This window comes from Delftia sp. WSY_10 (assembly GCF_043104705.1).
Classification (GTDB): domain Bacteria; phylum Pseudomonadota; class Gammaproteobacteria; order Burkholderiales; family Burkholderiaceae_C; genus Comamonas; species Comamonas tsuruhatensis.
Genome location: NZ_JBICKY010000057.1, coordinates 1 through 110,373, shown reverse-complemented (window position 1 = coordinate 110,373; position 110,373 = coordinate 1). Strand labels below are relative to the sequence as shown.

Below are 110,373 nucleotides of genomic sequence, written 5' to 3'. Positions count from 1 at the left end.
GCATGAAGGTGCGGCCCTTCGTGGCCAATGACTACAACGGCGTGATCGAGGCGCTGCGCTCCAACAAGATCGACATCGCCTTCCTCGGCCCGTTCTCGTACGTGCTGGCCAGCCAGGTGGCAGGCGCCGAGGCCTTTGCCGTGGCCGTGACCAAGAAGACGGGCAAGAGCGCGTACCACAGCATGGTGATCTCCCGCAAGGACAAGGGCCCGGCCAGCGTGGCCGATCTCAAGGGCCGCAGCTTTGCCTTTGTGGACCCGACCTCGGCGTCGGGCCACCTATTTCCCAAGGCGGGGTTGATGGCCGAGGGCTTCGATGCGGACAAGGGCTTTTCGCGCGTGATCTTCTCGGGCTCGCACGACGCCAGCATCATGGCCGTGGCCAACGGCAAGGTGGATGCGGCGGCCGTGGCCGACCGCATCTTCGACTCCGCCGTGAACAAGGGCCTGGTCAAGCGCGAGGACTTCCAGATCGTCTGGCGCTCCCAGCCCATCCCCGAGTCGCCCATGACCTGGCGCAAGAACCTGGACGCAGGCACCAAGCAGAAGGTGGCTGCGGCCCTGGCCGAGGTCAAGGACCTGCCCTGGGGCGACCAGGGCGTGCTCGACGGCTTCGCGGCCACGGATGACAAGGCCTACGACGTGGTGCGCCAGACGGCCAAGGCCCTGAAGCTGGACCTCGGGAGCATGAAATGATCCGCATCCGCCAATTGCGCAAGAGCTATGGCAGCAACCATGTGCTGCATGGCATCGACCTGGATGTGCAGCCCGGCGAGTTCGTCGTCATGCTGGGCCTGTCGGGGGCCGGCAAGTCCACGCTGCTGCGCTGCATGAACGGCCTGGCCCGCGCCGACAGCGGCACGCTGGAGGTGGGCGGCATGGACCTGATGCTGGGCGGCGGCAGGCACAGCCGGCGCGAGCTGGCTCGCCACGTGGCCATGGTCTTCCAGCACCACAACCTGGTGCCGCGCCTGTCGGTGCGCAAGAACGTGCTGACCGGGCGCCTGGGCCAGACCGGCACCCTGGCCTCGGTGCTGCAGCTGTTCCGCGAAAGCGATATCCGCCTGGCCGACCAGTGCCTGGAGCGCGTGGGCCTGGCCCACAAGGCGCTGGAGCGCACCGAGGCGCTGTCGGGCGGGCAGATGCAGCGCGTGGGCATTGCCCGCGCGCTGGCCCAGCAGCCCCAGGTCATCCTGGCCGACGAGCCCGTGGCCAGCCTGGACCCCAAGACCGCGCGCAGCGTGCTGCAGTACCTGCGCGATGCCACGCGCGAACTGGGCATTGCCGTGGTCTGCAACCTGCACCAGGTGGACTACGCGCGGGAGTTCGGCGACCGTGTGCTGGGCCTGGCCCAGGGCCGCATGGTCTTTGACGGATCGCCGCAGGCGCTGGACGAGGCCGCGCTGCAGGCCATCTACCATGCGCAGCCCACTGCAGGGCAGGGCGCAGAGCCGGACACACCTCCGGGCACGGCGGCCATAGGGCCTGCCGGCCTGCATGCGCAGGCGCCGGTGCCTGCCTCGTGGATGCGGGCCGGCGCGCCCGCAGGAGGACTGTGATGACCAGCGCCAGTTCCTGGAGCCCCGAGCCGCGCGACCGCTGGCAATGGACCGCGCCGCGCCCCCATGGCGCCCTGGGCTGGACCGGCTATGCGGCTGCGGCCCTGGCCATCGCCTGGGTGCTGCACTGGAGCGCGGGCGGCGCGCAGATGAGCTGGGGCGAACTGGCGGCAGGCATGCCCCAGATCGCGGATTTCGTGGCGCGCTCCGTGCCGCCGGACTGGAGCATGCTGCCGCGCCTGATGGCGCCCGCGCTGGAGACGGTGCAGATCGCCATCTGGGGCACGATGCTGTCCGTGGTGCTGGCGCTGCCGCTGTCCTTCATCGCCGCCAGCAACCTGCATGGCTGGCACTGGCTGCGGCGCATCACGCGGCAGTTCCTGAACGTGGTGCGCAGCATCAACGAGCTGATCCTGGCGCTGGTCTTTGTCTCGGCCGTGGGCCTGGGGCCGTTTCCCGGCGTGCTGGCCCTGGCGCTGCATGGCATGGGCATGCTGGGCAAGTTCTTCGCCGAGAGCATCGAAGAGATCGACGACGGCCCGCTGCAGGCCCTGCGCAGCGCAGGCGCCACGCAATTGCAGCTCATCGTCTTCGGCGTGATACCGCAGGCCATCACGGCCTGGATCGCGGTCGTGCTCTACCGCTTCGAGGTCAATCTGCGCTCGGCCACGGTGCTGGGCATGGTGGGCGCGGGCGGGCTGGGGTTCGAGCTGGTCGGCAGCCTCAAGCTGTTCCGCTACCAGGAGACGGCCACCTGCATCGTGGTCATCACCGTGATGGTGATCGCGGCCGATCTCGTCTCCCACTGGCTGCGCCGCCGCATCCAGCAGGGCACCCGCCATTGAGGGCTGCGCTTTTCCCGGCGCCCCCGTTTCATTCAAAGGACCGATTTGTGTGGACCTATCACAACCCCGTTGCCATCCATGCCGGCCCCGGCCGCCTGGACCGCCTGCCCGAGCTGCTGGCCGGGCGCGACTGCCTGCTGGTGACGTTTCCCGAGGCCGAATCCCTGGGCCTGGTGCAGCAGCTGCGCCAACGGCTGGGCAGCCAGCTGCGCGGCGTGGTGGACGGCATTGCGCCCAATCCCGATGTGCAGTGGCTGGCCCCGCTGTATGACCGCGTGCACCGCGAATACGCCGAGGTCCCGTGCATCGTGGCCCTGGGCGGCGGCAGCGCCATCGACTCGGCCAAGGCGCTGATGTGCGCCACGCCCACGCGGCGTTTCGGCGAACTGCTGCAGGCCCTGGAGCAGGGGCTGGCCCTGCCGGCCGCAGGCCACAAGGCGCTGATCGCCATTCCCACCACGGCCGGCACGGGCAGCGAGGTCACGCCCTGGGCCACGATCTGGGACCAGGCCGCTGGCCGCAAGCACTCGCTGCACCAGCACTGGACCTGGCCCGAGGCCGCCATCATCGACGCGCAGCTCATGCAAAGCCTGCCGGCCGGAGCCACGCTGGCCTCGGGGCTGGATGCGCTGTCGCATGCGCTGGAGTCCATCTGGAACCGGCACCGCAATCCCGTCTCCACCACCTTGGCCGTGGGCGCCGCGCGCCGCACCCTGGCCACGCTGCCCGCGCTGATGCAGGACCTGGGCAGCCTGCCGCTGCGAAGCCGCATGGCCGAGGCCGCCCTGATGGCCGGCCTGGCCTTCTCCAACACCCGCACGGCGCTGGCGCATTCGCTGTCCTACGACATCACGCTGCGCCATGGCGTGGCCCACGGCATTGCCTGCTCGTTCAGCCTGCCGCTGGTGCTGGAGATGGCCCTGGGCGCTGACGACGAGGCCGATGCGGCCCTGCTGTCCATCTTCGATGCCGCCACGGGCGAGCTGGCCGTGCAGCGCCTGCGCAACTTCCTCGAAGGCCTGGGCGTGGCCACCGATCCCGCCCACTACGGCGTGCCTGGGGATGAGTGGCAGCAGCTGCTGCAGTCGGCCGCATCCGGCCCGCGCGGGCGCAATTTCATCCGCACGCTGGAATGAACAGGCGCGCGCGGCCCCCTTCTGTTTGAACCTCTTTCCTTGTCAAAAAGCACCATGAACCACACCACCGTCTCCACCGCCGCCGCCGATCTGTCGCCGCTGCAGGCCGTCATCTTCGACTGGGCCGGCACCCTGGTCGATTTCGGCTCGCTGGCACCCACGCAGATCTTTGTCGAGGCTTTTGCCAGCTTCGGCATCACCATCACCCTGGCCCAGGCGCGCGGCCCCATGGGCCTGTCCAAGTGGCAGCACATCCACGAGTTGCTGCAGGACGAAGGCATCCGCGCGCAATGGCACAAGGCCTTCGGCCAGCAGCCTGGCGACGCCGACGTGGACGCCATCTACGCCCGCTTCATGCCCATGCAGATCGCCAAGGTCGGCGAGTTCTCGGCACCCATCGAAGGCGCGCCTGAATTGCTGGGCTGGCTGCGCGCGCAGGGCCTGAAGGTGGGCTCGTGCTCGGGCTATCCGCGTGAAGTCCTGAACCAGCTGCTGCCCCAGGCAGCGGCCAACGGCCTGGCTCCCGACCATGTGGTGGCCGGCGATGAAATGGCCGCAGGCGGCCGCCCCGGCCCCTTCATGGCGCTGGCCAATGTGCTGGCGCTGGGCATCGGCGACGTGCGTGCCTGCGTGAAGGTGGACGACACCGTGCCCGGCATCGAGGAAGGCCGCAACGCCGGCATGTGGACCGTGGGCCTGACCCTGTCCGGCAACGAAGTCGGCTACTCCCCCGCCGAACTGGCCGCCGCCCCCGCCGAAGAAGTGCGCGAGCGCGTGGCCCGCGCCGAAGCCAAGCTGCGCGCAGCCGGCGCCCACCACGTGATCGCCAGCGTCAAGGACCTGCCGCAGGTACTGGAGCGGATTGCGCAGGACATGCGCGCGGGGCGCATGCCTGGGTGAGACGCGCCCGTTCTATGGTCTTGTGCCCAATCTTGGAAACTGGCGCGACCAAAAAAACAGGGACGCCGAGCAAGAGCCGCCTCGCGGCGATGGCGTCGTCCCCCTCCCTTGCGAAGCAAGTAGAGAGGGGGAAGGCGCGAAGCGCCTCAGGGGGTACTCAACTGCTTTGCATGATGACGCAGATGGTCATCAATGAAGCTCTGGATGAAGTAGTAGCCGTGGTCGTAGCCGCCTTGGCGGCGCAGCGTCAGCGGCTGGCCGGCCTGGGCGCAGGCGGCCTCGAAGGCTTCGGGCAGCAGCTGCTTTTCGATCAGGAACTTGTCGGCCAGGCCCTGGTCCACGAGGATGCCGGCCGGGTAGGGCGCCTGGGTCTGGGCGGCCATCAGGCAGCTGGCGTCATGCGCTTCCCAGGCCTTGCGGTCATCGCCCAGATAACCTGAGAAGGCCTTCTGGCCCCAGGGGCAGTTGACGGGGTTGGCGATGGGCGCGAAGGCCGACAGGCTCTTGAAGCGGCCCGGATGGCGCAGCGCCAGCGTGAGCGCGCCGTGGCCACCCATGGAGTGGCCGAAGATGCCCAGCCGCTGCGCGTCGATGGGCAGGCGTGCGGCGATCAGCGGCAGCAGCTCGCCCAGCAGATAGCTTTCCATGCGCCAGTGCAGCGCCCAGGGCTTGGTGGTGGCGTCCAGGTAGAAGCCCGCGCCCACGCCGAAGTCCCAGGCATCGGCCTCGCCGGGCAGGCCTGCGCCGCGCGGGCTGGTGTCGGGCGCGATCAGGGCGATGCCCAGCTCGGCGGCCAGGCGCTGGGCGCCGGCCTTGGTCATGAAGGTCTCTTCGGTGCAGGTCAGCCCGGCCAGGTAGAGCACGGCAGGCACCTTCTCGCCGGCCACGGCCTTGGGCGGCAGGAAGACCGAGAACTTCATGTTCAGGCCGATCTCGGCGGAGAAATGCTCGTAGAAACGCTGTGCGCCGCCGAAGCAGGCATGGGCGTTCTTGAGTTCCAGGGGCGGCAGTGCGGACATGGTGTTCCTCAAAAAAGAAAAATGCTACGAGCACCTTGGCAAGCGGTGCGTGCAGCATTCAAAGATGGGAGTTGATACGCTATACACGGTCAACGGCCCATGAAACTGGCGCTGCCCAGGCGAGGGCGTCGTCCCCCTCCCTCGCGTAGCGAGTAGAGAGGCGCCGTGCAACGGGGGAGGGCGCGCAGCGCCTCAGGGGGAGCTTCAGTACACGACGACGGAGCGGATGGACTTGCCTTCGTGCATCAGGTCAAAAGCCTCGTTGATCTCCGGCAGGCCCATGGTGTGCGTGACGAAGGGGGCCAGCTGGATCTCGCCGCTCATGGCCTGCTCGACCATGCCGGGCAGCTCGCTGCGGCCCTTGACGCCGCCGAAGGCCGTGCCCAGCCACTTGCGGCCCGTCACCAGCTGGAAGGGGCGTGTGGAGATTTCCTGGCCCGCGCCGGCCACGCCGATGATGACCGACTGGCCCCAGCCGCGGTGCGCGCATTCCAGGGCGGCACGCATCACGTTGACGTTGCCGATGCATTCGAAGCTGTGGTCCACGCCCCAGCCCGTCATCTCGACGATGACCTGCTGGATGGGCTTGTCGAAATCCTTGGGATTCACGCAGTCGGTGGCGCCGAAGGTGCGGGCCAGGTCGAACTTGGAGGGGTTGGTGTCCACGGCGATGATGCGGCCAGCCTTGGCCAGCTTGGCGCCCTGGATCACGGCCAGGCCGATGCCGCCCAGGCCGAACACGGCCACGGTGTCGCCTTCCTGGACCTTGGCGGTGTTCTTGACGGCTCCCAGGCCCGTGGTCACGCCGCAGCCCAGCAGGCAGACCTGCTCGGGGTTGGCATCGGGGTGGATCTTGGCCAGCGAGACTTCGGCGACTACGGTGTATTCGCTGAAGGTGGAGCAGCCCATGTAGTGGTAGATGGGCTCGCCGTTGTACGAAAAGCGCGTGGTGCCGTCGGGCATCACGCCCTTGCCCTGGGTGGCGCGCACGGAAACGCACAGGTTGGTCTTGCCGCTCTTGCAGAACAGGCATTCGCCGCATTCGGCGGTGTACAGCGGGATCACGTGGTCGCCGGGCTTGACGCTGGTCACGCCTTCGCCGACCTCGACGACGATGCCCGCGCCTTCATGGCCGAGCACGGCGGGGAAGATGCCTTCCGGGTCGTCGCCCGACAGCGTGAACGCGTCGGTGTGGCAGACGCCGGTGTGGGTGATCTTGATCAGGACCTCGCCCTTCTTCGGGGGGGCCACGTCGATCTCGACGATCTGCAGGGGTTCTCCAGCCTTGAAGGCGACGGCGGCTTTGGATTTCATGGGCGTGTCTTTCTGTCGGGGTGGCTCAGGAGCGGCAGTGCGCGCGCTCCGCGAAGCCTTGAATGTAGGCCATGGCCGGGCGGCCCGGCCGCATCATGGCCGCAGCCCCAGGTGATATGTCCGAATCTGAGGGGTGTGGCCGGCGTCGGCCGGGCCTGCAGGCCGTGGGTGCTTGCGTCTTTTCGTATAGTCCGCCCCATTCTTTCCACCCTGACCGCCTCCGAGCCCGCCGTTTCCCATGGACCACCGCCACGCCAGCGCCCACCGCATCGATCTTGTCGTCTACCCCGGCTTCAAGGCGCTGGAGGCCATAGGACCCATGTCGGTGTTCGACTATGCCAACGTGCACCTGCGCGCGCGCGGCCAGAGCGACGGCTACGAGGTGCGCGTGGTCTCGCAGCGGCAAGGGCCCGTGCGCTCGGACACGCTGATGTCGCTGGAGGCCACCCACACGCTGGCCGGGCTGGAGGCTGCAGGCATGGGCTGCACCGTGGTCGTCGTGGGCTCGCGCCATATCGAGCAGGTGCTGGGCGGCTCGGCCGAGCTGGTCGCCTGGCTGGGCCGCGTGGCGCCGCGTGTGCAGCGGCTGATCGCGCTGTGCTCGGGCAGCTTCTTCCTGGCCGAGGCGGGCTTGCTGGACGGCCGGCGCGCGGCCACGCACTGGAGCGTGACGGCGCAACTGGCCCAGCGCCATCCGCGCGTGCAGGTCGATGCCGATGCCATCTACCTGCGCGAGGAGATCCGCGATGGCGAAGGCAGCCGCCAGCTGTGGACCTCGGCCGGAGTGACGGCCGGCATCGACCTGGCCCTGGCCGTGGTGGAAGAGGATTTCGGCCACGCGCTGGCGCTGGAGGTGGCGCGTGACCTGGTCATGTACCTCAAGCGTCCCGGTGGCCAGTCGCAGTTCAGCGTGCCGCTGGCGGCCCAGGCCGCGCAGCACGGCGGCGTGCAGGCCGTGCAGCAGTGGGTGATGGCCCATCTGGCCGAGCCCCTGACCCTTGCGCAGATGGCCGAGCAGGCCCATATGAGCGAGCGCCACCTGCGCCGCGTGTTCCAGCAGGAAACCGGGCAAAGCCCCACGGCCTTTGTGGAGAGCGCGCGGCTGGAGGCGGCCAAGCAACTGCTGGAAAGCCAGGCCCATCTGCCGCTCAAGACCGTGGCCGCGCGCGTGGGCCTGGGCTCGGAGCAGGCGCTGCGCCACCTGTTCGTGCGCCACCTGGGCATTACCCCGGTGGCGTACCGGGATCGCTTTGGCGGGCGAGGCGGCGCGGGCTGAACCGGAAACGCTCAGTTCTTTTTTGCGGTCTCGGCTGCTTCGGCGGCCGCGGCGCGCAGCTTGTCCTTCTTGCTGGGGCGGCGGCCCTTGATGCCGCCGTTGCCGTCCTGCGCCACCGGAGGCGGCGGCGCGGGCTCGGTGGGCTCGAAGCCCGGCAACTGCTCCAGTTCAAGGTCCAGCTGGTTGCGCTTGCAGATCAGCGTCCAGTGCGCCTGGTCGGCCGGCGTGACAAAGCTGATGGCCGTGCCATCCTCGCCCGCCCGGCCCGTGCGGCCGATGCGGTGCACATAGTCGGTGGCCGAGCGCGGCAGGTCGTAGTTGACGACCAGGGGCAGCTGGGTGATATCGATGCCGCGCGCCGCCAGGTCGGTGGTGATCATCACCTGCCAGCGCCTGGCCTTGAAGTCGGCCAGCGCTTCCTTGCGTGCGCCCTGGCTCAGGTCGCCATGGAAGGCCGTGGCGAAGATGCCGGCCTTGTAGAGCTTTTCCGCCACCAGTTCGGCCGTGTGCCGCGTGGCCACGAAGACCAGGGCGCGCTCCAGCGTGGCGGGGTCGGTGCCGGGCGCCGTCTCCCCCTGTACCAGTGTGCGCAGCAGCTGGGTGCGGCGCGCACGGTCCACGGCAATGGCGCGCTGGGCAATGCTCTGGGGGCTGGCGGCATCCTGGCCTTCGGCGGCATCGACGCGGGCCTGAACGGGATCGTGCAGCAGGCCTGTGGCCAGCGATTGCACGGCATCGGGATAGGTGGCCGAGAACAGCAGGGTCTGGCGCTGCTTCGGCAGCAGGGCCAGCACGCGCTGCAGCTCTTCCTGGAAGCCCAGGTCCAGCAGGCGGTCGGCCTCGTCCAGCACCAGATGGCGCACGGCGGACAGGCGCACGGCGTTGTGCTCCACCAGGTCCAGCAGGCGGCCGGGCGTGGCCACCAGGAAGTCGGCACTGCCGCGCAGCATCATCATCTGCGGGTTGATGGACACGCCGCCATAGACCACGCCGATGCGCGGTGGCTGCTTGAGCGCGCGGCCCAGGTCGGACAGCGTCTCACCGACCTGCTGGGCCAGCTCGCGCGTGGGCACCACGATCAGCGTGGTCAGGGTTCGCACAAAGCCGCCCTGGGCACCCTGGGCCTTGCCGCCATCCATCCAGCGCTGCAGCAGAGGCAGCAGGTAGGCGGCCGTCTTGCCCGAGCCCGTGGGCGCGCAGGCCCAGAGGTCGCGGCCCGCAAGCACGTGGGCGATGGACTGGGTCTGTATGGGCGTGGGATCGACCAGGCCCAGGTCTTGGAGGCTGGAGACCAGCGCCGGGCTCAGGCCGAGGGAGGCAAAGTTCATGGTGTGCAGGAGTGGCTGGGGCCGGAACCCCGGCGCAAGAAAGGCCCGGCCACGAGGGCCGGGGGGGCATTGTCGGCGAAACCGCGCCGCTGCGTGAAGCAGGGGGCTTGGCCCGGGCGCTCAGGCCAGGCGGCGCGGCCGACCAGCAGGCTGTTCACCAAGCCGCCAGCCGTTGCAGCCGGGCCGGTGGCACGTGCCTGAGCGGCTATCTGGCTTCGGCCGCATGAAGCGTTGAGTAAAGCGTCAGAGCCATTGCCAAAACCGGCGCGCAAGAGAAGACCAGACCGTGACTCAAGGCGGGAGCCGGCCCTGCCTCTTCAGCTCCTTGAGCCGCCTTTCCGTGGCGCGGTCCAAGGCGTCTTGCAGCAGGTTCATCTTGCGTTTGTTGCAAGGAGCGCAGTCGTAGTAGCGTGAGGGTACTCCAAGGGGTTCACGCTTCCTGTTCGCCTCGAAGATTCTGATTCGCCCTGTTGGCTCGATATCCATGACGATGATCTTTCCGCTCTTGAACGTGACGGACGCACCTCCGGAGCATCCGGATCTATCCATGTTTTGTTCGCTGAAATAGGCTTTTTCCGAAATTCGGCGTATATGCTGCAATGCATATCGCACATCCTCCTCGGTCAGGATCACATCGTCGCAATCGAGCCATTTTTTATCCTCCCAAGCGGGGTTGCTTGATGAGGGGACGAAGATATTGATTTTCTGGATGTTCTTTGCAGAATACCGGGCGTCAGCAGCATGAATCGTTGAGGCCATGACCATCGCTGAAGTTATTGCCCAAAAAAATTGGTGGTACTTCATGGTGTGTTCGTAGGAAGGTTCCAGTTTGCACCTTCTGCTTCGGTCAGATTTTTCCAACTTACCTCGGGATGTTTGAAGACTTCACCGGGCGACAGTTGCATGGAGTCCTGCAGTGCTTCAACAAGCCATGTCAGTGACCGGTTCTGAGCTTGGGTCGGGGCGGGATAGAGGCCGCGCTCTCCTCGCAATCTCTCGGGGGGCAAATCCGCTTCGTTGGAGGAAGGTTTGAACCCCTTCGGCAACACCGCTCGGCCGACCATCTCGATACCTATGGCCTCCATATTGCTCGGATAGCGTTCACCAGGAGCCTTCATCATCTCGATGCGGTGTACCCCTTTTGCCTTCAGTCCTTCATAGTCCCTGGCCTTGCATTTCCCCACAAGCAGGCATCTTGCCTTCAGCGGCCCCACATGGTTGGTGCGCTGGTAGATGGCCGCAGTCTGGTAGATGGTTCCGTCCTTGTCGATGAGAAAGTGTGCCGCATTGGCCTTCGGGTTTTTGTAGCTGTTCAGCGAAGACTGGGCCGTGTTGGCATCGGTCTGGTGCACGACGATGCCGGTGATGGCGGCGGTCCGCTTTCCTCTCTCGATGGCGGGGCTGCGCGCATTCTTGACGCGCGCATGGATGAGCATTCCGTCATTGTTGATTTCGACAAGCATGTGAGTCCCGGGGTTGCGTTGAATGGCAGCGGGCATTGCGCTGCGGCTCCATCCCGTTTGAGGGAGGGTCAACGGCCACCTTAAGGTGGATAGACTCAATCAATGGGCATGCCACGATAGGGAAAATGGTGTTCCTAGGACTGGTGCGGCCTTGTGGAGCGGTGGGCTCGCAAATGAAAAAAGCCCCATGCAAAGGCATGGGGCTTTTGGGTGCCGGGCCGCTGAGGCCCGGACCTGCGATCAGCGCTGGCCGATCGGCTTGACGTCGCGGGACACGGAGCCCGTGAACAGCTGGCGGGGACGGCCGATCTTGTACTCGGGGTCGGCCATCTGCTCGTTGAGCTGGGCGATCCAGCCCACGGTGCGGGCCAGGGCGAAGATGCCGGTGAACAGGTTCACGGGCACGCCGATGGCGCGCTGCACGATGCCGGAGTAGAAGTCCACGTTCGGGTAGAGCTTGCGCTGCACGAAGTAGTCGTCTTCCAGGGCGATCTTCTCGACTTCCTTGGCCAGGGCGAACAGGGGGTCCTTTTCCAGGCCCAGTTCGGCCAGCACTTCATTGCAGGTTTCCTGCATGAGCTTGGCGCGGGGGTCGTAGTTCTTGTAGACGCGGTGGCCGAAGCCCATCAGCTTGACGCCGCTGTTCTTGTCCTTGACCTGTTCCATGAACTCGCCGACCTTGGCAACACCGCCGTTGGCCTGCAGGTATTCCAGCATGTTCAGGCAGGCTTCGTTGGCGCCGCCGTGGGCAGGGCCCCACAGGCAGGCCACGCCGGCCGAGATGGCGGCGAAGGGGTTGGTGCCCGACGAGCCGCACAGACGCACGGTGGAGGTGGAGGCGTTTTGCTCGTGGTCTGCGTGCAGGATGAAGATGCGGTCCAGCGCGCGCTCGACCACGGGGTTCACCTTGAACTCCTCGCAGGGGTTGCCGAACATCATGCGCATGAAGTTGCCGGCGTAGCTCAGGTCGTTCTTGGGGTACATGTACGGCGCACCGATGCCGTACTTGTAGGCCATGGAGACCAGCGTGGGCATCTTGGCGATCAGGCGGATCGCGGCGATGTCGCGGTGCTCTGCGTTGTTGATGTCCATGTTGTCGTGGTAGAAGGCCGACATGCCGCCGACCAGACCCGTCAGGACGGCCATGGGGTGGGCGTCACGGCGGAAACCACGCAGGAAGAACTGCATCTGCTCGTTGACCATGGTGTGCTTGGTCACGCGCTCGACGAAGTCGGCCTTCTGCGACTCGTTGGGCAGCTCGCCGTACAGCAGCAGGTAGCAGGTCTCGAGGTAGTCGCAGTTCTTGGCCAGCTGCTCGATGGGGTAGCCGCGGTACAGCAGCTCGCCCTTGTCGCCATCGATGTAGGTGATGGCGGACTGGCACGAGGCGGTAGAGAGGAAGCCCGGGTCATAGGTGAACATGCCGGTCTGCGCGTACAGCTTGCGGATGTCCACCACGTCGGGACCGACGTTGCCCTGGTAGACGGGCAGCTCGACGCTGGGGGCGCCGTTGCTGAAAGACAGCGTTGCTTTGTTGTCTGCGAGTTTCATTTCCAAACTTCCTTCTCTAGATTGCCTAGCCTACTAGCGGGAGAGAACCGGGCTTGCGCTTGCGCACCAGTTCCAGAACTTCCCTGATTTCTTGGGTATCGAGTTCACCTTCAGGCTCCTTGCGGCGCAAGAAGAGGTCCATCAGGTCGTTGTCTGCCAGGTCCATCAAGGCAGACAGACCGCTCGCGTGTCTCCGCGTGAGCTGGTCTCCGTAGGTGGCGAAGAACTGCGCGATGAACAGGTCGTTCTCGACCAGGCCGCGCCGGCAGCGCCAGCGCAGCAGGTCTCGCTCGCGTTCGTCGAGCAGAGTATTCGTCATGGTCATCAGATGGCCCGGCGGACCATCAGTTCCTTGATCTTGCCAATGGCCTGCGTGGGGTTCAGGTGCTTGGGGCACACGTCCACGCAGTTCATGATGGTGTGGCAACGGAAGAGGCGGTACGGATCTTCCAGGTTGTCAAGGCGGTCACCCGTGGCCTCGTCGCGGCTGTCCGCGATGAAGCGGTAGGCCTGCAGCAGGCCGGCCGGGCCCACGAACTTGTCGGGGTTCCACCAGAAGCTGGGGCAGCTGGTGGAGCAGCTGGCGCACAGAATGCACTCGTACAGGCCGTTGAGCTCTTCGCGCTCTTCAGGCGACTGCAGGCGTTCCTTGGTGGGAGACGCGAAGCTGTCGTTCTGCAGGTACGGCTTGATCGAGTGGTACTGCTTGAAGAACTGCGTCATGTCCACGATCAGGTCGCGGATCACGGGCAGGCCGGGCAGGGGCTTGAGAACGATGTCGCCCTGCAGGGTCTTCATGTTCGTCAGGCAGGCCAGGCCGTTCTTGCCATTGATGTTCATCGCGTCCGAGCCGCACACGCCTTCGCGGCAGGAGCGGCGGAACGAGATGGAGGGGTCCATCTCCTTGAGCTTGACCAGGGCGTCCAGCAGCATGCGCTCGTGGCCGTCCAGCTCGACCTCGACGGTCTGCATGTAGGGCTTGGCATCCTTGTCCGGGTCGTAGCGGTAGATCTTGAAAGTGCGCTTCATTTGTCTGTTCTCTCGTGGGCTGCTGGATTAGAACGTGCGGACCTTGGGCGGCACGCTGTCCACCGTGAGGGGCTTCAGGTTCACGGGCTTGTAGTCCAGGCTGTTGGTGGCGCTGTACCACAGGGTGTGCTTGAGCCATTCCTTGTCATTGCGGCCCAGCGGGAACTCGGCGTGGTCGGCAGGATGCTCGTAGTCGTACACGGTGTGGGCGCCGCGGCATTCGTGGCGGGCAGCGGCCGAGATCATGGTGGCCTGGGCCACTTCGATCAGGTTGTCCACTTCCAGCGCTTCCATGCGGGCGGTGTTCCAGACCTTGGACTTGTCCTTGAGGGTCACGGAGCCCACGCGTTCGCGGATGGCGTTGATCTTGACTTCGCCTTCGTCCATGCTCTTTTGCGTGCGGAACACGCCGGCATGCTGCTGCATGGTGGCGCGGATGTCGCCAGCCAGGTCCTGGGCGTAGGTGCCTTCCTTGGAGTCGTCGAGCTGGTTCAGGCGCGTGAGCGTGCGCTCCGAGCCATCGGCCGGCACGGGCTTGTGGTCGCCGAAGCCGTTGACGAACTGCACGATGTGCTTGCCGGCCGACTTGCCGAAGACCAGCAGGTCCAGCAGCGAGTTCGTGCCCAGGCGGTTGGCGCCGTGCACCGACACGCACGAGCATTCGCCCACGGCATACAGGCCATTGACCACGTTGTTCTGCTGGCCGTCCCACACCACGACCTGGCCGTTGATGTTGGTGGGAATGCCGCCCATCTGGTAGTGGATGGTGGGCACCACGGGAATCGGTTCCTTGGTGATGTCCACGTTGGCGAAGTTGTGGCCGATCTCTTCCACCGAAGGCAGGCGCTTGCGGATGGTGTCGGCGCCCAGGTGGTCCAGCTTCATCAGGATGTAGTCCTTGTTGGGACCACAGCCACGGCCTTCCTTGATTTCCTGGTCCATGGAGCGGGACACGAAGTCACGCGGTGCCAGATCCTTCAGCGTGGGAGCGTAGCGCTCCATGAAGCGTTCGCCTTCGCTGTTGAGCAGGATGGCGCCTTCGCCACGGCAGCCTTCGGTCAGCAGCACGCCCGCGCCGGCCACGCCGGTGGGGTGGAACTGCCAGAACTCCATGTCCTGCAGCGGGATGCCTGCGCGTGCAGCCATGCCCAGGCCGTCGCCGGTGTTGATGAAGGCATTGGTCGATGCCTGGAAGATGCGGCCAGCGCCACCCGTGGCCAGCAGCACGGCCTTGGCGTGCAGCTCGTACAGGTCGCCGGTTTCCAGTTCGATGGCGGTCACGCCGACCACGTCGCCCTGGGTGTTGCGGATCAGGTCCAGCGCCATCCACTCCACGAAGAAGTTGGTCTTGGACTTGACGTTCTGCTGGTACAGCGTGTGCAGCATGGCGTGGCCAGTACGGTCGGCCGCGGCGCAGGCGCGCTGCACGGGCTTTTCACCGTAGTTGGCCGTGTGGCCGCCGAAGGGGCGCTGGTAGATGGTGCCGTCGGGGTTGCGGTCGAACGGCATGCCGAAGTGTTCCAGCTCGATCACGACGTTGGGCGCTTCGCGGCACATGAACTCGATCGCATCCTGGTCGCCGAGCCAGTCGGAGCCCTTGATGGTGTCGTAGAAGTGGTAGTGCCAGTTGTCCTCGCTCATGTTGCCCAGCGAAGCGGACACGCCGCCTTGCGCGGCCACGGTGTGCGAGCGCGTGGGGAAGACCTTGGACAGCGAGGCCACGGACAGGCCGGCGCGCGACAGTTCCAGCGCGGCACGCAGGCCGGAGCCGCCAGCGCCGACGATGACGACGTCAAACTTGCGCTTGGTGATGTTTGCTTTGGAGTAGCTCATTCTTAACCTTCAATCGTGGAGACCGAGTCTCTATCAGATACGCCACAGGATCTGGATGCCCCAGCCGGCGCAGCCGACCAGCCAGACCAGGGTGAAAACGTTCAGCACCAGGCGCAGGCCCACGGGCTTGACGTAGTCCATCCAGATGTCGCGCACGCCGACCCAGACGTGCCAGGCCAGCGAGACGATCACGGCGAAGGTCAGGAACTTCATCCACTGCGGGGCAAAGATGCCGGCCCACAGGTCATAGCCGACGGAGCCGGTGCTGAAGATCAGCTTGGCCAGCAGCACGATGGTGAACAGTGCCATCAGCACGCCGGTGACGCGCTGCACCATCCAGTCGCGGATGCCGTAGTGCGCACCGACCACGGTGCGCTTGGAGCCGTAATTCACGGACATGGTTCTTTTTCCTTATCGTGAGGGGAGATCGTCTATCAGTACAGGCCGAACAGCTTGGCGCCCAGGATCAGGGTCAGGCCCACGCTCAGCACCAGCACCACCAGGGCGGAGGTCTTGCCGAACTGCTTGTTGACCGCATGGTGGTTCACGTCCATGAACAGGTGGCGCAGGCCGGCGCAGAAGTGGTGCAGGTAGGCCCAGATCAATGCCAGGCACACGAGCTTGAGGAACCATCCGAAGGGACCCGCGAAAACCGAGGTGAAGCCGTCGAAGGAGATCTCCGAGGTCAGCGACATGTCCATCATCCACAGGATGAAAGGCAGCAAGATGAACATCAGCAGGCCGCTGATGCGGTGCAGGATGGACACGATGCCGGCCGGCGGCAACCGGTAGGTGGGGAGGTCCTTGAAGAAGTTGATGTTGCGGAACTCTGGCCGCTTTTTGGCTTGCTCAGTCATGGCAGGGTACTTTCGTGGATGTAACTGCTTCGTAATCGCTCAGGGGCGGCGATGCAAAATTCTATTGCAATGCAATAAAAACAGCTTTGCTGGGAATTGCGTATTTTCGCCCGCTTCTCTGGGGAACGGATCGTTCAGCTCAACGCGTTGCGGTAGTGATGGGTGTCGGTGCGGTACAGGCCACGGCGTAACTCCATGGGAACATCGTTGTATGTGTAAGCGGTGCGCTCCACGCTCAGCAGGGGCGTGGTGCTGGGCACGTCCAGCAGCAGGGCCTGTTCGGCCTCGGGCAGGACGGCGCGGATCTTTTCGTCGGCGCGCACCATGCGCACGCCGTAGTCCAGCTCGAACATGGCGTAGGTGGGGCCCTGGTAGGCGGTCATCTGCTCGGCGGTCAGGCCCTTGAAGGCGTGGCCCGGCAGCCAGATGTCTTCCAAAATGGTCGGGATTGCGGAGAACGACAGCACGCGGCGCACGTGCATCACGGCATCGCCGCTGCGCAGCGCCAGGCCGCGCGCCACGTCGGCCGATGCGCGCAGGCGCCGGCAGTCGATGATGCGGCGCTCGGCACGGCCCTCGCCCTGCTGGTCGCCGGCGTCGGGCTGCAGCTTGAGGAAGCGGTACTGCACATGCTGGGCCGCGTGGGTGGCCACGAAGGTGCCCTTGCCCTGGCGGCGCATCACCAGGTTTTCCGCGGCCAGCTCGTCGATGGCCTTGCGCACCGTGCCCTGGCTCACGCGAAAGCGCGCCGCCAGCTCCATCTCGCTGGGGATCAGCTCGCCGGGCCGCCATTCGCCTGCTTCAAGGCTTTGCAGTATCAGTCCCTTGATCTGCTGGTACAGCGGGCTGAAGGCCGGGGTCGATGCGCCCGCGCCGATGGTGGCAGCGGCGGTTTCAGAGGCGAGGGGAGGCAGGGCTGGCATGGGAAAGTTCGGGGTGGGGAGGCTCCCGGCGACGCAGATGAAAGACTTGGAAACAGACGTCGATCATATCTTATATAAGACATAAGACAAATTGACCGGGCTCCGAAATCGGGAGTACACTTTCGCGTTGTTTGCGGAGCACGGGCTGCTGGTTTCTGACGCTGGTGCGACCTGGCGCCGATAACACCTGATTTTTTCCCCATCCCTGGAGTTTCATCATGAGCAAGAAGCCCGTTCGTGTCGCCGTCACCGGTGCCGCCGGTCAAATTGGTTACGCCCTGCTGTTTCGCATCGCCTCCGGCGAAATGCTGGGTAAGGACCAGCCCGTCATTCTGCAACTGCTGGAGATTCCCGACGAGAAGGCCCAGAACGCGCTCAAGGGCGTGATCATGGAACTCGAAGACTGCGCCTTCCCCCTGCTGGCCGGCATCGAAGCCCACTCCGACCCCCTGCAAGCCTTCAAGGACACCGACTACGCCCTGCTGGTCGGCGCGCGTCCCCGCGGCCCCGGCATGGAACGTGCCGACCTGCTGGCTGCTAACGCACAGATCTTCACGGCCCAGGGCAAGGCGCTGAACGCCGTGGCCTCGCGCAACGTGAAGGTGCTGGTCGTCGGCAACCCCGCCAACACCAACGCCTACATCGCCATGAAGTCGGCTCCGGACCTGCCGGCCAAGAACTTCACCGCCATGCTGCGCCTGGACCACAACCGCGCTGCATCGCAGCTGGCTGCCAAGGCCGGTTTCAAGGTCGGCGACATCCGCAAGCTGACCGTCTGGGGCAACCACTCGCCCACGATGTACGCCGACTACCGCTTCGCCACCGTCAACGGTGAAAGCGTCAAGGCCAAGATCAACGACCAGGCCTGGAACAAGGACGTGTTCCTGCCCACCGTCGGCAAGCGTGGCGCCGCCATCATTGCAGCGCGCGGCCTGTCCTCGGCTGCCTCGGCTGCCAACGCTGCCATCGACCACATGCGCGACTGGGCCCTGGGCTCGGGTGGCGAATGGGTCACCATGGGCGTGCCCTCCAACGGCGAATACGGCATCCCCGCCGGCATCGTCTTCGGCTTCCCGGTCACCACCGAGAACGGCGAGTACAAGATCGTCGAAGGCCTGGAAATCGACGCCTTCTCGCAAGAGTGCATCGACAAGACCCTGGCCGAGCTGCAAGGCGAACAGGACGGCGTCAAGCACCTGCTGTAAGCCGCCGGCAAGCCATGCTCGACTGGAATCCCGCGCTTTACCTGCGTTTCGCCAATGAGCGTACGCGCCCCGCAGCCGAGCTGCTGGCGCGTGTGCCCTTGGCCCAGGCCCGCCATGTGGTGGACCTGGGATGCGGGCCGGGCAATTCCACCGAGCTGCTTGCACAGCGCTATGCCGGTGCCACGATCACCGGCATAGACAACTCCCAGGCGATGCTGGCCACCGCGCGCCAGCATCTGCCTGAGGCCCGCTTCGCGCTGGCCGACATTGCTTCCTGGACGCCCGCCCCCGGCGAGAGCGCTCCCGACCTGATTTATGCCAATGCCTCCCTCCAGTGGGTGGGGGAGCATGAAACGCTGATACCCCGCCTGTTCGCCCAACTGGCGCCAGGGGGCGTGCTGGCGATACAGATGCCCGACAACCGGCAGGAAGCCACGCACCGCGTGATGCGCGAGATTGCCAGCCTGCCCAAGTTTGCCGCCTACATCGGCGATGCCGCCAAGGTGCGGGCCGACATCCTGCCCATCCGCAGCTACTACGACCTGCTGGCCGGACCGCAGGAGCAGGCCGGCGTCGAGGCCGGCGCCGTCGATGTCTGGCACACCGTCTACCAGCATCCCATGGACTCGGCCGGCGCCATCGTCCAGTGGCTGCGCGGCACCGGCCTCAAGCCCTTCGTCGAAGGCCTGCCCGAAGCCCTGCAGGCCGACTTCCTCACCGAATACGAAAACCGCGTGGACGCCGCCTACGGCGTGCGCGCCGACGGCCGGCGCCTGCTGGCCTTCCCCCGCCTGTTCATCGTCGCCCAGCGCAAGCCATGACCGCCGCCACGTCCACACCCTCTCGCGCACACCCGGCCCAGGTGCTGCTCGATGCGCAGGGCGGTGCCCTGCACCTGCCCGTCTGCGACCACTACAGCGGCGTGGAAGTGCGCATGCGCAAGAGCCTGCAGCTGCAGGCCGAGATGATGGCCGAGTTCGGCACCTGCGTGTTCGACGTCACGCTGGACTGCGAGGACGGCGCCCCCGTGGGCCAGGAGGCCGCCCATGCGCGCCTGGTGGCCTCGCTGGCGCGTGATGCCGCGCCCGGCGCCCGCGTGGCTGCGCGCGTGCATGCCGTGGACCACGCCAGCTTCGCGCAGGACCTGGACATCATCGTCGGCGAGGCCGGCGACCGCCTGTGCCACCTCATGCTGCCCAAGGTGGAAAGCGTGGACGACGTGCTGCTGGCCGAGCGGCATCTGGGCCGACTGGGCTGCCGCGAACTGCCGCTGCATGTGCTCATCGAGTCGCCCGCCGCCGTGCACCGCGCCTTCGACATCGCGGCACACCCGCGCGTGCAGAGCATTTCCTTCGGCCTGATGGACTTCGTCTCGGCCCATGGCGGCGCGATTCCCGCCTCGGCCATGGGCTCGGCCGGCCAGTTCGACCATCCGCTGGTCGTGCGTGCCAAGCTGGAGATCGCAGCTGCCTGCCATGCGCACGGCAAGGTGCCTTCGCACTGCGTGGTCACCGAATTCAGGAATCCACAGGCGCTGCAGGCCGCTGCCACACAGGCGTCACGGCGGCTCGGCTATACCCGCATGTGGAGCATCCACCCGGACCAGATCCGCCCCATCCTGGCCGCCTTCGCGCCCCAGGCCGACGAAGTGGCGCAGGCCGCACAAATACTTACCGCCGCCGAGGCCGCCGATTGGGCGCCCGTCAGCGTGGATGGTGTATTACATGACCGGGCGAGCTACCGCTATTTCTGGCAGTTGCTCACACGTGCCCACCAGACCGGCCAGGCGCTGCCCCCGCAGGTGCAGCCCTGGTTTGCATCAGAATCACTTGCTTAGCCCACACCGGGAATTTGCAGGAGCCCAACGTATGAAGACAGCTATCGCCTCCATCCTGATCGCAGCCCCCTTGCTGGCCATGGGCCTGGGCGCCAGCGCCGCCGAACCTGCCAAGAAGGCTCCGGCCAAGGCCGCCGCCAAGCCTGCGGTCAAGAAGGCTCCCGCCAAGAAGGCCACTGCGGCCAAGGCCGCTGCCGGCGCTGCCGCAGTCGGCGGTGCGGCGGCCGTGGCAGCTGCTGCCCAGCAGCCGCTGTCCGCCGAAGACCTGGCCATCTCGGAGCGCGTGCACACCGGCCGCATTCCCTGCGAGCTGGGCGCCTTCGTCAATGTGACGGCCGACCAGTCCAACCCCGGCTACTTCAACATCGACGGCAAGGGCTTCAAGTACCACATGGCGCCCGTCAAGACCTCGACCGGCACCGTGCGCCTGGAAGACAAGCATGCCGGCGCCGTCTGGCTGCAGATCGCCAACAAGTCCATGCTCATGAACCAGAAGGTCGGCCAGCGCCTGGCCGACGAATGCATGAGCCCTGACCAGCTTCAGGTGGCCGAGGCCATCAAGAAGAACCCGCCTCCCAGCCTGCTGGAAGCACCCAAGCCCGCCGGCCAGTAATCCAGGCCCGGACCTGAGCGTCCCGCAAGCAGCCCCACTTTAGAAAACCATGGAGAGAGAATCATGTTGAAAGCCTACCGTGACCACGTGGCCGAACGCGCCGCGCTCGGTATCCCCCCGCTGCCGCTGGATGCCAAGCAGGTTGCCGAACTGATCGAGCTGATCAAGAACCCGCCCGCTGGCGAGGACGCCTTCCTGCTCGACCTGCTCACGCACCGCGTTCCTCCGGGCGTGGACGATGCCGCCAAGGTCAAGGCCAGCTTCCTGGCGGCCGTGGCCCACGGTGACATCCAGGTGGCTCTCATCTCCAAGGCCAAGGCCACCGAGCTGCTGGGCACCATGGTGGGCGGCTACAACGTGCACCCCCTGATCGAGCTGCTGGACGATGCCGAAGTCGCCGGCGTCGCTGCCGACGCGCTGAAGAAGACGCTGCTGATGTTCGACTTCTTCAACGACGTGGCCACCAAGGCCAAGGCCGGCAACGCCAAGGCCCAGGAAGTCATGCAGAGCTGGGCCGACGCCGAGTGGTTCACCTCGCGCCCCGAAGTGGACAAGAAGATCACCGTCACCGTCTTCAAGGTGCCCGGCGAGACCAACACCGACGACCTGTCGCCCGCACCCGATGCCTGGAGCCGTCCGGACATCCCGCTGCACTACCTGGCCATGCTCAAGAACACCCGTCCCGACGCGGCCTTCAAGCCCGAGGAAGACGGCAAGCGCGGCCCGATGCAGTTCATCGACGACCTCAAGAAGAAGGGCCACCTGGTCGCCTACGTGGGCGACGTGGTCGGCACCGGCTCCTCGCGCAAGTCGGCCACCAACTCCATCGTCTGGGCCACGGGCCAGGACATCCCCTTCGTGCCCAACAAGCGCTTCGGCGGCGTGACCCTGGGCGGCAAGATCGCCCCCATCTTCTTCAACACGCAGGAAGACTCCGGCTCGCTGCCCATCGAAGTGGACGTCTCCAAGCTGGAGATGGGCGACGTCATCGACGTGCTGCCCTATGACGGCAAGCTGGTCAAGAACGGCGAGACCGTCGCCGAGTTCCAGCTCAAGAGCGACGTGCTGTTCGACGAAGTGCGCGCCGGCGGCCGCATCAACCTGATCATCGGCCGTTCGCTGACCGCCAAGGCCCGCGAATTCCTGGGCCTGTCTGCCTCCACCGTGTTCCGCCTGCCCCAGGCGCCCGCTGCTTCGAACGCCGGCTTCACGCTGGCCCAGAAGATGGTCGGCCGCGCCGTCGGCCTGCCGGAAGGCCAGGGCGTGCGCCCCGGTACCTACTGCGAGCCGCGCATGACCACCGTGGGTTCGCAGGACACCACCGGCCCCATGACCCGCGACGAGCTCAAGGACCTGGCCTGCCTGGGCTTCTCGGCCGACATGGTCATGCAGTCCTTCTGCCACACGGCCGCCTACCCCAAGCCCGTGGACGTCAAGACCCACCGCGAGCTGCCCGCCTTCATCAGCAACCGCGGCGGCGTGGCCCTGCGTCCCGGTGACGGCGTGATCCACTCCTGGCTCAACCGCCTGCTGCTGCCCGACACCGTGGGCACGGGCGGCGACTCGCACACGCGCTTCCCCATCGGCATCTCCTTCCCCGCAGGTTCCGGCCTGGTGGCCTTCGGCGCCGCCACGGGCGTGATGCCCCTGGACATGCCCGAGTCCGTGCTCGTGCGCTTCAAGGGCGAAATGCAGCCCGGCGTCACCCTGCGTGACCTGGTGCATGCCATTCCCCTGTACGCCATCAAGGCAGGCGCGCTGACCGTGGCCAAGGCCGGCAAGAAGAACATCTTCTCGGGCCGCATCCTGGAAATCGAAGGCCTGCCCGACCTGAAGGTGGAACAGGCCTTCGAGCTGTCCGACGCCTCGGCCGAGCGCTCGGCTGCCGGCTGCACGATCAAGCTCAACCCTGAGCCGATCAAGGAGTACCTGACCTCGAACATCGTTCTGATGAAGAACATGATCGCCGACGGCTACGCCGACGCCAAGACGCTGCAGCGCCGCATCGAGAAGGTCGAAGCCTGGCTGGCCAAGCCCGACCTGCTCGAAGCCGACAAGGACGCCGAATACGCTGCCGTGTTCGAGATCGACCTGGCCGACATCAAGGAACCCATCGTCTGCTGCCCCAACGATCCCGATGACGCCAAGTTCCTGTCCGAAGTGGCCGGCACCAAGATCGATGAAGCCTTCATCGGTTCGTGCATGACCAACATCGGCCACTTCCGCGCAGCAGCCAAGCTGCTGGGCGGCCAGCGCGACATCCCCGTCAAGCTGTGGGTGGCTCCGCCCACCAAGATGGACCAGAACGAGCTGATCAAGGAAGGCCACTACGCTGCCTTCGGCACGGCCGGTGCCCGCACCGAAATGCCGGGCTGCTCGCTGTGCATGGGCAACCAGGCCCAGGTCCGCGAAGGCGCGACGGTGATCTCCACCTCGACCCGCAACTTCCCCAACCGCCTGGGCAAGAACACCAACGTGTTCCTGGGCTCGGCCGAGCTGGCCGCCATCGCATCGCGCCTGGGCAAGCTGCCCACCAAGGAGGAATACCTCAAGGAAATGGGCGTGATCGATGCCGACAAGTCCAGCGTCTACCGCTACATGAACTTCGACCAGATCGAAGAGTACGCGGACGTGGCCAAGGGCGTGAGCGCCTGAGTCCGGCCTGATCCGGCTCCATGAGCAAAGCCCGCTTCGGCGGGCTTTGCTGCTTTCTGGCTCTGTACTTTCCGGTTTACGCAGTCTGCTTCAACCGTCCCAGTACCTCCTGCGTCTGCGCATCCGCCGGAAAGAACGACTCCACGGCCAGCTCCTGCAGTGTCACATCCACCGGCGTGCCGAAGATGGTGATGGTGCTGATGAAGTTCAGCCGGCCATGGTCGGTGTCCAGCGCGAAGGGCACGGCAATGTGGCTGGCAGGTGCTGCGCCATGTGAGTCCGCTTCATTTTCCTTGAACGGGTAGGCGGCAATCTCGTCGTGCAGCGCCTGCAGCTGCGCATCCGACGTGGCGGCAATCTGCTGCTGCAGGCGGTGCAGCAGATGCGCGCGCCAATGGGCTGCATTGGCCAGGCGCGGGCCCAGGCCTTCGGGGTGCAGGCTCAGGCGCAGCACATTGACGGGCGGCTCCAGCAGCCAGGGCGCCACGCCGGCCAGCAGCAGCGGCACGATGGCGTTGGCGGCCACCAGGTTCCAGTGACGGTCCACGGCCAGGGCCGGATTGGGTTCGTGGCCCTTGAGCACCAGGTCCACGGCCTGGCGCGCGGCGGCCAGGTCCGGGTGGTCCAGCGGCCGGGCCTGGTACATGGGCGCGTAGCCTGCGGCCACCAGCAGGGCATTGCGCTCGCGCAGCGGCACGCCCAGGCGCTCCACCAGGCGCAGCACCATCTCGCGGCTGGGCTGGGCGCGGCCGGTTTCCACATAGCTCAGGTGGCGCGTGGAGATCTCGGCCTCCAGTGCCAGGCCCTGCTGGCTCAGGCGGCGGTGCTGGCGCCAGTGGCGCAGATGGTCGCCGAAGGGCGAGCGCGCGGACGGTGGATGGGCGGTGGAGGTCATGGTCCGCATCGTAGCGGCGGGGCCGGCGTGGCGGCCATGACCTGCGAGGTTATCGACCCTGTGCAGCCTGCGGCGGACCATGCAGTCCATGGCATGCACGGTGTGTGCCTGTTGCTCTCAAGGAGTTCGCCATGTCGATGTTCGCTTCCCCCCGTTTCCTGCCCCGCGTGATGTGGGCCGATGCTGCTTCCTGCGCCGCCTCGGGCGCCTTGCAACTGGTGGCGGGGCAGCCGCTGTCGGATGTGACGGGGTTGCCTCTGGCGCTGCTGCAGTCCACAGGCTGGTTTTTGCTGGGCTATGCGCTGCTGGCTGCGTGGATGGCGGCGCGCTCGCCTGTGCCGCGGCGGTTGATCGGGCTGGTGGTTGTGGGGAATTTCGGGTGGGCTGTGGGCTGTGTTGCGCTGTTGGCGTTTGGTGGGTTGGGGTTGTCTGCCTGGGGGGTGGCGTGGGTGTTGGCTCAGGCGGTGGTGGTTGTGGTGTTGGCTGAGTTGCAGTGGACTGGGTTGCGGCGCACGCGGGATGTTGTCGGCGGTGCGCGGTCCGTGGTTGTCGGGTGATGGGACTGTTTCTGCCCCTGCCGGGGGGGTGTTTTTTCGAGGCCGGGTCTCGGCCCGGCAGCCGACCTACCTTTCTTTGATTCGTCACCGGTACGCCGGCCGAAGAAAGGTAGGCCAAAGAAAGACGACCCGAATGCCCGCGACCCCTTCGCTGCGCTGCGGGGCAACCTGCGTCGGGCCGCCTGCGGGGTTCGCCGCAGAACTCACTGCGCGCTGCGCGCTCCGTTCAGACAACTGCGGCGAGTCAGTTGACGAAGCAGTCCTGTCCTGCGGCAGGACTGCAACCCCGCAGGCGGCCCGACGCAGGCGCTGGCATACGGGGGGCTGGTGCGGGCCTTTGCTGCGCTCGGCCGGGTTCAGGGGACTGCGCTGCTTTTGACGTGGTGGGAGCAGCCCACGGCGACGACTTCGCCGCTGGTTTCGCTGGCCAGCATGTCGGCGCTGTTGCGGATGGTGCGCAGGGCGCTGGCGAGCACCTCCAGGCGGTTGCTGGTCTCGGGCGTTTCCAGCCACAGCAGGGCCATGCGGGAGAGTGCCGAGATCTCGGCACAGCCTTGCTGCACCAGGCGGTCCACCTCGGTCACGACCTGGGTGAAATGCTCGGCGCTTGGTGGGGGTCTGGGGGTCATGGCTCGGCTCTCCGTGCAAGGTTGAGAGAGGCCGTGGAAAGGCAAACGTTGCGCATGCTTCCGTGCTCCTAGTCGAGGCTTGAGACCACCGTGTTGCGTTTTCAAGCGCAGGCAGGTGGGCGGGATGTTGAAAACACGAGACTAGTCGTGCGGGCAGCCTTGCGGTGAGCCCCATCCCGCCCGAAATCGCACAGACGTGGGCAAGCGCCCACGAATACAGGATTCAGACGTGACAAAGCCTCGCTGACGGGGAGGCTGCACCGCTAGTCTTGGAAAAGGTGTTTTCAAGCACCGGCCCCGTGACAGGGGGCTGGTGCGGATTGTGGCATAGCGACTGGAGTTGCTCCAGCGGGGCTGGCATGACCTGGCAGGTCATGGACTCGGGGGGCGGTGGCGGCGGAGCATCGGCGGGGCCGGCTTGCGAGGTGCATGCCCGGCGATCCACAAGGAGTGCTGATGCCGATGTTTTCCCATGCCCGTTTCCTGCCCCGCACCCTGTGGGCCGACGCCATCTGCTGCGCCGCCGCGGGTGCGGTGCAACTGGCCTTTGCGCAGCCGCTGGCCGTTGTCACGGGGTTGCCGCAGGCGCTGCTGCTGGGCACGGGGTGCTTCTTGCTGGCCTGGGCCTGCGTGGCTGGCTGGGGCGCGTGCCGCATGCCGCGCAGCCGGGGGCTGGTGGCCATTGCCGTGTTCGGCAACTTCGGCTGGGCCCTGGCCTGCGGGGTTGTGCTGTACAGCGGCGTGCTGGAGCCTGCGCCCGCAGGCTGGGCATGGGTGCTGGGCCAGGCGGCCATCGGCGTGGCGCTGGGCGATCTGCAGTGCGCGGGGTTGTGGCGCAGCAGGGCTTCGCTGGCCGGTTCGATGACAGCCCCGTGAAAGCCTGCCGCTTTTTCCGCGCGGACAGCGTTGTCCGCGTGTGACTATCGCCAATGGACCACAGCATCCGCGGGCACTTCTGGGCACAATGGAAATCAGAGTCTTGGTACATGCCCAGCAGCCCGGAAAAAGGCGGCGCGCATGTGCCTTCCCAGAGTTTCATCCAGGAGTCTCACGATGCGCCACGAATATGAAAACACCCTCAAGACCTTTGCTGCGGCGGGGGGCAAGAAGGGCAAGTTCTTCTCCCTGCCTGAGCTGGCAAGGCAATATCCACAGGTCCGGCGATTGCCCGTGTCGCTGCGCATCGTGCTGGAGTCCGTGCTGCGCAACTGCGATGGCAACAAGGTGACGCGCGAGCATGTGGAGCAGCTGGCGAACTGGAAGCCCCAGGCCGAGCGCGTGGACGAGATCCCCTTCGTGGTATCGCGCGTGGTGCTGCAGGACTTCACGGGCGTGCCGCTGCTGGCCGACCTGGCCGCCATGCGCAGCACTGCCGCCAGGCTGGGCAAGAAGCCCAAGTCCATCGAGCCGCTGGTGCCCGTGGACCTGGTGGTGGACCACTCCATCATGGTGGACTACTTCGGCACCAAGAAGGCGCTGGACCTGAACATGAAGCTGGAGTTCCAGCGCAACAAGGAGCGCTACCAGTTCATGAAGTGGGGCATGCAGGCCTTCGACACCTTCGGCGTGGTGCCGCCGGGCTTCGGCATCGTCCACCAGGTGAATCTGGAGTACCTGGCGCGCGGCGTGCACAAGACCAAGGACGGCGTGCACTACCCCGACACCCTGGTGGGCACGGACAGCCACACGACCATGATCAACGGCATCGGCGTGGTGGGCTGGGGCGTGGGCGGCATCGAGGCCGAGGCCGCCATGCTGGGCCAGCCCGTGTACTTCCTCACGCCCGATGTGGTGGGCTTCGAGCTGTCGGGCCAGCTGCGCGAGGGCGTGACGGCCACCGACCTGGTGCTGTCGGTGACCGAGATCCTGCGCCGCGAGAAGGTGGTGGGCAAGTTCGTGGAGTTCTTCGGCGAAGGCACGCGCACCCTGGCGCTGCCCGACCGCGCCACCATCGGCAACATGGCGCCCGAGTACGGCGCCACCATGGGCTTTTTCCCCGTCGATGAAAAGACCATCGACTACTTCAGGGGCACGGGCCGCAGCAAGGCCGAGATCGAGGCCTTCGAGGGCTATTTCCGCGCGCAGGAACTGTTCGGCGTGCCGGCCGCCGGCGAGATCGACTACTCGCATGTGGTGCGCCTGGACCTGGGCACGGTGGCGCCCAGCCTGGCCGGACCCAAGCGCCCGCAGGACCGCATCGAGCTGGGCAATGTGTCGTCCAAGTTCGATGAGCTGTTCAGTGCCCCTGCGGCGCACAACGGGTTCAACCAGCCGATCGAACGGCTGGGCCGGAGCTTTCCCGTAGGCGGTGGCGGCGAGGGCGAGGTGGCGCCCGAGACGCCGGCCCATCCGCCCGGCGCGCAGCGCTCGCTGGCCGAGATGGAGGCCAACAAGCCCAAGCTGGAGGCCGCCCACAGCGAGGCGCCGGTCGATGCCCCCACGCCGCCCAAGCGCCTGAGCATCGCCAACGGCGACGTGCTGATTGCCGCCATCACCAGCTGCACCAACACCTCCAACCCCAGCGTGATGCTGGCCGCCGGCCTGCTGGCCAAGAAGGCGGTGAAGGCCGGGCTCACGGTGCAGCCGCACATCAAGACCTCTCTGGCGCCGGGCTCGCGCGTGGTGACCGAGTATTTGACCGAAGCCGGCCTGTTGCCCTACCTGGAAAAGCTGGGCTTTGCGCTGGCCGGCTACGGCTGCACCACCTGCATCGGCAACGCGGGCGACCTCACGCCGGAGCTCAACGAGGCCATCACCAGCAACGACCTGGTCTGCGCGGCCGTGCTGTCGGGCAACCGCAACTTCGAGGCGCGCATCCACCCCAACATCAAGGCCAACTTCCTGGCCAGCCCGCCCCTTGTCGTGGCCTATGCCATTGCCGGCACGGTGCGCCGCGACCTGATGACCGAGCCCGTGGGCCAGGGCAAGAACGGCCGTGACATCTACCTGGGCGACATCTGGCCGACCAGCGAAGAGATCCACGCGCTGATGAAGTACGCCATGAACGGCAAGGCCTTCCGCGAGAACTACGAGAAGGTGCGCTCCGAGCCCGGCAAGCTCTGGGAAAAGATCCACGGCGTGACGGGCGCCACCTATACCTGGCCCGAGAGCACCTACATTGCCGAGCCGCCGTTCTTCGATGATTTCCGGCTCCAGCTGGACGCGCCTGCTGCCGGTGCCGCCGGTGCTGCCGGCGCCGAAGGCTCCAACCCCTACGTGGTGCACGGCGCGCGCGTGATGGCGCTGTTCGGCGACTCCATCACCACCGACCACATCTCGCCGGCCGGCTCCATCAAGGAAAGCTCGCCCGCAGGCCAGTGGCTGCTGGCCCACGGCGTGCAAAAGGCCGACTTCAACAGCTACGGCTCGCGGCGCGGCAACCATGAGGTGATGATGCGCGGCACCTTTGCCAACGTGCGCATCAAGAACCTGATGATTCCCGCGCAGCCCGATGGCTCGCGCGAGGAGGGCGGCCTGACGCTGTACCGCGACGGCACGGGCCAGGTCACCAAGATGCCCATCTACGACGCGGCCATGAAGTACCAGGCCGAAGGCCGTGCCACCGTGATCTTCGCGGGCGAGGAATACGGCACGGGATCGAGCCGCGACTGGGCCGCCAAGGGCACGCAGCTGCTGGGCATCAAGGCCGTGGTGGCGCGCAGCTTCGAGCGCATCCACCGCTCCAACCTGGTGGGCATGGGCGTGCTGCCGCTGCAGTTCCTGGGCACGGACAGCTGGCAGACCCTGGGCCTGACGGGCGAGGAGTTCGTGGAAGTGATTCCCGCCGCCGACCTGGCACCGCAAAGCGAGGCCCAGCTGGTGATCACGCGTGCCGACGGCAGCAAGCAGACCGTGGTGGTCAAGCTGCGCATCGACACGCCCATCGAGGTGGACTATTACAAGCACGGCGGCATCCTGCCGTACGTTCTCAGGCAGCTCCTGGAATGAAGTTGGAAACCCCCTGAGCCGCTATGCGGCTTCCCCCTGCAAGGGGGACGACATCCTGGCAGCGGGGCGGCCCTTGCTCGGTGTCCCTCGCTTCTGGGTCACGCCAGTTTTGGACAGAGTGAACTGAGCAAGGGTGTGGCGTTTATGGCTGCTGCCCCAGCCTGCCCACGCTGTCGCGCAGATGGGCCAGCAGCGATTCGACCAGGGGCTGCACATGGCCCGGGTGCCACATGGCCTGCATCTGCGACTGCGGGTGCCGGCCCTGGATGGGCACGAAGGCCAGCCCCGGAAAGCCCACGCGCTGCAGGCAGGCCGGCACCAGGGACACGCCCTGACGCAACGAAACCATGGACAGCACGGACAGCCAGTGCCTTACCTCATGGTGCAGGTCGGGCGTGAAGCCTTCGCTCTGGCAGATCTGCCATATCTGCTGGTGGTAGTCGGGCGAGACTTGGCGAGAGAACAGCACCATGCGCTCGCCCGCCAGCTGGCGCACCTGCAGCTTGCGCAGTCCGGCCAGCGCGTGGCTGTCCGGCAGGCAGGCCATGAACGGCTCGCTCACCAGGGTGTGTGATTGCAGGCCTGGTGCGGGGCGCGTGGCGTGCAGCAGGCCCAGGTCCAGGCGTTCCTGCTGCAGGCCGGCGATCTGCTCTGCGCTGTTGAGCTCCAGCATGTCGATGCGCACCAGCGGGTGCCGGGCGCGAAAGCTCTCCAGCGCCTCGGGCAGCCCGCGGTAGATGGCCGAACCCACAAAGCCCAGCCGGATGCGGCCCTGCACGCCGTCGGCGATGGCGCGCATGTCCTGGCGCACGCGCTGGGCCTGTTCCATGATGTCCTGGGCCTGCACGCGCAGGTGCTTGCCGGCGGCCGTGAGCCGCACCTCCTTGCTGGTGCGCTCGAACAGCTGGGCGCCCAACTCCTCCTCCAGCTGGCGGATGGCCACGCTCAGCGGCGGCTGGGAGATGGACAGGCGCTGGGCTGCACGGCTGAAGTGCAGCTCCTCGGCCAGCACCAGAAAGTACCTCAGTTGTCTCAGCTCCATGGCGTTCTATCCGGTTTGGCTATTGATCAATACGTTATCGATATTTGACTCGAATAGGACTGTTTCCAAGAATGGGGGCATCCCCAAGACCCGGAGCCCATGCTCCCGGGCCCGGTTCCCGCACAGGAGACAGACCATGAACCCCGAACCGCAGGCGCTGGCCGCCATGCAGTCTTCCCCCGCCCAGGCTTTCCAGGCCGTGCCCGACCGCCACGGCAGCAACCTGTACACCACCGATTCGCAGTTGCAGCCCCTGCTGGCGCTGTACCTGCCGCCCGAGGTGAACGCGCATCTGCAGCCCTATCTGGAGCGCATGGGCGCGCTGGCCGGCCGCGAGATCGATGAATGGGCGCTGACCGCCGACCGCAACCCGCCCGAGCTGGAGCACCGCGATCGCACGGGGCGCGATGCGCAGCGCATCGTCAAGCACCCGGCCTATGTGGAGATGGAGCGCATTGCCTATGGCGAGTTCGGCCTGGCCGTCATGTCGCACCGCACGGGCGTGCTGGGCTGGGATGGCAAGCTGCCGCCGCTGGCCAAGTACGCGCTGACCTATCTGTTCGTACAGGCCGAGTTCGGCCTGTGCTGCCCGCTGTCCATGACGGACTCGCTGGCGCGCACGCTGCGCAAGTACGGCGAGCCGGCCCTGGTCGAGAAGTACTGGCCGCGCATGACGCAGTTGCGCTTCGAGGACCAGGCCCAGGGCGCCATGTTCATGACCGAGCAGGCGGCCGGCTCGGACATCTCCAACACCCAGACGCTGGCCCGCCCGGCCGCCGACGGCAGCTGGCGCCTGTCGGGCGACAAGTGGTTCTGCTCCAACCCCGATGCCGACTTCGCCATGGTGCTGGCGCGCGTGGAAGGCGCGCCGGCGGGCATGAAGGGCATCTCGCTGTTCCTGCTGCCGCGCCGGCTGGACGATGGCTCGGCCAACCACTACCGCATCGTGCGCCTCAAGCACAAGCTGGGCACGCGCTCCATGGCCAGCGGCGAGATCGTGCTCGACGGCGCCGTCGCCTACCTGGTGGGCGAGCAGGGCCGGGGCTTCGTGCAGATGGCCGACATGGTCAACAACTCGCGCCTGTCCAACGGCGTGCGCTCGGCCGGGCTGATGCGCCGTGCCGTGGCCGAGGCCGAGTACGTGGCGCGCGAGCGCCGCGCCTTCGGCAAGGCCCTGCAGGACATGCCGCTGATGCAGCGCCAGCTCGACAAGCTGCGCATCTACTCCGAGCAGGCCCGCACCATGGTGCTGCAGACGGCCCAGGCGCTGCAGCGTTCGGACGCAGGCGAAGACGGCGCCTACGCGCTGCTGCGCATCCTCACGCCCATGATCAAGTTCCGCGCCTGCCGCGACGCGCGCAAGGTCACGGGCGACGCCATGGAAGTGCGCGGCGGATGCGGCTACATCGAGGAGTGGAGCGATCCGCGCCTGGTGCGCGACTCCCACCTCGGATCGATCTGGGAAGGCACCAGCAACATCGTGGCGCTGGACGTGATCCGCGCCATCAAGCGCGAAGGCTCGCTGCCCGTGCTGCGCGACCACGCGGCCCAGCTGCTGGCCCAGACCGAGGCGGCCACGGAATTCAAGGCCGCGCTGTCGGCCAGCATGGACAAGGCTGCGGCCCTGGCCCTGCGCGCGGCCGAGGAGGGCGGTGACCGCCTGGCGCGCGCCGCCGCCTCGGGCCTGTACCACTGCTTCACGGCCACGGCCATGGCCTGGGAGGCCTCGTGCACCGGCAGCGCCGAGCGCATGCGCTGGGCCCAGCTGGTGCTGCTGCACCGCGTGCTGCCGCGCGACCCGCTGGCGGCAGGCGACCTGCCCGAAGGCTGGACACGCTGAGCCCATCGACCGCACCGACCCAGAACACACATCCCGTCCACAGGGATGACCACACAAGTACCGGAGACAAACACCATGCCTTGCACTGACCCGAAGCCGTCCTTCCAGAAACGCCGATTCCTGTGCGCCTGTGCGCTCGCCGCCACCGCCGCGCTGCCGGCCGCCGCACTGGCCGAGCGCTTTCCCGAGCGGCCCATCAGCTTCGTCGTTCCCTTCCCGCCCGGCGGGCCCACGGACGCCATGGCACGCGTGCTGGCCACGGCGCTGACCGAGACGCTGGGCCAGAGCGTGATCGTGGAGAACAAGGCCGGTGCGGGCGGCAACATCGGCGCCGACTTCGTGGCCCGCGCCAGGCCGGACGGCTACACCATCATGTTCGGCACCTCGGGGCCGCTGGCCATCAACAAGCACCTGTACCGCAAGATCAACTACGACCCGCAGACCAGCTTCGCGCCCATCATCCGCGTGGGCCACCTGCCCAATGTGCTGGTGGTCAACCCGGCGACCAAGGCCACCACCGTGCAGGAGCTGATTGCCCAGGACAAGGCCAAGCCGGGCAGCCTGGACTATGCGTCCTCGGGCAACGGCGCCTCCTCGCACCTGGCGGGCGTGCTGTTCAACAAGATGGCCGGCACCTCGCTGCAGCACATCCCGTACAAGGGCACGGGCCCGGCGCTCAACGACCTGCTGGCGGGGCAGGTGAACATGACCTTCACCGACATCCTCACCGCCATGCCCTACATCAAGGCCGGCAAGTTCAAGGCCATTGGCGTGGCCACGGAAAAGCGCTCCCAGGCCATGCCCGACATCCCCACCATCGCCGAGCAGGGCCTGCCCGGCTACGACGTGAGCGTGTTCTTCGGCGTGGTGGCACCGGCCGGCACGCCGGCCGACCGCATCGAGACGCTGAACGCGGCCTTCCGCAAGGCCCTGGGCAGCGAGCGCATCCGCAAGACCTTTGCCGACCAGGGGCTGGAGCCGGCATCGGATCTGTCGCCAGCGGGGCTGTCGACCTTCATCGCGCAGGAGGTGACCAAGTGGAAGGCCGTGGTCGATGCCTCCGGCGCGAAGCTCGACTGACGAGAGTATCCCCATGAACACAAATCAACGGGCGGGAGCGCTCCAGGGCATCCGTGTCCTCGACCTCTCCCGCATTCTTGGTGGCCCGCTGTGCGGCCAGATCCTGGGCGACCACGGCGCCGACGTGCTCAAGGTGGAGCCGCCGCAGGGCGACGATACGCGCGCCTGGGGGCCGCCGTTCCAGGACGGTGTGTCCTCCTACTACCGGGGCCTGAACCGCAACAAGCGGCTGCAGTTCCTGGACCTGTCCCTGCCCGAAGGCCAGCAGGCCGTGGTGGCGCTGATGGAGCAGGCCGACGTGGTGGTGGAGAACTTCAAGATCGGCACCATGGAGAAATGGGGCATTGGCTGGGAGCAGCTGCGCGAGCGCTTTCCGCGCCTCATCTGGTGCCGCGTCAGCGGCTTCGGCGCCGATGGCCCGCTGGGTGCCTGGCCCGGCTATGACGCGGCCATCCAGGCCATGACGGGGCTGATGAGCGTCAACGGCGAGGCCGGCGGCGATCCGCTGCGCGTGGGCCTGCCGGTGGTGGACATGGTCACGGGCATGAACGGCGTCATCGGCGTGCTGCTGGCGCTGCAGGAGCGCCAGCGCAGCGGCCTGGGCCAGCTGGTCGATGTCTCGCTGTACGACAGCGGCATCTCGCTGCTGCACCCGCATGCGGGCAACTGGTTCATGAGCGGCAGGACGCCAGGGCGCTCGGGCAACGCCCATCCCAACATCTATCCCTACGACAGCTTTGCCACGCGCACCACGCCGGTCTTCCTGGCCGTGGGCAACGACCGCCAGTTCCGCCTGCTGTGCGAGCACCTGGGATGCCCGCAACTGGTGGCCGACGAGCGCTTTGCCACGGCCGGCCAGCGCTCGCACCACCGCGATGCGCTCAAGCCGCTGCTGGAGCAGGCCCTGCAGTCCTGCGACGGCCCCGCCCTGGCCGATGCGCTGATGGCCATCGGCGTGCCCGCCGCACCCGTACTGGGCGTGGACGCGGCGCTCAACCACCCGCATACCCTGCACCGCGAGATGGTGGTGGAGATGGAGGGCGGCTACCGGGGCCTGGGCGCGCCCGTCAAGCTCAGCCGCACGCCGGCCAGCTACCGGCATGCGCCGCTGGCCGAGGGCGACCGCTTCGAGTGAGTTGCCTGGTGCGCTCAGGGCACGATGGGGCGCAGTTGTGCATCGGCCATGCCCACCAGCAGCGCACGCCCGTCGGGCTCCACGCGGAACTCGCCGTAGCGGGCCTGCTCCCAGCGCTGGCCATCGCCTTCGCGGAAGTACCAGGCATCGGTCACCAGCGTCCACCGGCCGCCGCGCGGGGTGAGTTCAAAGCGCTGCTCGCCGGGCGCCAGCGGCTCGCTGGCCGTGCCGGTGCGCAGCCACTGCACCACGCCCTGCTCATCGAGCTTGCCGATGGCGTAGAGGCGTCCGCTGCGCAGGTTCTCTTTCTCCACGTCCCTGTCCTCGGAAGGCAGGCGGAAGTTCAGGCGCATGTAGTCGCCCTGCATCAGGGAGCGCGGGTCCACCGGCGCCAATTCCACGAACACCTTGCGGCCCTGGGCGATGGTGCGCTCCTTCTGCGCAATGCCGATATTGGCCACCGCCAGCGTGCAGGCCGCCGTCAGCACCACCAGCCACGGCGCCCAGCGCTGCAGGGGCGCGGCGCCCGATGCGGCGGCGGTCTCCGCGCTGCCTGGCAGGGATGCGGCGCGCGGCCCTGCCCAGGCCAGCAGGCCCAGCAAGGCGCCGCAGCCGGCCAGCACCATGGCCTTCGTCGCCAATGGCCAGGCCAACTGGTAGTAGAAGCTGCCCACGATCCAGGCCGCAGCCAGGGCGGCCGCTGCGGCCTGCCGCCAGCGGCCGCTGGTGCCGGTCACCGCCAGCGCCAGCAGGCAGGCGCCCAGCCAGGGCAGGAAGGCACTCAGCACGGCCAGCACCACGGCAGCCACGGCGGCGCGCGGCTGCCGCAGCGTGGGCCATGCGCGCTGGGCGAACCAGGCGGCTGCCAGGGCCAGCACGGCCGAGCCGGCCTGCGTCAGAACGCCCATGGAGATGTTCGGGGCGGCTTCCTGCGCCAGCTCGCCCGCCAGGCCGCCGCCCAGCACGCCGGCCACCATGAAGCTCCTGCCGGACAGAAAGGCCAGGCCAGCCAGCACCGCCAGCAGCCAGCCCGTGGCAAAGGGCTCCAGCGCCGCCGCCATGCGGGTCTGTGCCGCAGACTGCCCCAGCGCGCGCCACTGGGCTGCCAGCAGCAGCATCCAGAGCAGCAGTGCCGCATGCACGATGACCCAGGTCGGCAGGCCTGCGTACAGGGTGGATGGATCGTTGTCCGGCCAGAGCATGGTGCAAAACAGCAGCGCGCAGGCGGCGCCCAGCAGCACGCGCAGCCAGGGCCTTGCAATGGCGGCCGTGCAGGCCAGCGCAATGGCCAGGCCTATCGCGGCCGCAGCCTGCCCCGACAGGTCGCGCGCCAGGCCAAAGCCCAGCAGGCCGGCGCCGGTCAGCATGGCAGGCAGGGCCAGCTGCTCCAGGAAGACGGGCAGCTCCTCGGCGCGCAGCACGGCCACGGCTGCGGCCAGCATCATGGCGCCGATCACATAGGTGCCGGCGCCGCGCTCTATCCAGTCGGACAGGGCAAACGCAAACAGAATCAGCAAGGGCAGAAGGGCCAGCCAGGCGCCCAGCGCCGTGAGCAGCACCACCGCCCAATGGCGGTCGTTGGCGGCAGGGCGGCGGTCCTGCAAGGCGGCAGGCGGCAGGATGCCCTGGTCCACGGCCTGGCGCAGCAGGGTGTCGTGCTCGTGGCTCATTGAAGGCCTCCTTCCGCGTTGCGGGACATTCGAAGCACCAGGCTGACCGTGGCCGCCAGCAGGCACGCTGCGCCCAGGCCGACGAGCAGCAGCATGCCCGTGAAGTCCGCCCCCAGTTTCTCCAGCAGCAGGTAGACCAGGCCGCACACCAGCAGCACGTTCAGGCCCAGCGCCGCACCACTGAGCAAAAAGATATCGAAATGCCTGCGCAGGCCCGCCAGCGCCGCCGCGCCTGCCAGCAGCACCAGCCCCAGCGGGTACTGCGGCGCCACCGTGCTGTGGAACAGCCCGCTGATGGCGGTGGAGGTGATCATCGCCAGCGCCAGCGCGCCCGCACCGCGCAAGGCCCACAGCCCCGCGCCCGTGAAGCGCCGCAGGGCCGGTGCCATGACCGCGGTGACGGCAAGGGCGGCGCCCAGGGCCACGGCATGCACGCCCAGGTCGCGCGACTCCACCTCCCAGAACTGCGGCGTATGGGCCTGCGCCCATAGCGCAATGCCCGTCATGGCAACCACCACCCAGGGCACCCAGACGCCATCGCTGCGCGCCGCCAGGGCCAGCGGCAGGGTCAGCGCTGCCCACAGCGCAAACAGCTGCCAGGGGTCCGCTCCCGTCTGGTAGGTCTGCCCGAAAAAGGCGAACAGCGCACCCGTGCCCAGCAGCGCCAGCACGGACAGCGGCACGCGCGCCGCCGCGCGCCATGCCGCGCCAAGACACATCACGAGCACGAAGCCCTGCAGCAGGGCAAAGCGCTGCATGCGGCCCATGCTCTCCCAATTGGCGGCAATCCACAGCACGATGCCCAGCCCGCCCAGCGCCGCGCCCAGCAAGGCCACCACGGGCCACAGGCGGGTTCTGAGGGCGGCCGGCTCCTGCTCGAATCCCGCCAGTGCAAACAGCTGCACGGCGGCCTTGCGGTCCAGGCCATGCTGGCGGACAAGGTCATGCAATAGGGGGCGCAGGTTCATGGTGTGGATGTTCCTTGGCTTGAAGATGCGGATGCCCGACTTTGCCAGAACCTGTCCGGGATGGATTGCAACGCGGCAGCCCGGTGCCGGTGCAACCTGCTATCTTCCTCCCACTCTCCGGAACACTGCCGCCATGCATCCTGCGCTTGCCCCTTTTTGCCGACCTCGCATGTACCCCGCCAAGCCGCTGGCATGCCCTCTGAACGCAACGGCGTTGCTGGCGCCATGAAGCGCGGCGCCGACCTCGACGATTTCGACGACCCGGTTGAATGGACGCCGGTCACACGCCCTGCCGCCATCGCGCTGACGGCTTTCGGCGCCTGGATCATCTGGGGCCACTTCTTCAGCGAGGACCGCTGGCTGATGCTGCTGGACAACGCCAACCTCGCGCTGCACGAGGCCGGGCACCCGCTGGTGGCCCTGTTCTCGCAGCATCTCTCGGTCTACGGCGGCACGCTGTTCCAGTTGCTGTTCCCCGTCCTGTTCATGCGCCATTTCCGCAGGCAGGGCCAGCGCACGGGCTGGATCGCCTCGCTGATGTGGCTGGGCGAGAACCTGATGAACGTGGCCCGCTACATGAAGGACGCGCGCGCCCAGGTCCTGCCGCTGGTGGGCGGCGGCGACCATGACTGGACGGAGATCTTCAGCCGCTGGGGCGTGCTACAGGCCGATGTGCGCATCGGCACGCTGACATCGCTGCTGGGGCTGTGCCTGGTGGCGTGGGGGTTGCGGCTGGCGGTGCCGCGTCTTCGTGCTCCCCAGGCCTGAAGCTCCATCTGATACGGTCGAATTCACCGCATCTGCTGCTACCCGCGGAGCAGGGCGCTGGGCATAGTCCAGGCAGTCCCCGGCAATTCATGACAAGCCCGCATCACGGGCGCACCGGCCGGGGCGAAGGCCCCGCATGTCAGAACGACCGAAACCGCTTCCCGATGAAACCGCCGCAGCCCCCCGGCCGCGGCCCGCGCAGCGCAAGGTGATTCCCATCGCCGACGCCAGCGCGGATTCCCCGCTGTTCGAGTCACGCCGCAAGATCCAGCCGCGCTCCATCTCGGGGCGCTTCGCCAACTGGCGCTGGGCCATGGTCTGGCTCACGCAGCTGTTCTTCTACGGCATACCCTGGCTGCAGATCCACGGCCGGCAGGCCCTGCTGTTCGACCTGGAGCAGCGGCGCTTCTACATCTTCGGCTGGCTGCTGTATCCGCAGGATTTCATCTACCTGGCCGTGCTGCTCATCGTCTCGGCACTGGCGCTGTTCCTGTTCACCACGGTGGCGGGGAGGCTGTGGTGCGGATTTTCCTGCCCGCAGACGGTCTACACCGAGCTGTTCATGTGGGTGGAGCGCCGGCTGGAGGGCGACCGCAGCGCACGCCTGCGCCTGGATGCCAGCGGCTGGGGTCCGGAGAAGATCGCGCGGCGTGGCGGCAAGCATGCGCTGTGGCTGCTGATTGCGCTGTGGACGGGGCTGACCTTCGTGGGCTACTTCGTGCCCATCCGCAGCCTGCTGCCCGAGGTGCTGGCGCTGACCGGCGCGTGGCAGATCTTCTGGGTGCTGTTCTATGCGCTGGCCACCTACGGCAACGCGGGCTTCCTGCGCGAGCAGGTCTGCAAGCACATGTGCCCCTATGCGCGCTTCCAGAGCGCCATGTTCGACAAGGACACCCTGGTCGTCACCTACGACACCGCACGCGGCGAATCGCGCGGCCCGCGCCACAAGGGCGTGGACTACCGGGCCCAGGGCCTGGGCGACTGCATCGACTGCACGCTGTGCGTGCAGGTCTGCCCGGTGGGCATCGACATACGCGACGGCCTGCAGTACGAGTGCATCGGCTGCGGCCTGTGCATCGACGCCTGCAACAGCGTCATGGACCGCATGCACTACCCGCGCGGGCTGATCCGCCTGTCCACGCAGAACGGCGTGGCCCGGGGCTGGCGCCAGAGCGAGCTGGTGCGCCGCATCTTCCGCCCGCGCGTGCTCATCTACGGCACGGCGCTGGTGGCCATCTCCACGGCCATGGTGGCCAGCCTGGCGCTGCGCACGCCGCTGAAGGTGGACGTGGTGCGCGACCGGGGCACGCTGTCGCGCATCGTGGCCGGCGGCCAGATCGAGAACATCTACCGCGTGCAGATCGGCAATGCCACGGAGCAGGACCAGCGCTATGTGCTGTCGGCCTCGGGCATCGAAGGCCTGCGCGTGGCTTCGGAGACCGAAGTGGACGTGGGCGCGGCCCAGGACCGTTGGGTCGTGGTGCGGCTGCAGGCGCCCTATGGCGCGGCCGGCCCTGGCTCGCACGGCGTGGAGATCACGGCCACGGCGGTAGGGGACCCGGCGCTTTCCAAGCAGGCGCACAGCACGTTCCTGGTGCCGCGCTGAAGGGCCAGTTGGATGGATTGATTCACGAGTACAGCGCAGTTGTTGTGCACGATGCCTGGTCCGCTGCAGCGCGGGCTGGCATCGGTTTTGAGGCCCCGGAAGTTTGTTCCGGGGCCTTTTTTTATCGTGTCTTCCCGACAAGGCGGACAAGCGGGCTGGCAGTCAGGCCAAGGAGAAACGACAGGGGCTTGAATGAGGCAGGCACGAGGCAGCACTTCAAATTCGCAGGCTCTACCCTGTGGTGATATGTATGAAGGTGAAATACATACCCGTAACGGGTATAGTTAGGAGGCTGGCATGGCGCGCGTTCTCAAACGCAAGGACTTTTCCCGATGGCAGGCGAGCGAGAAACTGCCCGATACCGCGCTGTGCAAGGCGGTCAGGGAGATGGAAAGAGGGCTGATCGACGCGGACCTGGGGGGCTTTCTCTACAAGAAGCGGGTGGCGCGTCCAGGCGCGGGCAAGAGTGGGGGTTATCGAACGCTGTTGTCGGCACGAATCGGCAACCGATACATCTTCCTGCATGGTTTCACCAAGAACGACAAGGCGAACATCACACAGGAAGAACAGAGGGCTTTGAGGTTTGCAGGCAAGCTGTTTCTGGACCTGTCCACCCAGGCCTTGTCGGCGGCCTTGCAGTCAGGCGTTTTGTTGGAGGTGCATTGTGAGCAAGATCATTGAATCCCTGCGCGGCGATCTGGCTGCGCTGTACGAGGCGGGCGCCATCGACAAGGTGACGATGCGCGAGTTCGACGCGATCTGTCCTCCCCCGGTGCGGGAGTTCGAGGCGGCCGACATCAAACAGCTGCGCGAGACTTTGAAGTTCAGCCAACCGGTGTTCGCGCTGCATTTGCACACCACGGCTTCCACGGTGCGCAAATGGGAGCAGGGCGAAACCCGTCCCGCCGGACCGGCGCTCAAGCTGCTCAACGTCATCGCCGACAAAGGCCTTCAGGCCATCCTCTAAGCCGGGGCGACACAAGGGTGGTATGCGGGCGACTCCCGGGCGACACGATCTGGTGTAAATGCTCATAGGGAAATCCGCAGACCCCGCTATGGTGGGCGGCTGTTTTCCGGCCCGCGTATGAACAAGAAACCTGCCTCCCCCGACAACGTCTTTTCCGAGTCCAGCGCCTCCGCATCGCTGGCCGCCTCCACCACCACAACCAGCACCACCGGCAGCAGCCCGGCAGCGGCCACGCCCACGCCCACGTCCTTTCGCTCCGCCCTGATCCGCTCCGGCACCATCCGTGCCACCACGCGCAGCTTCCTGCATGCCCTGGGCCAGGACGACGAAGACATGGAGCGCCCGCACATCGGCGTGTTCCACACGGGCGGGGAGATGAGCCCCTGCAACCTCAACCTGCGCGACCAGGCCCAGCATGCCAAGACCGGCATCTATGCCGGGGGCGGTACGCCGCATGAATGCCCGGTGGTGTCGGTCAGCGACGGGCTGACCATGGCGCATTCAGGCATGCGGTTTTCGCTGGTCTCGCGCGAGTTGATCGCCGACAGCGTGGAGGCCTCGGTGCGCGGCCACCAGTGGGATGGCATCTTCGCCATCGGCGCCTGCGACAAGAACCTGCCGGGGCTGATGATGGGCATGGTGCGCTGCAATGTGCCCAGCGTCTTCGTGCATGGCGGCTCGGCCCTGCCGGGGCAGGCGCCCGGCGTGCACGGGCGCGACCTGAATGTGGTCGATACCTACGAGACCATCGGCCAGGTGCTGGCCGGCACCGCCACGGCGCAGGACCTGGAGGCCATGAGCCGCGCCTGCCTGCCCACGGCCGGCGCCTGCGCAGGCCAGTTCACGGCCAACACCATGGGCATGGTGAGCGAGGCGCTGGGCCTGGCGCCCATCGGCTCCAGCATGGTGCCCGCCGTGTTCAGCGAGCGCGCACCGCTGATGCGCCGCGCCGCGCGCCAGCTCATGCAGGCCGTGTGGGCCAGCGCCGAAGGCGGCGGCCCGCTGCCGCGCGACATCATCACGCGCCGGGCGCTGGAGAATGCCTGCGCCGTGGTCAGCGCCACGGGCGGATCGACCAATGCCGCCCTGCACCTGCCGGCCATCGCGCACGAGGCCGGCATCCGCTTCCACCTGGACGACGTGGCCGAGATCTTCGCGCGCACGCCGCTGATCGCCGACCTGCGTCCCGGCGGGCGCTTCCTGGCGCGCGACGTGTACTACATCGGCGGCGCCGGCGTGATCCTGCGCACGCTGATGGAGCAGGGCTTTGTCCACGGCGATGCGCTCACCTTCACGGGCCGCACCCTGGCCGAAGAACTGGCCGATGCCGCGCCGCCCGATGGCGAGGTGGTGCGCACGCCCGGCAACCCCATCACGCGCGACGGTGGCCTGACCGTGCTCAAGGGCAACCTCTGCCCCGATGGCGCGTTGCTGAAGACGGCCGGCCTCAAGACCCTGGTGCACCGGGGCCCCGCGCGCGTCTTCGAGTCCGAGGAACAGGCCCAGGCCGCCGTGCAGGCCATGCAGTACGCGGCCGGCGATGTCATCGTCATCCGCAACGAAGGCCCGCGCGGCAGCCCCGGCATGCGCGAGATGCTGGGCATCACGGCGCTGCTGTATGGCCAGGGCATGGGCGACAAGGTGGCCCTGCTGACCGATGGGCGCTTCTCTGGTGCCACGCGCGGCCTGTGCATCGGCTACGCAGGCCCCGAGGCCGCCGACAACGGCCCCATTGCCGCGCTGCGCGACGGCGACCTCATCGCCATCGACGCCCGCGCCGATGCGCGCAGCATCACGGTGGAAATCGGCGAGGCCGAACTGGCCGCACGCCTGGAACAATCGGCCGCCGCGCGCCGCCAGGCCCCGCCGCTGGGCGGCGTGCTGGAAAAATACGCGCTCACCGTGCGCCCGGCCCACCAGGGCGCGGTCACGCATTCGGGCCAGGTGGTCTGGCTGCGCGACGACAGTTGAAGCCGCCGGGCTGGCACGCATTTCCCCCCGCTGTTCCCCCACTGTTTTTTTTAGAGTTTCAATTTCAACCGGAGACATACGCATGAACATCGACCGCCGCCAATGGCTGGGCACCGCTGGAGCGGGTGCGCTGCTGGCCAGCCTGGGCCAGCAGGCCTGGGCGCAGGCCCAGGGCCCCATCGAGACCCTGAACATCATCACCGGCTTCGCGGCCGGAGGCACCTCGGACGCCATCTGCCGCCGCGTGGGCACCAAGCTGTCGGGCTATGCCAAGACCGCCGTGGTGGAAAACCGCACCGGCGCGGGCGGGCAGATCGCCATCAGCTACGTCAAGGGCCGGCCCGCAGACGGTGCCACCTTGCTGCAGACGCCCACGTCCATGCTGTCCATCTACCCGCACATCTACAAGAAGCTGCCCTATGACCCGGTGGCCGACCTGGCGCCAGTCACCGTGGGCTGCATCTTCGACTTCGGCTTTGCCGTCGGCCCCGCCGTGCCCGCCAGCGTGACCACCGTGCCCGAATTCTTCGCCTGGGCCAAGGCCAACCCCGCAGGCGCCAACTTCGGCTCGCCTGCGCCCGGCTCCACGCCGCACTTCATCGGCGCCCTGCTGGGCCAGCATGCCGGTGTGGACTTCAAGCACGCCGGCTACCGCGGCACCCAGCCGGCGCTGCTGGACATGCTGGGCGGCAACGTCTCCGCCGTCTGCGGCCCCGTGGGCGACATGCTGCAGCACCTGGCCGGCGGCAAGATGCGCATCCTGGGCGTCAGCGGCGCCAAGCGCAGCCGCTTCGCCCCCCAGGTGCCCACGCTGGTGGAGCAGGGCTACAAGGACATGGCGCACAGCGAATGGTTCGCCTTCTTCGTGCCCGCCAAGACCCCCGCCGAGACCGTGCAGCGCCTGAACGGCCACATGCGCAAGGCCCTGGCCACGCCCGACGTGGTGGACAGTCTGGCCACCTTCGGCCTGGACGCCCAATCCTCCACCCCCGCCGAACTGGCCGCGCTGCTGCAGTCCGAACTCGCCAAATGGGGCCCCATCGTCAAGCGCGTGGGATTCACAGCAGAGGGCTAAAAAGAACAAAACGGGCCGAGCGAAGCGAAGGCCCGCCCCATGCCCACTCCCCACTCCCCGTATGTCAGCGCAGGTTGCCCGCAGCAAAGCGGAGGGTCGCGGACATTCGGGTCGCCTGCTTTGATCTGACCTTTCTTGGCGAATCAAGAAAGGGCAGTCGGCCGCCGGGCCGAGACCCGGCCTCAGAAAAATACCACCCGGCAGGGTCAAAAACAGACCCACGTAAACCAAAGCCTCAGAACGGCAACGTCCCCTGCACATACAACGTCCGAGGCATCCCCACATACTTGCCCCCGTTGTTGTCCGTAGACCGCGTGTAGTACCTGCGATCAAACAGATTCTTGACCCCCACGGCCACCCGCAGATTGCTCAGCGACTTGCCAAAGTCATAGCCCGCACGCAGGCCCACGGTCGCAAACCCGGGAATATCGCCCAGCCGCCCCGCAGCATCTTCCTGCGTCACATACTGCGTGCCCGACCCCGGAGAGCGCTGCTTCGATTGCGCGGCCAGGTCCGCATTCAGCGTCCACTGCCCCAGCGCATAGCGCGCCCACAACTGGCCCGTGTGGCGCGAGTACAGCGGCAGGTCGCGCCCCGCGAAATCGCCGGCGCGCGAGACGGCCTCGGTATAGGTATAGGACACACCCGCCGTCAGCCCCTTGAGCGCGGCATTCCACTGGCCCAGGTCGTAGCGCAGCGAGGACTCGATGCCGCGGTGGCGCGTGGCGCCCAGGTCGGTCCAGATGCCGTCCACGCCCACGCGGGTCAGCAGCAGTTCCTTGTCGAAGTCGATGTTGAACAGCGTCAGCTCGGCGTTCAGCGCCGGGCTGTTGTAGTGCGTGCCCACCTCATAGGTCTTGGCCGATTCGGGATGCAGGCCGCGCTCGGTCTGGGCCAGCTGCGCATACTGCTGCGGTCCGAAGGACTTGCCCGCGTTGGCGAACAGCGACCACTGCGCATTCATGCGGTAGAGCACGGACAGCGTGGGCAGGAGCTCGCGTGCCTCGGCCTTGGGGAACAGCTGGCTGGTGACGGTGCTGCCGTCGGCGCCCAGGTTGCTGACGTTGTTGAAGGAGTTGATGCGTTCGTAGCGCACGCCGGGGGTGATGGTCCAGTTGCCGATGTCGATGCGGTCATCGATGTAGAAGGCATGGGCCGTGGTGCCGCCCTGGCTGGTCTGGTAGGGCGTGATCGGCAGGGCCATGGCGTTGGCCATGGTGGCGGGGTTGTAGTAGGCGGTGCGCAGCGCGACCTCGGAACTGCTTTCCTTGAGGTAGCGGTAGCCCACGCTGACTTCCTGCACCACGGAGCCGGTCTCGAACAGGCGCGAGTAGCGCGGCTCGATGCCGAAGTAGTGGTAGCTGCGCGGCGCGGCGGTCAGGCGGCGCTGGTTGGCGTTGTCCTGCTCGATGTAGCTGCCGCGGAACGAGTCCACGTAGTAGCCCAGCACCTCGAAGTTGTTGCGCCCGTCCTTGTGGTTGTACTTGAACGAGGCATCGGTGCGGCGGCCGTCGAAGCTGTCGTAGGAGCGCGTGGACTGGAACGGGTCGGCCGCGTACTGCGCCGTGGTCAGGCCGCCGGGCATGCGGCCCGAGCCCTCGAAGTGGTGCAGCGACACGGCGATGTCGTCCTGGGCCGAGATGCGGTAGGCGCCCTTGAGCAGGATGTCGTCGATATCGGTCTTGTCATTGCCTGCGCGCCAGCCGTCGCCATGCGTGCCCGAGTACAGCAGGGCCAGGCCCAGGCCGGATTCGCTGGTGCCGCCCACGAACAGGCTGGGCGTGGTCTTGGCATTGCCGCCGTGGCTGTAGAACTCGGTGCCCACCGAGGCCTCGGCCGCGAAGGTCTTGGGAATGGCGCGCGTGACGAAGTTGATGATGCCGCCCACGTTCTGGGGGCCGTAGCGCACCGAGCCCGCGCCGCGGATCACGTCCACCGACTCCAGGTTGCCCAGCGAGACGGGCGCCAGCGACAGCTGGGGCTGGCCGTAGGGCGCGTAGGAGACGGGCACGCCGTCCATCAGCACATACGAGCGCGGCGACAGGCGTGCCGTCAGGCCGCGCACGCCGATGTTCAGCGACACATCGCTGCCGCCCGTGCCGTTGCTGTCCTGCACCTGCACGCCGGGCACCAGGCGCAGCACGTCGCGCAGGCTGGAGGCGCCGGTTTCCTCGATGCGCGCCCGCTCGACGATGGTGCGCGCGCCGGCATGGTCCAGCACTTTTTCCTCGCTGGGGTTGTCCAGCCAGTTGCCCGTGACGGTGATGGTGGACAGGCCGGCCTCGGGTGCGGTGGTGGTGGATGGTGCCTGTGCCGACGCCTGCAGCGACAGCAGGGCGGCGGCGACAGCGGCCGCGCAGCGTGTGAGCGTGGCGCAGTGATTGCTGGAAACCATGGAAAACTTCCTTTGTGCCTCTGGGAATGGTGCAGCGCTGAAGGGTCGGCTGGCAGGCTGCAGGACGCGTGGCGGCGGGCGAGGCGGAAGCAGGAGACAAGGACCGGTCAGCATGCATGGCGGCAATGCCGGTTCGGTGCGCGAGTCTAAATGAGAATCATCCAGCCGGCACCAGGCTGGCAGCAGCTGCGCGGGGTCGCGTTGCCCGGGCGCTACAGCGCAGCAGGTGCCGCCAGCGCAGCGGGCGCTTACCCTGCTGCTTTTGCTGCGGGAAGGGACTGCATTGCGCGAGCCAGCTCGCCCAGCGTGGCCAGGGCCTGCCCGGTCTCGTCGCTCCAGTCATGGCCGTAGTTCAGCCGCAGGCAGTGGCCGAAGGCCTGCGAGGCCGAGAAGATCGGCCCCGGCGCCACGCTGATGCCGCGCGCCAGCGCTGCGCGGTGCAGGGCCAGCGCATCGCAGTACGGCGGCAGCTCTATCCACATGAAGTAGCCGCCCTCGGGCCGCGTGGCCCGCGTGCCTTGCGGAAAGTGGCGGGCAATGGCCGATGCCATGTGGTCCCGCTGCAGGGCCAGGCTCTGGCGCAGGCGGCGCAGGTGGCGGTCCACGCCACCGCTTTCCAGGTAGTCGGCCAGCGCCTGCTGGCTGGGGGCATTGGTGGCCAGCGTGGTGGTGAGCTTTTGCCGCGCCACGGCGCGCGTGAAGCGGCCCGGAGCGGTCCAGCCCACGCGCCAGCCGGGCGCCAGGCACTTGGAGAACGAGGCGCAGTGCAGCACCCAGCCCTCGGTGTCGAAGGCCTTGGCCGGTGGCGGGCGGTGTTCGCCAAAGTACAGCTCGCCGTAGACATCGTCCTCGATCAGCGGCAGCTGGTGGCGCGTGGCCAGTTCCACCAGGGCCTTCTTGCGCGCCTCGGGCATCAGGCTGCCCAGCGGATTCTGGAAGCTGGTCATCAACCAGATGGCCTGGGGCCGGTGACGCTGCACGGCGGTCTCCAGCGCGGCCAGGTCCATGCCTTCGCCGGGATGCGTGGGCACCTCGATGGCGGACAGCCCCATGCGCTCCAGAGCCTGCAGCGCGCCATAGAAGCAGGGCGATTCGATGACCACGGCGCCACCGGGCCGCGTGACGGCGGCCAGACACAGGTTCAGTGCCTCCAGCGCGCCATTGGTGATGACCAGGTCGGACGGTGACAGTGCCAGACCGTCGGCCAGGTAGCGCCGCGCGATCTGGCGTCGCAATGCCATGCTGCCGGGCGTGAGGTCGTCGAGGGCGCTGCGCGGATCGGCCTGGCGCGCGGCGCGGGCCAGGGCCTGGCCCAGGCGCTGCAGCGGGAACAGGCGTGGCGAGGGAAAGGCCGAGCCCAGCGGCACGACATCGCGGTCCATGGACGATTCCAGAACCTCGAACACCCGCTCGCTCACATCGACCACGGCAAAGCGCTCGCCCGGGGGGGCCGACAGCTGCGTGGGCTCGGGCGGGGCGCTGTGCGGCCGCGCCGCGACGAAGTAGCCCGAGCGCTCGCGCGCGCGCACCAGGCCGCGTGCCTCCAGCAGATAGTAGGCCTGGAACACCGTGGAGGCGCTGACGCCGCGCCGCTCGCTGGTGTGACGCACGGAGGGCAGCTTGTCGCCCGCGCGCAGCACGCCTGCGGCGATGGAGGCCTCGATATCGTCGGCCAGTTCCTGGTAGCGCGTCATGCCTGGGGAGGTCGCGGCCCGGGGATCAGCCCTGTTCGGCCAGCAGTTCCTGCAAGGCCTTGATCTGCTGGCGCAGGCGCTCGTTCTCGGCTTCAAGTTCGTTCACGCGCTGCTGCAGTTCCTCGGGCGAGGCGGTCACGGCCGCACCTTCGCCGTCGGCAGCGTCGGCTCCGGGCTTGGCGGCCTTGGGCTTTTTCTTGGCATCGCGCACGCGCTTGGCGGCCTGCTTGAGTTCGTCGGCGCCGGCGGCGGCCACGGCCTGCTGCTCATCCACGGGCAGGCTGGCGACCACGGCGGCGGTGCTCAGCGAGATGTCGCCCGAGCGCACGGCGGCCACCACTTCGGGCGCGGCCTTTTGCTGGATGGTCTCGATCAGCTTGACCTGGCTGCTGGACAGGCGGGCCACGCGGGCCAGGGCCTCGCGCGTGTCCAGGGCCTCATCGGGCACCTTGGCCACGCTGGCCAGGGCGGCGGCGACCACGGGGTCGGTCTCGCCTTCCCAGGGCGCTTCGCCTTCGGGCTGGGCCGGCGCCTCGGCCTTGGCCGCCATCACGGCGGCGGCAGCGGCCGAGCGGCGGGCCGCAATGATCTCGCGCTTGCGCAGCGCCAGCACGCCGCGCTGGAAGTCGGACACGCTGCGGCGGCCCAGGTGCTGGTCGATCATCCACAGGTGCACGTCGTCCATGTTCTTGAACTGCGTGGCCTGGATGGTGTTGAAGGGCAGGCCGTGCTTTTGGCAGATGGCGTAGCGGTTGTGGCCGTCGATGAGCAGGTCGTTCCAGAGCACGAGCGCATCGCGGCAGCCCTCGGCCAGGATGCTGCGCTCCAGCGCGTCGAGTTCATCGGGGGTCAGCGGGTCGATGTAGGCCTTGAGTTCTTCGTTGACGACGATGTCCATGGCAGTGCAGAAATGAGGAATGAAAGAAAAAGGCGCCCGCTCCAGGCCATTGCGGCAATGGACCTGGACGGCCGCCAAGAAGAAAAACTGGAAGCAGGGGCGAAGCCCGCCCTCAGAGCAGGCGCGAGATCAGCGCGCCTTCAGCCGGGCCTTCCAGGGGGATGCGCACGCGCACCGGGTTGCCCTGGGCCACCTGCACGGGCTCGCCGTCGAGGTTGAACATCTTCTCCAGCAGCACCTGGCGGTTGCCCTGGGGGTGGATGATCTCCAGCGTGTCGCCCACCGAGAAGCGGTTCTTGGTCTCCACCTCGGCCATGCCGTCGGCATAGCTGCGCACTTCGCCCACGAAGTGGCTGCGCTGCAGCACCGAGTGGCCGGTCTCGTAGTTCTGGTAGTCCTGCGAGGGACGGCGCTCCAGCAGGCCGCCCGTGTAGCCACGGTTGGCCAGGCCTTCGAGCTCGGTGATCAGGTGGGGGTTGAAGGGGCGGCCGGCCACGGCATCGTCGATGGCGCGGCGGTAGACCTGGGCCGTGCGGGCCACGTAGTACAGGCTCTTGGTGCGGCCCTCGATCTTGAGCGAGTCCACGCCGATCTTCACCAGGCGCTCCACATGCTCCACGGCGCGCAGGTCCTTGGAGTTCATGATGTAGGTGCCGTGCTCGTCTTCCATGATGGGCATCAGCTCGCCGGGGCGGCCCTTTTCCTCCAGCAGGTAGACCTGCTCGGCCTTGGGGTGGCGCGCGCCGTCGCCGCAGGTGCTGGTGAACTGGCTGTCGGCCTCCTCGCGGGCCTTCTCGAAGCTGAAGTCCTGCTCCATGGTCTGGGCCAGGGCCTCGCCGGTATTGGGGTCCACCGCCGCGTCATGCGTCTTGTAGTCCCAGCGGCAGGCATTGGTGCAGGTGCCCTGGTTGGGATCGCGCCGGTTGAAGTAGCCCGACAGCAGGCAGCGGCCCGAGTAGGCGATGCACAGGGCGCCGTGCACGAAGACCTCGATCTCCATGTCCGGGCATTCCTGGCGGATCTTCTCGATCTCGTCCAGCGACAGCTCGCGCGACAGGATGATGCGCGAGACGCCGGCCTTCTGCCAGAACTTCACCGTGGCCCAGTTGGTGGTGTTGGCCTGCACCGAGAGATGGACCTCGGTCTCGGGCCACTTTTCCTTGACCATCATGATCAGGCCGGGGTCGGCCATGATCAGCGCGTCGGGCTTGCACTCGATCACGGGCTCGATGTCGCGGATATAGGTGCGCACCTTGTCGTTGTGGGCGATCAGGTTGCTGGTGACGAAGAATTTCTTGCCCCGCGCATGCGCCTCGGAGATGCCCTGGGCGATCTGTTCGAGGCGGAATTCGTTGTTGCGTGCGCGCAGGCTGTAGCGGGGTTGCCCGGCGTAGATGGCGTCGGCGCCAAAGTCGTAGGCCGCGCGCATCTTGTCGAGCGAGCCGGCCGGCAGCAGCAGTTCGGGGGCTTTGAGGGTCATGATCCCCGTATTGTCCTGCATAGCGCTTTCCAACATGGTTCGCTAAGGCTCAGGCGAGCCAAGCCCTTGCAGATGCTCCAGCAACTGCCTGGCATGGGCGGGCAACTGGTCTTCCCGGACGGTGCACAGCAGCAGCTGGCGCCGGGCCCAGGCATCGCTCAAGGGCACGGCGCGGGCGCCGCTGGCCGGGGCCAGGCGCTGCGCGGCTGCCGCCGGCATGACGGCCACGCCCACGCCCTGGCCCACCAGCTGGCAGATGCTGTCCAGGTGCTGCAGCTGGGCGCGCCAGCGCAACTGCCCTTCCGACGGCCCCCCCAGCAAGGCGGCCTGCTGGCGCACCAGCATCTGCAGGGCGGCATCGTGCGGCAGGCCCACCCAGTCTTCGGCCAGCAGCTCCTGCAAGGCCAGGCGCGTGCGCCGGGCCAGGCGGTGGCCGCGCGGCAGCACGGCCACCAGCGGGTCGGGGCGCCAGGGCGTGGCCTGCAGGCCGGTGGTGTCCTGCGCATCGCTGGCCACGCCGATGTCGCACAGGCCCTGGCGCAGCCGGTCCAGCACTTCGGCGCTGCCGCATTCCTGCAGCTCCAGCGCCACGCGCGGGTGGCTGCGCAGAAAGCCCGCCACGGCCAGGGGCAGGTGCTCGCCCACGGCCGAGGTGTTGCCGCAGACGCGCACATGGCCGGCCAGCCCCGCGCCGTATTCGGCCATGTCGCCGCGCAGGCGCTGCATCTGTGCCAGCACGCTGCGCGCATGCTGGCCCAGCGTGTGGCCGGCCGCCGTGGGCCGCACGCCGCGCGCCTGGCGCGCGAGCAGGGCGCAGCCCAGTTGCGCCTCCATGCCGCGCACGCGCTCGCTGGCCGAGGCCAGCGTCATGTGCGCGCGCCCGGCCGCCGCGGTGAGCGTGCCGCAGTCGAGGATATGGACGAACAGCTGCAGGTCGGTGAGGTCGAATCGCATGGCCTGTGGTGCTGAAGGATCAGGCCATGCCTGAGCCTTGGTTTGAAGATTCCCGATTGTGATCCCTTTGTTGGTACACGAGCATGGCGCCATGAGGTTCAGGAAGGGCCTGAGCCAGGTCAGTGAAAGTGCAGGGTGGCCGTGATGTGGGATGCGTGGTGGGTGCTGGCGGCAGCGGTGGCCGTGTTCGGGCTGGCCGGTGTCGTCAAGGGGGTGGTGGGCCTGGGGCTGCCCACGGTGTCCATGGCGCTGCTGGCGCTGTTCATGCCGGCCGGGCAGGCAGCGGCCTGGCTGCTGCTGCCGTCCCTGGTGACCAATGTGGTGCAGATGCGGCCCCTGCCATCGCTGCGGCCGCTGCTGCGGCGCCTGGGCTGGATGCAGCTGGGCATTGTCGCGGGCACGGTGGGCGGCATGCTGTGGTGGGGCCCGGTGGGCGAGGCCGCCGTGGCGCGCACGGCGCTGGGCGTGGCCCTGGTTGTGTATGCCCTGTGGGGCCTGTGGGGGCCGGGCCTGCAGTTGCCGCAGAGGCATCAGGCCTGGCTGGGCCTGTTGTGTGGTCTGCTGACGGGCGGGATCACGGCGCTGACCGGCGTGTTCGTGGTGCCGGCCGTGGCCTTTTTGCAATCGCTGGCGCTGGGCCGGCAGGCGCTGATGCAGGCCATGGGCCTGTGCTTCACGGTGTCCACGCTGGCGCTGGGCGCGGGCATGGTGCTGGCGCAGGGGCCGGGCCATGCCGCTTCGTCCTGGACGGGGTGGGGTGCCACAGCCCTGGTTTCCGCGCTGATGCTGCTGCCCGCCCTGGCCGGCATGGCCTGGGGCGAGCGGCTGCGCCAGTCGCTGTCGCCCCAGGTCTTCAAGCGCGTGCTGATGCTGGGCCTGCTGGCCCTGGGCATCTACATGTGCGCCCGGGGCTAGCACCGGGGCGTTCAGGCGCGGAACACCTTCACGGGGCTGCCGCGCTCCACCTCCCAGTGCAGCTGGCTGCGCGTGCGCCGGGCCTGGCCCTCGCCCTGCGCGTTGAGGCGCGCCAGCTTCAGGGCCAGCAGCTCGCGCGCCAGCCGCTTGTTGGCGTGCTGGCTGCGCTCGCTCATGACCTTCACCGAGATCCCGCTGGGCACATGCAGGGCATGGACGGCGGAGTCCGTGGTGTTGACATGCTGGCCACCCTTGCCCGAGGCCTTGCAGGCCTGGAAGACGATTTCGCCATCTGCCGGCAATTGCCGGGGCGGCTCGCACTGTTGCACGGCAACAAACCAGTTCCTGCGCGGGTGGTGGGGCCGCAGGGGACTGTCGAAGACCCACTGGATGGTGCCCAGCCAGGCGCCCAGCGTGCCGTGGAGCAGGCCGGTGTCGCCCTCGCAGCGCAGCAGCACGGACCTGTAGCCGGCCGGCGTGGGCGTTTCTTCCAGCACGTCCACGGTGATGCCGTTGGCGGCGCAGTCGCGCAGCAGCTCGCGCAGGGTCAGGCGCACGGCATGCTCGCACTCGGCGGGGCCGTGGGATGCGGTCAGCTGGATCAGCAGCATTGCATGGCTCCCTTCTTGTAGGTCAGCAGGGGGCGCAGCCGCGCCACCAACTGCACCAGGCCGGCTTCCTGCAGGCTGGCGACGACGGAGTCCACGTCCTTGTAGGCCTGGGGGGCCTCCTCGTAGACCAGTTCGCGGTCGGCGCAGACCACGGCGCTGCCGAATTTTGTGCGCAGCAGTTCGTCCAGCGTGAAGCGCGGGCGCAGGCGGCCCATGCAATCGGTACGTGCCCACTTGCGGCCCGCGCCGTGCGCCAGCGAGTGCAGTGCCTCGTCACGCCCGGCCACGGGCCGCACAAGGTAGCTGTAGTCGCCGCGCGAACCCGGGATCACCACAAGCCCCTGGTCGGCCGGCGTGGCGCCCTTGCGGTGCAAAAAGCCATTCTCGCCGCGCCAGTGGTGGGCGATCACGTGGTTGTGGGTGATGTCCAGCAGGGCCTGGCCGCGCGTGCGCAGGGCGCGCAGCAGACGTGCCGCAATGCTGGCGCGGTTGAGCTGGGCGAAGGCGATGGCGGCCGCGTGCTGGCGCAGGTACTGCGTGGCGGCATCGCTGCTGGCGGCCAGGCCGTCGTGGCTGAAGGCCTCCACATGGGCGCGCAGGATGGCGCCGCCCAGCCCGCGCGAGCCGCTGTGCACCATGAGGTGCACGCGTTTCCTGTCGAGCGCGCCGTCCTCGTACAGCGTGTCCACCACCTGCAGTTCGGCAAAGTGGTTGCCGCCGCCAATGGTGCCCAGGCTGTCCTGCAGATACGCCAGGTCGGCCACGCCGCTGGCCTGGGCGATGTGCTCCAGCTGCTGCATGTCCACGGCGTCCAGCAGTTCCTGGGGCAGGGGGCCGTCGATGTTGCCCACCGCCTTTTCCAGCTTGGGAGCCGAGGTCTTGTGCGCCGCCAGCTCCGTGCTGTACAGCGACATGCCGCAGCCGATGTCGCCGCCGACCAGGGCCGGGTAGAAGCGGCCCACGGAAAAGAAGGCCGCCCCTACCGGGTAGCCCCGGCCCGGGTGCAGGTCCGGCAGGCCCACGGCTGCGCGCATGCCGGCCAGGTTGCGGGCCGTCGTTTGAAGTTGTTGGATGGCGGCGTCTTCAATCCAGACGCCGCGGTTGGCGAACACCTGAAGATGGATGTCCGGCCCCCCTGAGTCGCTGCGCGCCTTCCCCCCTCTCGCTTCGCGGGGGGAGACGACACCCTCGGTGCGGGGCGGCCCTTCCTCGGTGTCTCTGGCTTGAGTGATTGCGGGTGCCGCGTTTGCGCCACGGAATACTATGGAATTGCCCATGAATGGCTTTCGATCGAGTGCTTGGGGGCACATTCCGGCAGATGCGGAATGCGCAATGGGCAGTCGCCGCAAGCTCGATGGACAGGCATCAGGAAAAGCGCACGCGCAGCCGAAAGCCGGGCCTCTTGCGGGGCCGGGAATCAGGTCTGCAGCGTGGCCTGGAGGCGCTAGGGCTTCAAGCGTGCACGACTGCAAAGGGACGTGTCGAATGGGACATGGGTTCTCTCCTTTGCGATGGTGGACGGGGGCCGCGAATGCGGCAAAGACGGGGATGCTAGGGACAAGCGGCCGGTGCCGCAAGCGAAGTCGCAGGCGCGTGGCGGATTGCATACAAAGCAAGATGGAAAAAGCCCCGCAGGCAGGTACCAGCGGGGCTTTTTGATGAAGGGCCTGTGCCCGTTCAGTCCTGCGGGCGGAAGTCTATGACCAGGTCCGAAGGCACGCGGCCATCGATGTCGCGCGGCAGCGTCTCGGTCTTTTGCAGCGCGCGGATGACGGCATCGTCCCAGGCCTTGTTGCCGCTGGATTTGGCGATGGTGGCACTGGTAATGGTGCCGTCGGGTGCTGCGCGCACGCGCACCTCGGCACGCGGATTGCCGCTGATGGCGTCCGGGTAGACGATGTTGGGCCTGACGCGTGCCGCTACTTTCGGACCATAGCCTGCGGACGGGCCTCCGGCCGAACTGCCAGAGCCATTGCTCTTGCCTCCGCCCGATCCTTGGCTCGCCGAGCCGCCGCTGCCAGCCATGTTTTGCATGCGCTGGATATTTGCTTGGCGGCGTGCCTCGGCTTCCTTGGCCTCGCGGGCTTCCTTGGCGGCCTGTTCCTTCTTGCGCTTGTCCTCGGCGGCCTTCTTCTCGGCTTCGGCCTTGGCGGCCTTTTCCTTGTCGGCCTTCTCGGCTTTCTCGCGCTCGGCCTTGTCCTTGGCGGCTTTTTCCTTGTCCGCCTTTTCTTTTTCGGCCTTGTCCTTCTTTTGCTGCTCCAGGCGGTCCTTGCGGTCCTGCTCGGCCTTGTCCTTTTTCTGCTGCTCGAGCTTGTCGCGGCGGTCCTTCTCGGCTCTTTCCGCCTTCTCGCGCTCGGCCTTGTCCTTGGCCGCCTTGTCGGCCTTTTCCTTGTCCAGGCGCTCCTGGCGTTCCTTCTCGCGCTGCTCACGGGCGGCCTGTTCGGCGCGCTCCTTCTTTTGCTGCTCGATCTTGCGCTTCTTCTCCAGCGCGATCTCGGCCTCGTGGTCGTCGTCCACGGCCTGCGGCTTGGGAGGTGGGGGCGGTGCAATCACGGGCGCGGGCGGCGGCGGTGGCGGCTGGGGAACAGGCTCGGGTGCAGGTGGCGGCGGTGGCGCAGGCACGGGCAGGGCGGGAGCGGGTGCGGCCGTGGACCAGAACTCGGCCTCGACCATGGGCTCGTCGGCCTGCTTCGGGGGGCGCACGGTCCACAGCATGGCGGCCACAAGCAGCCCGTGCGCTGCCGCGGCCAGGGCCCACGAGCGCGTGCGGCCGCGCGTGCGCGGCGGTGCGAACTGGTCGTGGTCTTGCAGGTTGGGCATGGGATCGAAGGCGGGCGGCGCTGCTTACTGGGAGGACTTGACGCCGAAGGCCACGCGCTTGACGCCGGCCGACTGCAGGGCCGACATGGCGGCCATCACGGTCTCGAAGGGCAGCTTCTTGTCCGCCGAAATCAGCACGGCGCTGTCGTCGCTTTGCTGGTCCTGCCAGCTCCTGGCGGCTGCGCCCAGCTCCTTGAGCGTGACGGTCTTGTCGGTGCTGCCGGCCTTGATGCGGATGCCGCCGTCCTTGTCGATCATCACGTCGGCGCGCTTCGGGGGCGTGCGCGCGGCCTTGCCGGCACTGGGCACGTTGATGGAGCCCGGCGTGAGCATGGGCGCCGTCACCATGAAGATGATGAGCAGCACCAGCATCACGTCGATGAAGGGCACCATGTTGATCTCGTTGACGGTGCGGCGGCTGCGGCCGCCGCGCGAGGCTACTGCGGGCATGTGCTCACTCCTTGCTGGCTTTGAGCGACTTCAATGGCCGGACGGGGTGCTGGAGCCGGTCGCACCCACGTTGCGCTGCAGGATGTTGGAGAACTCTTCGATGAAGGTTTCCTGCTGGCTGGCCACGCGGTCGATCTGGTGGGCATAGCGGTTGTAGGCCGTGACGGCCGGGATGGCGGCGAACAGGCCCATGGCCGTGGCCACCAGCGCCTCGGCAATGCCGGGGGCCACGGTGGCCAGCGTGATCTGCTCCATGTTGGCAAAGCCGGTGAAGGCGTGCATCACGCCCCAGACGGTGCCGAACAGGCCCACGTAGGGAGAGACCGAGCCCACGGTGCCCAGGAAGGACAGGCCCGATTCGACCTCGTCCATCTCGCGCTGGAAGCTGGCGCGCATGGCGCGGCGGGTGCCGTCCATCAATTGGTTCACGTCGGCGATGCGGCGCTCGCGCAGCTTCTGGTACTCGCGCATGCCGCTGGCGAAGATGCGTTCCATGGGGCCGCCCTGCTTGGCATGGTGGGCCGCCGAGGCATAGAGGTCGTTGAGGCTGGTGCCCGACCAGAAGTCCTGCTCGAAGCCGTCGTTGAGCGTGCGCACGCGCTTCAAGGTCTGCGACTTGCGGAAGATGGTGGCCCAGCTGGCCACCGAGGCGCCCACAAGGATCAGCATGACCAGCTGCACGACCCAGCTGGCCTGCAGCACGAGGCTGAGTATGGACATGTCATGGGAGTTCATGAGAGTTGCTCCAGGATGCGGTTCGGAATTCTTGCGGGGCGCATGGTCGAGCCATCCACCCATCCAATGCGGATCGTGCCTTCGCACAACAGGGGCGGCGGCGCATTGCCATCGCCGGCGGATGCCAGCAGCGCCTGCTGGCGTATTGTCAGCGAAGCGCGGCCACTGCTTTGCAGCTCGGCGGTAACAAGGAGTTGGTCATCCAGCCGGGCCGCCCGCAGGTATTGCAGCTGGGCCTGGGTTACGACAAACATGCCGCCCGTTTGTTCCCGCAGCTGCTGCTGGCCTATGCCCAGGGCGCGCAGCCACTCGGTGCGGGCGCGCTCGAAGAACTTGAGGTAGTTGGCGTAGAACACGATGCCTCCGGCATCGGTGTCCTCCCAGTAGACGCGGATGGGAAATTCGAAGGCCATGTGCGGCGGGCCTCAGGCCAGCAGGCGCTGCAGGCGGCGCACGGCCTCCTGCAGCTGTTCCATGGAGTTGGCCGTCGAAAAGCGCACGAAGTCGGCGGTCTCGAACGTGCCGAAGTCGCGGCCCGGCGTGATGGCCAGGTGGGCGCGCTCCATGACGGCGTAGGCAAAGTCCCAGCTGCCCTGGACGCCGAGCCTGGCGGCAGCGGCACGGCAGTCGGCCCAGGCGTAGAAGGCGCCGTCGGGCTGCACGGGCACGGGCAGGCCCAGGGCCTCGAGCGCGGGAATGAAGAAGTCGCGGCGGGCCTTGAACTCGGCGCGGCGGCGTTCGTACTCGGCAATGGACTCGGGCTCGAAGCAGGCCAGGGCGGCGCGCTGCGAGACGGTGCTGGCGCAGATGAAGAGGTTCTGCGCCACGCGCTCGACCACGGGCACCATGGCCTCGGGCACCACCATCCAGCCCAGGCGCCAGCCCGTCATGTTGAAGTACTTGCTGAAGCTGTTGATGCTGATCACGTCCTCGCCCAGCGCCAGCGCGGTCTGGCCGAAAGCCGCATCGTACGAAAGGCCCAGGTAGATCTCGTCGATGATGGTCAGCCCGCCCCGGGCGCGCACCACGTCGAGGATGCGGCGCAGCTCGGCCGGCGCAATCGAGGTGCCGGTGGGGTTGGAGGGCGAGGCCAGCAGCACGCCGCGCGTGTGCGCGTTCCAGGCGGCCTCGACCTTGTCGGCGCTGAGCTGGTAGCGCTCGGCCGCCGTGGTCGGCACCATCACGGCCCGGCCTTCGGCTGCGCTCACGAAGTGGCGGTTGCAGGGATAGCTGGGATCGGGCATGAGGATTTCGTCGCCCGCGTCGATGGTCGCCAGGCAGGCCAGCTGCAGCGCGGCCGAGGCGCCGGCCGTGACCACGATGCGCCGCGCCGGCACATCCACGCCGAAGCGCTGCGCATACCAGTGGCTGATGCGCTCGCGCAGCTGGGGCAGGCCCAGGGCCGGCGTGTACTGCGTGGCGCCGTCCTGCACGGCACGGGCCGCAGCCTCCTGCACCAGTGGGGGCGCGGTGAAGTCGGGCTCGCCGATGTTCAGGAAGATCATCGGCGTGTCGCTGTCCGCGCAGCCGCGCGCCATCTCCTGCGCCGCCTTGGCGATCTCCATCACGTAAAAGGGCTCAATGCGGTCGGCGCGGGTCGAAAACTTCATGACGGGTGAAATCCTGAAAGAGGCGCCCGCGCCCGGCAGGCGCGGGCGGGCCAGGGACGGCCGGATGCGGCGGGGCCTGTGCCCCGGTGGATGCAGGCGCGTGGCAGGACGCGCTTCAGCCGGCCTGGCCGGCCGCGTCGTCGGCCGCAGGTGCGGCCGGCGCAGCAGGCGCTGCGCTGCTCTTTGCGGCGCGGTCGTGTGCCACCTCATCGGCGCGCAGCGTGGGCGCCAGGCCGTTGAGCACGGCGTTCACGTACTTGTGGCCGTCGGTGCCGCCGAATTCCTTGGCCAGCTCGATGCACTCGTTGAGCACCACGCGCCAGGGCACGTCCATGCAGTGCTGGAATTCATAGACGCCTATCCACATGCTGGCGTGCTCGATGGGCGAGATCTCGGCCATGGTGCGGTCCAGCTTGGGGGCGATCAGTGCGTCCAGGTCCACCTGGGAGTTGATGCAGCCGCGCAGCAGCGCGTCGTAGTGCACCGAGTCGGCCTTGTGAAAGCCCGACAGGTCGCGCGTGAAGCGGTCGATGGCCTCCACGTCGTTGCCGCCCACCAGGTGCTGGTACAGGGCCTGCAGCGCGAATTCACGCGCGCGGCTGCGGTTGGACTTGGAGGCGGCCTTGCGCGCACCGGTGCTGGTCAGGCCGGTGCGGCTCTGGCGGGGAGGGCGTGCGGAGGCCGGTGTGGAGTGTTCGTCGCTCATGGTCGGTCAATGGTTTGGAGCAGGTTGGCCATTTCCACGGCGACCCGGGCCGCGTCGCGTCCCTTTTCGGTCTGGCGTGCAATGGCCTGCTCGGTGTTCTCGGTGGTGATGATCGCGTTGGCGATCGGCAACTGGTAGTCCAGGGCCAGGCGCGTGACACCCGCGCCCGATTCGTTGGCCACCAGCTCGAAGTGGTATGTCTCCCCACGGATGATGCAGCCCAGCGCCACCAGGGCGTCGTAGCGGTCGGACTCGGCCATCGCCTGCAGCGCCACGGGCACTTCGAGGGCGCCGGGCACGGTGACGTGGTCGATGTTTCCGGCCTGCACGCCCAGGGCCAGCAGCTCTTCGCGGCAGGCCTGGGTCAGGCTGTTGGTGATGCTTTCATTGAAGCGGGCCTGCACGATGCCAATGCGCAGTTGCGCACCATCAAGATTCAGGGCCTGGCCCTTTTCTGCGTTCAACATTTCTTATTCCTTGGGGATGTAGCCGCTGATTTCGAGGCCGTAGCCGGCCATGCTGGGCAGGCGGCGCGGCTGGCCCATGAGCTGCATGCGCTGCACGCCGCACTCGCGCAGGATCTGCGCGCCCACGCCATAGGTGCGCAGGTCCATGCGGCCGCGCTCGGGCGCCTGGGCGGCGCGTGCGCTGCCGTCGAACTGGGCCAGCAGCTGGTCGCCGCTTTCGCCGCAGTTGAGCAGCACGGCCACGCCGTGGCCCTGGCGGGCGATGTATTCGAGGCTGGTGTCCAGGCTCCAGGAATGCAGGGTGCGGCCGGTCTCCAGCGCGTCCAGCACGGACAGCGGCTCATGCACGCGCACGGGCACGGGCGTGTCGGCATCCCACTGGCCCTTGACCAGGGCCAGGTGCACGGACTGGCTGGGCAGATCGCGGAAGGCATGGGCGATGAACTCGCCATGCGCCGTCTGCAGCGGGCGCTCGCCGACCTTGCTGAGCAGAGTTTCATTGCGGCTGCGGTACTGGATCAGGTCGGCAATGGTGCCGATCTTCAGGCCGTGCTCGGCCGCGAACAGCTGCAGGTCGGGCAGGCGGGCCATGGTGCCGTCGTCCTTCATGATCTCGCAGATCACGGCGGCGGGGCTGCAGCCGGCCAGGGCGGCGAAGTCGCAGCCGGCCTCGGTGTGACCGGCGCGCATGAGCACGCCGCCGTCGACGGCCTGCAGCGGGAAGATGTGGCCCGGCTGGACCAGGTCCGTGGGCTTGGAGTCCTTGGCCACGGCGGCCTGCACGGTGCGGGCGCGGTCGGCGGCGGAGATGCCGGTGGTCACGCCCTCGGCCGCTTCGATGGAGACGGTGAAGGCCGTGCTGTACACGGTGCCGTTGCGCGCGGCCATGGGCGGCAGCTTCAGGTATTCGCAGCGCTCGCGCGTGAGCGTCAGGCAGATCAGGCCGCGGCCGAAGCGCGCCATGAAGTTGATCGCCTCGGGGGTGACATGGTCGGCGGCCAGCACCAGGTCGCCCTCGTTCTCGCGGTCTTCCTCATCGACGAGGATGACCATGCGGCCCGCGCGCATGTCGGCAATGATGTCTTCCACCGGCGAGATGGGCACGGGGGACGTGGAGTTGTTCATGGAGTGCCTTCTGGAGGAGCCGGGTCGTGCGGACGGGGCGCGGCACACGCGCCGGCTCCCTCGGCCTGGCAGGCGTCAGAAGTGGGCTTCCAAAGAACGTGTGGCGCGGCGCAGCCGCTGTCGGCAATCGGCATGACCCGGAATGACCTTGCGAAAGCGCACATTCTATTCCAGCGGCCATCGGCCGCAGGCGGCGCGGGCTTTGGCCGGATTCAGGGGCCGGGGTCCTGCAGCACCACATCGCCTTCGGGATAGGCGATGCAGGGCAGCACGCAGCCCTCGGCCCGCTCCTCGCGCGTCACGCCCGGCCATTCGATCTCGTAGCGCACGCTGCCCGACACCAGCTGCCCGATGCAGGTGCGGCAGGTGCCGTTGCGGCAGGAACTGGGCCAGTCCACGCCGCCCTGCTCCAGCGAGTGCAACAGCGGCTGGTCGGCCCAGGCATCGACCTGCAGACCGCTGGGCGTGAGGCGGGCCGTGAAGAAGGGCGGGGAAAAAGGGGAGGAGGCGGGGGAATCCTGGCTCATGGTTATCAAGGGGGGGCTGCAATTCTGTGGGGCGAAGGGTGTTTGTACCCTGTATCGGGCTCTGTATCGGGCCTATATCAGGCAATGTCTGGCACCAGGGGCCGGGTTGAGGTGGGTCTCCCGGGCAGCGGTCAGCGGTGCGCTAGGCTTGGCGCCATGCATATCAAGCCCTACCTCCTGCCTGTGCTCGTTTTCCTGCTGGTCGGTCCCGGTGTGGGCGTGCTGACCGTGATGCTTGTGGGCGCGGACGGTGCGCCGGTCCTGCCGGTGAACTGGCTGCTCGTCGTGTTCGGCTACGGCATAGGTGCTGTTCCTGCCGCTTTGGCGGGGATGATCTATGTGGTCGGCTGGCCTCTGAGGGGCCTGCTCCAGGTACTGAGCACCAGGGAGTTCGGCGCCGTGCTGGGTGCGGTGAGCGGTGTCGCCGCGCTGGCTGCATGCTTTTCAGCGACCTCCGGCACGCCGTTTCCCAAATCCCTCGGCGTCTATGTCTTTCCCCTGGTTGCCGGTGCCGTCTGCGGGGCGCTTGCAGCGCATGCGCGTGATGAGGCCTGTGAGGGGAGCGGGTCGCAAGGCGTTTGAACGCGTCCGGCTGCGACGCACAGGTTTGCCTGTTTTTTGTGCAATTGGCTGGCTTGTTTGTCAAATCAATGACTTATGTTGCGAATTCGGCATTTTTGGCGGCTTGTCCACATGCTTGTCCAGTACGAATGGGGGTAAATGCGTACATGCAGGTTGCGCGGTGGATAAGCGGGACGTGGCCCGAAAATCCGGGGTCTTCTGCCTATTTTTTAAGCGATCCTCCTGTTTTTCTTTTGAATCAATGACTTGCGTGCCTTATCCCGCCCGCTGTGAAAGTTGTTCACAAGATTGTTCAGGGTGAGGCGGGATAAGTCGGGCACACGACTTGTGGATTTGATTAAAAAATAGGCAAAACGAAAAAATCTAATCAAAACAATTACTTAACCAGCCAGTCCCGAGCCTGCACATGGTTTTCCACAGGCTTGTCACGAAATGATGGGGACAAGGCCGGCGGGCCTGCCGCAGTCGCTTCGGCAACCGGAATGCGGCCGGCGTCCGTCTACATTGCTGGGTGGCCGGTGCCCTGCCATCCGGAGGGCGCAACCGGCATCCAACGACACAAAGGGAGCATCTCCATGGCGATTGAGTTTGAAGGCCGCGTGGCCATCGTGACGGGGGCCGGCGGCGGCCTGGGGCGCCTGCATGCGCTGGCGCTGGCGGCGCGCGGCGCCAAGGTGCTGGTCAATGATCTGGGCGGCGCGGTCGATGGCAGCGGCGGTTCGGCCACGGCGGCCCAGGCCGTGGTGGACGAGATCCGCGCGGCAGGCGGCCAGGCGCTGGCCAACGGTGCATCGGTCACCGATTTCGAGGCCGTGCAGGCCATGGTGCAGCAGGCCGTCGATGCCTGGGGCCGCGTGGACATCCTGGTCAACAACGCCGGCATCCTGCGCGACAAGAGCTTTGCCAAGATGGGCATGGACGACTTCCGCCTGGTGGTGGAAGTGCACCTGATGGGCGCCGCCCATTGCTGCAAGGCCGTGTGGCCGCACATGCAGGCGCAGAACTACGGGCGCATCGTGATGACCACCTCGTCCACGGGCCTGTACGGCAACTTCGGCCAGGCCAACTATGGCGCGGCCAAGCTGGCCCAGGTCGGCCTCATGCAGACCCTGGCCATAGAAGGCGCCAAGCACGGCATCCATGTGAATGCGCTGGCACCCACGGCGGCCACCCGCATGACGGAAGGCCTGATGCCCGAGGCCGTGCTGGCCGCCCTCAAGCCCGAGGCCGTGGTGCCCGCCATGCTGGTGCTGGCCCACGAAAGTGCGCCCACACGCACCACGCTGTGCGCAGGCGCGGGCGGCTTCGAGGCCGCCTTCATCACGCTGACCGAAGGCGTTTACCTGGGCCAGGGCGAGCAGGTGCCGGAACAGCTGGCCGCGCAACTGGCCCAGGTGCTGGACCGCAGCGGCGAACAGGTGCCCGCCAGCGGCGCCGCCCAGGGCACGCTGGAAGTGGGCAAGGCCATGGCTGCAGCCCGTCGATGACCAGGGGCTGGCCAGAGATTTCGCCGCTGGCCGGCCTGCCTTTGCCCGGTATCAAGGCAGCGCCGGCCGGGAGGGCGAAACTCTGACATATTCCTTTCGCTCGCGGCGATCCCATGCGGGGCAACAGGCCAAAACGCGTGGTTAAGCGGACAGGCGCCATCGCGTTTCCTGCCGTTTCTCTATCATTCGGCGTCCGGGTCGGGTCCGCCGGGAATCCTGGTGGTTTCCGTGTGGGCCGATGCCCATCAACGAATCGGTAAACAAGAATGAAAACATCGCAGGCATCCATGGCGGTTCCCGGTCCTGAGCGGCTCAAGGGCATACGCCGTGGCATAGAAAAGGAGGGCCTGCGCGTGCTGCCTTCCGGCAGCCTGGCACTGACGCCGCATCCCCTGGCGCTGGGCTCGGCGCTCACGCATCCGCACATCACCACCGACTACAGCGAATCGCAGATCGAGCTGATCACCGGCGCGCGGCTGGGCGTGCAGGAATGCCTGGACGAGCTGGTGCAGATCCACCAGTTCGTGCTGCGCAGCCTGCGCGATGCGGGTGGCGAGATGCTGTGGTCGTCCAGCATGCCCTGCCAGCTGCCCACGGACGAGACGATTCCGCTGGCGCGCTACGGCTCCTCGCACTCGGGCCGCTCCAAGAGCGTGTACCGCATGGGGCTGGGCCACCGCTACGGCCGGCGCATGCAGACGATTTCGGGCATCCACTACAACTGGTCGCTGCCCGGCGTGACCAGCGACCAGTATTTCTCGCTCATCCGCAATTTCCGGCGCCATGCCTTCGTGCTGCTGTACCTGTATGGCGCGTCGCCCGCGCTGTGTCCCTGTTTCGTCGAGGGGCGCGAGCACCGGCTGCAGCCGCTGGGCAATACGGGCCAGGCGCTGTACCTGCCCCACGCCACCTCGCTGCGCATGGGACGCCTGGGCTACCAGAGCGATGCGCAGGCCAGCATCAACGTCAGCTACAACGGCCTGGAAGGCTATGCGAATTCGCTGTACGACGCGCTGACCCAGCCCTATCCCGCCTACGAGATGCTGGGCGTGCGCAACCCGGGCGGCGACTACAACCAGCTGGGCACGGGCCTGCTGCAGATCGAAAACGAGTTCTACGGCACCATCCGCCCCAAGCGCACCGTCAGCCGCGGCGAGCGCCCGCTGCACGCGCTGCGCGAGCGCGGCGTGGAGTATGTGGAGGTGCGCCTGATGGACCTCGATCCCTTCGAGGACGTGGGCATTGCCGCGCCCACCATGCGCATGCTGGACGTGTTCCTGCTGCACTGCCTGAACGCCGACAGCCCGCCGGATACGCCGGGCGAGATCGCGGAACTCAAGCACAACCAGCACCTGACGGCCGAGCGCGGCCGCGAGCCGGGCCTGCAACTGGTGCGCGCCGGCCGAGAAGTGCCGCTGCGCGACTGGGCCCATGAAGTGCTGGACCAGTGCCGACCCTACGCCCAGGCGCTGGACAGCACCCACGGCACGCAGGACTACAGCGCCGCCCTGGCCCAGGCGCTGGAGCGCCTGGAGCACCCCGAGCGCACGCCGTCGGCCCATGTGCTGGGCGAGCTGACGGGCGCATACGGCAACAGCTTTGCGAACTTCACGCTGGCCCGGTCCGAGCAGGCCCGCGACTCGCTGCTGGCCCTGCCCTGGAGCCAGGCGCAGCAGCAGCGCTTCGAGCAATGGTCGGCGCAGTCCGTGCAGGAGCAGCGCGACATCGAGGCCGCGGACACGCTGTCGTTCGAGGAATGGCGCCTGCGCTACATGGCGCCGGAGAACCTGCGCTGAGCGCGCTTCAGCCCCGCCCGGCGCCCAGCGCCTGGCCTGCGTCCTCGCACCAGAACAGCACGGCGTCGTAGAAGCCCTCCCAGACGCAGCCGTTGCAGCCGCGGCCGCAGCAGCTCGTGGGCTGGGGCGGCGCAGGGCGCAGTGCAATGCCTGCGGCCTGGGCGCGCTGCTGCCACAGTTGGATCTGCGACAGCGCCTGCTCCAGCGACCCCTGCACCATGCTCAGCGCCGCGCCTTGCTGCGGCGCACCGCAAACAGCACGATGAAGGCCGTGCCCAGCAGCAGGGCGAACCAGCCGACCAGGTACGACTGGGCCATCATCTGCACGATGCCCCCGGGCGCCATGAACTGTGGCGCCAGCAGAATCACCAGCCCGATCACGGCGCAGGTCACGCCCTTGATCAGCAGTTCGATGTCTGCCTTGCGCGAGGCGGAGCGGGACGAGGGGGTATCGGGCAAGGACATGGGCAGTGAGGCTGGGCGTAAAAGCGGGGGACAATTGCGGCTTGCGCAAGAAAAAATGGAAGTCTGCGGGTTGCGCCGGGGCGCCGCGCGTTGTTGCATCCTGTCTGCGCAAGCCATGAATTATCCTTGCGCCCCTGCCAGTCCCCCCGTTTCCCAGAAAGTAATCCCATGGCCATACAGTGGTTCCCCGGTCACATGAATCTCACGCGCAAGGTGATCACCGAGCGCGTCAAGGAAATCGATGTGGTCATCGAAGTGCTGGATGCGCGCCTGCCGGGGTCGAGCAGCAACCCGCTGCTGCAGGAGCTGACGGGCCACAAGCCGCGCCTGCAGGTGCTCAACAAGCAGGACCTGGCCGATGCCGCGCGCACGCCGCTGTGGCTGGACTGGTACAACGCCCAGAGCGACACGCGCGCCATTGCGCTGGACGCCTCCGAGCCCGCGCCCACGCGCCGGCTGATCGAGGCCTGCAAGCTGCTGGCGCCGAACCGTGGCGGCATGGCCAAGCCCATGCGCGTGCTGATCTGCGGCATCCCCAACGTGGGCAAGTCCACGCTGATCAACTCCATGAGCGGCAAGCGGCAGGCCAAGACGGGGGACGAGGCCGGCATCACCAAGCTGGAGCAGCGCATCGTGCTGGCCGACGACTTCTACCTCTGGGACACGCCTGGCATGCTGTGGCCGCGCATCATCGTCGAGCAAAGCGGCTACAACCTGGCCGCCAGCGGCGCCGTGGGCCGCAACGCCTATGACGAGGAACTGGTGGCGCTGGAGCTGCTGGGCTATCTGCAGAAGAACTACGCGGACATGCTGGAGGCGCGCTACAAGCTGGGCCTGGACAACGAACGCATCGCCGCCCTGCACGACGACGAGCTGCTGGACGCCATCGGCCGGCGCCGCGGCGCCATGATGGGCGGCGGACGTGTCAATGTGCAAAAGGCGGCCGAGCTGGTGCTCACGGATTTCCGCGCAGCGGTCCTGGGCCGCATCACGCTGGAGACGCCCGAGGAGTACGCGCAATGGCTGGCCGTGGGCCAGCAGCGCGATGCCGAGCGCCAGGCGCGCAAGGACGCCGTCAAGGCGCGCAAGCGGCCGCCGCGCGAGCGCAAAAGCGCGCCCTGAACCGGCGCCCGCATACCCTGTTTGGTGCAAGAGCGCGTCCGACCGGGGCGGTGGCACAACCACCACAGCCGCAGGCGGCGCCGACCGCTAGCATGTTGAGTGTTCTTTCTCTGTTGGGGCTTTTTCATGCGGCGTCATCGAGTCGAGGCGGAAACCCATTTGTCCCTGCGCAGGGTGGTCCTGGTGGGCAGCATATGGATCACCAGCCTCACCGTGATGCTGGCCATGGCGCTGCTGATGCAGGACCCCGTTCCCTGGCTCAGCGTGCGGCTGAACCTGGTTGCCGCAGGCGTGAGCTTCGGTGCCGTGCTGCTGGGCTGGCGCCGGCACTGGCGGCTGGCCTCCAATGTGCTTGTCTGGGGCACCTGGACGGCGGCCGTGACCGTGGTGGCCGCCACGGGCGGCGTGCAAAGCGGCTCGGTGCTGGCCTTTCCTGCCCTGCTGGTCATGTGCGCCTGGGTGCTGGGCGTGCGCACCACGCTGGTCATGCTGGTCCTGTCCGTGCTGACCATGGCCGGTTTCTGGGTGGCGGGCCGGGAAGGCGTTGACTGGATCGGCCAGCGCGAGACCTCGCCCGTGTTCTCCATGCTCTACTTCGTGGGCATGCTGGGGCTGACGGGCACGGTCACGCTGATGGCGCGGCGCAGCCTGATCCGCCGCGCCCAGGAGCTGCAGGACACACTGGGCGCGCTGGAGCAGCACCAGGACGATCTGCGCAAGTTCTACCGCGCCGTGGAGCAGAACCCCGAGAGCATCGTCATCACCGACGTGCACCAGAACATCGTCTATGTGAACGAGGCCTTTTTGCAGCGCACGGGCTTTGCGCGCAACGAAGTCCTGGGCCAGCCCACGCACCGCTACTCCACCATGGGGCTGGATGCTCCGGCCTGGGAAGAGGCGCTGCACCAGCTGGGCCGGGGCGCGCTGTGGCGTGGCCAGATGACCAACCGCACGCGCCAGGGCGAGGACCTGCCCGAGGCCGTGCTCGTGGCGCCGATACGGGCCTCGGACGGCAGCATCGTCAACTACGTGGAACTCAAGCAGGACCTGTCCGAGCGCATGCGCGCGGAGCGCCAGATCCATGCGCTGGCGCATTTCGATGCGCTCACCGGCCTGCCCAACCGCCTGTCGCTGACCCAGCGGCTGCGCGCGCTGGCGCGCGAGTTCCGCGAGGGCGGCAAGGGGGGCGAGCCGCGCCACGGCCTGCTGCTGCTGGACATGGACCGCTTCACGGCCTTCAACGATGTGCGCGGCACGGTGCGCGGCGACGCGCTGCTGGGCGCACTGGCGCTGCGCCTGGCCGATGCCCTGCCCGACGGCGTACTGCTGGCCCGCATGGGCGCCGACGAATTCGCCGTGCTGCTGGAGAAGGCAGGCCACGAGGCCGCCGAGGTCGACCAGCACATGCGCGCCCTGGCCCAGGTGCTGCAGGACGCGCTGGAGCGGCCGCTGTGGCTGGAGGAAACCGGCGAGGAAGTGCAGGCCAGCTGCAGCATTGGCGCGGCCAGCTTTGCCGCCTCGCGCACCGACAGCGGCGGCCATGACGTGCTGCGCCGCGCCGGCGTGGCCCTGCACCAGGCCAAGCAGGCCGGTCTGGGCCAGGTCGTCATCTTCCAGCCCGACATGGCCGAGGCCGTGGGCAAGCGCTTTCGCATCGAAAAGGACCTGCGCCGCGCCATCCCTGCCGGCGAGCTGCAGCCCTACCTGCAGTCCCAGGTGGACCGCATGGGGCGCTGCGTGGGCGCCGAGGTGCTGGTGCGCTGGAACCATCCGCGCCTGGGCATGGTCGAGCCCGGCGACTTCATTGCCGTGGCAGAGGAGTCGGACCTGATCGTGCAGCTGGGAGACTGGATGCTGGAGCAGGCCTGCCGCATGCTGGTGCGGCCCGAATTCGTGCAGCACGGCTGGCGGCTGTCGGTCAACGTCAGCTGGCGGCAGTTCCGCCAGCCCGATGTGGTGAACAAGCTCAAGCGCATCCTGGCCACCACCGGCGCCGACCCGCGCCGGCTGACGCTGGAGGTCACGGAAAGCGTGGTCATGCGCGACGTGGACGAGGCGCGCGAGCGCATGACCGAGCTGCAGCTGCTGGGCGTGGAGATGGGGCTGGACGACTTCGGCACCGGCTATTCATCGCTGGCCTATCTGCAGCGGCTGCCGTTCCGTGAACTCAAGATCGACAAGTCCTTTGTGCAGGACTGCCATGCCTCGCCCGGCAATGCCGCCATGGTCGAGGCCATTTTGCTCATGGCCCGTCGCCTGCACCTGCGCGTGGTGGCCGAAGGCGTGGAGACCGAGGAGCAGGCCGGCACCCTGCGCGCCTGGAACCAGGATGTGCTGTTCCAGGGCTACCACTACGGCCGGCCGCTGCCTGCCGCCGAGTGGGTGGATCTTCAAGTGGGGGCGGCCGGCGTGTGAGGCCGTAGGCACGCCAGGGTCGCGGCCCTGGCGCGGCCTGTCTCAGTCCCTGGCCTGGTTGGCGGGCTGCTCCAGCCAGCGGCGCGCCAGCAGGTCCCAAAAGCGTGCGCCGCGCCCCAGGTTGTCGTCGTTGAAGTCGTAGCCGGGATTGTGCAGGCCCACGCCGGGCTGGCCCGTGGCGGGGCCGTTGCCTATCCAGCCATAGGCGCCGGGCACGGCCTCGAGCATGAAGCCGAAGTCCTCGGCCGTCATGGCCGGCAGGATGTCGGCGTGGGTGCGGTCCTCGCCCACCGCCTCGCGCATCACATCGGCCATGAAGCGGGCCTCGTGCGCGTGGTTGGTGGTGTTGGGGTAGCCGGGCTTGAGGATGAACTCGGCGCGGCACAGATGGGCCGCCGCCACATGCTCGCTGATGCGCTGCATGCCTTCGATGAACATCTGCTGCGTCTCGGTCCTGAGGGCGCGCACCGTGCCGAAGATGCTGGCCTCGTCGGGAATGATGTTTTCCACCGTGCCGCTGGTGATTTTGCCCACGGTGAGCACGGCGCTGTCCAGCGGATCGGTGCTGCGCGACACCAGGGTCTGCAGCTGGCCGACGATGGCGCAGGCCACGGGAATCGGGTCCAGCGTGGTGTGGGGCATGGCAGCGTGCCCGCCCTTGCCGTGCACGCGGATCTCGAAACGCAGCGTGGACGCCATGATGGGCCCCACGCGCACCGCCATTTCGCCGGCAGGCAGGGCGGGCCAGTTGTGCAGCGCGAACACGGCCTCGCAGGGGAATCGCTCGAACAGGCCATCGTCCATCATGGCCTTGGCGCCTGCGCCGCCTTCCTCGGCGGGCTGGAAGATCAGGTGCACCGTGCCATCGAAATCGGGCTGCTGCGCCAGCAGCGTGGCCGCACCCAGCAGCATGGTGGTATGGCCGTCATGGCCGCAGGCATGCATGCAGCCCGGGTTCCGGCTGGCGTGGCCGAAGGCATTGAGTTCCGTCACCGGCAGCGCATCCATGTCGGCACGGATGCCGAGGCTGCGGCCCGGGTTGGCGGCGCTGCGCCCCCGGCCGTGGATGCTTGCCACCACGCCGGTCCTGCCCAGCCCGCGGTGCACCTGCAGCCCCAGCGCCTGGAGATAGGCCGCCACCTTGTCGCCGGTGCGGTGCTCCTCGTAGCGCAGCTCGGGGTGGGCATGCAGGTCGTGGCGGAACTTCAGCAGGGAGCCGAGATGGGGGGTGATGTCGGGTGTGGATCGCATACAGGGGCCGCGACGGCCTGCACGCCAAGCGGGTCCGCAGGCGGTCGCAGCAATTCAATGACAAGGCGGACATGATAGGTCCTGGGGTTTGCCTATGCCGTCTGCCGCGCCGATAGGCCTTGTGCTGCCGCGGCTTTGCGCTACGTTCTTTGATAGCTGCCCGCGCAATGCCCTGGCCTGGGAGTTGGCGCAGATGCAGGGGAATGGCGCCAGGACCGACAATCGCCCCCATCATGAAAAACACCATCCTGCCCCTGCAATTGTTCGTGCGCCCCGAGCATGACGATCCCCAGCCCCTGATCCTGTACCACGGCCGCCGCTGCCCGGACGGCTATGGCGCGGCGCTGGCGGCCTGGCTGTTCTACGGCGGGCAGGCCGAATTCCGCGGACTGGACCATGGCGAGATCCAGACGGCCGACGACCTGGGCGAGCTGGCCGGCCGCGCGGTCTACGTGCTGGACTTCGCCTTCGAGCCCGAGCTGATGGCCGAGATCGAGTCGCGCGTGTCCAAGCTCGTGGTGCTGGACCACCACAAGAGCGCTGCCGAAAAGCTCACCGGCTACCAGTGCCGCTGCGGCGTCGTGCACTTCGACATGAACAAGTCCGGCGCGCGCCTGGCCTGGGAGTTCTTCCAGGCCGACAAGCCCGTGCCGGGCCTGATCCGATTCATCGAGGACCGCGACATCTGGAAGTGGGAATTCGCCGAGAGCGCGGGCTTTCTCGCGGCGCTGGACATGGAGCCGCGCAGCTTCGAGCGCTGGGCCGAGATCGCGGCCTTCACGCCCGAGCAGGAAGCTGCCTTCATGGCACGCGGCGGCGCCATGGACGAGAAATTCCAGAAGCTGTGCGCCGACATTTCCGAGTCCGCCCAGCCCCTGGTCTTCAACGGCATGCAGGGCCTGATGGTCAACTGCCCCGGCATGTTCCACAGCCAGGTCGGCGACCTGCTGGCGCGCCAGAGCGGCAGCTTCGCGCTGATGTGGCATGCCAGCACCAAGGGCGTGAAGGTCGGGCTGCGATCGCGCTCGGAGTTCAACTGCATTGCGCTGGCCGAAAGCTTCGGCGGCGGCGGCCATGCCCAGGCCTGCGGCTTCAAGATGGGCAACGAGCGCCTGGTGGAGCTGCTGTCGGGCGTGCTCAAGGCCGATGCCTCGGCCGACTACGCCTACGTGGCCGCGCCGCTGATGGAGCAGCCTGAAACGGGCGCGCCTGCCGAAGCTGCCTGATCCAGCCCGGCCGTCGCCGGCAGGCCCGCACAGGCCTGCCAGCCGGGCAGGGCGCACAGCGCGCGCCAGTGCTGCACATCGGGCACATGGCCCAGCCGGCTCCAGTCGGCCTCGAAGCGCAGCGGCTCGCCCGTCATCGGGTGCGCCAGCTCCAGCGCATGGGCATGCAGCCACAGCCGCTGCAGGCCCAGGCGCTCGGCCCACCAGCGGTTCAGCGGCCCCTTGCCGTGCGTGGCGTCGCCAATGATGGGATGGGCCACATGCTTGAGATGGCGGCGTATCTGGTGGCGGCGGCCCGTGGCAGGCAGCGCCTGGACCAGCGAGATCCGCGTGGCCGCATGGCGCGGATCAAAGGCCTCGGGCCATTCCAGGCGCGCCAGGCAGCGCAGCGAAGTCCGTGCGGGCTGGGCTGGCGCGTCCTCGGGCGCATCGTCGGGTCGGAGCGCGTGGTCCACCTCCACCGCATCGGGCAGCCAGCCGCGCACCAGCGCCAGGTATTGCTTGCGCACTTGCTGCCCGGCAAACGCCTGGCCCAGCCGCTGCGCGGCCTGGGCATGCAGGGCCATCACCAGCACGCCGCAGGTGCCCTTGTCCAGCCGGTGCGCAGGGTGCACATGGCAGCCCAGCTGGTCGCGCAGGGTCTGCAGCACGAAGCGCGTCTCGTGCGCGTCCAGTCCCGTGCGGTGCACCAGCCAGCCTGCGGGCTTGTAGACCGCCACCAGGTGCTCGTCGCGCCAGAGGATGTGCAGCGGTGCGTCGCCGCGCTCCGAGGGCAGCGGCTGGGCGATGGGGGATGAGGGCTGGGGCATGAGGGCGTGAGTGTAGGCGCTGCTGTCCACCACGGCCCACGACCCTCTCCCAATGCCCCTGCCCAATATCGCCGCTCAGTACCCCCGCGCAGGGCAACGCAGTGCTGCCCGGCAGTGCACGACTGGCGGCTCCGTGGCGATGCAAGATCGCGCCTGGTTCTGCGCTGGCGCATGAACCTCATTTTCGAGCCGCAGTTTTTGAACCTCATCGCAAAGGCACCGCACCGCATGGACCATCGCAGCACCGCTCCCATCCGCATCGCCATCGTCGGCCACGGCAACCTGGGCCGTGGCGTGGAGGCGGCCATTGCCCGCAACCCCGACATGGTGCTGGCCGGCATCTACACCCGCCGCGATCCGGCGCAGCTGCGTCCGCTGCAGCCCGGCACGCCCGTGCACGGCATGGACAGCCTGCTGGCCCATCGCGCAGGCATCGACGTGCTGGTGCTGTGCGGCGGCTCCAAGGATGACCTGCCGCAGCAGTCCCCCGCGCTGGCCGCGCATTTCAGCCTGGTGGACAGCTTTGACACGCATGCGCGCATTCCCGGGCATTTCGAGCTGGTCGACGCGGCGGCCCGCGCGGCGGGCACCACGGCGCTGATCTCGGCCGGCTGGGACCCGGGCATGTTCTCCCTGCAGCGCCTCATGGGCGAGGCCCTGCTGCCCGATGGCGCCACCTACACCTTCTGGGGCAAGGGCCTGAGCCAGGGGCACTCCGACGCCATCCGCCGCATTCCCGGCGTGGCCGGCGGCGTGCAGTACACCATTCCCGTGGACGAGGCCGTGCAGCGCGTGCGCAGCGGCGTGCGGCCCGAACTGTCTGCGCGCGAGCGGCACCGGCGCGAGTGCTTTGTGGTGCTGGAGCATGGGGCCGATGCCGACGGCGTGCGCCAGGCCATCACCGGCATGCCGCATTACTTCGACGAGTACGACACCACGGTGCACTTCATCAGCGCGCAGGAGCTGGCCCGTGACCATGCGGCCATGCCGCATGGCGGCTTCGTCATCCGCAGCGGCAGCAGCTCCGATGGGCTGCGCCATTCCATCGAATACCGGCTGCAGCTGGACAGCAACCCGGAGTTCACGGCCAGCGTGCTCGTGGCCTATGCGCGCGCCGTGCACCGGCTGCAGCAATCGGGGCAGACGGGCTGCAGGACCGTCTTTGACGTCGCGCCCGGCCTGTTGTCGCCCAAAACTGCGCAGCAGCTGCGGGCCGAGCTGCTTTAGCCCTGGCCCACGCGGGCCGCGTCTTCCAGCCGGTCCACGTCGCGCAGCGGCTTGAACAGGGTCATCCAGCTGCCGACCACGCCCAGCGTGCACAGGCTGCCCACCACGGCAGCGGGCACCGCGCCCAGCCAGGCGGCGCTGGTGCCGGCACGGAACTCGCCCAGTTCGTTGGACGAGCCGATGAACAGCATGTTCACCGCGTTCACGCGCCCGCGCATGGAGTCGGGCGTGGAAAACTGCACCAGGGCCGAGCGGATGTACACGCTCACCATGTCGGCCGCACCCGCCAGCATCAGCGCCGCCATGGACAGCCAGAACCAGTGCGACAGCGCAAACACCAGATTGGCCACGCCGAAGATGGCCACGGCGGCGAACATCACGCGGCCCACATGGCGCTGTATGGGGCGGGCCGACAGCCACAGGCCCATGGCCACCTCGCCCACGGTCATGGACGAGCGCAGCAGGCCCAGGCCTTCGGGCCCGACCTTGAGCACCTCGTGCGCGTACACGGGCAGCAGGGCCACCACGCCGCCCAGCAGCACGGCGAACAGGTCCAGCGAAATCGTGCCCAGGATGATGGGGCGCGTGCGGATGAAGTGGATGCCTTCGCCAAAGCGCAGCCACAGCGAGCCGCCGGCCGGCGCCATGGCTTCGGCATAGCGCACGGGCACCGTGCCCAGCAGCAGCACGGCCAGCACCAGGGACACGCCGCAGACCGCATAGGTCAGCACGGCGCCGCCCCAGGCGTAGAGCAGGCCGCCCAGCACGGGCGCCGCGATGGCGGCCGTGCGCATCAGCATGCTGTTGGTGGCCAGCGCCTGGGCCAGCTGCTCGCGCGGCACGATTTGCGGCAGCAGGCTTTGCAGGGCCGGCCCCGTGAAGGCGCGGCTGCAGCCGAACAGCACCAGCACGGCGTAGATCCAGTGCACATCGTGCGCGGCAGCGCCCTCGTGCCAGGACAGCCACAGCAGCAGCAGGGAGCACAGCGCCGCCACGGCCCAGCTGCCCGACAGCAGGCGCTTGCGGCTCATGCGGTCGCTGAGGTCGCCTGCCGGAATCAGCAGCGCCAGCATGGGCAGGAACTGGGCCAGTCCCACATAGGCCAGGGACATGGGGTCGCGCGTCAGGTCGTAGACCTGCCAGGCGACGACCACGGCCTGCATCTGCTGGGCGAACATGGACAGCATGCGCGCCATGACGAAAGGGACGAAGGCGCTGTTGCGCAGGCCGGCAGCGGGGCTGTCGGCCGAAGTGGGGGGAAGCGGGGAGGAGGGCAAGATCGGAAGTCCGTGGCAGAGCACGCGCAGTATCTGCGAAATGCCGCCGCCCTGCAGGCCGAACCGCCTGCGCCATGCTGCCGACGAAGGCATGCGGCCTGCTCCCACAAACACCGGGGACGCGGCGCGTGAACATGCCATCACGGGTCAGGCCAGAACCCCGCATCAGAGGAGCAACACACCATGTCCATGTTGTCCATGCAATACGCCGGCACCTTGATCGGGCGCGAAGCGGTCATCGATTTCCCCGATAGCAAGGCTGATGTGCGGTACACGCCGCAGGGCCAGATGGTCTGGCATGTGGTCGATTCCCTGGGCCATGTGTCCGACGGCTGCGAACGGCTCAGCTACCTGCAGGTCAGCGACAGCCTGCACTTCCTCAACTGGATCGAGAAAACCGGTTTCACCGTCAGCCAAGTCATAGACACGGCGCAGGGAACGGTGCAGGCCTTCTGGTCCTTTGCCGATCCGGCCAGCGAGGGCGGCCACCGGTCCTCCATGTTCGTCGAAGGCCGTTTCCGCTTTCGCTGAGAACCCTGCCGGTGCTGCGTGAAACATTGCGGCGGCGGCGCAACATGCCTGTTTTTTGAGCGCCACCGGCAAAGCCAAGGCTGGCGCCGCAAACACGGGTTGTCCCGAAGCTTGTCCACAGGCAGGCCCACAGTCGCTGGGCATAACCGTCACGCCATCGTCATTTTCTTCATCCAACGGAAAAGTTTCGTGGGATGTGTGCGTGTACTTTCGTCATGATTCAGGTTTTTCGTGGAATTCTGTTCCTGGATCCATGGCCGGGGGGGAGCCGCCCGCCGCAGATCAAGGCCCGTGCCCCCGTGAAACATTGCGCGCCTGAGAAACAGGTCCGCAATGCCGCCGCTATGCTGGCCGCATGACCTGGCTGCTTATCGCATTGCATCTGCTGCTCATCGCGGGTTTCGGCCTGCGCATCCTGTTGCGTGACGATGTGCGCCCCGACGTTCGCATGGGCTGGCTCACCGTCATCGTGCTGCTGCCCTACGTCAGTTGCGCGCTGTACTACCTGTTTGGCGAAGTCACGCTGCGCCGCCGCGGCCGGGCCCGGTACCGCAAGGTGCAGGACTTCGCGGCAGGCGCTGCCATGGACCACGGCGCCGCCGTGCCGATAGCGGGCATCGCCCCGCAGTGGCAGGCTGCCTTCGGCTATGCGGCCTCCATCAACCGCTTTGCCGCACAGCCGGGCCACACCGCGCAGCTCATGGCCGATGGCGCCGAGGCCCGCGCCCGCATGCTGGCCGACATGGACGCCGCCCAGCATGAAATCAACGTGCTGTACTACATCTGGCTGGCTGATCACACGGGCACGGCCGTGGCCCAGGCGCTGGTGCGCGCGGCACGGCGTGGCGTGGTCTGCCGCGCCATGGTGGACGGCCTGGGCTCGCGCGCGCTGCTGCGCACCGACCTCTGGCAGCAGATGGCCCAGGCGGGCGTGCAGCTGGCCGTGGCCCTGCCCACCAGCCATCCGATCCGCGTGATGTTCACCAGCCGCCTGGACCTGCGCAACCACCGCAAGATCACCGTGATCGACCAGCGCATCACCTACTGCGGCAGCCAGAACTGCGCGGATGAAGCCTTTGCCGTCAAGGCCCGCTATGCGCCCTGGGTCGATGTCATGCTGCGCATGCAGGGTCCGGTGGTGGCGCAGATGCAGCAGGTGTTCGCCAGCGACTGGGCGCAGGCACGCAGCGTCGCCCAGGTTCCTCCCATGCCGTTGGCTGTCCGGTCCGCAAACGGTCTGCCCGACCGGCCTGCAGACGGCTTTGCCGCCGTCGTCATTGCCGAAGGCCCGGCCGAGCGGCCCCGCTCCACCTCGCAGCTCGTGTCCACGCTGCTGGCCAGCGCACGGCGCGAGGTCGTGATCTCCACCCCTTACTTCATTCCCGACGCCACGGTGCTCGAGGCCCTGTGCGCCGCCGCCTGGCGCGGCGTGCAGGTCACGCTCATCCTGCCGGCGCGCAACGATTCCTGGATCGTGGGCGCGGCCAGCCGCAGCACCTACCGCTACCTGCTGCGGGCCGGCGTCATGCTCCATGAATTCCGCCCCGGCCTGCTGCATGCCAAGACCCTGTGCGTGGACGGGCAGGTGGCTTTGCTGGGCTCCACCAACCTGGACCTGCGCAGCTTCGACCTGAACTTCGAGAACAATGTGCTGCTGCAGGACGAGGCCGTGACCCAGGCCATCCGCCAGCGCCAGGCCGACTACATCCGCCAGTCCGACCGCATCACCGCCGCCCAGGTCCACGCCTGGCCCTGGGGCCGGCGCATCTGGAACAACCTGCTGGCGATGCTCAGTCCGGTGCTGTGAGGCGCAGCCCACAAAAAAGGCCTGCGCAGTGCAGGCCTTCAGGGCTGTGGGGCAGCAGGCGCGCTCAGCGGCCCACGCGCTCGCTCTCGACCACCATGTCCAGCACATAGGCGTAGGCCGATGCGTCGGCCGGCACGTTCTGGCGCTTGTAGCGCTGGATGCGCAGCACGTTGCGGATGCCGGGCTCGTGCTTGTAGCCCTCGATCTCGCTGTAGAAGTTCTCCCACTCGCCGGTGGAGGTCTTCACGCCGTTGTCGCCGTAGCGGATCTCGCGCACGCGCAGGCACTGGAAGTCCTTGATCAGCGGGTGGTTGCAGGCCGTGCGCTGGGGCGCCACTTCCAGGAAGATGCGCTCGCCGGCGCTGCCGTACTGGGTCTGGGCCGTGGGCGAGCCTTCGAGCTGCCAGCGCGTGCCGTCGATGAAGGTGAGCGTCAGGCGCGCAGGCTGCTTGCCTTCGCCCAGTTGCACGGACCATTGCTTGGCCGTGGGCAGGATGCGGGCCACCTTTTGCTCCAGCGCCATCAATTGGTCGTCATCGCAGGCCATCAGCGTGCTGGCGGCGCGCTGGGTGGCGATGCGGTTGCCTTCGGTGCGGTAGCCCGTGGTCACCACGTTGCACAGGTTCTTGACGGCCAGGCGCTGGTCGGCGAACTCCAGTTGCAGGGGCCGCTTGCGCGAGGCTGCCGTCAGGAACCAGCTCTGGTCTTCGGTGCCCTGGGGCGTGAAGGCCTGGCGAAGACTCCAGTGGTAGGCGGTCAGCGATTGGGCGTCACCGGGCGGGCCGGCAGGAGCCGACACCTGGGGCTTGGCGCCGTCTTCGGCGTTGCCGCCCTTGTCGATATGGCTGCAGGCGCCGAGCCCCATGGTGACGATCACGGGCAGGCACCAGGTCCAGCTTGGCTTCATGTTGAGTTCCTTGGTTGATGGGTACAGGTACAGGCGCAGCGGCGGCAGGCTTGGGCAGCCCGGGTGCGGCATGAGCCGCACCGGCCCTGGCCGAACCGGGGCACCATAACGCAGATGCGCGGCGGCGCTTGTCAGAACGGGGCGCTATTCACATTCGTTTGCATCTATTTGATGCAGACGGAAAAACCGATTGCTGCAAAGTTGCCGGCCATTGCATTGCGCTCGGGTGAGAATAGGCGGCCAGCCGCCATGCCATCCGCAGGCAGCGGCACCGGAGCAAGGAGCAGGTTCGTGTATCGACGTTGGAGTGCAGCAAACAGGGGGCGTGGCATGCGCTGCGCAGGGGCTTTGGCCGTCATCATGGTGCTGGCGGGCTGCGGCTCGACGATTCCCCAGCATGTGCCGGTGCAGGAGAGCTTCGGCTCCACCGAGACCTTCTCGCGCATGTTCGATGCCTCGCCGGCCCAGACCTGCGAGGCCGCGCGCCGCGCGCTGCTGAGCCAGGGCTACATCGCCATGGCGCGCACGGCCGAACTCATAGAAGGCAGCAAGAGCTTCCAGCCCGACCCGGAGCTGAACCTGCAGATGAACATCCGCGTGGTCTGCGTGCCGGAGACCGCCGACGGCCAGGTCAGCATCGGCTTTGTCACGGCGCTGCAGGACCGCTATACCCTGAAGAAGAGCGCCAACTCGGCCAGCCTGGGCGTGGGTGCGCTGGGGTCCGTGTCGCTGCCGTTCTCCTCGGGCAGCGACTCCATGGTCAAGGTGGGCAGCGAGACGATTGCCAAGAGCGGCTTCTACGACAGCTTCTTCGAGCTGGTCTCGCGCTACCTGGCGCAGGACCGCGACTCCATCGCCGTGCCCACGCCGGTGGCGCCGCAGAACACGATTCCCTCGGCCGACCACTGACGCCGGCGGGCGCCACAGCCCCGTTCACGCCGCCAGGAACAGCGCCGGGTCCACCATGCTGCGGTTGAGCATCACGCCCCAGTGCAGGTGCGGGCCGGTGACGCGGCCCGTGGCGCCGACCTTGCAGAAGGCCTCTCCCGTGTCCAACTGATCGCCCAGCTTGCACTGCACGCTGCTCAGGTGGCAGTACATGCTCAGCAGGCCGCCGCCGTGGTCCAGCCACACGGTGCCGCCGTTGAAGAAATAGTCGCCCACGTCCACCACCTTGCCCGGCAGCGGCGCGACGACGTTGGTGCCGGTGGCTGCCGCGATGTCCATGCCGCTGTGCGGATTGCGCGGCTGGCCGTTGAACACGCGGCGCAGGCCGAAGCTGCTGCTGCGCCGGCCCGGCACGGGCTGGCGCATGCGCAGGTCGCCGGGGCGTGCGGGCGGCTCGGTGAACAGCGCCATGATGGTCTGCTGGTGGGCGCGCTCACGCTGGTAGCGCGCATCGTCCTCGGGCGACAGGTCCACGGTCTTGGGCGAGACCTTCAGGCGCTGCTCGGTGTACTTCTTGTCACGCACCTCGTAGGCCAGGGAGCGCGCTGCGCCTTCGCCCTTCACGGTCACGCTGTGGGTGCCAGGTGCGGCCGACAGCGCAATGCCGACCACGGCCGTCCATTCGATCATGTCGCCCACCACCAGCACGGGCACGTCGCCGGCCAGTACCTGGGGCCGCTGGGATGCGGGCCCCAGCGAGAGGCGGGCCACGCCGCCGGGCACGCGGCTGTCATGGGGCCAGGGGGATTCGCTGGAGGGCGCTGCGGCCTTGGCGGCCCAGGAGGGAAGGATCAGGCCCGCGCCCGAGGCGCACAGGGATTGCACGAACAGTCGGCGGGAGCGGGGATTCGTCGTCGGTATCTGCATGAATGAAGCGGCGGGCTTGGCGCCGGCATGGGGCCGTTATCGATCGCCCCATTGTCCGCCAAGCGTGCGCCAAGCCAAACCTCTGCCGGGCCGTTCAGCGGTCCCGGCGTTCGTCACGTGCGCCGCGCCGTTCCTGCGGGCGGGATGCGTTGGCCATGCGCTGCTGCTGTTGGCGCTGCTCCTGCTGCGCGCGGGCCTGCTGCTGCTGGGCGCGCGCCTGGGCCTGCTGTGCCTGCTGGAGCTGCATGCGTTGCTGCTGCGCCTGACGCTCCTGCATCTGGGCCTGTCGTTGCGCTTGCTGCTGCGCCTGTTGTTGGGCCTGCATTCTGGCCTGCATCTGTTCCTGCGCACGGGCTTGTTGCTGTTGCTGTTGTTGCTGTTGCTGTTGTTGCTGTAACTGCTGCTGGCGGGCCTGCATCTGCGCCTGTTCGCGGGCCTGCATCTGCATCTGTGCCTGGCGCTGGGCCTGTTGTTGCTGCCGTTGTTGCTGTTGCTGTTGCTGCCGCGACTGCTCCTCGCCACGCAGGCGGGCGGTCTGCATCTCCATCTGCTGTTGCTGCTGCTGGCGCATGCGCGCGGCATCGGCCATGGAACGGTCGCGGTCCTGCCGGTCCTGCTGCCGCATGCCCTGCTGCGCGGCGGCAGACGACCACGAAGGCACGCGGGAATCGCGGCCCCGCTCGCCCGGCATGGCGGCAGCGGGCAGGGCGGCTGGCGGGCGCTGCACCCCTGCAGCCTGGGTCGAATGCGGAGCCTGCGGCCACTTGCCGAACTGGCCCGGCTGCGAGGCCGGCACCGGGTTCATCCTGGGCTGCAACGCTGCCTGCGGCCGGTCATCGGGCCGCAGGCCCGGGCGGCCGCGATCGGCGCCGTCATGCCGGGCAGATCCTTGCGTGGCGCCGGGCGGCAGCATGCCTTGGGAAGACGCCGGCGGGCCGCCCTGCGGTGGCCTCAGGCCCAGCCGCTGCGGCATGCCGCCATGCGAGGCGGCGGCCGCGCCTGCCATGCCGGCGGCGCCGGCCAGGGCCGCCGCGGCCATGCCGCCCGGGCGCGGATCGCCGCCCTGTGGCGGGTTGGGCGGGTTGCCGGCAGGGCGGGGCTCGAAGTGCGGGTTGTTCGCGATGTGGGTGACGTTGCCACCGTTGTTGATCTGCGTGTTGCGGATGTTCTGCACCACCGTGGTCGAGCGCGTCACATAGGTGTTGTTGTTGTAGATCACGGCTGGCCGGCGCGAGGGCGGTGGCGGCGGCTCGTTGCGGTGCCAGCGGTAGCCGGGCTCGCCCCAGCGCATGCCCCAGGAGTTCCAGCCCCAGGGGCGACGGTCCACGGACTCGGCGAGGATCACGCCTGCGCCAAAGCCGATCAGCCCCGCCACCACGGGCGCGGCCGAACTGCCCACGTAGACGGGCTGCGGCGCCACGATGGGGCGGTAGCCGCCATACACCGGCAGCGGCTCGCCATACACCACACCCGGGTCGTACTGCGGCACATAGACGGTGTCGGGCTGGGCGGGAGTGATCTCGATGAACTGCGAGGGCGCATCGATCACCGGCACCGGCAGCATGGACGACAGGGGCTCGCCCATGTCCTGGGGCGCTGGCTGGGGATCGCGCGGCGGGGCGTCGGCCGCGGCCACGGCCACCTTGAGCCGGCTGGAGTCCTTGAGCGTACCGGCCTTGTAGGCGCGCTGGCGCATCACCTGGATGGCGTTCATCACGTCGGCCGGATCGTTGTAGTAGGCCCTGCCCAGGGCCGTGGTCCAGGGAATGTTGGAAGACAGCTGCGCCAGCACGTTGGGAAACTGGGCCAGGGACTTGACCGACGGGTCCCAGTCCTGGCCGTTGACGGCGTCCTGCAGCTCCTGGGGCTTGAGGCCCGGGTTCTGCCCCAGCCAGACCTCGGCGGCGCCGACCTGGTCGGGATAGGTGGAGGCGGCCAGCACCTGGGCCACGAGCTTGTCGGGGTACAGCGCAATGGGCGCCACCATCTGGTAGAGCGTCTCGGCCGACGGCGGCACATAGGCCACGGGCGTGGCGACGGGCTGGGCGCTTTCGGTGGCAGGCGGCAGCGGCGCGCTGGCGGCCTGCGGGGGCTTGTCCTGGGATTCGTTGCAGGCGCTCAGCGCCAGGGCGGCGGCCAGGCCCAGCACGCTCAGGCGCAGGGCGCCGGCGTGGGAAGCTGAGGGGGCCATGGTGCGTGCTCTGGGCACGGCGGATTGCAGCATTGCGTTCTCCTGGGCAGGAACGCCTTGCGCGCCGAAGCGGCAAGGCACATGTCATTTGAACGCCAAAGTGCACGCTGCGTTGACACCGGCGTGTCAGCCGATGCCCCAGTCCGCGCAACTTCTGTGACGCGGTGTTTACCCAGGCGGAATCAGGCTGCGATCAAGCCGCGAGCAGGCGGGCCTGGTAGCTCTCGGCGCCCTTGGACCAGGCCAGCAGGCGGTCGATGTTGGGGTGCTTGCCGGGGAAGGCGATGGCGTCCTGCGTGTGCTCGGCATACCACTCCAGGCCCAGTTCGGCGGCGGCCGGCGTGATGCTGCCGCCGTAGAGGGCGGCCAGCGCGTGGTACACGGCCAGCGAGCCTGTCTGGCCGGGCTTGTTCTCGATGGTGGCAACGACCTGGCCCTGGGCGTCGGCCAGCTGGAGCGCGGAGAGGTGGGTGACGGTGGGCAGTTGCTGAAGGCGTGCGGAGAAGTTCATGCTGAAAGGCAAATCAAAGAAAGGAAGGCGGAGAAAGAACGATCGGCTCGGGGCGATCAGGCCTTGGCGGCAATCCACGCACACCAGAACAGGCTGGAGAAAAAGCGCTTGGCCTGAACGAAGCCGGCCTGGGCCAGCATCTGCTCCACTGCCTCTTCCGAGGCGGGTGGAACCGCGCCCTGCCGGATCTTGCCGAGTTTCGCATGGACGGCGGCCTCGTCCGCGCCTGCCATGCGCCAGCGCATGGCCCAGGCGTCCAGGAACAGCGGCTCGCTGTCATAGCGGTGGCGGTTGCAGGCCAGGATGAAGGGCGCCCCCGGCGCCAGCCGCGCCGACAGGGCCTGCAGCAGCTGCAGCTTGTCCGCGTCGTCAGGGACGTGGTGCAGCACGCCGATCAGCGTGGCCGCGTCGAACACCGTGCCGGCCGGCAGGTCCTGCACGGCGAAGGGGGCGGCCTGCACCTGGGCCGACAGCCCCGCCGCGGCGATGCGGTCCATGGTCTGGTCCAGCATGGGGGTCGAGGGGTCGGCAGCCGTGAATTTCCACTGCGGCCTGAGCCGCGCCGTGGCCAGGATTTCCTGGCCCGTGCCGCCGGCGCCGCCAATCAGCACGGACTTCGGGCCGGCATCCAGGCAGGCGGCCAGCAGGCAGGCGGCCAGCTCGTGGCAGGCGTCGTAGCCGGCCAGTGCGATGCGGCTTTGCGTTTCGTACTCGGCCGCGCGGGAGGTGTCGAACTTGGCGGCTGAGGGGACTGGGGGTGGGTTCTGAATCTGAGTCATGGCCTGGCATTGTGTGCAGGTCACGACCGCCGCAAAAGCGCCCATGTGCGATGGAGGACGTCTAGAAAGCAGATTGGACAAGCCTTGCTGCGCACTCTAATTAAGAATTTAGCCGCCTTTTATATGCATTAAGATATTAAAACGCTGCCTTTATAAATCAATGAGGCTTTACGAATTTCTTCGTCTTTGGTGGATGAGCTGAGATTAATCATATGGAAGTCGTGAACTTTTCTGGAGGCAGTGTATTGGCTTAGGTCGAGCATATATGCTTCATATAACTCACCATCTGCCCCCCTTTTTAAGGTGACACGAGATTTGACGGTATGTATCAGTCTTAGGTCGATTAATTGATCGATGGAGTCGCGAAGATTGCCGGATTCTTTTTGATTAACTAAAAAGACATTGCATTTTGACTTTTCTGTACAAAATCTAGTTAGTTTAATAAATGATTCTTCGAGGCGCTCTCTGTCTTCCGCAGAATCTAGTTTGAATTCTTCTCGCTTGTTGCCATCATATTCTCCTGCTGCTGCGTTTATGTCTTCGGCGCCAATTTTTGATCCTCTGTGATGCTGAGGTCCTCTATCTCGCGCAATTGAGATGGAGCTGGAGAATATTCCAATAAAATCTCGTGTCACACCACCGGAAGCTATTAGTAGACGATCAACCGCGGTGTCGTTTATGAGATCTTTTATCTTTAATTCAGACTTCTCGGAAATAATATTGGTAAGGATTTTCTTTAAGAGCTCTTTCAGTGTTTCGAACTTCTCTAACGAAATGTCCAGATTAATTTCCTTTGCATCGTCTCCAAGCTTTACTCCTATGGGTGGGTCCGAGTGCTTATACCATTGGCTTCTGTGTTTGATTGTTCCGATTTTTAGCCACATTCCATTTCCCTTCGCAATTCTGTGGAAATAGTCTATGACTTCTGCTTGATCAGATTTTTTATGTGATAAAGGTCGTCTAATATAAGGAACGATGGTCCATCAGACAGGTTGGATAAATTTCTGAAAAAAGTTTGGAAGTTTATAATGTTCTGATGTAAAAACTCGACCTTGTGTGAAACGTATTTTGACGTTTTTTCTTGCTCTACATTCTCGGCAAGATTTAATTCCAGCTGGCCCTGAATAGATAGAGCTGTGGATTTGGCAGAAGCGGAGGCTGACGCTTTCTTTGCGCTACTAGTAGTTGTTTTTGCTCTGGATTGTTCTTCGGAAGTTTCTGGCTTGCGTAGCTGGTTATCCAAATCTTTAATTAAATTGGCCAGCTCGTCGGAGAGATTTTTTGTTCGGGTTTTGTTAAATGGAGGGCGATTTGGCTTTGATCCAAATAGTTTTTTCCAAAATGAGGTTTTTGTAGCGGGTGTTATGGCTGCATTGTTTAGCCAAGATTCAAATTCTTTTAATGACTTTATCAATACACTGATTAGAACATCGGGGTAAGTATGGCCTTTAAAAGTCTCCATATCTACAAATGCTATCGGCCTTCTGTCGATAGTCAGGTCTGCTGCTGTCTTTCTGAGAAGGCTGGACTTTCCGGAGCCACGGCGTCCGAAAATCATACTATGTTGCTGCGATTTTGCTCGTGCGAGTACACCTGGAGCCGGTTCGATAAATCGGCCGGCTCCTTCCGGAGTCGCTCTCATTACTTCTTCGCAGCGAACTAAAATGGTGTCTACGTCTTCGGAGTAAAGGGCCGTGCTTTGATTATTAGCGTCCATTAATTCTCCAATTTATTGATTTTATAAATAAAAAGAGGTAGCAATAGCTACCTCAATTAATTTCGAGCTTACTTGCCCCAGGAGTCCTTGAGACCCGTTGCGCGGTTGAACACGGGCTTGCCCGGTGCGTGGTCCTTGCGGTCGGCCACGAAGTAGCCGAAGCGCTCGAACTGGAACTTGTCGTCAGGCTGTGCCTGGGCCAGCGACGGCTCCACGTAGGCCGTCACGACCTTGAGGCTGTCCGGGTTGAGCAGGGCCAGGAAGTCCTTGCCGCCCGCATCGGGCTGCGGGTCGGTGAACAGGCGGTCGTACAGGCGCACTTCGGCCTGCACGCCGTCGGCCGCGCCCACCCAGGTGATGGCGGCCTTGACCTTGACGCTGTCGGCGCCCGGCGTGCCGCTCTTGGTGTCGGGCACCACGGTGGCCAGCACCTTGGTGACGTTGCCCTCGGCATCCTTCTCGCAGCCCGTGCACTCGATCACGTAGCCGCCCTTCAGGCGCACCTTGTTGCCGGGGAACAGGCGCTTGTAGCCCTTGGGCGGCACTTCGGCGAAGTCCTCGCGCTCGATCCACACCTCGCGGCCCAGCGTGAAGCGGCGCACCGGCACCTGCTGGCCTTCGGCGGCGTGGGGCAGGGCGGGCAGCTCGCAGGCTTCCAGGTGGTCGGCGCTGCCGAAGACCTCGGCCCAGTTGGTCAGCTCCAGCTTCAGCGGGTCCAGCGCCACCATGCCGCGATGGGCCTGGTTCTCCAGGTCTTCGCGCAGGCAGCCTTCCAGCGTGGAGTAGTCGATCCAGGCGTAGTCCTTGGTCACGCCGATGCGCTCGCAGAAGGCCTGGATGCTCTGCGGCGTGTAGCCACGGCGGCGCAGGCCGACGATGGTGGGCATGCGCGGATCGTCCCAGCCGCTGACGATGCCGTTGTCCACCAGGTGCTTGAGCTTGCGCTTGCTGGTGATCACATAGGTCAGGTGCAGGCGCGAGAACTCGTACTGGCGCGGCTGCGGGGCAGCGATCAGGCCGCCTGCGCGCAGGTGGTCCAGCAGCCAGTCGTAGAACGGGCGCTGGTCCTCGAACTCCAGCGTGCAGATGCTGTGGGTGATGTGCTCCAGCGCGTCCTCGATGGGATGGGCGAAGGTGTACATCGGGTAGATGCACCACTGGTTGCCGGTGTTGTGGTGCTCGGCATGGCGCACGCGGTAGATGGCGGGATCGCGCAGATTGATGTTGGGCGATGCCATGTCGATCTTTGCGCGCAGCACGGCAGCGCCATCGGGCAGCTTGCCGTCGCGCATTTCGCGAAAGCGCGCCAGGTTCTCGGCCACCGTGCGGCTGCGGAACGGGCTGTCCACGCCGGGGCGCGAGAAATCGCCGCGGTTGGCCTTCATGTCGTCGGCGCTTTGCTCGTCCACATAGGCCAGGCCCTGCTCGATCAGGTACTCGGCCGCGCGGTACATGAAGTCGAAGTAGTTGCTGGCGAAGTACAGGTTCTCGTGACCGTCGGCTTCCTTCCAGCCGAAGCCCAGCCAATGGACGGCATCGATGATGCTGTCCACGTACTCCTGGTCTTCCTTCTCGGGATTGGTGTCGTCGAAACGCAGGTGGCAGGCACCTTGGTAGTCGCGCGCCAGGCCGAAGTTCAGGCAGATGGCCTTGGCGTGGCCCACGTGCAGGTAGCCGTTGGGCTCGGGCGGGAAGCGTGTGCGGATCTTCGCCACGTCCACCTGGCCCTGGTTGTGGTGGTCGCCATCACCGGGGCTTCCACCCCAGCGGCGCTGGGCGTAGGTACCGTTGGCCAGGTCGGCCTCGATGATTTGGCGCAGAAAGTTACTCGGTTTGACCGGATCTTTGGAGATGGGGGAGGCGTCAGCAGAGCTCATCGCAGCATTGTAGGCGCGCGCCTGCCGACCCGCTCCGGACGGCTTTGGGACAGCCGCGCCGGGCAAGGGTTGAGGCATTTGGAAACAAACTTGTATAAAAGCCTGCCATCCGTAGACCCCTGTCGCGCGTTGAGAATGCAGGGCGTATGCCGTCCCCCTGTGCCAAAGTGCGGGAAGGCGGCACCAGCGGCAATGCCTGCCACGCCTGTCCAACTTCGAGGAGAGACACCATGACAACGACAGCTTCCCCGTGGGTTGCAAGAGCAGCAGCAGCCGGCCTCGCATTGGCCGCCCTGGTGGCTTCGGGCGCCGCCCAGGCCCGGGGCGATGTGCACTGGTCCATCAGCCTGAATTCGCCGGGCATGTATGGCCCGCCCGTCTATGTCGCGCCTGCCCCCGTCTATGTGGCGCCGCCCCAGCCCATCTACTACGCTCCCCCGCCTCCGGTCTACTACGCGCCGCGCGCCGTCTACCGTGCGCCGCCCGTCGTGGTCGTTCCCGGCTATGGATACGGCTATCGCGGCGGCTACCGTGGCGGATACCGCCATGGTCACGGTCACGGTCACGGTCACTGGCGCCGTTGAGCCGGACCGGGCTGGATTGACTTGTGCCGCCCTCCGGGGCGGCTTTTTCCGTGGTGCCAGCGTTGCGGCCGGGCCGGGGATGGCCCGCATAATCCAGCCCGTTGGAAACCTGGAGTGTCCCCGCCGTGAAAACCGTCTATGTCCTCAATGGCCCGAACCTGAACCTGCTGGGCCTGCGTGAACCCGCCATCTATGGCTCCCAGACCCTGGCCGATGTGCGTGCGCTGTGCGAAGCCGCCTGTGCGCGCTACGGTCTGGCCCTGGAGTTCCGCCAGAGCAACCATGAAGGCGAGCTGGTGGACTGGATCCACGAGGCCGGCCGCGTGCACGCCGAAGGCCGCCTGGCCGGCCTGATCTTCAACGCCGCCGCCTACACCCACACCAGCGTGGCCCTGCTGGATGCCGTCAAGGGCACGGGCGTGCCGCTGGTGGAGCTGCACATCAGCAACGTGCATGCGCGCGAGAGCTTCCGCCACCACTCCTACCTGTCGGCTGCGGCGCGCGCCGTGATGTGCGGCTTTGGCGTGGCCGGCTACGGCCTGGCCATCGACGCCGTGGCCCAGTGGTGAACACGCCTGCCGCCATAGAGCGCCTGCGCGCCCGTGCGCGGCGCCTGACCACGCCGCTGTCTGCCGCGCGGCCCGAAGACGGCCACATGGTCTGGCATGTCTGGGGCGAGGCGCGCGCGGGCGTGCTGCCGGTGGTCATGCTGCACGGCGGCAGCGGCAGCTGGACGCACTGGCTGCGCTGCATGGACGCTCTGCTGGCCCAGGGCCGCCAGCTGTGGATACCGGATCTGCCGGGCTTTGGCGATTCCGATGGGGTACCGGGCGGCCAGGATGCCGACACCCTGGTCGAGCCGCTGCGCCAGGGCCTGCGGCAACTGCTGGCCGATGGCGGAGCGCCCGCCGCCCCGCTGTGCGATCTGGTCGGCTTCTCTTTTGGCGGCATGACGGCCGGCATGCTGGCCGCTGCCGACGGCACGCTGGCCCGGCGCCTGGTGCTGGCCGGGGCGCCCGGCATGGGCGTGGGCAAGGGCCTGGCCGTGCGGCTCAAGGGCTGGCGCCACCTGGCCACGCCCGAGGCGCAGGCCGTGGCCCACCGCTACAACCTGCAGGTGCTGATGCTGCATGACGCCAGCCTCATCGACGAGGACACGCTGGCCCTGCATGTGCTCAATGTGGAGCGCGACCGCCTTCCGCGCCGCCGCCTCTCGCACACCGATGTGCTGGCCCGCGCCCTGCAGGCCGTGGACGGCCCCGTATGGGCCATCTATGGCGAGCACGACGCGCTCTACCCGGGCCCGATGATGCAGGAACTGGCCCAGGCCTTTGCACGCCATGCGCGCGACTTCCGGGGGCTGGGCCTGGTGCCCGGCGCGGGCCACTGGGTCATGCATGAGCGTCCCGATGCCTTTGTGGCGGCATTGGCCGCTGCGCTGGATGCCTGAGCGCATGCGCCCCATCGAGCTGCACGAGGTGCAGTGGACCGCCATGCGCGCCCAGGGCGCGGGCGGCCAGAACGTGAACAAGGTCTCCAGCGCCGTGCACCTGCGCTTCGACGTGCGCGCCTCGCGCCTGCCCGAGGCCGTGCAGCAGCGCCTGCTGGCCCTGCGCGACGGCCGCATCACCAACGAGGGCGTGGTCGTCATCAAGGCCCAGCAATACCGCACGCAGGAGCAGAACCTGCGCGCCGCGCTGCAGCGGCTCAACGCGCTGGTGGCCGCCGCCTATCCCGAACCCATTCTTCGCCGCGCCACCCGGCCCACGCTGGGATCGCAGCGGCGGCGCCTGGACAGCAAGAGCCGGCACAGCGCCACCAAGGCCCTGCGGGGCCGCCCGCGCGACGATTGAGCCGGCCAGCGCAACAATGTGTGCCGCCTTTGGCGGCTTGGCGCGGCCCGCTTGCGTCCCTACATTAGGGGAATGCAAGATTTTCACGCTTCCCTCGATTCCGGCGCATCCTCCATAGCCGCTTCGGCCGGCACTCGGCTGCCCGTGCTCTACGTCTCCCATGGCTCGCCCATGTTCGCGCTGGAGCCGGGTGAAACCGGCCCCGTGCTCGCGCAATGGGGCAGGGCGCTGCGCCAGGCCCACGGCCCGCTGCGCGGCGTGGTCATCATGTCGCCGCACTGGATGTCGCATGGCGTGGAAGTCATGACCGGAGCCTCGCCCTCCACCTGGCACGACTTCGGCGGCTTCCCGCCCGCGCTCTACGAACTGCAGTACCCGGCCCCCGGCGCGCCCCAGCTGGCACATGAAGTCATGGACCGCCTGCAGGCCGCAGGCATTGCCTCCACCGCCAACGCGCAGCGGCCCTTTGACCACGGCGCCTGGGTGCCGCTGATGCATTTGCTGCCGGATGCCGACCTGCCCGTGGTGCAGCTGTCCCTTCCCGCCTCGGCCGGGCCGGCCGAAACCCATGCGCTGGGCGCGGCCCTGGCGGCGCTGCGCGATGAAGGGGTGCTCATCGTCGGCTCCGGCAGCATGACGCACAACCTGGCCGAATTCCGGGGCGGTATGGGCGAGGCCACGGTGCGGGTGGACGACGCCGTGCAGGCCCTGCGCAGCCAGGATGGCCTGCAGGACGACCATGCCGTCGGCGGCTCCAGCGCCTCCTCGCCCTACGTGCAGGATTTCAGCCGCTGGATCGAGTCGCGCCTGCAGGCGCAGGACCTGCCCGCGCTGCTGGACTACCGCGCACGCGCTCCCTCGGCCCGGCGCGCCCATCCCAGCGAAGAGCACTTCATGCCGCTGTACTTCGCCCTGGGCGCGGCCGGCGCCACGGCGCGGCCTCGGTATCTGAGCCGCGAAGTCATGTACTCCATCCTGGCCATGGATGCGATGGCCTTCGAGGACGCGCAGGCGGCATAACCTCCTGCCCCCGCGGACTTGGCGAGGCGCCACAATGGCGCGTTGCCCGGGACCACCCCGGTCCCGGAAATCGCTTAAAAACCAAGGAGTCCGTGATGATCGACCTGCCCCTGCTGGCGCTGGAGCGCCCCGCACAACCCGCACCGGGGCAGCAGCCCTGGCTGCTGGTGCTCATGCATGGCGTTGGCAGCAATGAACAGGACCTGTTCGGCCTCGCATCGTTCGTGCCGCCGCAGTTCCACGTGCTCAGCCTGCGTGCCCCGTTTTCCATGGGGCCCAGTGCCCATGCCTGGTTCCAGTTCACGGTGGATGCCAACGGCACGCGCCACATCCACGCATCGCAGGAAGAGCACAGCCGCGCCCTGGTGGCCCAGACCGTGCAGCAGGCCGGCGCGCGGCTGGGCATTCCTGCCCAGCGTACCGTGGCGGGCGGCTTCAGCCAGGGCGGCATCATGGCGCTCAGCCTGCTGCTGACCCAGCCCGCGCTGCTGCGCGCCGCCATGTGCTGGCACAGCCGCCTGCTGCCCGAGGCCTTGCCGCACCAGGCCCCTGATGCGGCCTTCGACGGCAAGTCGCTCTGGGTCAGCCACGGCACCTACGACAACGTCATTCCGCTGACCAGCGCCCACGCCATTCGCAGCCACGTGCAGCGCCTGCCGCTGCAACTGAGCTACCACGAATACCCGAGCATGCATGAGATCCGCCCCGACGAGCTGCAGGCCGCCATGGCCTGGCTCCAGGATCTGGGCACGCAGGGCTGAGCCTGCTGTACCGCCCCCTTCTTGTGCGCAGGCTGGCCGCGTAAGCCGGGTAACGCCTTGTTGCCTGGCGCGCACAAGGGCCTGCGCAGGCAGCGGGGCGGCTTATAAACACCAGTCAGGGGCTGGTGTCAGGAAAGCCCGGGAACCCCGGTTGTGCTTTGCTGTCGCACGTCCTGCGGCAACTGTGCTGCCAGCCCCTGCCCAAGCCAAAGGACCCATCCATGCCAGAACGCGACCCCCAAGACTTCCGCCCCCGCGCCAGATCCTCCGGCCCATCGGCTTTCGGCATCGCCGCAGCGGTACTGGCGGCTGCCGCCGTGGGGGGCGCAGCCTGGTGGTACTGGTGGCGTCCCGCCGACGTGCCCGAGGCGCCGCCCGAAGTGGCAGAGGCGCCCGCCCAGCCTGCCGAGCCTGAACCCGTCCCCGCGCCCGAGCTGACCGAGCCCCAGAACCCTGTCGATGCGCTGGAGCCACCCGCGCCCGGCCTGCCCGCGCTGCAGGACTCCGACGCCCATGTCGCCCAGGCCCTCAACGGCCTGCTGGGCCGTGACAAGGCAGGCAGCTTTCTGCAGATGGACGGTTTTGTGCGCCGCGCCGTGGCCACCGTGGACAACCTGACCCGCTCCCAGGCCCCAGCACGGCTTTGGCCCGTGCACCCCGCGCCGCAGCGTTTCACGGTGGAGGGCGCCGCGGAGGCCGGGGAGGCACAGGCCATCTCCCCCGCCAACGCCGCACGCTACAAGGCCTTCGTGGCCTTCGCCGAGTCCATTCCCATGGACGGGGCCGTCAAGCTCTATGCCCGGCTGTATCCCCTGTTCCAGACCGCCTATGAAGACCTGGGCTATCCCAGCCGCTATTTCAACGATCGTCTCATTGCCGTCATAGACCATCTGCGCGCCGCGCCCGAGCCCGCGGGCCCGGTGCAGGTCAGGCTGACCAAGGTGGAGGGCGAGGTGCCCTCCGTCCAGCCCTGGGTACGCTACGAATACGCCGACCCGGAGCTGCAGGCCCTGTCCAGCGGCCAGAAGATGCTGGTGCGCGTGGGGCTGGACAACGAGCGCCGCCTCAAGGCCGTGCTGGGCGAGCTGCGCCGCCGCATCGCCACCGGCGAGATGGCCAAGCCTGCGGGCTGAGGCCAGTCTCCATCCGCCTCAGCCTGCGGCCGGCAGGGGCAGGGCGGTCTTGTACCGCACCTGCTTGAGCGTGAAGCTGGAGCGGATCTTCTCTATGCCCGGAATCGGCGTGAGCTGCTCCACGATGAAGCGCTCCAGCGCACCGATGTCGGCCAGGGCCACGCGGATCAGGTAGTCGGCGTCGCCGCTCATCAGGTAGCACTCCATGACCTCGTCGTGCTCGGCAATGCGGCGCTCGAAGTCGGCCAGCGATTCCTTGGCCTGCGACTTGAGGCTGATGTTGATGAACACATTCAGCCCCAGCCCCAGGGCCGACGCATTGGCCAGCGCCACATAGCGCGCGATCACGCCGGCCTTCTCCAGCGCCTTGACGCGCGCCAGGCAGGGCGAGGGCGACAGGTGCACACGCCGCGCCAGCTCCACGTTGGACAGCGAGCCGTCCGTTTGCAACTCGGCCAGAATGCGCAAGTCGATGGTGTCCAGTTTCATGTGCCGGATTTTATGTAGATGCCGGCATGAAATGCTGGAATATGGCGTTTCCCTTATCCATGAACGGCTGCTCATGCCGGTCCGCCAGTCCTAAAGTGGCGGGCATGAACGCACCCACGCCGCTGGCCACGCTGGCCGATATCGATACCGATCCCCAGGAAACCACCGAATGGCGGGAGGCCTTCGCGGCCCTGGTCGCCGCCGAGGGGCCGCAGCGCGCGCGCTTCGTGCTCGAAGAGCTGGCGCGCATGGCGCGCGAGCAGCGCCTGGGCTGGCAGCCCGACCTGAATACGCCCTATGTGAACACCGTGGCCGCGCAGCAGCAGCCGGTGTTTCCGGGCGACCTGGCCATGGAGGAGCGGCTGGCGTCCATCATGCGCTGGAATGCGCTGGCCATGGTGGTGCGCGCCAACCAGGCCTATGGCGAGCTGGGCGGGCACATCGCCAGCTACGCCAGCGCGGCCGACCTGTTCGAGACCGGGTTCAACCATTTCTTCCATGCCCGGGAGGGGCTGGCGCCGGGCCAGCACCGGGGCGACCTGGTGTTCTTCCAGCCGCACAGCGCCCCCGGCGTGTATGCGCGCGCCTTCCTGGAAGGGCGGCTGAGCGAGCAGGACCTGCAGCACTATCGGCAGGAGATCAGCGCGCCGGCCGCTGGCGCGCAGGGCCTGTCCAGCTATCCCCATCCCTGGCTGATGCCCGACTTCTGGCAGTTCCCGACGGGCTCCATGGGCATAGGCCCCATCAGCAGCATCTACCACGCGCGCTTCATGCGCTATCTCACGCACCGCCGCCTGCTGGACTGCCAGGAGCGCAAGGTCTGGGGCGTGTTCGGCGACGGCGAGATGGACGAGCCCGAAAGCATGAGTGCCCTCACGCTGGCCGCGCGCGAGGGGCTGGACAACCTGGTCTGGGTGGTCAACTGCAATCTGCAGCGCCTGGACGGCCCGGTGCGCGGCAACGGCCGCATCGTCGATGAGCTGGAGCGGCTGTTTGCCGGCGCGGGCTGGAACGTGGTCAAGCTGCTGTGGGGCAGCGACTGGGACGGGCTGTTGGCTCGCGACATCACCGGCACCCTGGCACGCACGCTGGGCGGCACGGTGGACGGGCAGATGCAGACGTTCGCCGCCAAGGACGGCCGCTACAACCGCGAGCATTTCTTTGGACAGAACCCCGAGCTCGCCGCCCTGGCCCAGGGCCTGACGGACGAGCAGATCGACCGCTTGAAGCGCGGCGGCCATGATCTGGTGAAGATCCATGCGGCCTATGCAGCGGCTGCCGCCCATCGCGGCCAGCCCACGGTGATCCTGGCCCATACCAAGAAGGGCTACGGCATGGGCTCGGCCGGGCAGGGCAAGATGACCACGCACAGCCAGAAGAAGCTGGACGAGACCGACCTGATCGAGTTCCGCAACCGCTTCAACCTGCCGCTGAGTGACGAGCAGGCCAAGGGCCTGGCCTTCCACAAGCCTGCCGATGACAGTGCCGAGATGCAGTACCTGCGCGAGCGCCGAACGGCCCTGGGCGGCGCACTGCCGCGCCGCGAAACGGTGTGCGACCGCGTGCCCGTTCCAGCGCTGGAGCAATACGCCCAGTTCGCGCTGGCACCTGCCGGCAAGGAAATGAGCACCACCATGGCCTTCGTGCGCATGCTGGGCAGCCTGCTCAAGGATGCGCAGCTGGGCCCGCGCATCGTGCCCATCGTGGCCGACGAGGCGCGCACCTTCGGCATGGCCAACCTGTTCAAGCAGGTGGGCATCTACAGCAGCCTGGGCCAGCGCTACGCGCCCGAGGACATCGGCTCGGTGCTGTCCTACCGCGAGGCGCTGGACGGCCAGATCCTGGAGGAGGGCATCAGCGAGGCCGGCGCCGTCGCCAGCTGGACGGCGGCGGCCACCAGCTACAGCGTGCACGGCCTGGCCATGCTTCCGTTCTACATCTACTACTCCATGTTCGGCTTCCAGCGCGTGGGCGACGCCATCTGGGCGGCGGCCGACCAGCGGGCGCGCGGCTTTTTGCTGGGCGCCACCTCGGGCCGCACCACGCTGGGCGGAGAAGGCCTGCAGCACCAGGACGGCTCCAGCCATCTGGTGGCGGCCACCATTCCCAACTGCAAGGCCTGGGACCCTGCGCATGCCGGCGAACTCGCCGTGATACTGGACGCCGGCATGCGCGAGATGCTGGTCGAGCAGCGCGATGTCTTCTACTACGTCACGCTGATGAACGAGAACTATGCCCAGCCCGACCTGCCCGCAGGCGCTGCCGAAGGCGTGCTGCGCGGCGCCTATGTGTTCAGCCGCTTTGGCGATGCGGACCGTGCCACGCAGCATGTCACCTTGCTGGGATCGGGCGCCATCCTCACCGAAGTGCTCAAGGCCGCCGAGCAATTGGCCAGCGAGGGCATGGCCGCCACCGTGGTCAGCGTGACCAGCTGGAGCGAGCTGGCGCGCGATGGCGTGGCCTGCGAGCAGCGCATGCTGGCGGGCGAGGCACCTGGCCAGCCCTGGATCGCGCAGCTGCTGCACGGTACGCAGGGCCCGGTGATTGCCGCCACCGACTATGTGCGCGCGGTGCCCGAGACCGTGCGCGCCTTCCTGCCCGCAGGCCGCCGTTTCCTCACGCTGGGCACGGACGGCTTCGGCCGCAGCGACACGCGTGCGGCGCTGCGCGGCTACTTTGGGGTGGATGCACACAGCGTGGCGCAGGCCGCGCGCCGGATGATCCACGCGGGTTGAGCCGAGCCTGTCCACGCACCCGGGGCATCCCCGGGATGTACACATGGCGGCCCCTTCGCGGGGCCGCTTTGCATTGCTGCGCCCCCATTTGCGCCGCCACTTTTCCTATGGATGGATTAAGCCCGCGTTAAATGCGCAAGTGGCTTATCTTTTTCGTCGGCTTGCATCAAAAAATAGGGTGATTCCACTAGAATTTGTATATATAAGAAGATATTGCGCAAAGAGATTGATATTTGCTGCAATGGTTGCATGCGTTGGGTGGAATATCTCGTCAATATCCGATTTTCTCTTTCAATAATAATTTATTTCACGGGATAGAAGACGATGAAACTCTCGCTCAAGCAAGGCCTGCTGTGCGTGGCCGTGCTGTCGGCTGCCGCATGGCAGCTCGCCATCTCGGCGCCGGCGCCCGAGGTGGATCATGCGCAAATGCCGCAGATCATCGATGACCTGCCCGCCGACTATGCGGCGGACCTGACCGCCGAGCAAAGAAACCTGGTGGACCGTGGCCGTTATATCGCGCGACTCGGTGATTGCGTGGCCTGCCATACCGGAAATAAAACACAGCCCATGGGTGGTGGCCTGGCGCTGGAGACGCCATTCGGCAAGATCTATTCCACCAATATCTCGCCTGACGCCGATACGGGCATGGGCAAATACAGCTTCGATCAGTTCGACCGCGCCATGCGCAAGGGCGTGGCGGCCGATGGCCGCAACATGTACCCGGCCATGCCCTATCCCTCCTACGCCAAGATGACGGCCGAGGACATGCAGGCCCTGTATGCCTACCTGATGCAGGGCGTGGCGCCCGTGAAGGCGGCCAACAAGGAGTCCGACCTGGGCTTTCCCTTCAACCAGCGCTGGGGCCTGGCGCTGTGGAACTGGGTGTTTCTGGATGACACGCCCTTCCAGCCCCAACCGCAGCAAACTGCCCAGTGGAACCGGGGCGCCTACCTGGTGCAGGGCCTGGGCCACTGCGGCGCCTGCCATACGCCGCGCGGCGTGGGCTTCCAGGAAAAGACCATGACCGGCGAGGGCCGCAAGGGCGAGTACTTCCTGGCCGGCGAGACCGTGGAGAACTGGCGCGCACTGAGCCTGCGCGACCTGTGGACACCCGAGGAGACCGCCCAACTGCTCAAGACCGGGCGCAACAGCCACGGCACGGTCTCCGGCAACATGGTCGATGTGGTGCAGCACAGCACCCAGTACATGAGTGACGAGGACCTGCTGGCCATCGGCATCTATCTGAAGTCGCTGCCCGCAGGCAAGAACGACCTGCCCATGCAGGTGGCCCAGGGGCCGGGGCCGGTCATCGCCCCGCATCCGGCGTCGCAGGCCTCCGTGCATGCACCGTCCGCCGCCTCGGCAGTGTCTTCCGACGTGCCTGCCGATCTCTACGCCAGCCGGGGTGGCCTGGGCTATCTGCAGTTCTGCGCCGACTGCCACCGTGCCGATGGCGGTGGCGTGAAGGATGTGTTCCCGCCGCTGGCCGGCAATTTCTCGCTGCAGTCGCAGGACCCGTCCACGCTGATCCATCTGATGCTGGCGGGCTGGAAGGCGCCCGTCACGCAAAGCCATGCACGGCCGCTGACCATGCCGGCCTTCGCACAGCTCAAGGATGCGGAGATCGCCGACATCCTCAACTTCGCCCGCAAGAGCTGGGGCCGTGCCGATGCGCGCGAGATCCATGCCAGGGAGGTGCAATCCATGCGCAAGCAGCTCGATGCCAAGGGCGAAAGCGCACGCCCCTTCGAGACGCCGCGCCTGGCCGCCATGCTGGACGAATCCAATGCGAAGCAACTGGTCTACGGCGCCCGCCTGAACATTGAGACGCGCGACCTGCTGCCCAGGAATGTGGGCAATGCACTGAACTGCGCCAGCTGCCACCTGAACGCGGGCACGGTGGCCGATGGTTCGCCCTACATCGGTGTCTCGGCCTTCTTCCCCGGCTATGCGCCGCGCGCGGGCCGCGTCATCACGCTGGAGGACCGCATCAATGGCTGCTTCCTGCGCTCCATGAACGGCAAGCCTCTGCCGCTGGAGTCCGACGAGATCAAGGCCATGGTCGCCTACTTCGACTGGATGCGCCGCGAAACCAAGCCCGAGGACAAGGTCGAAGGCCGGGGCGTGGGCAAGATCAGCCAGTCCATCGTGCCCAACGTGGACAACGGCAAGAAGATCTATGCGGCCCAGTGCGCGGTCTGCCATGGCGGCGAGGGCGAAGGCGTGAAGAACGCCAAGGGCCAGTGGGTCTATCCGCCGCTGTGGGGTGACCAGTCCTTCAACATCGGTGCGGGCATGGCGCGCACCTATACGGCAGCGGCCTTCGTCAAGCGCAATATGCCCATCGCCTTCCATGGCAATTTCCCGCTGGGCCAGGGCGGCCTCAGCGACCAGGAGGCCGTGGACGTGGCCGAGTACTTCAGCCACCAGCCGCGCCCGGACTTTGCCAACAAGCACAAGGACTGGCCCAAGGACAAGAAGCCGGCCGATGCGCGGTACTGAGGTGCCATCGAGGGAGAAGAAGGCGTTCCCGCCACGCGGCGGGCGCCTGAAGGCGGGGCAGGGAGCGATTCCTGCCCCGCCTTTTTTCGAGGGCAGTGCCCAGTCTTGCGCGCGCTGCAGATCCTTATTGGCGGCGGCCAGTTCATTGCCCAGCCCCTGCACGTGTTGCTGCCGTTGCCTGGTCATCTGCTGCAGCCGGCAGGCTTGGTTCCAGGCCTTCCCGGCAGCGCGTTCGGCGCGCTCAGCCCGCGCGCTGCAGCAGCACCGGCACCGAGGAGGCCAGCAGCGCCACGCCGGACAGGCACAGCAGGCCCAGCACGATCTGCCGGAAACGCATCTCGCTGATGCCGATATACAGCCTGGAGCCCAGCAGCGATGGAATGAGCATGGCCGGCGCCACGATGGCGAACAGCGGCAGCATGTTGCGCGCGACCATGCCGGTGCCCAGGTAGGTGGCCATGGTCACGGCCAGCATGGACAGGTTGAAGTTCTGGATGACCGAGCGCTGCTCATCCTTGGGGTAGCCGCGCAGCGTGCACCACAGCGTGGGCAGCGTGCCCGTGAAGCCGCCCAGTCCGCCCATCACGCCGCCCGCCAGGCCCACGGCGCCGTCTGCCACCCGACCGCCGCGCGCCAGCCTGGGCAGGCGGGCCGACAGCAGCATCACCGGGCACCACAGCACCAGCATGCCGCCCAGCAAGGCCTTGAACCAGGCCATGTCCAGGTGCGGCAGCAGCAAGACACCCAGGGGTATGCCGGCAAGACCGCCCAGGATGAAGGGCAGCAGCTTTGCCAGCGCAAACCCGCGCCGCACGGTGATGGCCGACAGCACCTGGCCCAGCAGCGAGCCGAAGACGGTGAGCACGGCTGCATCGCGCGGTTCCAGCACCCAGGCCCAGAACGACATGGCCACCATGCCGAAGGCAAAGCCCGACAGGCCCTGCACGAATCCGGCCGCCGCTGCGCCCAGCGCGATGATGAAAAACATGCTATCCATGGTCTGCCTGGTCCTTTCGTACTGGGTGTGCAAGACGCCGGAATTCTGGGACGCATGCATAAGCAGAAATTCGTTTGTTTTTATTGTTCAATATGGTTTTGCTTATGACGCGCCACGCCTGAATCCATGCCGCAACACCCCACTGCATCGACCGCTGCCCAACTGGCCCACCGCATGGCCACGCGCCTGAAGATGAAGCATTTGCTGCTGCTGCGCTCCATCAGCGAGCTGGGCACGCTGACCCGCGTGGCCGAGCGCATGGCCACCAGCCAGCCCGCCGTGACCCAGGCCCTGGCCGAGCTGGAGTCGTTGTTCGGCGCGCCGCTGTTCCTGCGTTCTGCGCGCGGCATGGAGCCTACGGAGCTGGGCGCGCTGGTGCTGGCGCGCGCCCGGGGCATGCTGGCCGACCTGGACCATTGGGCCCACGACATCGAGGCCGTGGGGCAGCAGCGTGCGGCGCACCTGCAGGTGGGTGTCATCCCCTTCCTGCCTGCGCGCATGCTGGCCGAGGCCATCGGCAGGACGCGGCCGCAAGGCCGGCGCATCACGGTCACGCTGCATGAGGACACCAGCGACCGCCTGCTGCAAAAGTTGCGCGCACATGAGCTGGACTGCGTGATTGGCCGCGCCTCGGCCGTGCTGGACATGAGCGGCATAAGGCACAGCGTGCTTTATGAGCAGGAGCCTCGCCTGATCGCCCACCGCAGCCTGGCCACGCGGCTGGGGCGCCGGCCTCTGCAGTGGGCCGAACTCACGGGGCTTGACTGGGTGCTGGGCCAGCGCCGCACGCCCATGCGCGAGCAGATCACCGACTTTTTTCTGCGCGCGGGCGTGGAGCCACCGCCGCCGTTTGTGGAAACGCTCTCGGCCAAGGTGATCGGCGAACTGGTGGCGGCCAATGAGCGGGCCGTGTCCATCGTGCCGGCCGACATTGCCGAGGAACTGGTGCGCATTGCGGGCGTGGGCATCGTGCGCCACCGTTTCGGCTGGACCCTGCCACCCATCACCCTGTTCGAGCGCAAGGCGGGCGGGCAGTACGAGGAGCAGCGCCTGTTCGCCCAGGCGCTGAAGGAGGTTTGCTCCGATCAGGGGTGACGGGTGGCCGGCTTGAAGAGCGCAGCCAGCAGCGGCTCCAGCGTGGGGAATTCCAGGGCAAAGCGGGCGCGGTCCACGAAGAAGGCTTCGCAGGCCACGGCGAAGAATTCGGCGGGCGCCGTGGCGCCATAGCCGTCCAGCCAAGGCCATTCGCCGCCAAAGCGTTCGGCGATGGTGATCTGCTCACGGAAGGCGTCGTAGGCCGGCGCCCAGGCGGCCTGCCATATCTCGCGGGCCTGGCGCGCGGAGCCGCTGCCCATGAAACCGGGCGGCAGGGGCGGGCAGCCATCGGCGCCGCCGTTGCGCATGTCGATCTTGTGGGCGAATTCGTGGATCACCACGTTGGCGGCCTGGCCGCCGTGACCGTGGTGGCTGGCATGCGGCCCGCGGCCTGCGCCGATGGCCTGCCAACTGAGCATGACGGGGCCGCCATGCATGGCCTCGCCCATGATCACTTCGTCGTAGTCGTGGATGACGCCGGCCTCGTCCATGCTCTGGCGCCGTGCCACGGCATCGCCCGGGTGCACCACGATGCCGACAAAGTCGTCATACCAGGACAGCGCGCCCTGCGGCTCGCCCCAGTGCAGCAGTGGCAGGCAGGCCTGGGCGGCAATCTCCAGCGCCATGGCGTCGCTCACTTGCAGGCCGTGCGCGCCGTGGAAGCGCTTGCGCTGCAGGAAGACGGCGGCCAGTGCGCGCAGCTTCGATTGCTCCTCCAGCGTCAGCGAGGAAAGAAAGGGGTAGGCGGCCAGCGTGGACAGCCACAGCGGCGCTGGAATCTCAGGCACCGGCGAGACGGCGGAGCGTGCGCGGCGGCCCAGCCGCCGGACCCAGTGGCCCAGTTGTCGCCAGAGGCTCATCGTTGGGGCGCCTGTTCAAGTACTTCGGACAGCGGCAGGCGCCGCAGGCCCTGGCCCTGCTCCCAGCGCAGCACTTCGGCGCGCGGCACGGCGGCTGCCAAATCCCAGTCGCTGAGCACCACACGCCGCAGGCCATCGCCCAGTTCATGGTCGGCCGGGCGGTGCGTGTGGCCGTGGACCAGGGTGGCGGCGCGTGCGGCGCGCAGCCAGCTGCGCGTGGCCTCGGCATCCAGGTCGGCATAGGTGGGCATGGCGGCGGTGTGGCTGGCGGAGGGGGCGGCTGCGTCCGCTCCGGCCGATTCACGTTTGCGCGATTCGCTCTCCTGCCGGATGCCGCGTGCCTGCTCGCGGCGCAGCGGCAGCGGCTGCGCCAGGAAGGCCGCCTGCCACGCGGCGGAGCGCGCCATGGCGCGAAAGCGCTGGTAGTCCGTATCGTCCAGGCACAGGGCATCGCCATGGCTGAGCAGGATGCGCTGGTCGCCGCAGTCGAGCACGGTGGGGTCGGCCAGCGTGGTCGTGCCGCACAGCGCATCGAACTGCGCTCCGGTCAGGAAGTCGCGGTTGCCCTGCATGAAGAACAGCGGCCTGCGGGCGGCGGCCTCGCGCAGGGTGGCGGCGCAATCGGCCTCGAAACTGCCGGGATCCAGCAAGGCGTCGTCGCCCACCCAGACTTCGAACAGGTCACCGAGCAGAAAGACGGCATCGGCCTGCGTGGCGTGCAGGTAGCGGCGAAAGGCCTGCACGGTGGCGGGCTCGCAGGCCTGCAGGTGCAGGTCGGAGATGAAGTCCAGCGTGCGCCAGGCCGCGGGCAGTGTCCATTCGGCCGCAATGGGCGGCACGCAGGGAGGGCGAGGTGCGGCAGTCTGGGCCATGGGCAGGTGCGCGCCCGGCAAGGGCGCTGCATGAAGGCTGGGGAAGGCTCTGGAGCAGGGCTGTTGTCCATGGGCACGGCCAGGGGCGGGCCATGTGCATGGACAACAGGGCGGCTGCACGCCAAGGGGGCAGCCGCCTTGTCGGAAGGGCGCCTGATTACAGGGCCACGGCCTTTTCGATGATCACGTCATCCTTGGGCACGTCCTGGTGGCCGCCGTTGCGGCCGGTCTTCACGCCGCGCAGCTTGTCCACGATCTCGGTGCCCTTGACCACCTTGCCGAACACGGCATAGCCCCAGCCCTGGGCGCTGGGCGAGGTGTGGTTCAGGAAGCCGTTGTCGGCCACGTTGATGAAGAACTGGGCGGTGGCCGAGTGCGGGTCGCCGGTACGGGCCATGGCGATGGTGTACTTGTCGTTCTTCAGGCCGTTCTTGGCCTCGTTCTCGATGGGCGCATCGGTGCCCTTTTGCTTCATGCCGGGCTCGAAGCCGCCGCCCTGGATCATGAAGCCATCGATGATGCGATGGAAGATGGTGTTGTCGTAGTGGCCCTTGTTCACATAGGCCAGGAAGTTCTCGGTGCTCTTGGGGGCCTTGGCGGCGTCGAGTTCGAGGGTGATGACGCCGTGGTCGGCGATGTGGAGTTCGACTTGGGGATTGCTCATGGCGATTCCTTGTTGGGTGGAGGGCAGGGGCGTGCCACGCTGGGCGCGGCGCGCGGTTTACTTGACTTCGGTGGCCGAGAGGATGGTCACCGGCTTGGTGGGTACATTCTGGTGCATGCCCTGGTTGCCCGTGGCCACCGTGCGGATTTTGTCCACCACATCCATGCCCTGGACCACGCGGCCGAAGACGGCGTAGCCGTGTCCGTCAGGCTTGGGTGCGTTGAGCATGTCGTTGTTCACCACGTTGATGAAGAACTGCGAGGTGGCCGAGTTGGGATTGCCAGTGCGCGCCATGGCGATGGTGCCCCGGTCATTCTTGAGACCGTTGTCCGCTTCCAGCGGAATCGGCGCGCGCGTGGGCTTTTCCTTGAGGCTGGCGTCCATGCCGCCGCCCTGGATCATGAAGCCGTCCATCACGCGGTGGAACACCGTGCCGTCATAGTGCTTGTCGCGCACGTACTGCATGAAGTTGGCCACGGTCTTGGGGGCCTTGGCCTCGTTCAGCTCCAGCACGATGTCGCCCATGCTGGTCTTGAGCTGCACCTTGGGTGTAGCGTTCTGCGCCATGGCGGGCAGGGTGGTGCAAAGGGAAGCGGCCAGGGCCATGCCGGCCAGGGAAAGCGACGCAATGCGGCGTGTGGTCATGCAAATCTCCTGAGAAAGCCAAAGGGCTGGGGATGGAGTGGGAAAACCCGGGCAGGTTCCTGCGCGTGCGCGCAGGCGTGGCAAGACCCAAATGGCGTGCAGACCGCCGTGCCTGGGCGCCGGGGTGCGCGTGTGGGCCGTGTCTTCTATTTGGTGCCGGTGACTGGAGCCAGCAATTCGCGCAGCAGCTTGAGCTTGGGCCGCACGCTGGCAGCACGGCCGTCCAGGCCTTGTGCCTTGCCGTAGGCCTCGTAGGCCAGGCGGGCATGGATGTCGCCCAGATTCTCGTAGGCAACGCCGTAGTTGGGGTTGTTGCGCACGGCCGACTCCAGGGCAGAGCGGGCCTTGTCGAGCTGGTTCTGGCCTGCGTAGATGACGGCCAGGTTGTTGTAGGGCTCGGGCAGCTCGGGGTAGTCCTCGATGAGCTGGTTCAGCGCGGCGATGGCCTCGTCGGTCTTGCCGCTGTCGGTCAGGGCCACGGCCTTGAGAAAGCGCATCTGGGGGTCGCGTGCGTTCTTGGCAAGATAGGCTTCGGCGCGTGCCAGGGCCTGGGTGCTTTTGCCGTTGCGCAGCAACTGGTTCACTTCCGTATAGTCGTCGGCGTGGGCGTGGCCTGTTGCGAGCAGGGCCGCCAGTGCCGCGAGGCGCAGGGCGGAGCGAAACGAGTTGCGTAGAGGCATGTAGGTGCTTTCGGGGCCTCGGGGAAACGCCCCGCGGCGCGGGCTTATACTGCTGTGAATTGTAGCTGAGGGGTGTGCTGGGTCACACGGGCTCTGCGCCTGCCGCTCCTGCTCCCTGCTGAGCATGCCTGCATCGGCGCCAAGGGTCCGGCGGCGCGTGGGACGCGCCCCCTGCAGCGGCCCTTTCTCCCCTGATGAACATCCATGAGTTTGCGTATCTACAACACGCTGTCGCGTGCATTGGAAGCGTTTTCGCCAATCGAACCGGGCCATGTGCGCATGTATGTGTGCGGCATGACCGTGTACGACCTGTGCCACCTGGGACACGCGCGCTCCATGGTCGCTTTCGACGTGGTGCAGCGCTGGCTTCGGGCCAGCGGAAATCGCGTGACCTATGTGCGCAACATCACCGATATCGACGATAAGATCATCCGTCGTGCCGTGGAGAACGGCGAGACCATTCGCTCGCTGACCGACCGCATGATCGACGCGCTGCACCAGGACGCCGACGCCCTGGGCATCGAACGCCCCACGCATGAGCCGCGCGCCACCGAATACGTGCCGCAGATGCTGTCCATGATCGGCCGCCTGCAGGACAAGGGCCTGGCCTACCAGGGCAGCGATGGCGACGTGAATTTTGCCGTGCGCAAGTTCCCCGGCTACGGCAAGCTGTCGGGCAAGTCGCTGGACGAATTGCAGGCCGGCGAACGCGTGGCCGTGCAGGACGGCAAGCAGGACCCGCTGGACTTCGTGCTGTGGAAAAGCGCCAAGCCCAGCGAGCCCGACGAGGTCAAGTGGGCCAGCCCCTGGGGCGCGGGCCGGCCGGGCTGGCACATCGAGTGCTCGGCCATGGGCTGCGAGATGCTGGGCGAGAGCTTCGACATCCACGGCGGCGGTGCCGATCTGCAGTTCCCGCACCACGAAAACGAGATTGCCCAGAGCGAAGGCGCGACCGGCAAGCCTTTCTCGCAGGTCTGGATGCACAACGGCTTCATCAACGTGGACAACGAGAAGATGTCCAAGTCGCTGGGCAACTTCTTCACCATCCGCGACGTGCTCAAGGAGTACGACGCAGAGACCGTTCGCTTCTTCGTCGTGCGCAGCCACTACCGCAGCCCGCTGAACTACAGCGACGTGCATCTGAACGATGCGCGCGGCGCGCTCAAGCGCCTGTACACGGCGCTGAGCCTGGTGGCGCCTGCCGAGGTCGCCATCGACTGGAGCCATCCCGCTGCCGCACGCTTCAAGGCTGCCATGGACGAGGACTTCGGCACGCCCGAGGCCGTGGCCGTGCTGTTCGAGCTGGCTGCAGAAGTCAATCGCAGCAAGAGCGCCGAGACGGCGGGCCTGCTCAAGGCCCTGGCCGGATGCCTGGGCTTGCTGCAGGGCGACCCCCAGGCCTTCCTGCAGGCAGGAGCGGCAGATGTGGATGCCGCCGCCATCGAGGCGCAGATTGCCGCACGCGCAGCCGCCAAGGCGGCCAAGGACTGGGCCGAGGCCGACCGTATCCGCAAGGCCCTGCTGGAACAGGGCATCGTGCTCAAGGACTCCCCTGCAGGCACGACCTGGGAGGCAGCCGCCAAGGGCTGATCCGTATGCCTTGCCAGACGTGCCGCGCCAGGTGCGGGGAGGTGCTTTGATGGCCTCCGCCAAACCCCTGGACACCATGGATTTCGAGCAGTTGCCGCTGGTGGCCGATCTGCCCGTGCCCGAACAGCAACCGGCCCCGCTGCCGGTGGTGACGCTGGGCGCGCGCGCAGGCTCGCCGCCTGCCGCCGCAGCGGCCGCTGCCGCCACGCCCAAGGCCAAGATATCGCTGCCCGCGCCTCCCGAAGGCGCGCCTGCCTACTGGGCCGAGGCCTGCCGCCAGCTCGTGCGGCGCGACCGCGTGATGAAGCGCCTGATCCCGCGCTTTGCCCACCTGGCCTTGCAGCCCGGTGGCGATGCCTTTGCCACGCTGGCGCGCTCCATCGTGGGCCAGCAGATCTCGATGAAGGCCGCGCAGACGCTGTGGAACAAGTTCGCACGCCTGCCTGCGCGGATGACGCCTGACCTGGTGCTCAAGCTCAAGGTGGACGACATGCGCGCCGTGGGCCTGTCCGCCCGCAAGGTGGACTACCTGGTGGATCTGGCCATGCATTTCACCGAGCACCGCCTGCACCAGGACGACTGGCAGGGCATGAGCGACGAAGCCATCGTGGCCGAGCTCATGTCCATCCGCGGCGTGGGCCGGTGGACGGCCGAGATGTTCCTCATCTTCTACCTGCAGCGGCCCAATGTGCTGCCGCTGGACGATGCAGGCCTGATCTCGGGCATCAGCCAGAACTATTTTTCAGGCGACCCCGTCAGCCGCAGCGAGGCGCGCGAGGTTGCCGAGGCCTGGAAGCCGTGGTGCACCGTGGCGACTTGGTATATTTGGCGCTCGCTCGAGACGCAGCCTGCCGCCTGAAGACAAACCGATCACACCCGATCAACCCCCGTTTTCCGGCCGGAACGCATGCACCGTGCCTGGCTGGGACAAGGAGAAACAAGTTGGCGAAAAAGAACTTTCTGGATTTTGAGCAGCCCATCGCCGAGCTCGAATCCAAAATCGAGGAACTGCGCTACGTGCAGACCGAAAGCGCAGTCGACATCTCGGAAGAGATCGAGCAGCTCAGCAAAAAGAGCCTGCAGCTGACCAAGGACATCTACAGCGACCTCTCGCCCTGGCAGATCACCAAGATCGCGCGCCATACCGAGCGCCCCTACACGCTGGACTATGTGCGCGACTGCTTCACCGACTTCATCGAGATGCACGGGGACCGGCACTTTGCCGACGACCAGTCCATCGTGGGCGGGCTTGCGCGCTTCAATGGCATGTCCTGCATGGTCATCGGCCACCAGAAGGGCCGCGACACCAAGGAGCGCACGCTGCGCAACTTCGGCATGACGCGCCCCGAGGGCTACCGCAAGGCCCTGCGTCTCATGAAGACGGCCGAGAAGTTCGGCCTGCCGGTCTTCACCTTCGTGGACACGCCCGGCGCTTTCCCCGGCATCGAAGCCGAAGAGCGCGGCCAGTCCGAAGCCATCGGCCGCAACATCTACGAAATGGCACAGCTGCAGACCCCCATCATCACCACCGTCATCGGTGAAGGCGGCTCGGGCGGCGCACTGGCCATTGCCGTTGCCGACCAGGTGCTGATGCTGCAATACGCCGTCTACTCCGTGATCAGCCCGGAAGGCTGCGCCTCCATCCTCTGGAAGACCGGCGAGAAGGCCCAGGACGCGGCCGATGCCATGGGCATCACGGCCCACCGCCTCAAGGCCCTGGGCCTGGTGGACAAGATCGTCAACGAGCCCGTGGGCGGCGCCCACCGCGACCCCAAGCAAATGGCCGCCTTCCTCAAGCGTGCGCTGGGCGATGCCTACCGCCAGCTGGCCGACCTCAAGCCCAAGGAACTGCAGGACCGCCGCTACGAGCGCCTGCAAAGCTACGGCCGTTTCGCCGATACCAAGGCAGACAATCGCTGAAGGACGGCGCCACGCTCTGGCACACTGAACGGCTCCCCTGTGGGAGCCGTTTTCTTTTTGTGCCGGGACTCGGCCTGAGTTCTGACATACCTGATCCAAGCCTGTGGAAATGCCGATCACCGACCTGCCGCAGAACCTGCCGGACACCTCATCAGACGCCGCGTCAGACGTCGCGTCAGGCGCCGCCTTGGGTGCTGCCATCCAGCGCTTTGCGCCACCGCTGCCGCTGGCCGTTGCCTTCAGCGGCGGAGCGGACTCCACTGCGTTGCTGCTGGCCTGCGCCGAGCGCTGGCCGGGCCAGGTCGTCGCCATCCATGTGCACCACGGTTTGCAGTCGGCCGCCGATGCCTTTGTGCTCCAGTGTGAAAAAACCTGTGCGCAGCATGCCGTCCCCTTGAAGATCTGCCGCGTGGATGCGCGCCACGCGCCGGGCCAAAGCCCTGAGGATGCGGCGCGTCAGTTGCGCTACGCCACGTTGATCAAGGCCGCCACCGAGCCCTGGCCTGCGCAGGGCGGTGTGCCCATGCCTGCCGTTCGTAGCCTGGCCCTGGCGCAGCATGCCGACGACCAGGTCGAGACGCTGCTGCTGGCACTGTCGCGCGGCGCCGGCGTTGCGGGGCTGGCCGCCATGCCGGCGCAGTGGAGCAGGGCGGGACTTGCGTGGTATCGACCGCTGCTTGATCTGCCTGGCCAGGTATTGCGGGACTGGCTTGCTGCGCGCGGCCAGGAGTGGGTGGAAGACCCTTCCAATGCCGATGCCCGCTACACCCGCAATCGCATCCGCGCCCAGTTGCTGCCGGCGTTGCACCAGGCCTTCCCCCAGTTTCGCGCCACCTTTGCGCGCAGCAGCCGGCATTGCGCCGAAGCGGCCGAGCTCCTGCAGGAGATGGCCCAGGCCGACCTGGGTGCGGTGGGCAGCCCGCCCCGCATCGCCGCATTGCAGGCGCTGAGCCCGGCGCGCCAGGCCAATGTGCTGCGCCACTGGCTGCGCAGCGTGCATGCCACCACCCCGAGCGCCGCGCAGCTCGATCAACTGCTCGCGCAGGTCGGCGTTTGCCGTACGCGAGGCCACCGCATCCATCTCAAGATGGGCAGGGGTTTTGTGCGGCGCCTGGGGTCAGTGCTCGATTGGTACAATTGACAGGTTTTGGTCCAACTTTGCACGAAAACCGGCGGCGCGCCAAAACCAAATGGCTTGCGCAAGACGGGTCTGGACGGACATTTCGCTACATGCGCAGTCCTCTTGAGCACCTGGCTTGCACAAGCACCCCCTGTCGTACAGCGCCGTGCCTAGCAGTTTCGTCACCCTGATATCCAATGGCACTGATCGTTCATAAATACGGCGGCACCTCGATGGGCTCGACAGAGCGCATCCGCAACGTTGCCAAGCGCGTGGCCAAGTGGGCTAGGGCCGGTCACCAGATGGTGGTCGTCCCCAGCGCCATGAGTGGCGAAACCAACCGTCTGCTGGGCCTGGCCAGCGAGCTGGCTCCCAGCTCGGCCAAAACGGCGTACTACCGTGAACTCGACATGCTCGCCTCCACGGGCGAGCAGGCGTCGTCGGCACTGCTGGCCATTGCGCTGCAGGCCGAAGGCCTGGAAGCCATCAGCTTCTCGGGCTGGCAGGTTCCCGTGCGCACGGACAGCAGCTTCACCAAGGCGCGCATCGAGTCCATCGATGACAAGCGCGTTCGCGCCGAACTCGACGCTGGCCGCGTGGTCATCATCACCGGCTTCCAGGGTATTGATCCCAACGGTCACGTCACCACGCTCGGCCGTGGCGGCTCCGACACCTCGGCCGTGGCCGTGGCTGCGGCGCTGAAGGCGGCCGAATGCCTGATCTACACCGACGTGGACGGCGTCTACACCACCGACCCGCGCGTGGTGCAGGCCGCCAAGCGCCTGAACACCGTGAGCTTCGAGGAAATGCTGGAGATGGCCAGCCTCGGCTCCAAGGTGCTGCAAATCCGCTCCGTGGAATTTGCCGGCAAGTACAAGGTGCCCATGCGTGTGCTCTCCAGCTTCACGCCCTGGGACATCGACCTGGAGGAAGAGTCCACCTCCGGCACGCTGATTACTTTTGAGGAAGACGAAAAAATGGAAAAGGCCGTCGTATCCGGCATCGCATTCAACCGCGGCGAAGCCAAGATCTCCGTTCTCGGCGTGCCCGACACCCCCGGCATCGCCTACGGCATCCTGGGCCCGGTGGCCGACGCCAACATCGAAGTCGATGTGATCATCCAGAACATCAGCAAGGAAGGCAAAACCGACTTCAGCTTCACCGTCAGCCAGGGTGACTACCAGCGCGCCATGGAACTGCTGCGTGACAAGGTCGTGCCTGCCCTGGGTGCCTCCGAAGTCGTCGGCAATCCCAACATCGCCAAGGTCAGCATCGTCGGCATCGGCATGCGCAGCCATGTGGGCGTGGCCTCCACCATGTTCCGTGCGCTGAGCCAGGAAGGTGTGAACATCCAGATGATCTCCACCTCCGAGATCAAGACTTCCGTCGTCATCGACGAGAAGTACCTGGAGCTGGCCGTGCGCGCGCTGCACACCGCCTTCGGCCTCGACAAGACGGAATAAAATCGATGTTTTGCCGAAACCGGCAAAAAAGCACGTTACAATAACGTCATTCCGGAAACGTGACCGAGTGGCCGAAGGTGCTCCCCTGCTAAGGGAGTATGGGGTGTAGAGCCTCATCGAGGGTTCGAATCCCTCCGTTTCCGCCAGAATCAAAAAGCCACCCGCAAGGGTGGCTTTTTTATGAGAGGGTTGCTTCGGCGGCCTGATCAAGTGGCTGGGGTTGATGCTCTGGTTGTGGTGGCGAAGTTCTTCTTGTTGGCTTGTTGAGAAAAACGTGCTACAATGCAAGGCTCTGCTGAAGAGAGTGATGCAGATCGCTGGTGTTGAAAAGATCGAAGAAATTTGATTGCAACGACGCTAAAAACTGTGCTAGAATTCAAGGCTTCGCTGATCACAGCAAGTCAGAAGCAAGGAAGAAATTCTTCGCTTCGATCCTTAAAAATATACAGCCGATAAGCGTGGGCGTTTGAGGCGAACAGCCAAGTTCTTTGGAGCTCGGCTCTTTGAAGCCAAAAAACGCTCATGAGAATAGAAGTGAAGTTCACTTCAATTCCGTTTTTATGAGTTAGTCGAAAGACTTTAAATTCAAGATCGAACTGTAGAGTTTGATCCTGGCTCAGATTGAACGCTGGCGGCATGCCTTACACATGCAAGTCGAACGGTAACAGGTCTTCGGACGCTGACGAGTGGCGAACGGGTGAGTAATACATCGGAA

Annotated in this window: 102 protein-coding genes, 1 tRNA gene and 1 rRNA gene (1 of these 104 only partly in view); 51 read left to right on the top strand and 53 right to left on the bottom strand. The window is 67.1% G+C overall.

The features are described from left to right. The 5 genes in view from phnD to phnX are tightly spaced (at most 54 nt apart) and all read left to right on the top strand, a layout consistent with a single transcriptional unit that may run on beyond the window. Positions 1 to 695: the 3' portion of a phosphonate ABC transporter substrate-binding protein gene (phnD, locus tag ACF8ML_RS26380; protein ID WP_392408386.1), read on the top strand. It extends 202 nt beyond the left edge of the window; only the last 695 of its 897 coding nucleotides appear in the window; its start codon lies off the left edge, out of view; it ends in the stop codon at positions 693 to 695. Continuing rightward, positions 692 to 1,558, top strand: coding sequence for a phosphonate ABC transporter ATP-binding protein (phnC, locus tag ACF8ML_RS26375; RefSeq protein ID WP_392408385.1), 867 nt, complete (start codon positions 692 to 694; stop codon positions 1,556 to 1,558). Before phnD ends, phnC begins: the two co-directional genes overlap by 4 nt. After that, positions 1,558 to 2,403: a phosphonate ABC transporter, permease protein PhnE gene (gene phnE / locus ACF8ML_RS26370; protein WP_310037572.1), complete on the top strand. Its 846-nt coding sequence runs from the start codon at positions 1,558 to 1,560 to the stop codon at positions 2,401 to 2,403. The genes phnC and phnE overlap by 1 nt, the downstream gene beginning before the upstream one ends. A 47-nt stretch (positions 2,404 to 2,450) precedes the next feature. Beyond that, positions 2,451 to 3,539, top strand: coding sequence for an iron-containing alcohol dehydrogenase PsrA (gene psrA, locus ACF8ML_RS26365; protein WP_046240397.1), 1,089 nt, complete (start codon positions 2,451 to 2,453; stop codon positions 3,537 to 3,539). A 54-nt stretch (positions 3,540 to 3,593) separates the two neighbouring features. Next, on the top strand, positions 3,594 to 4,439 hold the full coding sequence (phnX, locus tag ACF8ML_RS26360; protein WP_012204332.1) for a phosphonoacetaldehyde hydrolase: 846 nt from the start codon (positions 3,594 to 3,596) through the stop codon (positions 4,437 to 4,439). 146 nt (positions 4,440 to 4,585) lie between these two features. Here phnX and fghA read toward each other — a convergent pair whose 3' ends face one another. Together fghA and ACF8ML_RS26350 are read right to left on the bottom strand one after the other, a co-directional pair. After that, the gene (fghA, locus tag ACF8ML_RS26355) at positions 4,586 to 5,458 is read right to left on the bottom strand and encodes an S-formylglutathione hydrolase (protein WP_392408384.1); all 873 of its coding nucleotides are present in this window, start codon (positions 5,456 to 5,458) and stop codon (positions 4,586 to 4,588) included. Between the two features lie 204 nt (positions 5,459 to 5,662). Continuing rightward, a complete protein-coding gene (locus tag ACF8ML_RS26350; RefSeq protein ID WP_012204334.1) occupies positions 5,663 to 6,772 on the bottom strand; it encodes an S-(hydroxymethyl)glutathione dehydrogenase/class III alcohol dehydrogenase in 1,110 nt (369 codons plus the stop codon). Between the two features lie 238 nt (positions 6,773 to 7,010). On the opposite strand from ACF8ML_RS26350, the gene ACF8ML_RS26345 reads away from it, so the two are divergent. Then, positions 7,011 to 8,048: a GlxA family transcriptional regulator gene (locus tag ACF8ML_RS26345; protein WP_016450194.1), complete on the top strand. Its 1,038-nt coding sequence runs from the start codon at positions 7,011 to 7,013 to the stop codon at positions 8,046 to 8,048. Between the two features lie 11 nt (positions 8,049 to 8,059). Here the strand turns inward: ACF8ML_RS26345 and ACF8ML_RS26340 are convergent, their stop codons facing one another. The 10 genes from ACF8ML_RS26340 to ACF8ML_RS26295 all read right to left on the bottom strand — a co-directional run bounded on the left by ACF8ML_RS26340 (position 8,060) and on the right by ACF8ML_RS26295 (position 17,032). After that, entirely contained in the window at positions 8,060 to 9,376 is a 1,317-nt protein-coding gene (locus ACF8ML_RS26340) for a DEAD/DEAH box helicase (protein ID WP_392408382.1), read from the bottom strand. A 291-nt stretch (positions 9,377 to 9,667) separates the two neighbouring features. Further along, positions 9,668 to 10,180: a hypothetical protein gene (locus ACF8ML_RS26335; RefSeq protein ID WP_392408381.1), complete on the bottom strand. Its 513-nt coding sequence runs from the start codon at positions 10,178 to 10,180 to the stop codon at positions 9,668 to 9,670. Next, positions 10,177 to 10,839, bottom strand: a complete 663-nt coding sequence (locus ACF8ML_RS26330) for an N-acetylmuramoyl-L-alanine amidase (protein WP_392419742.1) — start codon at positions 10,837 to 10,839, stop codon at positions 10,177 to 10,179. The genes ACF8ML_RS26335 and ACF8ML_RS26330 overlap by 4 nt, the downstream gene beginning before the upstream one ends. A 240-nt stretch (positions 10,840 to 11,079) precedes the next feature. Continuing rightward, positions 11,080 to 12,390: a citrate synthase gene (locus tag ACF8ML_RS26325; protein WP_016450198.1), complete on the bottom strand. Its 1,311-nt coding sequence runs from the start codon at positions 12,388 to 12,390 to the stop codon at positions 11,080 to 11,082. Positions 12,391 to 12,415: 25 nt separating this feature from the next. Next, entirely contained in the window at positions 12,416 to 12,715 is a 300-nt protein-coding gene (locus tag ACF8ML_RS26320; RefSeq protein WP_012204343.1) for a succinate dehydrogenase assembly factor 2, read from the bottom strand. Beyond that, the gene (locus ACF8ML_RS26315; protein WP_012204344.1) at positions 12,715 to 13,419 is read right to left on the bottom strand and encodes a succinate dehydrogenase iron-sulfur subunit; all 705 of its coding nucleotides are present in this window, start codon (positions 13,417 to 13,419) and stop codon (positions 12,715 to 12,717) included. Before ACF8ML_RS26315 ends, ACF8ML_RS26320 begins: the two co-directional genes overlap by 1 nt. Positions 13,420 to 13,446: 27 nt before the next feature. Next, complete coding sequence (gene sdhA, locus ACF8ML_RS26310; protein ID WP_016450199.1) at positions 13,447 to 15,252, bottom strand: succinate dehydrogenase flavoprotein subunit; 1,806 nt, start codon at positions 15,250 to 15,252, stop codon at positions 13,447 to 13,449. Positions 15,253 to 15,285: 33 nt separating this feature from the next. Further along, on the bottom strand, positions 15,286 to 15,651 hold the full coding sequence (gene sdhD, locus ACF8ML_RS26305) for a succinate dehydrogenase, hydrophobic membrane anchor protein (protein WP_012204346.1): 366 nt from the start codon (positions 15,649 to 15,651) through the stop codon (positions 15,286 to 15,288). A gap of 35 nt (positions 15,652 to 15,686) precedes the next feature. Continuing rightward, complete coding sequence (sdhC, locus tag ACF8ML_RS26300; RefSeq protein WP_016450200.1) at positions 15,687 to 16,109, bottom strand: succinate dehydrogenase, cytochrome b556 subunit; 423 nt, start codon at positions 16,107 to 16,109, stop codon at positions 15,687 to 15,689. Between the two features lie 134 nt (positions 16,110 to 16,243). Further along, entirely contained in the window at positions 16,244 to 17,032 is a 789-nt protein-coding gene (locus ACF8ML_RS26295; protein ID WP_392408377.1) for a GntR family transcriptional regulator, read from the bottom strand. 218 nt (positions 17,033 to 17,250) lie between these two features. On the opposite strand from ACF8ML_RS26295, the gene ACF8ML_RS26290 reads away from it, so the two are divergent. The 5 genes from ACF8ML_RS26290 to acnB all read left to right on the top strand — a co-directional run bounded on the left by ACF8ML_RS26290 (position 17,251) and on the right by acnB (position 23,342). Beyond that, on the top strand, positions 17,251 to 18,237 hold the full coding sequence (locus tag ACF8ML_RS26290) for a malate dehydrogenase (RefSeq protein ID WP_012204349.1): 987 nt from the start codon (positions 17,251 to 17,253) through the stop codon (positions 18,235 to 18,237). A gap of 14 nt (positions 18,238 to 18,251) precedes the next feature. Beyond that, the gene (gene tam, locus ACF8ML_RS26285) at positions 18,252 to 19,058 is read left to right on the top strand and encodes a trans-aconitate 2-methyltransferase (RefSeq protein ID WP_013803434.1); all 807 of its coding nucleotides are present in this window, start codon (positions 18,252 to 18,254) and stop codon (positions 19,056 to 19,058) included. Then, positions 19,055 to 20,074, top strand: a complete 1,020-nt coding sequence (locus ACF8ML_RS26280) for a CoA ester lyase (protein WP_012204351.1) — start codon at positions 19,055 to 19,057, stop codon at positions 20,072 to 20,074. The genes tam and ACF8ML_RS26280 overlap by 4 nt, the downstream gene beginning before the upstream one ends. A 31-nt stretch (positions 20,075 to 20,105) precedes the next feature. Then, on the top strand, positions 20,106 to 20,687 hold the full coding sequence (locus ACF8ML_RS26275; protein WP_016450203.1) for a hypothetical protein: 582 nt from the start codon (positions 20,106 to 20,108) through the stop codon (positions 20,685 to 20,687). A 63-nt stretch (positions 20,688 to 20,750) separates the two neighbouring features. Continuing rightward, entirely contained in the window at positions 20,751 to 23,342 is a 2,592-nt protein-coding gene (acnB, locus tag ACF8ML_RS26270) for a bifunctional aconitate hydratase 2/2-methylisocitrate dehydratase (protein ID WP_016450204.1), read from the top strand. Between the two features lie 76 nt (positions 23,343 to 23,418). Here the strand turns inward: acnB and ACF8ML_RS26265 are convergent, their stop codons facing one another. Then, positions 23,419 to 24,237: a helix-turn-helix domain-containing protein gene (locus ACF8ML_RS26265; RefSeq protein ID WP_392408376.1), complete on the bottom strand. Its 819-nt coding sequence runs from the start codon at positions 24,235 to 24,237 to the stop codon at positions 23,419 to 23,421. Positions 24,238 to 24,368: 131 nt separating this feature from the next. On the opposite strand from ACF8ML_RS26265, the gene ACF8ML_RS26260 reads away from it, so the two are divergent. Beyond that, positions 24,369 to 24,794, top strand: coding sequence for a hypothetical protein (locus ACF8ML_RS26260; protein ID WP_151019456.1), 426 nt, complete (start codon positions 24,369 to 24,371; stop codon positions 24,792 to 24,794). 356 nt (positions 24,795 to 25,150) lie between these two features. On the opposite strand, the gene ACF8ML_RS26255 is transcribed toward ACF8ML_RS26260, so the two are convergent. Beyond that, complete coding sequence (locus ACF8ML_RS26255) at positions 25,151 to 25,423, bottom strand: hypothetical protein (protein ID WP_016450207.1); 273 nt, start codon at positions 25,421 to 25,423, stop codon at positions 25,151 to 25,153. 456 nt (positions 25,424 to 25,879) lie between these two features. Between ACF8ML_RS26255 and ACF8ML_RS26250 the strand changes: the two genes are divergently transcribed. Both ACF8ML_RS26250 and ACF8ML_RS26245 read left to right on the top strand, forming a co-directional pair. Then, positions 25,880 to 26,299, top strand: coding sequence for a hypothetical protein (locus ACF8ML_RS26250; protein ID WP_047325743.1), 420 nt, complete (start codon positions 25,880 to 25,882; stop codon positions 26,297 to 26,299). Positions 26,300 to 26,476: 177 nt separating this feature from the next. Then, a complete protein-coding gene (locus ACF8ML_RS26245) occupies positions 26,477 to 29,371 on the top strand; it encodes an aconitate hydratase (RefSeq protein ID WP_392408375.1) in 2,895 nt (964 codons plus the stop codon). Positions 29,372 to 29,513: 142 nt separating this feature from the next. On the opposite strand, the gene ACF8ML_RS26240 is transcribed toward ACF8ML_RS26245, so the two are convergent. After that, the gene (locus tag ACF8ML_RS26240) at positions 29,514 to 30,413 is read right to left on the bottom strand and encodes a LysR family transcriptional regulator (protein ID WP_034368145.1); all 900 of its coding nucleotides are present in this window, start codon (positions 30,411 to 30,413) and stop codon (positions 29,514 to 29,516) included. 136 nt (positions 30,414 to 30,549) lie between these two features. Here ACF8ML_RS26240 and ACF8ML_RS26235 point away from each other — a divergent pair, with 136 nt between their 5' ends. The 3 genes from ACF8ML_RS26235 to ACF8ML_RS26225 all read left to right on the top strand — a co-directional run bounded on the left by ACF8ML_RS26235 (position 30,550) and on the right by ACF8ML_RS26225 (position 34,468). Continuing rightward, a complete protein-coding gene (locus ACF8ML_RS26235) occupies positions 30,550 to 32,253 on the top strand; it encodes an acyl-CoA dehydrogenase family protein (RefSeq protein WP_252653249.1) in 1,704 nt (567 codons plus the stop codon). Positions 32,254 to 32,328: 75 nt separating this feature from the next. Further along, the gene (locus tag ACF8ML_RS26230) at positions 32,329 to 33,333 is read left to right on the top strand and encodes a tripartite tricarboxylate transporter substrate binding protein (protein ID WP_016450211.1); all 1,005 of its coding nucleotides are present in this window, start codon (positions 32,329 to 32,331) and stop codon (positions 33,331 to 33,333) included. A gap of 13 nt (positions 33,334 to 33,346) precedes the next feature. Next, complete coding sequence (locus ACF8ML_RS26225; protein WP_392408373.1) at positions 33,347 to 34,468, top strand: CaiB/BaiF CoA transferase family protein; 1,122 nt, start codon at positions 33,347 to 33,349, stop codon at positions 34,466 to 34,468. A 14-nt stretch (positions 34,469 to 34,482) separates the two neighbouring features. Here the strand turns inward: ACF8ML_RS26225 and ACF8ML_RS26220 are convergent, their stop codons facing one another. Both ACF8ML_RS26220 and ACF8ML_RS26215 read right to left on the bottom strand, forming a co-directional pair. Further along, the gene (locus ACF8ML_RS26220; RefSeq protein ID WP_392408372.1) at positions 34,483 to 36,138 is read right to left on the bottom strand and encodes a GDYXXLXY domain-containing protein; all 1,656 of its coding nucleotides are present in this window, start codon (positions 36,136 to 36,138) and stop codon (positions 34,483 to 34,485) included. After that, positions 36,135 to 37,106 (bottom strand): DUF2157 domain-containing protein, encoded by a 972-nt coding sequence (locus ACF8ML_RS26215; RefSeq protein WP_034398293.1) that lies wholly within the window; start codon positions 37,104 to 37,106, stop codon positions 36,135 to 36,137. Before ACF8ML_RS26215 ends, ACF8ML_RS26220 begins: the two co-directional genes overlap by 4 nt. A gap of 192 nt (positions 37,107 to 37,298) precedes the next feature. On the opposite strand from ACF8ML_RS26215, the gene ACF8ML_RS26210 reads away from it, so the two are divergent. The 6 genes from ACF8ML_RS26210 (at position 37,299) to ACF8ML_RS26185 (ending at position 43,493) form a co-directional block, all read left to right on the top strand. Continuing rightward, positions 37,299 to 37,874 carry a hypothetical protein gene (locus tag ACF8ML_RS26210; RefSeq protein WP_392408370.1) on the top strand — a complete coding sequence of 192 codons (576 nt, stop codon included), beginning with the start codon at positions 37,299 to 37,301 and terminating at the stop codon, positions 37,872 to 37,874. A 136-nt stretch (positions 37,875 to 38,010) separates the two neighbouring features. After that, the gene (gene ccoG / locus ACF8ML_RS26205) at positions 38,011 to 39,480 is read left to right on the top strand and encodes a cytochrome c oxidase accessory protein CcoG (RefSeq protein ID WP_046239452.1); all 1,470 of its coding nucleotides are present in this window, start codon (positions 38,011 to 38,013) and stop codon (positions 39,478 to 39,480) included. A gap of 297 nt (positions 39,481 to 39,777) precedes the next feature. Then, entirely contained in the window at positions 39,778 to 40,161 is a 384-nt protein-coding gene (locus tag ACF8ML_RS26200; protein WP_016450217.1) for a type II toxin-antitoxin system RelE/ParE family toxin, read from the top strand. Further along, positions 40,145 to 40,447, top strand: coding sequence for a DNA-binding transcriptional regulator (locus tag ACF8ML_RS26195; protein WP_016450218.1), 303 nt, complete (start codon positions 40,145 to 40,147; stop codon positions 40,445 to 40,447). Before ACF8ML_RS26200 ends, ACF8ML_RS26195 begins: the two co-directional genes overlap by 17 nt. Before the next feature lie 117 nt (positions 40,448 to 40,564). Further along, positions 40,565 to 42,418, top strand: a complete 1,854-nt coding sequence (gene ilvD / locus ACF8ML_RS26190) for a dihydroxy-acid dehydratase (RefSeq protein ID WP_392408369.1) — start codon at positions 40,565 to 40,567, stop codon at positions 42,416 to 42,418. Positions 42,419 to 42,500: 82 nt separating this feature from the next. Continuing rightward, positions 42,501 to 43,493 (top strand): Bug family tripartite tricarboxylate transporter substrate binding protein, encoded by a 993-nt coding sequence (locus ACF8ML_RS26185; RefSeq protein ID WP_012204371.1) that lies wholly within the window; start codon positions 42,501 to 42,503, stop codon positions 43,491 to 43,493. Between the two features lie 235 nt (positions 43,494 to 43,728). Here ACF8ML_RS26185 and ACF8ML_RS26180 read toward each other — a convergent pair whose 3' ends face one another. The 5 genes from ACF8ML_RS26180 to ACF8ML_RS26160 all read right to left on the bottom strand — a co-directional run bounded on the left by ACF8ML_RS26180 (position 43,729) and on the right by ACF8ML_RS26160 (position 50,914). Continuing rightward, positions 43,729 to 45,888 (bottom strand): TonB-dependent receptor family protein, encoded by a 2,160-nt coding sequence (locus tag ACF8ML_RS26180; RefSeq protein ID WP_392408368.1) that lies wholly within the window; start codon positions 45,886 to 45,888, stop codon positions 43,729 to 43,731. A 248-nt stretch (positions 45,889 to 46,136) separates the two neighbouring features. After that, positions 46,137 to 47,582, bottom strand: a complete 1,446-nt coding sequence (locus tag ACF8ML_RS26175) for a PLP-dependent aminotransferase family protein (protein ID WP_016450445.1) — start codon at positions 47,580 to 47,582, stop codon at positions 46,137 to 46,139. Positions 47,583 to 47,607: 25 nt separating this feature from the next. Beyond that, a complete protein-coding gene (locus ACF8ML_RS26170; RefSeq protein WP_392408367.1) occupies positions 47,608 to 48,480 on the bottom strand; it encodes a plasmid replication/partition related protein in 873 nt (290 codons plus the stop codon). Between the two features lie 112 nt (positions 48,481 to 48,592). Next, positions 48,593 to 49,981 (bottom strand): tRNA 5-hydroxyuridine modification protein YegQ, encoded by a 1,389-nt coding sequence (gene yegQ, locus ACF8ML_RS26165; protein WP_016453913.1) that lies wholly within the window; start codon positions 49,979 to 49,981, stop codon positions 48,593 to 48,595. Between the two features lie 21 nt (positions 49,982 to 50,002). After that, the gene (locus tag ACF8ML_RS26160) at positions 50,003 to 50,914 is read right to left on the bottom strand and encodes a LysR family transcriptional regulator (RefSeq protein ID WP_034368164.1); all 912 of its coding nucleotides are present in this window, start codon (positions 50,912 to 50,914) and stop codon (positions 50,003 to 50,005) included. Positions 50,915 to 51,058: 144 nt separating this feature from the next. Between ACF8ML_RS26160 and ACF8ML_RS26155 the strand changes: the two genes are divergently transcribed. Further along, entirely contained in the window at positions 51,059 to 51,829 is a 771-nt protein-coding gene (locus ACF8ML_RS26155; protein ID WP_392408569.1) for a sulfite exporter TauE/SafE family protein, read from the top strand. 11 nt (positions 51,830 to 51,840) lie between these two features. On the opposite strand, the gene prfH is transcribed toward ACF8ML_RS26155, so the two are convergent. The 11 genes from prfH to ACF8ML_RS26100 all read right to left on the bottom strand — a co-directional run bounded on the left by prfH (position 51,841) and on the right by ACF8ML_RS26100 (position 60,880). Beyond that, complete coding sequence (gene prfH, locus ACF8ML_RS26150; RefSeq protein ID WP_392408365.1) at positions 51,841 to 52,440, bottom strand: peptide chain release factor H; 600 nt, start codon at positions 52,438 to 52,440, stop codon at positions 51,841 to 51,843. Further along, positions 52,431 to 53,717, bottom strand: a complete 1,287-nt coding sequence (locus ACF8ML_RS26145; RefSeq protein WP_392408364.1) for an RNA ligase RtcB family protein — start codon at positions 53,715 to 53,717, stop codon at positions 52,431 to 52,433. The genes prfH and ACF8ML_RS26145 overlap by 10 nt, the downstream gene beginning before the upstream one ends. A 400-nt stretch (positions 53,718 to 54,117) precedes the next feature. Beyond that, positions 54,118 to 55,260, bottom strand: coding sequence for a cell envelope integrity protein TolA (gene tolA, locus ACF8ML_RS26140; RefSeq protein WP_392408363.1), 1,143 nt, complete (start codon positions 55,258 to 55,260; stop codon positions 54,118 to 54,120). Between the two features lie 24 nt (positions 55,261 to 55,284). Beyond that, complete coding sequence (locus tag ACF8ML_RS26135) at positions 55,285 to 55,710, bottom strand: ExbD/TolR family protein (RefSeq protein ID WP_012204381.1); 426 nt, start codon at positions 55,708 to 55,710, stop codon at positions 55,285 to 55,287. A 30-nt stretch (positions 55,711 to 55,740) separates the two neighbouring features. After that, a complete protein-coding gene (gene tolQ / locus ACF8ML_RS26130; protein ID WP_016450454.1) occupies positions 55,741 to 56,445 on the bottom strand; it encodes a protein TolQ in 705 nt (234 codons plus the stop codon). Beyond that, positions 56,442 to 56,858 (bottom strand): tol-pal system-associated acyl-CoA thioesterase, encoded by a 417-nt coding sequence (ybgC, locus tag ACF8ML_RS26125; protein ID WP_016450455.1) that lies wholly within the window; start codon positions 56,856 to 56,858, stop codon positions 56,442 to 56,444. Before ybgC ends, tolQ begins: the two co-directional genes overlap by 4 nt. A 12-nt stretch (positions 56,859 to 56,870) precedes the next feature. After that, the gene (locus ACF8ML_RS26120; RefSeq protein ID WP_016453905.1) at positions 56,871 to 58,055 is read right to left on the bottom strand and encodes a pyridoxal phosphate-dependent aminotransferase; all 1,185 of its coding nucleotides are present in this window, start codon (positions 58,053 to 58,055) and stop codon (positions 56,871 to 56,873) included. 115 nt (positions 58,056 to 58,170) lie between these two features. Continuing rightward, positions 58,171 to 58,761 carry a transcription antitermination factor NusB gene (gene nusB / locus ACF8ML_RS26115; RefSeq protein ID WP_016453904.1) on the bottom strand — a complete coding sequence of 197 codons (591 nt, stop codon included), beginning with the start codon at positions 58,759 to 58,761 and terminating at the stop codon, positions 58,171 to 58,173. Continuing rightward, on the bottom strand, positions 58,758 to 59,228 hold the full coding sequence (gene ribH, locus ACF8ML_RS26110) for a 6,7-dimethyl-8-ribityllumazine synthase (RefSeq protein ID WP_016450458.1): 471 nt from the start codon (positions 59,226 to 59,228) through the stop codon (positions 58,758 to 58,760). The genes nusB and ribH overlap by 4 nt, the downstream gene beginning before the upstream one ends. Before the next feature lie 3 nt (positions 59,229 to 59,231). After that, positions 59,232 to 60,353, bottom strand: a complete 1,122-nt coding sequence (ribBA, locus tag ACF8ML_RS26105) for a bifunctional 3,4-dihydroxy-2-butanone-4-phosphate synthase/GTP cyclohydrolase II (protein ID WP_016450459.1) — start codon at positions 60,351 to 60,353, stop codon at positions 59,232 to 59,234. Positions 60,354 to 60,565: 212 nt separating this feature from the next. Then, positions 60,566 to 60,880, bottom strand: coding sequence for a 2Fe-2S iron-sulfur cluster-binding protein (locus ACF8ML_RS26100; RefSeq protein ID WP_016450460.1), 315 nt, complete (start codon positions 60,878 to 60,880; stop codon positions 60,566 to 60,568). A gap of 156 nt (positions 60,881 to 61,036) precedes the next feature. Between ACF8ML_RS26100 and ACF8ML_RS26095 the strand changes: the two genes are divergently transcribed. The 3 genes from ACF8ML_RS26095 to gshA all read left to right on the top strand — a co-directional run bounded on the left by ACF8ML_RS26095 (position 61,037) and on the right by gshA (position 64,745). Further along, entirely contained in the window at positions 61,037 to 61,462 is a 426-nt protein-coding gene (locus ACF8ML_RS26095) for a hypothetical protein (protein ID WP_046986599.1), read from the top strand. A gap of 575 nt (positions 61,463 to 62,037) precedes the next feature. Then, positions 62,038 to 62,949 (top strand): SDR family NAD(P)-dependent oxidoreductase, encoded by a 912-nt coding sequence (locus tag ACF8ML_RS26090; RefSeq protein WP_016453901.1) that lies wholly within the window; start codon positions 62,038 to 62,040, stop codon positions 62,947 to 62,949. Positions 62,950 to 63,215: 266 nt separating this feature from the next. Then, a complete protein-coding gene (gshA, locus tag ACF8ML_RS26085; protein ID WP_047325729.1) occupies positions 63,216 to 64,745 on the top strand; it encodes a glutamate--cysteine ligase in 1,530 nt (509 codons plus the stop codon). Between the two features lie 7 nt (positions 64,746 to 64,752). Here gshA and ACF8ML_RS26080 read toward each other — a convergent pair whose 3' ends face one another. Both ACF8ML_RS26080 and ACF8ML_RS26075 read right to left on the bottom strand, forming a co-directional pair. Next, positions 64,753 to 64,965, bottom strand: coding sequence for an oxidoreductase-like domain-containing protein (locus ACF8ML_RS26080; RefSeq protein WP_017405583.1), 213 nt, complete (start codon positions 64,963 to 64,965; stop codon positions 64,753 to 64,755). A 2-nt stretch (positions 64,966 to 64,967) separates the two neighbouring features. Beyond that, positions 64,968 to 65,210, bottom strand: a complete 243-nt coding sequence (locus ACF8ML_RS26075) for a hypothetical protein (RefSeq protein WP_013803403.1) — start codon at positions 65,208 to 65,210, stop codon at positions 64,968 to 64,970. Between the two features lie 168 nt (positions 65,211 to 65,378). Here ACF8ML_RS26075 and ylqF point away from each other — a divergent pair, with 168 nt between their 5' ends. Together ylqF and ACF8ML_RS26065 are read left to right on the top strand one after the other, a co-directional pair. Beyond that, entirely contained in the window at positions 65,379 to 66,332 is a 954-nt protein-coding gene (gene ylqF, locus ACF8ML_RS26070; RefSeq protein ID WP_016453899.1) for a ribosome biogenesis GTPase YlqF, read from the top strand. A 126-nt stretch (positions 66,333 to 66,458) separates the two neighbouring features. After that, positions 66,459 to 68,747 (top strand): bifunctional diguanylate cyclase/phosphodiesterase, encoded by a 2,289-nt coding sequence (locus ACF8ML_RS26065; protein WP_026062425.1) that lies wholly within the window; start codon positions 66,459 to 66,461, stop codon positions 68,745 to 68,747. A gap of 42 nt (positions 68,748 to 68,789) precedes the next feature. On the opposite strand, the gene ACF8ML_RS26060 is transcribed toward ACF8ML_RS26065, so the two are convergent. Then, positions 68,790 to 69,998 carry a M20 aminoacylase family protein gene (locus tag ACF8ML_RS26060; RefSeq protein WP_034367124.1) on the bottom strand — a complete coding sequence of 403 codons (1,209 nt, stop codon included), beginning with the start codon at positions 69,996 to 69,998 and terminating at the stop codon, positions 68,790 to 68,792. A 233-nt stretch (positions 69,999 to 70,231) separates the two neighbouring features. On the opposite strand from ACF8ML_RS26060, the gene ACF8ML_RS26055 reads away from it, so the two are divergent. Then, the gene (locus ACF8ML_RS26055) at positions 70,232 to 71,224 is read left to right on the top strand and encodes a DHH family phosphoesterase (protein WP_016453896.1); all 993 of its coding nucleotides are present in this window, start codon (positions 70,232 to 70,234) and stop codon (positions 71,222 to 71,224) included. Here ACF8ML_RS26055 and ACF8ML_RS26050 read toward each other — a convergent pair. Continuing rightward, on the bottom strand, positions 71,164 to 72,033 hold the full coding sequence (locus ACF8ML_RS26050) for a pseudouridine synthase (RefSeq protein WP_392408362.1): 870 nt from the start codon (positions 72,031 to 72,033) through the stop codon (positions 71,164 to 71,166). The two genes, ACF8ML_RS26055 and ACF8ML_RS26050, sit on opposite strands and share 61 nt — an antisense overlap. 228 nt (positions 72,034 to 72,261) lie before the next feature. Between ACF8ML_RS26050 and ACF8ML_RS26045 the strand changes: the two genes are divergently transcribed. Continuing rightward, positions 72,262 to 73,260: a diaminopimelate dehydrogenase gene (locus tag ACF8ML_RS26045; protein WP_074923130.1), complete on the top strand. Its 999-nt coding sequence runs from the start codon at positions 72,262 to 72,264 to the stop codon at positions 73,258 to 73,260. Here the strand turns inward: ACF8ML_RS26045 and ACF8ML_RS26040 are convergent. Continuing rightward, positions 73,257 to 74,630: an MFS transporter gene (locus tag ACF8ML_RS26040; protein ID WP_016450471.1), complete on the bottom strand. Its 1,374-nt coding sequence runs from the start codon at positions 74,628 to 74,630 to the stop codon at positions 73,257 to 73,259. The genes ACF8ML_RS26045 and ACF8ML_RS26040 overlap by 4 nt on opposite strands. A gap of 90 nt (positions 74,631 to 74,720) precedes the next feature. On the opposite strand from ACF8ML_RS26040, the gene ACF8ML_RS26035 reads away from it, so the two are divergent. Further along, entirely contained in the window at positions 74,721 to 75,068 is a 348-nt protein-coding gene (locus tag ACF8ML_RS26035) for a hypothetical protein (protein ID WP_012204400.1), read from the top strand. A gap of 355 nt (positions 75,069 to 75,423) precedes the next feature. Next, positions 75,424 to 76,875 (top strand): cardiolipin synthase, encoded by a 1,452-nt coding sequence (gene cls / locus ACF8ML_RS26030; RefSeq protein ID WP_047325726.1) that lies wholly within the window; start codon positions 75,424 to 75,426, stop codon positions 76,873 to 76,875. Positions 76,876 to 76,939: 64 nt separating this feature from the next. Here the strand turns inward: cls and ACF8ML_RS26025 are convergent, their stop codons facing one another. Then, positions 76,940 to 77,782, bottom strand: coding sequence for an META and DUF4377 domain-containing protein (locus ACF8ML_RS26025; protein ID WP_034348043.1), 843 nt, complete (start codon positions 77,780 to 77,782; stop codon positions 76,940 to 76,942). Positions 77,783 to 78,112: 330 nt separating this feature from the next. On the opposite strand from ACF8ML_RS26025, the gene ACF8ML_RS26020 reads away from it, so the two are divergent. Next, positions 78,113 to 78,691 carry a DUF2242 domain-containing protein gene (locus tag ACF8ML_RS26020; RefSeq protein ID WP_016450474.1) on the top strand — a complete coding sequence of 193 codons (579 nt, stop codon included), beginning with the start codon at positions 78,113 to 78,115 and terminating at the stop codon, positions 78,689 to 78,691. Between the two features lie 24 nt (positions 78,692 to 78,715). Here the strand turns inward: ACF8ML_RS26020 and ACF8ML_RS26015 are convergent, their stop codons facing one another. The 7 genes from ACF8ML_RS26015 to ACF8ML_RS25985 all read right to left on the bottom strand — a co-directional run bounded on the left by ACF8ML_RS26015 (position 78,716) and on the right by ACF8ML_RS25985 (position 86,672). Then, positions 78,716 to 79,597, bottom strand: coding sequence for a peptidoglycan DD-metalloendopeptidase family protein (locus ACF8ML_RS26015; RefSeq protein WP_016450475.1), 882 nt, complete (start codon positions 79,595 to 79,597; stop codon positions 78,716 to 78,718). A gap of 94 nt (positions 79,598 to 79,691) precedes the next feature. Beyond that, positions 79,692 to 81,821, bottom strand: coding sequence for a DUF3300 domain-containing protein (locus ACF8ML_RS26010; RefSeq protein ID WP_052947208.1), 2,130 nt, complete (start codon positions 81,819 to 81,821; stop codon positions 79,692 to 79,694). A gap of 160 nt (positions 81,822 to 81,981) precedes the next feature. Beyond that, positions 81,982 to 82,299 carry a DUF2322 family protein gene (locus ACF8ML_RS26005; RefSeq protein WP_016450553.1) on the bottom strand — a complete coding sequence of 106 codons (318 nt, stop codon included), beginning with the start codon at positions 82,297 to 82,299 and terminating at the stop codon, positions 81,982 to 81,984. 56 nt (positions 82,300 to 82,355) lie between these two features. After that, positions 82,356 to 83,078, bottom strand: a complete 723-nt coding sequence (locus ACF8ML_RS26000) for a class I SAM-dependent methyltransferase (RefSeq protein WP_392408361.1) — start codon at positions 83,076 to 83,078, stop codon at positions 82,356 to 82,358. A 128-nt stretch (positions 83,079 to 83,206) separates the two neighbouring features. Then, positions 83,207 to 83,962: a hypothetical protein gene (locus tag ACF8ML_RS25995; RefSeq protein WP_392408360.1), complete on the bottom strand. Its 756-nt coding sequence runs from the start codon at positions 83,960 to 83,962 to the stop codon at positions 83,207 to 83,209. A gap of 32 nt (positions 83,963 to 83,994) precedes the next feature. Beyond that, complete coding sequence (locus ACF8ML_RS25990; RefSeq protein ID WP_392408359.1) at positions 83,995 to 84,795, bottom strand: ATP-binding protein; 801 nt, start codon at positions 84,793 to 84,795, stop codon at positions 83,995 to 83,997. Between the two features lie 68 nt (positions 84,796 to 84,863). After that, a complete protein-coding gene (locus ACF8ML_RS25985; protein WP_016450551.1) occupies positions 84,864 to 86,672 on the bottom strand; it encodes a glutamine--tRNA ligase/YqeY domain fusion protein in 1,809 nt (602 codons plus the stop codon). A 230-nt stretch (positions 86,673 to 86,902) separates the two neighbouring features. On the opposite strand from ACF8ML_RS25985, the gene ACF8ML_RS25980 reads away from it, so the two are divergent. The 7 genes from ACF8ML_RS25980 to ACF8ML_RS25950 all read left to right on the top strand — a co-directional run bounded on the left by ACF8ML_RS25980 (position 86,903) and on the right by ACF8ML_RS25950 (position 92,023). After that, positions 86,903 to 87,256 (top strand): hypothetical protein, encoded by a 354-nt coding sequence (locus tag ACF8ML_RS25980; protein WP_016453885.1) that lies wholly within the window; start codon positions 86,903 to 86,905, stop codon positions 87,254 to 87,256. A gap of 125 nt (positions 87,257 to 87,381) precedes the next feature. Next, positions 87,382 to 87,825, top strand: a complete 444-nt coding sequence (gene aroQ / locus ACF8ML_RS25975) for a type II 3-dehydroquinate dehydratase (protein ID WP_016450549.1) — start codon at positions 87,382 to 87,384, stop codon at positions 87,823 to 87,825. After that, a complete protein-coding gene (locus ACF8ML_RS25970) occupies positions 87,822 to 88,706 on the top strand; it encodes an alpha/beta fold hydrolase (RefSeq protein ID WP_392408358.1) in 885 nt (294 codons plus the stop codon). Before aroQ ends, ACF8ML_RS25970 begins: the two co-directional genes overlap by 4 nt. After that, positions 88,699 to 89,109, top strand: a complete 411-nt coding sequence (gene arfB / locus ACF8ML_RS25965; protein WP_016450547.1) for an alternative ribosome rescue aminoacyl-tRNA hydrolase ArfB — start codon at positions 88,699 to 88,701, stop codon at positions 89,107 to 89,109. Before ACF8ML_RS25970 ends, arfB begins: the two co-directional genes overlap by 8 nt. A 72-nt stretch (positions 89,110 to 89,181) precedes the next feature. Continuing rightward, positions 89,182 to 90,129, top strand: a complete 948-nt coding sequence (locus tag ACF8ML_RS25960; RefSeq protein WP_392408356.1) for a dioxygenase — start codon at positions 89,182 to 89,184, stop codon at positions 90,127 to 90,129. A 95-nt stretch (positions 90,130 to 90,224) separates the two neighbouring features. Next, positions 90,225 to 90,890, top strand: coding sequence for an alpha/beta hydrolase (locus ACF8ML_RS25955; protein ID WP_016450545.1), 666 nt, complete (start codon positions 90,225 to 90,227; stop codon positions 90,888 to 90,890). Between the two features lie 221 nt (positions 90,891 to 91,111). After that, positions 91,112 to 92,023, top strand: coding sequence for a DUF3014 domain-containing protein (locus ACF8ML_RS25950; protein WP_047219662.1), 912 nt, complete (start codon positions 91,112 to 91,114; stop codon positions 92,021 to 92,023). Positions 92,024 to 92,041: 18 nt separating this feature from the next. On the opposite strand, the gene ACF8ML_RS25945 is transcribed toward ACF8ML_RS25950, so the two are convergent. Further along, positions 92,042 to 92,512, bottom strand: coding sequence for an Lrp/AsnC family transcriptional regulator (locus ACF8ML_RS25945; RefSeq protein ID WP_012204416.1), 471 nt, complete (start codon positions 92,510 to 92,512; stop codon positions 92,042 to 92,044). Positions 92,513 to 92,616: 104 nt separating this feature from the next. On the opposite strand from ACF8ML_RS25945, the gene mdeB reads away from it, so the two are divergent. Both mdeB and ACF8ML_RS25935 read left to right on the top strand, forming a co-directional pair. Then, complete coding sequence (gene mdeB / locus ACF8ML_RS25940) at positions 92,617 to 95,247, top strand: alpha-ketoglutarate dehydrogenase (RefSeq protein ID WP_392408355.1); 2,631 nt, start codon at positions 92,617 to 92,619, stop codon at positions 95,245 to 95,247. A gap of 324 nt (positions 95,248 to 95,571) precedes the next feature. Further along, entirely contained in the window at positions 95,572 to 97,752 is a 2,181-nt protein-coding gene (locus ACF8ML_RS25935) for a c-type cytochrome (RefSeq protein ID WP_392408354.1), read from the top strand. A 241-nt stretch (positions 97,753 to 97,993) separates the two neighbouring features. Here ACF8ML_RS25935 and ACF8ML_RS25930 read toward each other — a convergent pair whose 3' ends face one another. Beyond that, positions 97,994 to 98,749, bottom strand: a complete 756-nt coding sequence (locus ACF8ML_RS25930; protein ID WP_235434542.1) for a sulfite exporter TauE/SafE family protein — start codon at positions 98,747 to 98,749, stop codon at positions 97,994 to 97,996. A gap of 126 nt (positions 98,750 to 98,875) precedes the next feature. Here ACF8ML_RS25930 and ACF8ML_RS25925 point away from each other — a divergent pair, with 126 nt between their 5' ends. Beyond that, positions 98,876 to 99,844: a LysR substrate-binding domain-containing protein gene (locus ACF8ML_RS25925; RefSeq protein ID WP_043791874.1), complete on the top strand. Its 969-nt coding sequence runs from the start codon at positions 98,876 to 98,878 to the stop codon at positions 99,842 to 99,844. Here the strand turns inward: ACF8ML_RS25925 and ACF8ML_RS25920 are convergent. From ACF8ML_RS25920 to ACF8ML_RS25900, 5 genes are all read right to left on the bottom strand, one after another. After that, positions 99,835 to 100,704: a zinc-dependent peptidase gene (locus ACF8ML_RS25920; protein WP_016450539.1), complete on the bottom strand. Its 870-nt coding sequence runs from the start codon at positions 100,702 to 100,704 to the stop codon at positions 99,835 to 99,837. The genes ACF8ML_RS25925 and ACF8ML_RS25920 overlap by 10 nt on opposite strands. Continuing rightward, positions 100,701 to 101,576: a UDP-2,3-diacylglucosamine diphosphatase gene (locus ACF8ML_RS25915; protein ID WP_016453877.1), complete on the bottom strand. Its 876-nt coding sequence runs from the start codon at positions 101,574 to 101,576 to the stop codon at positions 100,701 to 100,703. The genes ACF8ML_RS25920 and ACF8ML_RS25915 overlap by 4 nt, the downstream gene beginning before the upstream one ends. A 157-nt stretch (positions 101,577 to 101,733) precedes the next feature. Beyond that, positions 101,734 to 102,240 (bottom strand): peptidylprolyl isomerase, encoded by a 507-nt coding sequence (locus ACF8ML_RS25910; protein ID WP_016450537.1) that lies wholly within the window; start codon positions 102,238 to 102,240, stop codon positions 101,734 to 101,736. Positions 102,241 to 102,297: 57 nt separating this feature from the next. Next, a complete protein-coding gene (locus ACF8ML_RS25905) occupies positions 102,298 to 102,885 on the bottom strand; it encodes a peptidylprolyl isomerase (protein WP_047325718.1) in 588 nt (195 codons plus the stop codon). A gap of 146 nt (positions 102,886 to 103,031) precedes the next feature. Further along, complete coding sequence (locus ACF8ML_RS25900) at positions 103,032 to 103,565, bottom strand: tetratricopeptide repeat protein (RefSeq protein WP_016450535.1); 534 nt, start codon at positions 103,563 to 103,565, stop codon at positions 103,032 to 103,034. Between the two features lie 204 nt (positions 103,566 to 103,769). Here ACF8ML_RS25900 and cysS point away from each other — a divergent pair, with 204 nt between their 5' ends. From cysS to ACF8ML_RS25865, 7 genes are all read left to right on the top strand, one after another. Beyond that, positions 103,770 to 105,155 carry a cysteine--tRNA ligase gene (gene cysS / locus ACF8ML_RS25895; protein ID WP_047325717.1) on the top strand — a complete coding sequence of 462 codons (1,386 nt, stop codon included), beginning with the start codon at positions 103,770 to 103,772 and terminating at the stop codon, positions 105,153 to 105,155. Positions 105,156 to 105,204: 49 nt separating this feature from the next. After that, entirely contained in the window at positions 105,205 to 106,014 is an 810-nt protein-coding gene (locus tag ACF8ML_RS25890; protein WP_016453875.1) for a DNA-3-methyladenine glycosylase, read from the top strand. A gap of 83 nt (positions 106,015 to 106,097) precedes the next feature. Then, entirely contained in the window at positions 106,098 to 107,075 is a 978-nt protein-coding gene (locus ACF8ML_RS25885; RefSeq protein WP_016450532.1) for an acetyl-CoA carboxylase carboxyltransferase subunit alpha, read from the top strand. 109 nt (positions 107,076 to 107,184) lie between these two features. After that, positions 107,185 to 108,216 carry a tRNA lysidine(34) synthetase TilS gene (gene tilS, locus ACF8ML_RS25880; RefSeq protein ID WP_313284342.1) on the top strand — a complete coding sequence of 344 codons (1,032 nt, stop codon included), beginning with the start codon at positions 107,185 to 107,187 and terminating at the stop codon, positions 108,214 to 108,216. 176 nt (positions 108,217 to 108,392) lie between these two features. Further along, positions 108,393 to 109,658, top strand: coding sequence for an aspartate kinase (locus tag ACF8ML_RS25875; RefSeq protein ID WP_016450530.1), 1,266 nt, complete (start codon positions 108,393 to 108,395; stop codon positions 109,656 to 109,658). Positions 109,659 to 109,711: 53 nt separating this feature from the next. Further along, positions 109,712 to 109,804 (top strand) — tRNA-Ser (locus tag ACF8ML_RS25870). 447 nt (positions 109,805 to 110,251) lie between these two features. Beyond that, positions 110,252 to 110,373, top strand: a 16S ribosomal RNA gene (locus tag ACF8ML_RS25865); the annotation flags it as partial.

Bases quoted from the DNA above. Each gene is read 5' to 3' on its own strand.
- phnC (WP_392408385.1), top strand. From the start codon at position 692: ATGATCCGCATCCGCCAATTGCGCAAGAGCTATGGCAGCAACCATGTG.
- phnE (WP_310037572.1), top strand. From the start codon at position 1,558: ATGACCAGCGCCAGTTCCTGGAGCCCCGAGCCGCGCGACCGCTGGCAA.
- phnX (WP_012204332.1), top strand. From the start codon at position 3,594: ATGAACCACACCACCGTCTCCACCGCCGCCGCCGATCTGTCGCCGCTG.
- fghA (WP_392408384.1), bottom strand. From the start codon at position 5,458: ATGTCCGCACTGCCGCCCCTGGAACTCAAGAACGCCCATGCCTGCTTC.
- ACF8ML_RS26350 (WP_012204334.1), bottom strand. From the start codon at position 6,772: ATGAAATCCAAAGCCGCCGTCGCCTTCAAGGCTGGAGAACCCCTGCAG.
- ACF8ML_RS26345 (WP_016450194.1), top strand. From the start codon at position 7,011: ATGGACCACCGCCACGCCAGCGCCCACCGCATCGATCTTGTCGTCTAC.
- ACF8ML_RS26340 (WP_392408382.1), bottom strand. From the start codon at position 9,376: ATGAACTTTGCCTCCCTCGGCCTGAGCCCGGCGCTGGTCTCCAGCCTC.
- ACF8ML_RS26335 (WP_392408381.1), bottom strand. From the start codon at position 10,180: ATGAAGTACCACCAATTTTTTTGGGCAATAACTTCAGCGATGGTCATG.
- ACF8ML_RS26330 (WP_392419742.1), bottom strand. From the start codon at position 10,839: ATGCTTGTCGAAATCAACAATGACGGAATGCTCATCCATGCGCGCGTC.
- ACF8ML_RS26325 (WP_016450198.1), bottom strand. From the start codon at position 12,390: ATGAAACTCGCAGACAACAAAGCAACGCTGTCTTTCAGCAACGGCGCC.
- ACF8ML_RS26320 (WP_012204343.1), bottom strand. From the start codon at position 12,715: ATGACCATGACGAATACTCTGCTCGACGAACGCGAGCGAGACCTGCTG.
- ACF8ML_RS26315 (WP_012204344.1), bottom strand. From the start codon at position 13,419: ATGAAGCGCACTTTCAAGATCTACCGCTACGACCCGGACAAGGATGCC.
- sdhA (WP_016450199.1), bottom strand. From the start codon at position 15,252: ATGAGCTACTCCAAAGCAAACATCACCAAGCGCAAGTTTGACGTCGTC.
- sdhD (WP_012204346.1), bottom strand. From the start codon at position 15,651: ATGTCCGTGAATTACGGCTCCAAGCGCACCGTGGTCGGTGCGCACTAC.
- sdhC (WP_016450200.1), bottom strand. From the start codon at position 16,109: ATGACTGAGCAAGCCAAAAAGCGGCCAGAGTTCCGCAACATCAACTTC.
- ACF8ML_RS26295 (WP_392408377.1), bottom strand. From the start codon at position 17,032: ATGCCAGCCCTGCCTCCCCTCGCCTCTGAAACCGCCGCTGCCACCATC.
- ACF8ML_RS26290 (WP_012204349.1), top strand. From the start codon at position 17,251: ATGAGCAAGAAGCCCGTTCGTGTCGCCGTCACCGGTGCCGCCGGTCAA.
- tam (WP_013803434.1), top strand. From the start codon at position 18,252: ATGCTCGACTGGAATCCCGCGCTTTACCTGCGTTTCGCCAATGAGCGT.
- ACF8ML_RS26280 (WP_012204351.1), top strand. From the start codon at position 19,055: ATGACCGCCGCCACGTCCACACCCTCTCGCGCACACCCGGCCCAGGTG.
- ACF8ML_RS26275 (WP_016450203.1), top strand. From the start codon at position 20,106: ATGAAGACAGCTATCGCCTCCATCCTGATCGCAGCCCCCTTGCTGGCC.
- acnB (WP_016450204.1), top strand. From the start codon at position 20,751: ATGTTGAAAGCCTACCGTGACCACGTGGCCGAACGCGCCGCGCTCGGT.
- ACF8ML_RS26265 (WP_392408376.1), bottom strand. From the start codon at position 24,237: ATGACCTCCACCGCCCATCCACCGTCCGCGCGCTCGCCCTTCGGCGAC.
- ACF8ML_RS26260 (WP_151019456.1), top strand. From the start codon at position 24,369: ATGTCGATGTTCGCTTCCCCCCGTTTCCTGCCCCGCGTGATGTGGGCC.
- ACF8ML_RS26255 (WP_016450207.1), bottom strand. From the start codon at position 25,423: ATGACCCCCAGACCCCCACCAAGCGCCGAGCATTTCACCCAGGTCGTG.
- ACF8ML_RS26250 (WP_047325743.1), top strand. From the start codon at position 25,880: ATGCCGATGTTTTCCCATGCCCGTTTCCTGCCCCGCACCCTGTGGGCC.
- ACF8ML_RS26245 (WP_392408375.1), top strand. From the start codon at position 26,477: ATGCGCCACGAATATGAAAACACCCTCAAGACCTTTGCTGCGGCGGGG.
- ACF8ML_RS26240 (WP_034368145.1), bottom strand. From the start codon at position 30,413: ATGGAGCTGAGACAACTGAGGTACTTTCTGGTGCTGGCCGAGGAGCTG.
- ACF8ML_RS26235 (WP_252653249.1), top strand. From the start codon at position 30,550: ATGAACCCCGAACCGCAGGCGCTGGCCGCCATGCAGTCTTCCCCCGCC.
- ACF8ML_RS26230 (WP_016450211.1), top strand. From the start codon at position 32,329: ATGCCTTGCACTGACCCGAAGCCGTCCTTCCAGAAACGCCGATTCCTG.
- ACF8ML_RS26225 (WP_392408373.1), top strand. From the start codon at position 33,347: ATGAACACAAATCAACGGGCGGGAGCGCTCCAGGGCATCCGTGTCCTC.
- ACF8ML_RS26220 (WP_392408372.1), bottom strand. From the start codon at position 36,138: ATGAGCCACGAGCACGACACCCTGCTGCGCCAGGCCGTGGACCAGGGC.
- ACF8ML_RS26215 (WP_034398293.1), bottom strand. From the start codon at position 37,106: ATGAACCTGCGCCCCCTATTGCATGACCTTGTCCGCCAGCATGGCCTG.
- ACF8ML_RS26210 (WP_392408370.1), top strand. From the start codon at position 37,299: ATGCCCTCTGAACGCAACGGCGTTGCTGGCGCCATGAAGCGCGGCGCC.
- ccoG (WP_046239452.1), top strand. From the start codon at position 38,011: ATGTCAGAACGACCGAAACCGCTTCCCGATGAAACCGCCGCAGCCCCC.
- ACF8ML_RS26200 (WP_016450217.1), top strand. From the start codon at position 39,778: ATGGCGCGCGTTCTCAAACGCAAGGACTTTTCCCGATGGCAGGCGAGC.
- ilvD (WP_392408369.1), top strand. From the start codon at position 40,565: ATGAACAAGAAACCTGCCTCCCCCGACAACGTCTTTTCCGAGTCCAGC.
- ACF8ML_RS26185 (WP_012204371.1), top strand. From the start codon at position 42,501: ATGAACATCGACCGCCGCCAATGGCTGGGCACCGCTGGAGCGGGTGCG.
- ACF8ML_RS26180 (WP_392408368.1), bottom strand. From the start codon at position 45,888: ATGGTTTCCAGCAATCACTGCGCCACGCTCACACGCTGCGCGGCCGCT.
- ACF8ML_RS26175 (WP_016450445.1), bottom strand. From the start codon at position 47,582: ATGACGCGCTACCAGGAACTGGCCGACGATATCGAGGCCTCCATCGCC.
- ACF8ML_RS26170 (WP_392408367.1), bottom strand. From the start codon at position 48,480: ATGGACATCGTCGTCAACGAAGAACTCAAGGCCTACATCGACCCGCTG.
- yegQ (WP_016453913.1), bottom strand. From the start codon at position 49,981: ATGCAGGACAATACGGGGATCATGACCCTCAAAGCCCCCGAACTGCTG.
- ACF8ML_RS26160 (WP_034368164.1), bottom strand. From the start codon at position 50,914: ATGCGATTCGACCTCACCGACCTGCAGCTGTTCGTCCATATCCTCGAC.
- ACF8ML_RS26155 (WP_392408569.1), top strand. From the start codon at position 51,059: ATGTGGGATGCGTGGTGGGTGCTGGCGGCAGCGGTGGCCGTGTTCGGG.
- prfH (WP_392408365.1), bottom strand. From the start codon at position 52,440: ATGCTGCTGATCCAGCTGACCGCATCCCACGGCCCCGCCGAGTGCGAG.
- ACF8ML_RS26145 (WP_392408364.1), bottom strand. From the start codon at position 53,717: ATGGGCAATTCCATAGTATTCCGTGGCGCAAACGCGGCACCCGCAATC.
- tolA (WP_392408363.1), bottom strand. From the start codon at position 55,260: ATGCCCAACCTGCAAGACCACGACCAGTTCGCACCGCCGCGCACGCGC.
- ACF8ML_RS26135 (WP_012204381.1), bottom strand. From the start codon at position 55,710: ATGCCCGCAGTAGCCTCGCGCGGCGGCCGCAGCCGCCGCACCGTCAAC.
- tolQ (WP_016450454.1), bottom strand. From the start codon at position 56,445: ATGAACTCCCATGACATGTCCATACTCAGCCTCGTGCTGCAGGCCAGC.
- ybgC (WP_016450455.1), bottom strand. From the start codon at position 56,858: ATGGCCTTCGAATTTCCCATCCGCGTCTACTGGGAGGACACCGATGCC.
- ACF8ML_RS26120 (WP_016453905.1), bottom strand. From the start codon at position 58,055: ATGAAGTTTTCGACCCGCGCCGACCGCATTGAGCCCTTTTACGTGATG.
- nusB (WP_016453904.1), bottom strand. From the start codon at position 58,761: ATGAGCGACGAACACTCCACACCGGCCTCCGCACGCCCTCCCCGCCAG.
- ribH (WP_016450458.1), bottom strand. From the start codon at position 59,228: ATGTTGAACGCAGAAAAGGGCCAGGCCCTGAATCTTGATGGTGCGCAA.
- ribBA (WP_016450459.1), bottom strand. From the start codon at position 60,353: ATGAACAACTCCACGTCCCCCGTGCCCATCTCGCCGGTGGAAGACATC.
- ACF8ML_RS26100 (WP_016450460.1), bottom strand. From the start codon at position 60,880: ATGAGCCAGGATTCCCCCGCCTCCTCCCCTTTTTCCCCGCCCTTCTTC.
- ACF8ML_RS26095 (WP_046986599.1), top strand. From the start codon at position 61,037: ATGCATATCAAGCCCTACCTCCTGCCTGTGCTCGTTTTCCTGCTGGTC.
- ACF8ML_RS26090 (WP_016453901.1), top strand. From the start codon at position 62,038: ATGGCGATTGAGTTTGAAGGCCGCGTGGCCATCGTGACGGGGGCCGGC.
- gshA (WP_047325729.1), top strand. From the start codon at position 63,216: ATGAAAACATCGCAGGCATCCATGGCGGTTCCCGGTCCTGAGCGGCTC.
- ACF8ML_RS26080 (WP_017405583.1), bottom strand. From the start codon at position 64,965: ATGGTGCAGGGGTCGCTGGAGCAGGCGCTGTCGCAGATCCAACTGTGG.
- ACF8ML_RS26075 (WP_013803403.1), bottom strand. From the start codon at position 65,210: ATGTCCTTGCCCGATACCCCCTCGTCCCGCTCCGCCTCGCGCAAGGCA.
- ylqF (WP_016453899.1), top strand. From the start codon at position 65,379: ATGGCCATACAGTGGTTCCCCGGTCACATGAATCTCACGCGCAAGGTG.
- ACF8ML_RS26065 (WP_026062425.1), top strand. From the start codon at position 66,459: ATGCGGCGTCATCGAGTCGAGGCGGAAACCCATTTGTCCCTGCGCAGG.
- ACF8ML_RS26060 (WP_034367124.1), bottom strand. From the start codon at position 69,998: ATGCGATCCACACCCGACATCACCCCCCATCTCGGCTCCCTGCTGAAG.
- ACF8ML_RS26055 (WP_016453896.1), top strand. From the start codon at position 70,232: ATGAAAAACACCATCCTGCCCCTGCAATTGTTCGTGCGCCCCGAGCAT.
- ACF8ML_RS26050 (WP_392408362.1), bottom strand. From the start codon at position 72,033: ATGCCCCAGCCCTCATCCCCCATCGCCCAGCCGCTGCCCTCGGAGCGC.
- ACF8ML_RS26045 (WP_074923130.1), top strand. From the start codon at position 72,262: ATGGACCATCGCAGCACCGCTCCCATCCGCATCGCCATCGTCGGCCAC.
- ACF8ML_RS26040 (WP_016450471.1), bottom strand. From the start codon at position 74,630: ATGCCTTCGTCGGCAGCATGGCGCAGGCGGTTCGGCCTGCAGGGCGGC.
- ACF8ML_RS26035 (WP_012204400.1), top strand. From the start codon at position 74,721: ATGTCCATGTTGTCCATGCAATACGCCGGCACCTTGATCGGGCGCGAA.
- cls (WP_047325726.1), top strand. From the start codon at position 75,424: ATGACCTGGCTGCTTATCGCATTGCATCTGCTGCTCATCGCGGGTTTC.
- ACF8ML_RS26025 (WP_034348043.1), bottom strand. From the start codon at position 77,782: ATGAAGCCAAGCTGGACCTGGTGCCTGCCCGTGATCGTCACCATGGGG.
- ACF8ML_RS26020 (WP_016450474.1), top strand. From the start codon at position 78,113: ATGCGCTGCGCAGGGGCTTTGGCCGTCATCATGGTGCTGGCGGGCTGC.
- ACF8ML_RS26015 (WP_016450475.1), bottom strand. From the start codon at position 79,597: ATGCAGATACCGACGACGAATCCCCGCTCCCGCCGACTGTTCGTGCAA.
- ACF8ML_RS26010 (WP_052947208.1), bottom strand. From the start codon at position 81,821: ATGCTGCAATCCGCCGTGCCCAGAGCACGCACCATGGCCCCCTCAGCT.
- ACF8ML_RS26005 (WP_016450553.1), bottom strand. From the start codon at position 82,299: ATGAACTTCTCCGCACGCCTTCAGCAACTGCCCACCGTCACCCACCTC.
- ACF8ML_RS26000 (WP_392408361.1), bottom strand. From the start codon at position 83,078: ATGACTCAGATTCAGAACCCACCCCCAGTCCCCTCAGCCGCCAAGTTC.
- ACF8ML_RS25995 (WP_392408360.1), bottom strand. From the start codon at position 83,962: ATGTGGCTAAAAATCGGAACAATCAAACACAGAAGCCAATGGTATAAG.
- ACF8ML_RS25990 (WP_392408359.1), bottom strand. From the start codon at position 84,795: ATGGACGCTAATAATCAAAGCACGGCCCTTTACTCCGAAGACGTAGAC.
- ACF8ML_RS25985 (WP_016450551.1), bottom strand. From the start codon at position 86,672: ATGAGCTCTGCTGACGCCTCCCCCATCTCCAAAGATCCGGTCAAACCG.
- ACF8ML_RS25980 (WP_016453885.1), top strand. From the start codon at position 86,903: ATGACAACGACAGCTTCCCCGTGGGTTGCAAGAGCAGCAGCAGCCGGC.
- arfB (WP_016450547.1), top strand. From the start codon at position 88,699: ATGCCTGAGCGCATGCGCCCCATCGAGCTGCACGAGGTGCAGTGGACC.
- ACF8ML_RS25960 (WP_392408356.1), top strand. From the start codon at position 89,182: ATGCAAGATTTTCACGCTTCCCTCGATTCCGGCGCATCCTCCATAGCC.
- ACF8ML_RS25955 (WP_016450545.1), top strand. From the start codon at position 90,225: ATGATCGACCTGCCCCTGCTGGCGCTGGAGCGCCCCGCACAACCCGCA.
- ACF8ML_RS25950 (WP_047219662.1), top strand. From the start codon at position 91,112: ATGCCAGAACGCGACCCCCAAGACTTCCGCCCCCGCGCCAGATCCTCC.
- ACF8ML_RS25945 (WP_012204416.1), bottom strand. From the start codon at position 92,512: ATGAAACTGGACACCATCGACTTGCGCATTCTGGCCGAGTTGCAAACG.
- mdeB (WP_392408355.1), top strand. From the start codon at position 92,617: ATGAACGCACCCACGCCGCTGGCCACGCTGGCCGATATCGATACCGAT.
- ACF8ML_RS25935 (WP_392408354.1), top strand. From the start codon at position 95,572: ATGAAACTCTCGCTCAAGCAAGGCCTGCTGTGCGTGGCCGTGCTGTCG.
- ACF8ML_RS25930 (WP_235434542.1), bottom strand. From the start codon at position 98,749: ATGGATAGCATGTTTTTCATCATCGCGCTGGGCGCAGCGGCGGCCGGA.
- ACF8ML_RS25925 (WP_043791874.1), top strand. From the start codon at position 98,876: ATGCCGCAACACCCCACTGCATCGACCGCTGCCCAACTGGCCCACCGC.
- ACF8ML_RS25920 (WP_016450539.1), bottom strand. From the start codon at position 100,704: ATGAGCCTCTGGCGACAACTGGGCCACTGGGTCCGGCGGCTGGGCCGC.
- ACF8ML_RS25915 (WP_016453877.1), bottom strand. From the start codon at position 101,576: ATGGCCCAGACTGCCGCACCTCGCCCTCCCTGCGTGCCGCCCATTGCG.
- ACF8ML_RS25910 (WP_016450537.1), bottom strand. From the start codon at position 102,240: ATGAGCAATCCCCAAGTCGAACTCCACATCGCCGACCACGGCGTCATC.
- ACF8ML_RS25905 (WP_047325718.1), bottom strand. From the start codon at position 102,885: ATGACCACACGCCGCATTGCGTCGCTTTCCCTGGCCGGCATGGCCCTG.
- ACF8ML_RS25900 (WP_016450535.1), bottom strand. From the start codon at position 103,565: ATGCCTCTACGCAACTCGTTTCGCTCCGCCCTGCGCCTCGCGGCACTG.
- cysS (WP_047325717.1), top strand. From the start codon at position 103,770: ATGAGTTTGCGTATCTACAACACGCTGTCGCGTGCATTGGAAGCGTTT.
- ACF8ML_RS25890 (WP_016453875.1), top strand. From the start codon at position 105,205: ATGGCCTCCGCCAAACCCCTGGACACCATGGATTTCGAGCAGTTGCCG.
- tilS (WP_313284342.1), top strand. From the start codon at position 107,185: ATGCCGATCACCGACCTGCCGCAGAACCTGCCGGACACCTCATCAGAC.
- ACF8ML_RS25875 (WP_016450530.1), top strand. From the start codon at position 108,393: ATGGCACTGATCGTTCATAAATACGGCGGCACCTCGATGGGCTCGACA.